Raw genomic sequence first — 115,343 nt, forward strand, 5'->3', positions numbered from 1 at the left:
AAAATGCGGTGGCCGCATAGAACATTAATTCGCATGCCTTGGTGAGATTATGAAATAAAATGCTAATTTTTCTCGATTCACAGGCACTTCCAGTTTCATCTATTAATTCTTTGGGTTTTATTACCCCATTTTTTACTTGTTTTAATCGCGCTATAAATAGTTCATAGCTGATTAAAATTTCTGTGATTCTTTTTTCAGAAACTGCTTTGGTATAAGACAGGTTATAGTAATCTTTTACTTGATCTATTTGCCATTGCAGTTTTCCGTCAACTTGCAGACCATCAAATATTTTTTGTAATTCTTTGTCACAGTTGCTTAAACGTGGTTCAAATTTACTATGATTAACAGGCATGATTCATCTCTTTATTATTATTGTCCGGACCATGGGTTATAACCATTTCAATTGAGAGGAATGGTCTAAATGTCTTATATCATAATTAAAGTGAGTTCGACATAACAAGTAATCTTATTTTTTTAGGTGCTATTTCCATTTCTATTTTCTTGGTCAAACTGCCCTGATTTTCTACGATTCAATGCCCACATACTATTTTTCGTCATACCTATACTGGAGATCCCTGTTGGCTTAGATGGCGAGGGGATTACTACTCGACTTGAAATCGGCATAAGTTTTGAAAGTCACAATGTTGGCAAATCGTTAAATGAGCCGGTTGAGGGGGGCAGTGGCCTTCTTGAAATTCTTGAGCTAAATCCGTTAGTTGCCTTTTCCAGAGCTCTCTATACTCTGTCCATGTCTCTTCTTTCTTTAAAGGAGTAATCCCACTGATATTTAGTTTCTCCTCACTAAACCCCATGGCATTTATTTTTCCAGTTTTTACTTGTAGGAGTAATAACGCATTAATCTGTTCATCTAGTAGTGCATAAAGTAATAACTGTGATTCTTTAGGTCGTTCTTCATTCCAAGGTTTGCTAGCAGGAAGACTACTCTTGTAATCAATAACCCATTTTTTATCTTCCACCTGATCCAGGCGATCGACACGTACTTGTACCTCAAGACCTGCTAAATTAATTGCATAAGATTGCTCTATGGCTGCAATTGCAAAAGGGGGACGTTGTTTTTCCCATTCAAGACAAGTTTGTACCAGTCGTTTGAGGCGTGTGTACTCCACTTCTTGAATTGAATCGGAGAGTAATTCACACAGTTGTTTTTTTAGAGGCTCTAAAGCCGTATGAATGGCCTCTTCAATATACTGTTCCAGAATATTGGGCGCTAAATGAAGAAGGTTATGCTGAGTTTCCAACTTTTGCCACAGCAGTTCCATAACCCTATGAATAATTTGTCCTCGCTTTTTATTGTCCAAACCATCGGTTGTTGGCAAGGAGGCTTTTGCGCGCAGTCTGTGTTCAGCGAATGCTTTAAAAGGGCATTTCGCTTGATTCGAAAGGATTGCTGTGCCTCCATGAATGTGCTCTTCGGTCAATAATGGAACATTAAAACATTCCTCCGCACTCATTAAATCAGGTTGTTTTTTTAATGCGTCATTTGTTGGTAGTAATTCAAAATTAGGAAAATCAGTGATTAAGGCGCACGGCAAATTGGGTGTGTCAGCCTGCAATTGAGCGTAGCTCAATACAACGGAATCGGCACTTCTTTGTAATCGTTGGAGAATCTGGCGTGCAAATTGTAGTTCACGAGCGGGTAAGCTATGAGGCATACATAATTCTCGTTGTAACTGTGGCGGGATAAAGGCAGATAAATGTACTTTTTGAGGCAAGCATTGATCAGTTAAGCCCATAACCCATAAACTGTCGAACTCACATCCTGACGCTTCCAGTAAACCACAAATCTGAATCGGTGCACTTGTTTTTTGTGCTTGAAAAATAGTGTTTCTTATCAGATGTTGTACCAGCTCAAGTACTTCCAATTTGGTGAAGCTCGAGTTAAATAACGCGAATTGTCTTAGCTCATCAAAAACCGTGATAAAACGATTAAGACACTGATAATTTTCTGAGTTGAGATTATAGTCTCCAGGAAATCCTAAAGTATTGAGACGTTTTTGAAATAAGCGTATCCATTCTTCTACCGTAGCTTCTTGAGGATAGGGAGTGAGATGATTCAATAGTGTAGCAAGTTTTGGGACGTGATCTTGCAGTTCCTTGATTAAATGTTTTAAGGGGATCGAATGATTTGTCAGTAACGTTCCTTCTTGCAAATACTCAGAACGTGCAATGAATTCTTCTTTAGAGCTGCCTATGTAAGGTGACTGCAGCAGCAAATTGGCTTGATGTGGATTGAGATGGGTGTCATCTAAGTTAAGCCAGCATAAAGCATGGGCTACTAAAGGGAAATTACTTAGAGATTGGCCTAAGGAGATATTAAAAGAAGTTGTTTCAAAGTGCTGTGCTAAAGTTCTTTGTAATGCATGAGATTCTTGCTCTAAATTGGGAACAACGACTCCAATATGTTGATCCCCTTCTTTAATCTTTAAATGCAACCATGCTATGAGCTGTTGATATTCTTCTTTGTTATCTTCGGCGGCTAATAGTTCAGTTTTCGACAACTTGTCCTTTAAATCGTATTGATATTGAAGGAAACCCTTTTGTGCCAGGCATTGCTGTAAAAGCACTTGTTGGGGAGTGAAGTCATCGAAACAAACCCAGACAACATTTTGAGAAAAGAAAGAACTATTGGCTTGGAGTAAATAGGGTATTAACGCATGTTCAGTAATAAAATTGTGGCGTTTTAATTGCTTATCAAACAATTGCCACCAGCGTTGAAATTGTCGCGTTTGTGCTGTGTGATTGAAGGCTGAATCATGCAGATTAATTTGCCACTGCTGACAGCGCTCCCAAGCACTAATTACTGCTTGAAGAAGTCCATCACTGTAGGTGATGTTGGATTCTTCTTGGATTATTTTACGCCATAAATACTGGCATTGAGCGTTGTTTAATAAGGTGGGGTGGGTATTATGTGGGTTAATAAAGTTGAGTTGTTCATAGGCTTTGCTTAGCGCAACACGAAACGGCATACATGCGGGCTTATCTACGGTCGGCTTCTTACATTGAGCAAAATAATACTGCAGGATTGTTTCACTGAGTCGGTTATTGGGAGTGAGTACAGTGGCTTTTTGCGCTAAAAGAAGAAAAAGCTGCTCTTTATCAGTAAACGTATGTATTGGCATAAAAATCCAGATCAAAGTAGTTCATTGTAGTCTTGCGCCACTCCGGTCATCCCTCGTTGAACTGGGGACATGCTCGTTAATTCGTAGACAAAAATGGCAGATGCAGGCTGGGCTGTTAAGCCCAGCTTAGGGTTATTTAGCTTTTTTTGTCTACGAATTACCTAACACATACAAGGATGAGGGGTTCCGTTGTTGAATAGTAAACGATTTTACTTAAGTTTTTTTGCGCTGCAAAGTACGCGTTTTGCTGACTGGTTTTTTGGATACGGATTTGGGTTTTGGTTTGATTCTATCAGCGGCACTTACATAGCGAGGTAAACTATGACTTTCTCGTCTGTCTGTTCGCAAGATATGATAAACAAAATGACCGCGTAAATAGACTGAAGCTAAACCTGAGGCAATGGCGAGTAAAACACCAAAAAGGATATAGCTGTAACCAAGGACAATGAGGTACACATGCACAAAATCATGTACATTGGTTATTGGTAATACTTGGTTATTTGATGTGTCCATAGAGAGTACCAGACCTAGATCAAAAAATGGCAAGGAAACCAATACCATAATAAAACCTAATAAAAAGGTCTTACGTTTGTAGGGTCTAGGGCAGTGAACAAGACGTTTCCCAAATATCGCTCCAGTTATTGAAGCGACAATCATTCCTAGAATAATCGCTTTAAAAAGAGGAACAAGTTCTTCGATGCCAATTGTTGTGAGAAAAGCATCGATAAGTATCGTTCCGACAACGGATAGCAATCCATAATAAACAGTCGCCAGTAAACGTGGATTGGAAAAGTTAAGTGCAGGATCTTGCTTATTCATTTGGCACTCCATAGCTCCACCTATATATGTATCATTTTAGTATAAATATTGTACAATTGAGGGTTTTATTCATTTTTTTATTTATTGTTTTACTTGTTTAGGTCAATTAGACTCGTCATGTGATAGAGGTGTATCAATAGGATAATTTGTATATACTAAAAAAAAATAATTATAGATTTTGCTTATGAAAAAATTCGGTCGTATGGTTTTAAAACTGTTTGGTTGGAAAGTTGTCGGAGAACTACCACAAGATAAAAAATATTTGGTTGTCGTGGCTCCTCATACAAGTAATTGGGATTTTGTTGTGGGTTTATTTGCTCGTTTTTCAGTAGGCGTTAAAATTAACTTTTTAGCAAAAAATCAATTGTTCTTTTTTCCTTTAGGTTTATTGTTAAGGGCATTAGGAGGGGCGCCAGTCGATCGTTCCAAAAAAAATAAGACTGTAGACCAGGTAGTAGAAATATTTCGTTCTCTTGATGAATTTAAATTGGCCATTACTCCAGAGGGGACGCGTGGCCCAGTCACACGCTGGAAAGAAGGGTTTTATCATATTGCCTGCCAAGCAGGTTTGCCTATAGTGATGGTTGCACCTGACTATGCAACTAAAGAACTGCGAATTCATGAGAAGTTCCAACCTACGGGAGATATTGATAGTGACTTTCCGAAAATTCTCGATTTCTTTAGAACTATAAGAGGTCGTTATCCAAAGGAAATTCCTGATTATCATTCTAAAAAATAGCTGGTTTGTGATGTAGCCTGAGTGTAGCTACGCTGCATCCAGGCTACAAAGCATTCACTAATTTTATAAATATTTTATCATTTTTAACATTTTAAATTGTTTCCCATCCGGGAGAGCAAAATATTCTGGTTGCTCAATTTGATACCCACAGGTTTGGTACAGTTTTACGCCAGGTAGCGTTGCCATCATTTCCATTTTTGTAAATCCATGGAATAAAGCTTGTTGTTCACAATATTCTAGAAGCATGGTTCCAAACCCTTGCCGAGCATGGTGTGGATGGACAAAAAAAGCTCTTATCTTGGCATAATCTGTTTGTGGATTTAAAAATCCCTCCTCACGTGTTTTGCATTGATCGCCACCAAACAGAGTTTTGCGTTTGCTCCATCCACCACAGGCAATAACAGTACCTTCTTTTTCGATGACGTAGTAAGTTTGATCCATGACCAGTTCTTTATCCACCCCAAAAATGGAGTGGATTGCGCCTTCGATTTCTTGTTTTGAATAGTCTTCTTGGCTTAATCCACGTGCCGAATGCTCAATGAGCTGGTTTAAGAGATTAATTTCATCAATCTGAGCTGTTCTGATCACGATAGGTTCCTTTTAGGTCTTTTAATGAGGTGATGAATGTATCATGAAATAAAAATTAATAAATTTTTAATTTAATGATGTTTTATTTCATTTTATAATGGTTAATTTTGAAATTTGGGTAATATATGAAAAAATATGGAGAAAAACGTTCACTGGAACAGACTACTGAACCAGTATATTTAGATAAAATTGATAGAAAAATTTTAAATTTGTTACAAAAAGACAATCAAATTACTAACTTGGCTCTTGCTGAAAAAGTAGGGATTTCTGCTCCTCCTTGTTTTCGCCGCGTAAAACGGTTACGTGATGAAGGCATTATTGTGAACGATGTTTCTTTAGTCGATCCTTTTAAAGCGGGACGAGGGCTCATTGTTTTTGCAAATATTACTTTGGAAAAGCAACGAGAAGATTTGCTCGCGCATTTTGAACGTAAAATGGCGGAGCAAGAGGAAGTGAAGCAATGCTATTTTGTTTCCGGCGAAACCGATTATTTACTTATAATTCATGTTGCGGATATGAATCATTACAATGAATTTGCACGTAGAGTATTTGCAAATGAAGCAAATATTAAAGTTTTTCGCAGTAGTTTTTGTCTTAATCGTACTAAGTACAATACAAATATTCATTTTGCAGAGGATTAAGAAATAGAGCGTAAAACATGTAGCCTAGGTAGCGTAGCGGAGCCCTGAATTTTATGGTAGAAAACCCGGGTTTCGCTGTGCGCTGCACCCAGGCTATTTATGATGTTACAATCTATCTTTTCAAAATGGTTTTGCCTGCATAAGGTAATGTGGCCATTTCATTGATGCGCAATAGCTGATTGTATTTGGCGACGCGATCGGTACGGCATAACGAGCCGGTTTTAATTTGACCGCAGCCTGTAGCAACAGCAAGATCGGCGATAAAGGTATCTTCTGTTTCACCGGAGCGATGTGACATGACACAACGATAGCCATTTTGATGGGCCAATTGAATTGTTTGTCGGGTTTCACTTAAAGTACCAATTTGATTGACCTTAATAAGTATGGCATTAGCTACTTTTTGCGTAATGCCTTCTTGCAGAATTTTTGGATTAGTAACGAACACATCATCGCCGACTAATTGAATTCTTCCACCCAATTGGGTGGTCAATTGTTTCCAGCCATCCCAATCTTTTTCATCCAGGCCATCTTCAATGCTTATAATAGGGTAATTATTGACAAGATTATCATAATATTCAATGAGCTGTGTTGCGGTGAACTTTTGATTTTCGGACGCCATATGATACATACCTTGCTCATATAATTCGGAAGCGGCAACATCCAGAGCAAGCACTATCTCATCACCTAACTTATATCCAACTTTTTCGATTGCCTCACATAACAGATCCAGAGCTTGACGGTTCGATTTAATATTGGGTGCAAAACCACCTTCATCTCCCACTGCTGTATTTAATCCCTGTTTTTTTAAAACGGATTTTAATCCATGAAAAATCTCAGTTCCCATTTGTAATGCGCTTGGAAAATCAACAGCACCTACAGGCATAATCATGAACTCTTGAATATCAACATTGTTATCCGCATGAGCACCGCCATTTAGGATATTCATCATAGGTACCGGCATGCTCATTTCTTCGCCTTGATTTAATGCAGCATACAGAGGCAACTGATGTTCATTTGCGCGCGCTCTAGCTGCAGCAAGTGATACAGCAAGAATGGCATTGGCTCCAAGATGTGATTTATTTTCTGTGCCATCTAATTGGCATAATTTATGATCTAAAGCGTCTTGATCTTCAACAGAAAAAAGGTGCAGTGCTTGGTTAATTTCATGATTAACATGAGCAACTGCTTGTTGCACGCCTTTGCCAGTATAGCGTTTTGCATCATTATCGCGTAATTCACACGCTTCACGGCTTCCAGTTGATGCCCCGGAAGGAACACTTGCTCTTCCTAGAGTCCCATTTTTTAAAATAACGTCTGCTTCAACAGTAGGATTACCGCGAGAGTCTAAAATTTCACGGGCTTGAATTTTTGTAATTTGCATGTTGAGTCCTGGTTACGAGTAAAACTGTTTCATCTAAACAAGCGATAGACTTCTACCACTCAAAGGTTCATTAGGCTCTAGTATTGTTTTGATATGCACCTGTTTTGTCAAGGCATACATTTTTTTCCTTCGGTGACTTGTTCAAGATATTCATATTCTTTCGCTGTCACTAGTGATTGTGAGCATCCAAAAAGATAACTTATCAAGCGTTTAAATTGCGCCAATAAGGATTCATTTTTATTTTCTACGTTCTTGGCATGCAACGTATTGTGCATTTTAGCTAAGATTTCACTTGGAGGAAGTTTACCACGTTGCGCTAGGTGATCTTTTAATTCATAAACACCTCGTGGTACAGACACTTTTTTATCACCCTGGATTACTTTATGACGTGAACCAAAATATCCTAATGCCCATGGATGAGAATTGCTTTTCAGCGCTTGTGCTATTTTTGTATCAAGATAACTATTAATTTTTACCAACAAATGATTGATTGCCGCATTTTCTTTTTCGGCAATAAATTGTTTATCTGCCTCAGCCTGGGTGTGTTGTTGTAAGGCAATAAAAATAGTGGGGGTTGCTGAGGTATATTCACGTGCCGCCAAAATGGAAGCGAGAGATTGAACCATCCCACTATCTTGATGGCTAATATGCTCGATTTGCTCATCGCTAATTTTTGCAATCAGTTCAGGTGTTTGGATAATGAGTAGTGCAGAAGGTTTATTTTTTACAGCTTCCTGAAATAATTCACTTGGATTTAAAGAGAATAAAAATTTTAAAGATTTTGTTTTGGCGAGCTGTGCCGTTAATCCTTCTTTGTATTTGTTTTGTCTTTCTATTTCTCTCGTAATTCGAGATTTAAGTTCTTCTCCATCCTCTCCATAAAACGCTACCTCGCTAATTCTCTTTTCATTCTGTGCAATTTGCTCCTGGACTGTTGCAATCATCCTTTCATGGGTAACAATAATGCCACTGTAGTTATTTTGTAATCCTTCAATTGCTCTTTGAAAGTTTGCTCTAGAAAAGCCACAATCTAGAACGAATCGCGAATGTTGTTGTTTTAATCCCTCTAGACTTAATCTTCGTGCATCGGTTGAATTAGAATATGGAGTTACACTTTTTAAGTACATTTTGATTTCTCAATTCATCATCATGATGAAGCATCATATCAAAACGTTCTTTATATATACAAATAATTCATTAGGCGATACTTGAGTGTATTTATGGAGGAATTGCTCCGGGCTACAATGGTGTGTAGGCTGGGTTGTTAAGCCCAGCATTTGCGGAGTTAATTCCTTTTCCAAAATTTCCATCATGCGACCCCTAACGCAAGCCCCACTAAACAAGTGCTAATCCATTGCTCTGAAATAAAGAAATACATGCTGGGCTTAGCTACAATAGAGGAAATAATTAGAAACTCACCGCACCAAGTTTCATTAAAGCTTGAGCTAGAGGAAGCAAAGGTAAGCCCAAAATGGTATCCTCATTTCCCTGAACCTCTTTAAATAACCATTTACCTTGGTTTTCATATTGGTAACTACCACAGCTATGATAAGGTTTTTCACTGTGCAAATAAGCGTCTATTGTTGTTTCATTTAAATGATGTAGCGTTAAGCGGGCTGTTTCATGATGCTGCCAAAGCATTTGATTATTTTTTGCAATGCAAAGGCAAGCAATTTGCACATGCTCTTTGCCACTTAATAGGCATAATTGTTCTATTGCTGCAGGATGGTTTAAAGGCTTATTCAGTATGATTTGACCAAACAAGCACAGTTGATCGGCGGCAACAATAAAATGGTCTGGATGGTGCTGGCTTACTTCTAAAGCTTTATTTGCGGCAAGTGCATAGCCTAACTCCAATGCGCTCCCCGTCTTGAAGGATGCCTTAATTGCTTCTTCATCACAATGAGAAGGAACCACGGAAAACTCAATACCCAGAGATTGCAGCAATTTGCATCTTATTGCGGAGCTCGAAGCAAGAATGATAGGTTTTTGCTGTAAAAACTTAGACATATGCCGCGACCAGAGCCATAAGTGAAAAACCTATAATTACAAAGCTAAAATCTTTAAGATTGCAACAACGCTCGACCATAACACAGCGTTCTAAACCGTGAAGCGTTCCCAGATAAAGAAATGTGCCTGCGGAGGCGGCAATTAAAATGGGATCAAATAAAGATTTGGTTTCTACGCCATGACCAAAATACCAACCCAAGTAGATCCCTAGGGGTGTCATTAAACTGAATAAAATAAAAAAGCACAGGCTGGTGTTCATACTCATAGAGCTTTTATTTAATTGCACCGCTATTGCGAAACTTTCTGCCCATTTATGAGTGATAATGGCAAGAAAAATCATAATAATCATGGAGTTGTAGTGAGCTAATCCTAAGGCGGCACCCAACATTATAGAATGAATGGAGAGCATTCCCCAGGCTAAAATGGCAAAAGCAGGATGTTTCCTGTTATGGTGATAAAGTTCTTTTCCTAAATGTTCAAACCAGAGAAAGACCAGAAATACGGCACCAGTAATAATAAAGGCAAAAGGGTAGTTATACCCCATTTTTTTAAATAAAGAATTCGCGTCCGGAAGCATGTGCAATAGGCCTGCTCCCAAAAAAACGCCAGTAGCTAGGGTTTCACCGATAGGAAGATCAATATGTTGGTCATCTTTAATGCGTTTTCTAAAGGGATACCACCCGGCGAGTAAGATGACAATAAAAATAGAAAGCGCAAAAAGTATTTTTAAACTGGTAGCAGATACCATTGTTTATCCTGTTATTTATTCTAGAATTCTATAGCTAAACTGTAGCCTCGGTGAAGTAGCAGAGCTCGGGGATTTTCTTGACTTGAATTAAAAACTTCTTAAACCCGAGTTTCGCTGCGCTTCTTCCGGGCTACAATTGTGCACTCAAACTACAACCCAGACTTAACCCAAACCACATAGTTTAGTTGTGATACATGGTCTCATGCAAGCTAAATAAGCGAACTTCTACAATATCAGACTGTAGTTTTAATGCCAGAATGACTCGAGCATGCAACTCCTGCCATTGAGTAAATGTTTCATCACAGACTATATCAATGCCTATAGTTCCATCCAGATAATGTAAATTCCAAAATAAAATGTGTGGGAAATCAATATGGACTTCATTTGACAGGAGTTCTTGTAAGACATTGCGACTGGGTAAATGTAAAGAGGGGCAAGAAGTCTCATCATCCTCTGGGTCGACATGTACAATCACATCCTTGACGCTTTCTATTTGATCGATGAGTGCATGGTGTACGTGTTGCGCAATATAATGCCCCTCAGATACCGATATCGTAGGTGAAACTAGAATATGTACATCAATTAATACATCTTCTCCCATAGAACGACTGCGTAATTGATGAATTCTTTCAACCCCATCCACATTTTGAATGACTTCTTCAATTCGTGTTAATAATTCTGGGCTGACGGCAGTGTCTACTAATTCTTTGACGCTATTCCAGGCATAGTCCAGCCCCATTTTAACTATCATTAAACCCACGATAATCGCTGCGGCCGCATCAAGATAACTATAACCGGCGATGCTGCCAATTAAACCTACTAATACAACAAGCGAAGAGGCTGCATCTGAACGATGATGCCAGGCGTTGGCAGTAATCAATTTAGAATTGATGCGTTTGCCAATATGTAGTGTGTAGTGAAATAACGCTTCATTACTCAAGATGGAAATACAAATTATTGGTAGGGTTAACCAATTTGGCATGACGTAATTAGAGTGGAGCAGGTCATATATTGAATCCCAGGCGATACCGATACCTGCAAAAATAAGTAAAAGAGATAACAATAAAGTTGCAGCGGTTTCGATACGTTGATGTCCATAAGGATGACTGGCATCCGCATCCAGGCTGCCGTATTTAGAAGCAAATAAAACCATCGCGTCTGTGAGGAGATCCGATAGGGAGTGAACTCCATCTGCAACAAGAGCATGAGAGTGAAAAAAGTACCCCCCGATAAGTTTTATGATACCCAATAGTGCATTTGACATAGCCCCCAAAAGGGTTACTTTTTTTGCTTGCCAGTATCTGTCGTGTTGGGTCATGTTTTTTTAATTAATGTAATCTAAGTAAGAAAAAAATAAGAACTTGGTTTTTACTTAGAGAATCCCAAGCTCAGTCTATCAATGGTCTATTTAAACATGGTTAAGAGTTATTTTATATTAAAACTTACATTAAATTGAATGTTCTGAAATATCTAGAGTGTGTTAAGGCTGGTGCGGAGTCCACAAGATATTACGCATCTTGTACACAGGATTATCCACAGATTTTGTGGATAAATGATTTTTAGGCAATAAAAGCTTAAGACAAAATAGGTCTTTTAAAATAAGAGTTCTTAAGGACTATAAATGGGTTCGAGTTTTAATTAATCAGTATAATGAAAAGAGTTATTCACAGGATGTAGATTAAAGGTATATGGAACTTTCCTGACTATGGTACCAAAGAAAAAAATTAAAAACAGTCTTGACTTGGTTTTTTTTAAAAAAATTTAACGTTTAATAAAAGTACTCAAGATTTTTATACTGCTCAAAAAAATTACTGATTTAAAGAAGGATTAAAAATTAAGTGCTCGTTTAAACCAAAGTTTCAGAAGCACTTTGGATGGTTCTGAAGCAGAGGCAAAATAGGCTGATTTTACAAGGTGTTTTACATCATGTTCACAGGCTTATCCACAGATTTTGTGGATAAATGATTTTGAGGCCATAAAAGAGCAAATCAGCGATACTCCTTTTGTAATAAGGCTTTTCAAGTACTATAGTGAGATTTGAGTATTTATTAATCGATATGATTAGAGAAGTTATCCACAGGATGTATTTTTAGATGAATAAGGAATTTACCCAGCTATCTTAACAAAGAAAAAAATAAAAAACAGTCTTGACTTGAGTATTTGTTAAAAAAAAATTTGCTGTTAATCATCTCATTTTTATTGAGGTTAAATTTTATCCAATCAACGGAAATATAAAATTTAAAAAAATCGCTCAAGCCAAATATTGGAGACACTGTGGAAGGTTCTGAAGCATGTTTAAATTAGGCTGATTTTATAAGGTGTTGTACATCATGTTCACAGAGTTATCCACAGATTTTGTGGATAAATAATTTTTTGACAATAGAATACTGAATTGTTGCTAAGCCTGTTACAGTAAGGTTTTTTTGAGATATTACATAAATATTTGACTGGAGGTGTCAATTGGTTTAAGAGGAGGTTATCCACAATGGATGTTTATAGAATTAGAAAATTACCCGACCATATTAACAAAGAAAAAAATAAAAAACAGTCTTGACTCGCGTATTTTTAAAAATATTTTTATCCTTGCAAAAATTGCTCAAAATTGCCTAACCAGCGTTGGGTCAAATCGTAGGCCATTTCAGGTGCATCCTCTATCAGTTGTTTTGCAACAGAAGGCAATAGAGGGAGAAGGTCACGATCACGTTGAATATCTGCAATTTTAAACTGTCGATAACCTGTTTGCCGGCTCCCCAATACTTCTCCGGCGCCTCTTAACTCCATGTCCTTTTCTGCAATAACAAATCCATCATTGGTTGCACGCATAATTTTTAATCGTTCTGCTCCTTGTTGTGAGAGTGGGGACTGATAAAGCAAAAGACAATGAGATTGCGCACTGCCTCTGCCGACACGACCGCGTAATTGATGGAGTTGAGACAAGCCCAAACGTTCAGCATTTTCAATAATCATTAGACTGGCGTTGGGGACATCTACACCAACTTCTATAACAGTCGTGGCAACCAGTAAATTAATTTCGCCACATTTAAATGCGGCCATCGTTGCTTCTTTTTCTACGGGTTTCATTCGTCCATGAATCAGACCAACGCGCGCATCAGGAAGTTGCTCTTGCAATACGCGTGCTGTTTCAGTGGCTGCCATGCATTGCAATTTCTCTGATTCTTCAATCAGTGTACACACCCAATAAATTTGTCGTCCACTCGTTATAGCAACTTCCAAGCGCTCAATGACTGCTTCTCGTTTATTTTGGTTTAATACCGCTGTAGCGATGGGTATGCGTCCAGGAGGTAACTCATCGATAATCGAGACATCCAAATGGGCTAAGTGAGTCATGGATAATGTTCTTGGGATAGGAGTAGCTGTCATTAATAATTGATGAGGAATAAGTTGTTCTTGCTGTCCTTTTTGTTGTAGCAGCAATCTTTGTTCTACACCGAATCGATGTTGTTCATCGATAATGACTAAACCTAGACGAGCAAAAGTAACGCTGTCCTGAAATAAGGCATGAGTACCAATAATCAACTGGCAACTATGGTCTGCAAGTGCAGCAAATGCCATACGCCGTTCACTAAGCTTCATTTTTCCACTCAATCTTAATATGTTAATGCCCAGTGGTTCTAGCCAATTGGTTAGATTGTTGGTGTGTTGTTCGCTCAGCAAATCTGTTGGTGCCATAAAGGCAACTTGTTGTCCATTTGCAATCGCTTGTAAGGCGGCAAGTGCTGCAATGATGGTTTTTCCAGCCCCCACATCTCCTTGCACTAAGCGCAACATCGGTTTTGTTTGCATTAAATCCTGGCTGATTTCTTGTGTTACCCTTTGTTGTGCGTTGGTGAGCTTAAATGGAAGCGAATCTAAAAAACGTTGCTCTAAATCGTGATCAGTAGGTAATGCGATCGCATGGAGTGCATTTCGTGATTTCCTTGCAAATTGCATGCTTAGGCGCTGTGCTAACAATTCATCAAAAACTAATCGTTTGAGAGCAGGATGTTGACCTTGTTCAAGAGATTGTATGGAAATATCCGGGGGTGGATTGTGCAATAATTGAATTGCCTTATCCAGAGCGATAAAATTGTATGTCCGCAATTGTTCTGCACTCATCCATTCTAATTGTTGAAGCTCTTGCTCACAACTTTGTAATGCAACGTTCACCAATTGTCTTAATCGTGTTTGCGTTAAACCTTGGGTACTTGGGTAAATGGGGGTAAGTGTTTCATTAACCTGGCATTCTTCTTCATGATCTAGTAATTGATACTCCGGGTGAGTCATAGTTAGAGTATTATTAAATGCACGCACTTCACCAAAAGCATGAATCATGGTGCTGTTCTTTAGGTTAGTGATTTGATTTTTATTAAAATGAAAAAACTGAAGTTTTATTATTCCTGTTTTATCTTCAACATAACAATGCAACATCGCCCGTTTACCGGGTTTAATTTCTGTTTTACACACGCGTCCTGCAATAACGCACCAATCATTGGCGCGCAAATCTTGAATCGGCGTTACTCGGGTTCTGTCTTGGTAACGATACGGTAAATGAAAAAGCAAATCACGCACACAATGGATGCCGCATTTAGCAAGTTTTTCTGCAAGTGTTGGTCCGATTCCGGTTAGCGATTCACATGGGTTAAATAACATGCGATGACTGATATTGAATGAATTGGTATTTAAGTGTAACTCAGAAGCAGGACTCAATAAATATCTATAATATTCTTCATCCTGTTTGACACTCATGAAGACAATAATCATTCTCGATATTTATTGAGTCCTGTTTACTTTATGTAGAAACAATTGCGGTTTTTAGTAGGGCAGCATTTTGAAGTTTCTGGGTATAAAACCTTTTCATATGGTGCAAAAAAGCGCATAATAACATCATTTTTTGATGGAAAACTGAGTAGCATGAAACATACTGTAGAGCAGCTTTTAAAACAGGCTTTAATATCATTACAAAAATCAGGTGAAATACCTGCCGATTTAGATATTGAGATTAAGGTTGATCGTACAAAAGATTCCGCTCATGGTGATTATGCCAGTAATTTGGCTTTAATTTTAGCGAAGCCATGTCGTCAGGCACCTCGTAAAATAGCAGAGCTTTTAGTTCAGGCTGTGCCTGCTGATTCTGCTGTGGAAAAGGTAGAAATTGCTGGGGCGGGGTTTATTAATTTCTTTATACGCAATAGCTCTCGGTCACAAATTATTGGTGAAATATTAGATAAAGGTGAGTGTTTTGGTCGCAGTGCTACTGGCCAAAATCAAAAAGTATTGATTGAGTTTGTTTCTGCTAACCCAACAGGCCCTTTGCATGTGGGACATGGAAGAGGGGCTGCTTTTGGTGCTACTTTAGGAAATGTCTTAAAGGCTGCCGGTTACGATGTTACCTTAGAATATTATGTGAATGATGCTGGACGGCAAATGAATATTCTTGCCGTTAGTGTATGGTTACGTTATCTGGAGCTTGTTGGTGAACCTGTTGTTATTCCTGCTAATGCGTATAAAGGAGATTATGTTTCCGAAATAGCGCAGGAGTTTTTTGCTGAGCATGGCAAAGAGTATGAGCGTCCATGGGCTACTGTCATTGACGGGTTGCCTCTTGATGAACCTCATGGCGGAGACAAAGAAATTTATATCGATGCGGTGGTTGAGCGTGCGAAACAACTATTGGGCGCGGATATTTTTGCTTTGTTTCATCAGCATGCATTAAATACGGTTCTTGATGACATTAAAGATGATCTTGCTGAATTTGGTGTGACTTATAATAGTTGGTTTTCCGAACAGTCTCTATTTGAAGATGGTTCCATTCAAAAAGGTATTCAAGCACTTAAGGACAGTGGCCATACTTTTGAAAAAGAAGGGGCACTTTGGTTTAGAGCAACTGATTTTGGTGATGAAAAAGACCGTGTGCTGGTGCGTGCTAATGGCCAAACTACTTATTTTGCATCAGATGTGGCTTATCATTGGAATAAATACGACAGAGGTTATGATCGAGTAATAGATATTTTTGGCGCGGATCATCATGGTTATATAACGCGTTTACGTGCCGTGGTTCAAGCTTTAGGGCATGATGAAAGTGCACTTAATGTATTGCTTGTGCAATTTGCTATTTTATATCGTGGTTCTGATCGAGTGCAAATGTCCACACGTAGTGGTTCTTTTGTTACCTTAAGAGAATTGCGTCATGAGGTTGGTAATGATGCGGCACGCTTCTTTTATGTAGCTCGCAAGTCAGAGCAACATATGGATTTCGATTTGGACTTAGCAAAGTCGGAGTCTAGTGATAATCCGGTATATTACATTCAGTATGCACATGCAAGAATATGCTCCGTATTAAGGCAATTGAAGGAACGAGGTTTGTTTTGGGATAAAGCAATTGGACTCAAACATATTGACTTGTTAGAACAATCTCATGAAACTCATTTGATTTCTTTAATTGGTCGTTATCCAGAGATTGTAGAATTAGCCGCTGCCCATTGTGAACCACATCAAGTGGCTTATTATTTACGTGAAGTAGCCAACGGCTTACATAGTTATTATAATGCTGTGCCACTATTGTGTGAGCAAGAGCAATTACGATGCGCTCGTCTTTGTTTACTCGAGGCGGTGCGTCAAGTAATAAAGAATGGTTTGGACTTATTGGGCGTATCCGCTCCTGAGAGTATGTGATGGCAAAAGAATATGGGAATAGGCGTTCTTCACGGTCGCGCGGTAGCGCACCGCACCAGTTTCTAGTGATTACCTTAACTTTTTTATTGGGTTATTTGGCCGCTTCTTTTTTTAATTTTGAAATGCTAAGCCGCTGGGTAAATACTCAGGTTTTGGCTCATCATGAAACCAAAAAAGAACCATCCAAATCAGAAGCACAACATGCTGCGGTTCCGCCTAAACCAAAATTTGAGTTTTACACACTACTCACTAATGAAAAAGTTCCTAGTTCACAACCTAACACAAATGCTGCAGTTTCAGCCCAACCTCAACCTGCAGCAAATGCTTCTCCTACTGCGACCGCGGCTGCTTCAGTGTCTACGGCAACTCTAAAAACTGCGTCGGCCAGTGTTACCAATACAGCACCTTCAACCGCACCGGTAAAACAAAATATTGCTCAGGCGCCACAAACACCACCCAAAGTGGATACATCTGCAACTGCGAGAGGAAGATTTTTAGTGCAAGTAGCTTCTTTTAAAGCACGTCAAGATGCAGAACACATGAAAGGTTCACTGATTCTTAAAGGGTTTGGTGCGTATATCATTCCGGTAAGTCATCCAGTTAAAGGTAATTGGTTTCGGGTAGTAGTGGGTCCCTATTCTAATCGAGGACTTGCACAACAGGCTCAGGTTACTTTGGCCAAAAATGAACGTCTAAATGGCATGATTACAAGCGGTGGATAAAAGGATGTAGCCACGGTTACTATGTAACCTGGGTGCAGCAAAGCGAAACCCGGGAAATCCACTATTGGAACCAAAGTAATTATTTTTTTCAGCGCCGCACAATTACTTGAATGTTTGCTGCATTTTTGATTGCATGAGGTTTGCTAATCCCTACCGTAATTTGGGCCACTTTAAATTGTTCTTTAATTAAATCTGCCACTTCATTGGCAACTGTTTCAATGAGTTGGAATGATTTTGATTCTACATAAAGAGTGACGCTCTTACAAAGTGCATCATAGTCTACAGTCTTAGTCAAATCGCCCTGACAGTCGCTGAGATCGGTATCAATACTGAGATCAATTAATAATTGTTGATTAATGCGTTGCTCCCATGCATAAACACCGATTTTGGTACTTACACTAAGCGCTTTGATATTTAAAGTATCCAATGTTATTCCTACTTACCCAAAAGTGACTTGCTGGTGATTTTATCTAAATAATTAGCATGATGTACAGAGTGGCGTAATTGGTTCTTTGGCTCGTCATCCCGAGCATAGCGAGGGATCTCCTATTCGTAACAGTGTGCTACAGCTTGGGGATCTCTCGTTACACTCGCGATGACGTAGGGTATGGGGAAAGATTGTGCTTCAGAGCCAATTCTTGCATTATTTAGAGTGCAAATATGTTAGCATTGGGACATTTTGATTAGATTGGGATAATACGATGTATGATTTGGATCAATCTTTGTTCCTGCGTGCTTTAAGACGACAACCCGTAGAGCGAACTCCAGTATGGATGATGCGTCAAGCTGGGCGTTATTTACCTGAATATCGAGAGACTAGGGCGTTGGCAGGTGATTTTTTAAGCCTATGCAAAAATCCTGAACTTGCGTGTGAGGTGACATTGCAGCCTTTGCGTCGGTATGCACTGGATGCAGCCATTTTATTTTCTGATATTTTGACAATTCCTGATGCAATGGGACTCGGTTTATATTTTGCCGAAGGTGAAGGACCGTGTTTTCAACGTCCAGTACAAGATAAACAGGCAATTGCTAATTTACAAATTCCTGAACCGGAATCTTTGGCCTATGTCATGAATGCGGCAAGATTAATCCGTCAAGAAATGCCAAAAGAGCTTCCTCTAATTGGTTTTGCAGGCAGCCCATGGACTTTAGCTTGTTATATGGTTGAAGGCAAAAGTACGAGGGAGTTTAAACGTATTTTACATTTGATCTATACCGAAAGTGAGGCTGCACATGTTTTACTAAATAAGTTGGCAGTATCAGTCGCAGATTATTTGATGGAGCAAATCAAAGTAGGTGTGAATGCTGTTATGCTTTTTGATACTTGGGGGGGCATTTTAACTCCTGAGAATTATCAAAATTTTTCTCTGCAATATATGCAGAAAATCGTACAGCAAATAAAAGCCAATTACCCTGAAATCCCCGTTATTTTATTTACTAAAGGGGGAGGCCAATGGTTAGAAAAAATGCTCATTACGGGTTGTGATGCATTGGGAATCGATTGGACTTGCGATCTAGGTGACGCACGACGAAGAGTTGGTAATCAGGTTGCATTACAAGGAAACCTTGATCCCTCAGTGTTGCTCACTTCAAGACAATGTATTCGGGAACAAGTGAAAAAAGTATTAGCATCCTATGGAGCCGGTTCAGGACATGTGTTCAATCTTGGTCATGGGGTTACTCCTGATGTCCCACCTGAGCATGTTGCTGCGATGATTGAGGCAGTGTATGAGTTCAGCCCATATTATCATCAAAATTGATATCAGGAGCGATAGGTGGCGCATGTCGGTTGGATAAAAATAATCAACCTACATGCTTCATTCTCTTATTCAGGAATAGGAACATCAAATCCATTCAGTGTTATCGATACCATACAATATAGCCCAATTAAATAAATAAGCTCAGCGGTGCTTTCTTCACCAAATTGATGAATCGCTTTTTTATAGACTAATTCGGGTAATAGCCCCCCATTAACTAATGCAAAAGTAAAGTCGTAGACTAAAGCCTCATCCTCCTCTAAATCAACAGGGCGTTGTCCAGAAACAATGGTTGCAATTTTCTCATCACTTAATCCCCGTAACTCTGCTATTAAAATATGGGCATAAAGCTCATAGCCGGAATGAAATTTAGTACCGGTTACTAATATTGCTACTTCTCGTACTGATTTAGGTAATGTAGATTTCATTGAAAGCGCCTTCGTCAGCTCCCATATAGGGCCTCCAATTTGTGGAAATTTAATCCAAGGAGCCCAGGGACCTATCAATGCACCATCTTCTCGTATGGCTTGAAAGCCTTGGAAATTTTTTTCAATACCCGCTTTCATATCTTGATATAAAGCTTTTTGTTCTGAATTAAGGTTTTCAGGTTTTATTGCTTCCAAGCGCATGATTTACTCCTTTAATATAAGAAAATGTAGCTGAGTAACTTCAAGCATAGTTCAAGTGAACTGCATTTTCCTCAGGTATCTAACCTAACATATTACTAATAGAGTTTTCGGAAAGAATTTAATATATTTGATCTGTATATTATCTTTCGGTATAATATTTGCGCAATATCATCGGTTCTATTAGGAGATAAACCCTCGTGCCAACATTGTTTCATGCACTCTCCGAAGATGCATTGCGGAATATTAATCAAAGACTTTCTCTTGATGAACTATTAACTATAGCCACAACAGGCAATCTAAAATCGCGACAGGCAGCTATGATGGAGTTGTTTACGCGGACGACGGATGATGCTAGACGCTATCAAGAAAAACTACTGGCACTATGGATGAGGCAAGAGCCTAATCCATTAACCATAAGATTGGCTCCTGTGCTTTTGCAAACGCTAAAGCATCTGGATGTACCTTATCAACTCATTGGCTTAAGTTTTATCAAGGGAACAACCAATATGGTACAGGGCGAGCTTCAGGGTTATATTAATCCGTTTCTCAATGAGCTCTCCAACAAAATCAGTACTGATGCAATGGACTTTACCGAATGGCATCGGTTGCAAGATATTGTTCCACTCTTAAGTGTGACGCAAATACAACAAACACTACAACTGTTGTTATTGCACTATCAGCAACAAGAAACAGAAGCCTGCAACGCTATTACCGTTTTGACGCGTCAGTTGAGTGTACTCCAAGTTAAGTCGCTTCCCGGATTGCAGGAGAGCTTGCTTCATGAAGACAGTTGGACGCGCCTGGTTGCTTTAAAGATTGTTGCTGTTTTGGCACATCAATGGAACGAAGTAGAACTTGCTCCACTTTTTGCTGAATTACAGAAAAATCTGTGGCACCCAGACTACTGGGTACACAAAGCTACTCTAGAGATTATCAGTGCTTTGACACCACAATGGAAGACAACCCAAGTCGAGGAGCTCTTAACTGGATTGCAGAAAAATCTGCAACATGAAGACGGCTGGGTACGCGACGCTGCTCTAGGAACTATTGTTGCTTTAGCTCACCTATGGAATGCAACACATGCTGAGCGGCTCTTGACTGGATTAGAGGACAATTTGCGACATCAAGACAGCTCCGTGCGTAAGAATACTCTAAAGGCCATTAGTGCTTTGGCACCCCTATGGAATACAAGCCAGCGTGCGCTGCTGTTTGTGAAAGCACAGGAAAACCTAAAGTATCAAGACAGTTGGGTGCATCAAGCGGCTCTGGAAGCCGTCGCGGCTTTGGCGCGTGAGATGAATCCCAAACAAGTTGACCAGCTCATTTTTAGATTGCGGAAAGACCTGGCTTATCGAGACAAACAGGTACGTACTAACGCTCTAGAGGTTATCAGCGCTTTGGCGAGTCAATGGGAGCCTGCACACCTTATGCAGCTCTTTCCTGGATTGCAGGAAAACCTACAGCATCCAGATAGCTGGATGTATGCAATTACTCTAAAGACTGTCAATGCTTTGGCGCATAAATGGAGTGCAGCACAACTTAAGCTGCTTTTTCCTGGATTGCAGAAAAACTTACAGCATCAAGACAGCTGGGTACGTAAAGCTGCTATAGAGACCGCCAATGCTCTGGCACACAAATGGGATGTAAAACAAGTTGAAGAGCTCTTTACTGGATTGCAGACAGGCATGCGGCATCAAGATGTCCGGGTGCGTCACGATGCTCTAAATGGCATCGTTGTTTTGGCACACAAGTGGAACGCAAAACAAGTTGAGCAGCTTTTAACCGGATTACAGGAAGACTTGAGGGGGCAAGACAATCAGGTGCGTCAAAATGTTTTAGAGGCTATTGCCGCTTTGGCAAGTCAGTTGAACGCAACGCAAGTGGCACAACTTCTTCCTGATCTAGAGGAGAACATGCGGCATCAAAATCCCTTCTTGACTTGCAAGACAGCTCTAAAGGCCATCGCTACATTAGCAAGCAAGTTGAACGTAAACCAAGTGATACAGATTCTTCCTGAATTGCGGAACAACTTACAGCATCACGATGAGTTGGTGCGAGAGGCAACTCAAAATACCATTGCTGCATTGGTAAGCCCGCTGGAAGCAATGGAAGATCCATCTTCTGTATTCGAATGCATCATCTCATCCTTACATGATGCAAATGCCACCCCGAAAATCTCTGGATGGGAGATGTTGTTAGCCTTTGACAATAAGCCGTTTTCGGTTACCCGCTACATGGAGGCAGACCAAATAAAAAGGGTGCTCGGCATGGCAATTGAGCTGATGAATAATAAAGAACATCAAGAGTTTTTTGAGCGCCAAGCCTCCGCGTTCGCTACTCTTCTTACAGGTTTTGTGCTTGGGTTAGAAGCATATCATAGTGACTATCAAGCTGAAACGGAGCAATTGCTGCATATGGTGAACAGTAAAGACGTTGACAGCATGCTGCGTCAAATCGCGCTTAAGGCTTTGAATAACCTCGTGATACAGAATATGCAGGAGAATAAGGAGTCAGTGTTCATTGACGCGTATCAAGGCAGCGAAAGTGATAGTACGACTGAATATTCTATGCTTTTATGCAGTGCCGACAGGAAAATCCCAGTGCCTACAATGGCACTTGTAAATGCGTAGGTTGGGCCTTGGCCCAGTCGAGTTTGGAGTACGGCAAGTTATTATTTTCTGCACCTCTTATTCACATCACAAGATGCTTTAATAAAACTAAAATACTGTTAAAGTTCAATGGTTATGATTTATTACAAATCGAGGAAAAAGATGAGTACAAAAGTAACTATTACCGCTACAGTCCATGCCGACGTACAAAAAGTTTGGGATTACTATACGATTCCTGAACACATAACAAAATGGAACTTTGCGGACTCTTCGTGGCAGTGTCCTTTTGCAGTAAATGATATGCGTGTAGGTGGGACGTATTTAGCAATAATGGAGGCGAAAGATGGAAGTTTTGGTTTTGATTTCGAAGCGATTTATGATGAGATTATTGACGGTGAACTGTTTACCTATACCATGCCTAATGGCAGGCAAGTAACCGTCGTTTTCAAAAAAAATAGCAACCAAACAGAGGTTACCGTAACGTTTGACCCAGAAGCGGAACACCCAATAGAAGTACAGAAAAATGGTTGGCAAGCGATACTTAACAACTTTAAACAATATGTGGAAACAAACTAGGGGCTGTTTACAATTCTACTATCTAGACCAACTCCTGCCATCCTTCATTACGTTTGGATGATGGGATTTTAATGTGAGTGATATGCATCATTTTATATCAATTGAAACAGCAAAATTAATACTTAGAAAGCCTGACCCATCTGATTTCCTACATCTTGTACACTTGTGGAAAAATGAGGCGGTACGCAAGTATCTTGGTGGCGTCGTTAATAATGGTATGGTTAATGCGCGAATTAAGTCCATCCAAAATCATTGGGAGAGTATGGGATTTGGTCTATGTACTGTTCTTAGCAAAAATACACAACAAATAATTGGCATTTGCGGGCTGCATCATTCAGAAGATGGGATAGAAATTTCATATATGTTTTTCCCAGAGTGGTGGGGAAAAGGATTGGCTTATGAAGCAATCACTGCAAGTCTGAACTATGGTTTTCTACATTTAAATATAGGAAAAATAATTGCTATCACCCAAGAGGCTAACTCCAGATCCTGTTCTTTGTTAGAGGAAGTAGGAATGAGCCTTACAGATACCTTTATACGTTATGATGAGAAACAATGTTTGTATGAACTATTAAACCAGAATCAATGCAAATAGGGCCATTACAGATCGGGCCTTGGCCCGACGATTTTGGATACAATAAAAAATTTATTTTACAAATGACATCTTGATTTTGTCGAGCCAAGGCCTGACCTACGATAATCCTTACGATAGCTTGATTAATATCAATCCTGAAATAATTAGGGTTGCAGCAGTAAATCTCAATGCATTTGCTGCTTCTCCCATAAAAAAAATACCGATTAAAAAAGCGCCGACGGCACCTATTCCTGTCCAGATAATATATGCTGTTCCTAAAGGAATACTTTTCATTGAGATTGATAAAAGCGTAAAACTAGCGACCATAGTGAGGATTGTAAGAATTGAGGGGATGATTTTTGTAAAACCCAAAGATTGCTTCATAAAGTAAGCCCATACAATCTCGAGTATTCCTGCAAAAAATAAGAATAACCAGTCCATAAAAGCTCCAATGTAATGGTCTGGCCGTCCAGAATGAAACCTTGATGGATGAGGTCGTCCTCATTATTATATTATATGAGAATTAAAATATAATATCCATTGTTGCTCCCTTTAGTGTGATATAAAGAATCTAGAGAATGATTAAGGTTTGCATCTATGAATCTATTGACAGTGAATGATCTTGAGCAGATTTTATCCCTTGCAGTTAAAGAAAATTGCGGCCAAAAACACATTAATCATATAAAAGCAAACATAATAATCATTAATGAAAAATTATATAAAAACAGAGCGCTAACTCAAGATGAGATAACTGCCTTATCGACGAATAAGACAGTAAAATTCATGATGATCTTATTCTTTCTTACAAAGAATGCTTCACTAGAGTTTATACGAAGAAATGAAGAGTTATATGCGAGTGAATCGGTACAGGTTAATAAATTATGGCAACATATTGAATTAACGATTAAAAAAAAGCTCCTGCTATCTCGGGAAATCAGCAGCCAGTTCAAGCATGATTTTGCGAGTTCTAGCTCGTTGAGCCATTTTGTAAATGTTGCTAAGTCATTAGAGTTTACGGATCTTGCCGCAGAAGAATTTATTAGTAATGTAAATAACTCAATATTTCGTCTCTACGTCACCAAAAAATATGAATTGATAAAGGGTATTTCTTCTAATAACTCAATACAAGCAAACAAAGAACAATATACCTTGCATGATCGTAAAACCTGCTTTCATGAAGGGTTATATGATCCATTTAAATTTGAAGAATCGCAAACCTGGGTGAGCAAGCGTTATCTAAACACATCACCAACAAGGAAATTGATCGATTCGGTTTTTACGCTACAGTTTGCGCTACCTGAATTAACTGTACTGCATACTGACAACACCTATACCAAGGTTTTTACAACAGAAATCCCTGATTTTCTCGAAAAAAATCTAATCTCTAATGAAATTACTTCCGAGTTATATCAAGCAATTAAAAATGACTATCCCAAATTATTTCTTTCTCCATTAGACCGTGAAACGGTAACTAGGATTTACAAATCTATTAGCCAATTAATTACTCAAGGCATTCAGCAGGCGGCACAAGTAAGTAAGCCATTACTCATATTGTTGTCCGAAGTACATGGCTCGAAAGAGTCTTTCTTCTTTCATACCATAATATTACATTGTGCAAAAAGTATAGGAGTGAGGCATTTACTTGTAGAAACAATAAATATCTATCATGAGCAATATGGATGGGATGCACAAGTTAATGAAATAAAAAGACTTATTTCTTTTGCACAAAACAAACTTGGTTTTCAAGTAAAAGATCTTGAACAGGAGCTACATTATAAGAATCGTCTCTGCCCATATCCATATCATGATATTCCAGAACCCCATTTCGGTATTGATGCGCGTGAAGCAAGCTGGATTATTGATGCGAAAAAAATTAATAAAAATCAGATAATGATTGTAGGTTCTGGGCACCTGAATAATCTTCTAAATAGTTCCTTACAAGATAACTATCATATATTGCCTATAGATTGCTCAGGAGATAAGGCATTCAGCGATATGCTTTCTATTACGCAACACCATTTTATTTCATTAGATAAAAGTGTAATTCAATTCACCCTTGATGAGATGATTAAAATGGTGCAAGAGGTTTCTCTGCAACATGGATATTAGTTTGGGTGAAACCAACAATGTAGCCCGGATTAGCGCAGCGTAATCCGTTGTCACACATTACAAGGTTTTTCTATGGGTTATATCTGATATGGGCTCTTCGCTAATATAAGAAACCACTCTTCTAAAGAAAGATAATTGATATTTTTTGCCAGCAAAGGCGTTATCACCATATGATTTGCCAAATTGCTGGTGGTTTTTTTGGATGTTTTGCAAATCACGTTTCTTTTCAGCGTGATATTCTTCTTTGTTAAAAGGCTTGCTGAGAGGCGACACCCTCGTTTCTAATTCTTTTTCACTTAACACACCGAGATCATCCCAATATTCTTTATTCTGTAGAATTTGTTCCATAAACGTATTTAGATTAGGTTTATGGGGATGGAGTAGCGCAAGGCCACCTAATTTTGTTTTGAGTCGTTCAATATCAAAATTATGCATTTGTTCTGCAGTCAGTAAAGTGTGCAGCCCTGGCGATGGCCCATCTTGGATGCCTCTTTTTTCTTGCATTGTTTTTAAGGCTTTTGCATAGTTGCTTTGTTTATTCTCAGGAGCATTTCCGCGTTTTAATGATACCCAACCGTGCCCAGGGGTAATTTCTTGAATTTCATCTTTTAATGCCACAGCACCAACAACACCCAATACAAAGCCCGCACAATTAAATCCTTTGGCTCGCCCTGTATAGTTTGTTGCATAGCGAATAAGGCTTCGTGCTAAATTCATTAACCATTGAGGTAGATTCAGCGATGGTGCCAAGAAGAATGAGCCGAATCCTGAAAGAAAGCTTGCCATGGTGTAGGGGAAAAAAGGTGTTTTGGTGGGGGGCGTATTACGGCGTGCTGCAAATTTTAAGTATTCAAAAGTATTCGCTGTTTGTGCTTCAGGGCTTGTATCATACGGTTTTTCGTTGGCTTCAAGTGCATCTACCAAACGTTTTTCATCATAAATAACCCCCTGAAGTAACCAACGTTCAGCTTGTTGGGCTATATCTTCACCATTTAGGGTTTTACTGCGAATCACCTGGGTATCAAGCGTATTATGATACAAATTAAAGAGATTACCTGCTTTATTAAGTCCTGCATGCAGGCGATACAAGCTTGCAAGTGTCCCTCTTAGTGCGCCGGTGCGTTTAAAACCAGTACCCATATGGATTACATCCCCAATATAATCAGGATTAGGTGCATAAATCGCCACATGATAGGGTTTTCCGTTATGCCTAACTAGAATGATGTCGCCACGTTTTAACTCTGAAACGTTAGCCATAACGTTATTCCCACACAAGTTTTTTGGAGCCGATTATAGTGAAAATTTGATCAATTTCAAATCGATAGAAAGTATAAAATTTATCCATGAAATAAATGAGCGAATTGGGCAAATTGTAATGCGCTAAAACCCAAATGCTGTGCTTAATTTTTTTGACCCGCTTCTAGGTTAATGCAATAATGATTTTCAATGAGTGATTTTTAATCCTTGGGATAGGCCCTAGGCCAGAAAGTAATTATAAATTATTCAACTATAAATGAAGAAATGGATTCTTCGATACATACAATCAAAGAAACGGATGCCTGCCACCATGACTCACTCTCAAAAAATAACTGATGACACTCTTATTGATATAGCACTACAAGGTGGTGGTGCTCATGGCGCTTTCACTTGGGGTGTGTTAGACCGCTTATTAGAAGAACAGAAGCTACAAATTGATGGTATTTCGGGCACCTCTGCGGGTGCTATGAATGCTGTGGTTCTTGCCGATGGATACATCAAAGATGGGGCGCAAGGCGCGCGCAATTCGCTCGAATTGTTCTGGAAGAGTGTCTCCAATGCCGCACGTTTTAGTCTTTTACAACGCAGCCCTCTTGATATGTTGCTGGGACAATGGTCGCTTGATCATTCTCCTTTTTTCATTACTATGGATGTCATGTCGCGGCTTTTTTCTCCATACGATATTGACCCATTTGGGGTTAATCCTCTCCACAATATTTTAGAGGAGCTCATCGATTTCACACGCTTGTCACAAAGTTCAATCAAATTATTCGTTACTGCGACAAACGTGAGTACTGGCAAAGGCAGAGTATTTCGCAATAATGAAATTACTCCTGAAGTGCTTCTTGCTTCGGCATGTCTTCCCACTATTTTCAAGGCTGTTGAGATTGATGGGGAACACTACTGGGACGGCGGGTATTCAGGGAATCCCACAATTACACCGCTGGTACGAGAATGTAAATCACAAGATACGATTTTAGTACAAATTAATCCGGTCACAAGACCAGGCTTCCCTCGGTCAGCACGAGATATCCTTAATCGCTTGAATGAAGTTTCATTTAACGCAGTGTTACTTAAGGAACTACGCATGATTGCTTTATTACGGCAGTTGGCACATCCAGGTGATTCTGAAGGTGCAAAATGGGCCGGTATGAGAATACACCGAGTGAGTAGTGACATCATGCTTGAACTGGGCTCTTCCTCTAAGCTCAATGCAGAATGGGACTTTTTACTCATGCTTCGAGATGAAGGGCGTCGAGCTGCTGAAGCGTTTCTTACAGGACATGCACATGATCTGGGTCAACGTTCGTCACTTGATCTCGATGTATTACTTGATGGAATTTAATTCATGGGAATCCTCGGGATTTTACTTGGCCTATTGCTGCTGATTGTTTTAGCATTGCGCAGTTGGAGTATACTCCTGCTCGCACCCGCTGCGGCATTGGTTGCTGCGTTTTTTGCAGGTGAGCCTTTGCTTGCGAACTGGACACAGACATTCATGAGTGGCGCTGCCCATTTTCTTGCTCAATACTTTCCGTTATTTTTGTTGGGTGCACTGTTTGGTAAATTAATGGATGACAGCGGTTCAGTTTCAGCAATTGCAGATTTTATGACGCAGAAACTGGGGACAAAACACGCCATATTGGCCGTTGTATTTGCTGGAGCATTAGTGACTTATGGTGGTGTCAGTTTATTTGTTGCATTTTTCGTGCTTGCCCCAATGGCCCAATCGTTATTCCATGCTGCGGCTATTCCACGCAGACTCATGCCCGCTGCAATTGTGCTCGGAACTTCTACATTCACCATGTCTGCTTTGCCAGGAACACCCTCAATACAAAATGCCATTCCCATGCCTTTTTTTGGCACGACACCATTTGCAGCACCTGGATTGGGAGTCATCGCCGCAGTCGTGATGATCGTATTTGGAATATGGTGGCTTAAAAGAGCAGAGGCTGCTGCCCAACGCACAAATGAACAATTGAGAGAAACCACGCTCGCCACAGCTGACAATATTGTGCATGATCAACTGATTCGCGAGCGAGCCACTACCGCTCATGAATTTGATATCGCAGAGATCACGCATGGATATCATAGCAAGAATTTGCCCACAATTAGTTCTGCAGTATTACCGATTATCATTGTTATTGGGGTTAATTTCTTAATGACTCTCATCGTGCTTCCACGTTTTGATGTGTCATTTTTGGCTCAGGAAGAGTGGGGCGCAACCTCTCTTTCGGCAGTTGGTGGGGTATGGTCTGTTGTTACTGCGCTAGCCACAGCAATTTTTGCTGTAATCATCATCAATCGCAAACGACTTCCCAAATTGCGAGAGACAATGGATGCTGGTGCGAACGCATCGGTTTTACCGGCTTTAAGTGTCGCAAGCTTGGTTGGTTTTGGTGCAGTGATTGCATCACTTCCTACATTTGCGGTAGTGCGTGATTGGGTTCTGGGAATTGGTGGGGGACCATTAATCTCACTTGCAGCTGCAACCAACGTACTTGCCGCAGTTACTGGTTCCGCATCTGGCGGGCTGTCCATTGCGCTTGATTCGCTCAGTAGCACTTATTTGATCCTGGCACAGAAATACGGAATTGACCCTGCTTTATTGCATCGAGTCGCTGTGATTTCATCAGGCACACTTGACAGCCTTCCTCATAATGGGGCAGTTGTAACACTTCTTGCAGTTTGCCAATCATCGCATCGCGAAAGTTACTTTGACATTGTGGTTGTTGGCATTATTGGTTCAATTATTGCCCTTGGTGTCGTTATCTGTCTGGGCTCAATATTTGGTTCATTTTGACGTGTTACTAATTGTAAGTGTTCATGATTTATGGACCGAAAGGCTGAATTTGGCACATCTTGGCGAAAATGCTACGTTTCTTCAGAATCATTTTCGCGCAAGCTGTGCTCAAATCCAGCTTATCACCAAGCATACCCTTAACGGGTACGACTACTTTGCGGCAGTGACGTTACCTACGAATAGTCACTTTAAGAGCGTTCAAACTGTTGAGTATTAGGCCTTCTCACTGTATTGCTTTGAGCAATCAGACTTGAACGAATAAGTTAACGCAATACCTGTTTCCAAGAAGCTTTTCAGACTGCTAAGCACGAGTGGCCAGCCATTACTGATCATTGGCAATATCTCAGAGTTATCCGGAAAGTCGCAGTGTGTGACGGTTAATTTCACTAGATTACCTTCTGGTTCAAGTTCAAAAATCACCATTGATGCGGGCTCGTCGGGCATACCTTTCATTATGGGCTTCCAACTGTACGAAAGTACCTTCGGCTTATCAGCGCGTAATACCTTGTCTGAATGTGCCAGACTGCCATCTGGTGCATAAAATTTCATAGGTGAACCAACGTGCCAATCACTTTCAACGCGAAAACCATTCCAGTATTGCTGGGTGAATTCACCTTTCGTTAAGGCTTCCCAAAGTTTTTCGGCTGTGGTTTGGATATAAGTTGTATAAACGAATTGTGGCTTGTTCATGTTCATTTCCTTTTTTTAGGTGACGATGATGACTTGTCTTGTTCTAAAATAGTTTTCAAGTTATCTAAAGCGAGTAGCCGATTCTGTTCATACTTTGCAATCCAGCGGCCAAACGTTTCTTGTAGTGGTACTGGATTGAGATAGTGTAACTTTTCTCGGCCTTCCCAATGCACAACGACTAAATTCGCATCCTCCAGAATATGCAGATGTTTCATGACTGCCTGCCGGCTCATGCTTAAATGTTCGCACAGCTCATTAAGGTTTTGACCATTACGAGCACATAGTGCATCAAGCAAGGTGCGCCGACTTTTATCTGCCAGTGCTTTAAAAATAAGATCGTTGTCCATAGTCAAATTATATGTAACCAAATGGTTACATGTCAAGAAAAGGTAAATTATGTGTAAGACAATTTTCTATGAGTAATCAGAATAATGCTAGTAGAACTAAGTGATGAGATTAAAAGATCCGAAAAGTTCCGCTTAAACTCACATTTTATTTTGGAAATCATCTGGCGGTGTATCGTCAGTTCTTTTGCTGCGGAGGCGGTCTGCTTTTTGCTTCATTCGTTCATGATTAAAAAAAGGCAATGGGGGCGGTTTGGAAGCCTCTTTTTCAACACGTGCTTGCTCAGGGTTTTCACCTAAAATTGCTTTAATTTTTTTGTCAATCACCCGTGCATTATGCGTTTTAAGCTTATCCATTAATTGTTCGGAAAAATGACATACTTTTTCTAAAGCTCCAGGGACAACATAATATTGGGGGCCAAAAGCTGGGGTGTTGTTTACGATAATTCCTTGGGTATTTTTTATTCTAATACTTGGATCGATTTGTGTTATTTTTCCCTGTTCGGCAACAGGCACCACTTTATTAGCACCCGCGGAGGTCGTATTAGAGGTAAGCAGATGATCTACCCTATCTGCTAAAAGCTCTTCACTTTCACCTTCTACGAGTTGTTTTGCAAGTGTAGGTAATCTAAGTCTCGGATGCTCAGTACAAACCTCAATCCCTTGCCAGTAGCGTTTGTCCCCAATTTCTACTTGAAATAACGCTAAGTTAGATATAAGAAGACCGTCTTTATAATCTGCAACTAAACTTGCCGCATCTATGTTTTCAGGAGTTGCTAATTGATCAAGATATCCTGATAAGGCGCACATTAATTTTCCTTTTTCGTTTTCATAAAGACGAGTTTGATTGTATAAATCATCGTCTCCTTTATTGAATGCATCCTCACTACTACAACCAGGATCACTGTTCAAAATTTCTTCAAATTTTCTAATTAAATTTTCCTTTAGCTCGTCACTTACATCATCAAGAAGGGGCAATACTAAATCTCGTTGTTTATCGATAAAATAGATAGTGTTTCCTTGCAATACAAATGCTCTTTGACTAGGTATATCATGTAGCGACTCATTTTCATTCATTTTATAGAGATTCACATCTTCAGTTTCGATGCCAAATGGTTCAAAAGGTTTCAGTGTTTTTTCATAAGTTATATCTGCTCCGGAGCTCCATCTTTTAGATACAGAGGTCATTTTAGGGTCCATTTTATCTCTGCATTCAACATAACACACGGTGTTTAATAAACGATTATCTTCTGTCTGAACTGCAATAGAACTTAAGAGTAAATGAATGTTACTGAAGTCTTTAAGTCGCTCCTTTAGATTGTCTAGTAGTTTATTGTATTCAGCGGTAGTAAGCGGCCTTTCCGAATATAATGCAAATTCGGGCATTAGAATTCGGGTAATAATCTCTTCACCACTTTTTTTATTCGCCAAATTTTTTTGTTGGAACTCATTTGCTATTACAGCCAATTGATATATGTGTTCTGTCAAACGTTCTACAATAGAACTTTCTGGCTCACCTATCCCTTTTTTATATCCTCGTGCCTCACCATAAGAAAGTGCCTGAGATGCTGGATAGACATATAAATTCTGAATTAAAATCTCGCCTTGATTCCATTGAGCGATTTTTTTCTCAAATTTCTCACATAGTTTTTCATACATTCTCGATCTCTGTTTAGGAGATACTTATCATAGTATAGCTCGTTTCTATCGAAGAATTTGCGTGTGGGAGGATGTTTTAATATTATGATCAATGTGGTATATTATTGAGCAAAATCACCAACTCATCAAACAACTCATGCAAAGTAAATATCCATTTTTTCAAAGTCAAAACACGTCATCTTTCTCGGGGGTGCGTTTTTCAAGGGTTGTAAAAACTCCTGCTACAATCGAAACATTATATCGAGGTGATAATAATCTTTCGTCGGTCATTTTTCTTTTGCCTACACTACTTACAGGTGTTTTTTGTCAAAGCTTTCCCAAAGTAGTAGATATTGAGCAAGTAAAATTGCACAAATTAACTAATCTCTCTAATGATTATCATATGGTGAGTATGTCAGCAGATTCTCAAGTTGCATTAACTTGGGGAAGAGGGGGCTTTATTGCCATTGACCCTACTTTATTTGCTAATTATATTGTCGATGTTCATGCAACTTTTGATGAACATTGTCTAAATTTTCCTGCTCGAATGGAGCGAGAAAAAGAGCATATAGCTTTAGCTGTGCCTTTCTGCAGTATAAAAAAAATAATGATTGGCAATAAAGAGGTAACTAACCCTTTTTACGTCAAAATAACTGCTGATAATCAGGATGCGATAACAGCGTTTGATATGCTTTACTGCCAGTTAATTTCACTTTTAAGAACAAAATACACTCAAGAAGTCGATGTGGAAGCAGAGAAAATTGCGTTACGCGATTACGCTACTGCTTATTTAGATTTTTATACTCAATTTGGTGGCAGTGACAATCCTTTTAATAAAAGTCTTTCTGAACTATTTGGGCTTTATCCTGAATTTATGGAGCATTTTTTTCAATCGAATCAAGTTACATCGAAAATGGTTATGATGAACGATCTTGTCCTAAGTTCTGAAAACTTATTTAAAGAGCATCTTTATACTAAAAAAGTAGATTCTTCTTATATCCATAGGGTCAAAGAGAGCACTACATGTTTAGAAGACGATTGGGCTAAACCAGTTTTTGATTAGCTAGGTTCATAACCTGGGTTCCTATGCTGCACCCAGGCTACTCAATGAAGCAATGGGTTACTCGTTCCTAAATTGTCTACTCAATTGAATGGCCATTTCTATTGACTGTTCATAGTTAAGTCGAGGATCAACGAGGCTATGGTATGCCTTTTTTAGATCATCAGCTGCTAATCCGCGAGCACCGCCAATACATTCTGTGACGTTATCACCTGTAAGCTCAAAATGAACACCACCTAGATAACTGCCCATATTACGATGAATTTCCAACGCTTGTTTCAGCTCTAAAAGGATGTTGTCAAAGTGACGGGTTTTAATACCATCTAATGTAGTCTCTGTATTGCCATGCATGGGATCACAAGACCAAGTAACGGGTACTCCTGTCTTTCTCACCGCGTCAATAAGAGGAGGCAGTAATCTATCTATGTGTTTTGCTCCTAGACGGGTGAATAACAAAAGACGTCCTTCCTCGCGTTTAGGATTGGCTCTGTGCAATACTTCTTCTAACCACTCTGGAGTAGCTCCGGGTCCAATTTTGATACCAATGGGATTCTCGACGCCACGCAAAAATTCTAAATGGGCGCTATCGATTTGGGCGGTGCGCATGCCGATCCAGGGTAGATGAGTGGAGAGGTTATACCATAAGCCATCTTCCATTTGACGGGTCAATGCTTGTTCGTAGTGCAAATGCAGGGCTTCGTGAGAAGTATAAAAGTCTACCTTAGATAAGTTACTGGATTGTATTCCATCGATGGTATCTAAAAAGTCTAAAGCATCAGCGATTGATTTAACCAGCGTTTGGTACTCTTCTTTTTGTTTTGAATGTTCAACAAAACTTAAATCCCACTGTTGGGGATGATTAAGGCTAGCAAAACCGCTGTCGAGTAAGCCACGAATAAAATTTAAGGTAATCGCAGAGCAATTGTAGGCTTGTAATAATAGTTTAGGGTTGGGTTCACGAGCTTCTGGAGTAAATTCGGGTGAGTTGACCAGATCACCACGATAGCTAGGCAAAGTAATGCCATCAATTGTTTCATAATCTGAAGAGCGTGGCTTTGCATATTGTCCAGCGATTCGTCCAACACGAATAATGGGTTTTCGCAAACCGTGTAATAAAATTAAACTCATTTGTAGGATGATTTTTAATTTATTACTGATGATTTCCGAGCGGCAGTCATTAAATGATTCAGCGCAGTCACCACCTTGAAGAATAAACGCTTCCCCACGTCCTGCGCGTGCAATTTCTTTTTTCAAACTCTTTACTTCGCTACTTGTAACGAGTGGAGGTAAAAGGCCCAGTTGTTCTACAATTTTATTTAACTGTCCGTTATCAGCGTAAGTTGCAGCTTGTAAGTAAGAATATTGGAGCCAAGAGGTAGGCGACCATTTTTGCATAAAAAAACCCATGTAACATTTTTGAGTCTAGTATGGAATAAATGAACACATACTGCAAGCTAATCGCTGATTCTCGTAGTGATTGTCATTTGAGTATGATTGGAGCCTGGCTGAAAGCGAAGCTGTAATCAGGGCTTTTTTTATGTATGAATTTCCCGGGTTCTGTTGCGTTGCACCCAGGCTACAATAAATAAAAAAAATTTAAGGGCTTGAAATCTTATGAGCTGCCCCCATCTCTGATTTTCACATTGCTAGGCTGTGGAAGAGGAGTAATTTTTCATGAGTAAAAACGATAAAAAAAATTGGCATGAGTTTAAAGAGCAACATCAAAATGAAGCACATCAACCTAAAGGGTCTAAACAAAATGAGGGACACGAGGAACCTTTGGACTTATCTGAAGAAACACACCCAGAGCCCTCCTTAGATCATCCAAATTATGTTGAGTTGAGTGAGAAACTGACTCTTGCTGAGCAACAGGCTCACGAAAATTGGGAAAAAGCGGTTCGTGCCCAAGCTGAGTTAGATAATGTACGTCGCCGAGCCGATCGCGAGGTCGCTAACGCCCATCGCTATGGTGTTGAAAAATTGATTTCTGATTTGTTACCTGTAATCGACAGTTTAGAGCAAGCCTTACAATTGGCTGTTAAAGCAGAAGATGCATCGATGCGAGAAGGTTTAGAGTTAACTTTGAAGCTCTTTACGGATGTATTGAAGAAATTTGAGGTGCAACAAATTGATCCTATCGGAGCGCCTTTTGATCCACAACTTCATGAGGCGATGTCGATGCAAGTTGTGCCTGATGCTGAACCTAATACGGTGATCGCGGTATTCCAAAAAGGATATCAATTGAGTGATCGAGTGATTAGACCGGCACGTGTTGTCGTATCAAAAAAATAAAAAATGTGAAATTTATGGGTTGAAATCGTTAGGTTATGCCCCATATAAGAATCATTGCAGTAAGAAACTACTAAATTTGGAGCAAGAATAGAATGGCTAAAATTATAGGAATCGACCTAGGTACCACCAACTCATGCGTTGCTGTAATGGAAGGGGATAAACCTAAGGTAATTGAAAACAGTGAAGGCCACCGCACTACACCTTCCATCGTTGCTTTTACTGATGATGGCGAGGTATTGGTTGGACAATCTGCAAAACGTCAAGCAGTAACCAACCCAGATAATACTTTATTCGCAATTAAGCGTTTGATTGGTCGTCGCTTTGATGATGCAGTGGTACAAAAAGATATCAAAATGGTACCTTACAAAATCGTTAAAGCGGACAATGGCGATGCTTGGGTGCGTGTGAAAACTCAAGATAAAGCGCCACCACAAGTTTCAGCTGAAGTATTACGTAAGATGAAAAAAACTGCAGAAGACTATCTCGGCGAAGAAGTAAAAGAAGCAGTAATTACAGTACCTGCTTATTTCAACGATTCTCAACGCCAGGCAACTAAAGATGCGGGCCGTATTGCAGGTCTTGAAGTAAAACGGATTATTAACGAACCTACTGCTGCAGCTCTTGCTTATGGCATGGACAAAAAACGTGGTGATTCCATCATTGCTGTATATGACCTTGGTGGTGGTACGTTTGATATCTCAATTATTGAAATTGCAGAAGTTGACGGAGAACACCAATTTGAAGTGCTCGCAACGAATGGTGATACTTTCTTGGGAGGAGAGGACTTCGACTTAGCTTTGATTGATTATCTGGCTTCTGAATTCAAAAAAGATTCTGGTATTGATTTACATAATGATCCATTGGCATTACAACGTTTGAAAGATGCCGCTGAAAAAGCGAAAATTGAACTGTCTTCAGCACAACAAACAGACGTTAACCTGCCGTATATTACGGCTGATGCTACAGGACCAAAACACTTAAATATTAAATTGACACGTGCCAAACTAGAGTCTTTAGTTGAGAAACTGGTTGAGCGTACTGTTGAACCTTGTAAAACTGCATTAAAAGATGCCGGATTGACTGTATCGCAAATTAATGAAGTCATTTTGGTGGGTGGTCAAACACGTATGCCTTTGGTACAAAAAACAGTAGAAGAGTTTTTTGGTAAGGAGCCACGCAAAGACGTTAACCCTGATGAAGCAGTTGCTGTGGGTGCTGCTATCCAAGCTGCGGTTTTATCTGGTGAAGTGAAAGATATTCTGTTACTTGACGTAACTCCTTTGTCTTTAGGTATCGAAACGATGGGTGGCGTGATGACCAAGCTCATCGAGAAAAACACCACAATTCCTACTAAAGCCAATCAAGTATTCTCTACGGCAGATGACAATCAAACAGCAGTTACTGTGCATGTACTGCAAGGTGAAAGAGAGCAAGCATCAGCGAATAAATCTTTGGGTCGATTCGATTTAGGTGATATTCCTCCTGCACCACGCGGCGTACCACAAATTGAAGTAACTTTTGATATTGATGCCAATGGTATTCTTAATGTTTCTGCTAAGGATAAAGCGACTGGTAAGGCGCAATCGATTGTTATTAAAGCATCTAGTGGTTTGAGTGATGAAGAAGTAGAAGCAATGGTTAAAGATGCTAAGTCTCATGCCGAAGAAGATAAGAAATTTAAGGAAATGGCAGAGTTGCGCAACCAAGCGGACAGTCTGATTCACAGCTGTGAAAAGTCTATGAAAGATTTAGCAGCCGAACTTTCTGACGATGAGAAACAAGGTATAGAAAAAGCTATTGCTGAATTAAAAGAAGCAATCCAAGGCAGCGATAAAGCTCAAATCGAAGAGAAATTAAAAGTTCTCAGCGATGTTTCTTCAAAAATGGCTGAACGTGTTTATGCTAAAAAGGCATCTGAAGGACAAGCAGGACAAGAGCAAACACACCAAGAGCAGCCACATGCTCAAGAATCAGCTAAAGCGGATGAAGGTGTTGTAGATGCTGAGTTCGAAGAAGTGAAAGACGATAAGAAATAATTGGTTATATCGTGATTTAGACACCTAGGTGCTTTGTAGCCTAGGTGCAGCGAAGCGAAACCCGGGCTTAAGAAGTTCATTCAGAAATCCCGTGTTTCGCTTCGCTGCATCCAGACTATATTGTCCTTTTTAATTTTAATATGTGAGTAGTTATGGAACAGCAGGATTTTTATGAACTTTTAGAAGTAAGTCGAACTGCAAGTGATGCCGAAATTAAAAAAGCATATCGTAAATTAGCAATGAAGTATCACCCAGATCGTAATCCTGGCGATTCTGCAGCTGAAGAAAAATTTAAAGAAATCCAAAACGCTTATAGTATTCTTTCTGATCCACAAAAACGTGCAGCATATGATCAGTTTGGTCATGCAGGTGTTGATCCTTCCATGAGAGGTGGTCATGGTGGTTTTAGCGGTTTTGGTGGGTTTGGTGATGTTTTCGAGGATATTTTTGAAAATATCTTTTCGGGCGGGCGTGGCGCTGGACGCCAATCTCGTGGCCAACGCGGCGCTGATCTGCAATTCAATGTCCAATTAACACTTGAAGAAGCTGCTCTGGGTAAAGAAGTACAAATTACTGTTCCCAGACATGGTGCTTGTGCTACGTGTAATGGTAGTGGTGCTAAAAAAGGAACACAGCCAAAAACTTGTGAAACCTGTAATGGTGTGGGGCAAGTCAGAATTCAACAAGGCTTTTTCTCTATTCAGCAAACTTGTCCCAGTTGTCATGGCGAAGGGACTATTATTTCTGATCCTTGCTCTGATTGTCACGGTCAAGGTCGAATACGTGAGAGCAAAAAACTTACAGTTAAAATTCCTGCTGGCGTGGATAATGGCGATCGAGTTCGCTTAAGCGGGGAGGGCGAAGCGGGTATGCATGGCGGTGGTCCAGGCGATCTTTATGTGCAGATTAGTGTAAAAAAACATGCCATATTTGAACGCCAGGAAAATGACTTGCATTGTGAAGTGCCAATAAGTTTTATCATTGCTGCTATGGGTGGTTCTATAGAGGTACCTACTCTTGAAGGCCGGGTTACTTTAAAGATCCCTGAAGAAACACAAACCGGTAAAGTATTTCGTTTAAGAGGGAAGGGGATGAAGTCCGTACGCGGTCATGGTCAGGGTGATTTATTATGCAAAGTAGTTGTAGAAACTCCTGTGAATTTATCACGTGAGCAAAAAGAATTACTCACTAAATTTCAAGAATCTCTCGAAAATGCTACAGGAAAACACTCTCCGCGCTCTAATTCTTGGTTTGCCGGCGTGAAAAAATTCTTTGAAGACATGAAATTTTGAGCCAATTACGTTACAATTGCTCAAATTTACCCAAATGTGCATTTTTTGTGCGTACTGGCCAAATGATTTGTAATCGTTATGCCCCTGGGTGAAGCGAAGCCCGGGGTGTCTGACAAACAGCCCGCCGGATTCCGCTTCGCTTCACCCAGGTTGCAGAGCCCAAGCCGCTAAAAAACACATTGAATAACGAAATAGAGTAGATCCATGATGAACCAACCAGCAATTTTAGTGTTAGCAGATGGCACCATTTACGAAGGCATTTCGATAGGAGCAACAGGAGATTGTGTCGGAGAGTTGGTTTTTAATACCTCGCTAACCGGTTATCAGGAAATGCTCACGGATCCTTCTTATACACGACAAATCATTACTTTGACTACGGCCCATGTAGGGAATACTGGATGCACCCATGAGGATATGGAGTCAAATAAAATTTGGGCTGCGGGTTTAGTGCTTCGTAATTCTTCAATAATTCCTAGTAATTATCGTTCTGAGCAATCTCTTCCAGATTGGCTCAAAAAAAATGGTGTAGTAGCTATTGCTGAAATTGATACTAGGGATTTGACCTTACGTTTGCGAGAACATGGTGCTGTAGGGGCTTGCATCAGTACTGATGTAGAGAACCCTGAGTTGGTTTTAGCCAAAGCAAGAGCTTTCTCTGGATTGCAGGGTGTGGATTTGGCTTTAGAAGTTTCTAGAAAAACCATAGAGCGATGGCATGATGGCCAAGGTGAATGGGGCAGAGATTCTCAGCCGCAACAATTCCATGTGGTTGCTTATGATTTTGGTGTAAAGCACAATATTTTACGTATTTTGCATGATAAAGGCTGCCATTTAACTTTAGTTCCAGCGAAAACGTCTGCTGCAGAAGTTTTAGCAATGAATCCTGATGGGATCTTTTTGTCTAATGGTCCAGGAGACCCAGAGGCTTGTGATTATGCCATACGCGCCACTCAAGAATTTTTAGCACAAGGCATTCCTTTATTCGGTATTTGTTTGGGGTTTCAGATTTTGGCTTTAGCCTGTGGTGGTGTGACCAAAAAAATGAAATTTGGCCATCATGGAGCAAATCATCCTGTAATTGAAACTGAAGGGAAAAAACGTGTTTTTATAACCAGCCAGAACCATGGATTTGCGGTAGATGAAGCGAGTTTACCCGATTGTCTAGCGATTACGCACCGTTCTTTATTTGATAACACCTTACAGGGTATTAGACATAAGGAAAAACCGGCATTTGGTTTTCAAGGACATCCTGAAGCCAGCCCTGGACCACATGATATAGAAATAATATTTAATGAATTTATACAATTGATGAAATAGGATATATAAAAATTCAAAGAGGATTAACTAATGAATGAAAGTCACGTTTTTACTTCTGAGTCGGTTTCTGAAGGACATCCTGACAAAATCGCGGATCAGATTTCTGATGCAATTCTAGATGCTATTTTAATGCAAGATCCTTCTGCACGTGTTGCTTGTGAAGTATTTGTTAAAACAGGTATGGTATTAGTTGGTGGCGAAATTACTACCAAAGCATGGGTGGACGTGGAAGCTGTAACAAGGCAAGTAGTAAAAGACATAGGTTATAACAGCTCACAAATGGGATTTGACTGGGAGTCTTGTGCTGTACTTTCTGCTATAGGTAAACAATCTCCTGATATTGCTCAAGGTGTAGATAATAAAGAAACAAAAATTCTTGGTGCTGGAGATCAAGGTTTAATGTTTGGTTATGCCAGTCGTGAAACCGATGTCTACATGCCTGCTCCTATTGCTTACGCACATCGATTGATGGAAAAACAAGCTCATTTACGTAAATCAGGTGCATTACCTTGGTTGCGACCTGATGCTAAAAGTCAATTGACCCTCAAATATGAAAAAGGAATACCCGTTGAAGTGGATACCGTCGTGTTTTCCACACAACATGCGGCTGATATTGGTTATAGTGATTTAGTTGAAGCAGTCCGTGAAGAAATTATTAAAACTACGTTACCAAGCGAGTGGTTAACTCCTAGAACACGTTATTTTATCAATCCAACAGGCCGTTTTGTTATTGGTGGTCCTTTAGGAGACTGTGGCCTTACTGGTCGTAAAATCATCGTAGATACTTATGGTGGAATGGCGCGACATGGTGGTGGATGTTTCTCTGGTAAAGATCCTTCTAAAGTGGATCGCTCTGCAGCTTATGCAGCACGGCATGTGGCAAAAAATATCGTTGCTGCGGGATTGGCGGATAAGTGTGAATTACAAATTTCTTATGCAATTGGTGTGGCTGAACCTACTTCAATTTTTGTTGAAACTTTTGGTACGGGCCGTTTAAAAGATAGTGAGATCATTGAATTAATTCTGACTCATTTCGATTTAACGCCACAGGGTATTATTGAACATCATGATTTGCTTCGTCCAATCTACAGACAAACGGCAACTTATGGTCATTATGGACGCGAGAATTTTCCATGGGAACGATTGGATAAAGTGGCGGAGTTATGTAAAGCTTTATAAGGAGATGCTAAATGGAAGTAGTCAATAAAGTAGGAGCAGGAAGCAATATGACAAAAGATTATAAAGTAGCTGATATGTCGCTGGCTTCTTGGGGACGTAAGGAAATAGCGATTGCTGAAACGGAAATGCCTGGGTTAATGGCTCTGCGTGAAGAATTTGCTGCAAGCAAGCCATTAAAAGGTGCCCGTATTGCAGGCTGTTTGCATATGACCATTCAAACCGCAGTGCTCATCGAAACGTTGATTGCCTTAGGCGCTGAGGTGCGTTGGTCTTCTTGTAATATATTTTCTACTCAAGACCATGCTGCTGCAGCTATGGCAGCCAATGGTGTTCCGGTCTTTGCCTGGAAAGGTGAAACTGAGGAAGAGTATTGGTGGTGTGTTGAACAAACTCTTACTGGACCGAATCATTGGACTCCTAATTTATTGCTAGATGATGGCGGGGATTTGACACAAATTGTACATCAAAAATTTCCAGAGTTACTCTCAGGCATTAAAGGGGTTTCTGAAGAAACAACTACTGGCGTTGCTCGATTGTATGAAATGGCCAAAAAGGGTGATTTAAAAGTCCCTGCGATTAATGTGAATGATTCTGTCACTAAATCCAAATTTGATAATCTATACGGTTGTCGCGAATCCTTACTGGATGGGATAAAACGCGCTACTGATGTAATGATTGCAGGAAAAGTTGCCCTAATTTTAGGTTATGGAGATGTAGGTAAGGGCTGCGCACAAGCACTGCGTGGTCAGGGTGCTATTGTTTTAATTGCAGAAATTGATCCTATTTGTGCCCTGCAAGCTGCAATGGAAGGATATCGCGTTGTGACTCTAGATGATGTTGCCGAGCAGGTGGACATTGTTGTTACTGCTACAGGTAATTATCATGTAGTGACCCATGAACATATGAAGCGTATGCGTAATCAGGCGATTTTATGCAACATCGGCCATTTTGATTCTGAAATTGATGTCCACAGTTTAAAGAAATATCAATGGGAAAATATTAAGCCACAGGTTGATCATGTAATTTTTCCTGATGGTAAGCGTATCATTCTGTTGGCTGAGGGACGTTTGGTTAATTTAGGATGTGCTACAGGACATCCAAGTTTCGTCATGTCAGCATCTTTCTCCAATCAGGTTTTAGCGCAAATTGAGTTATTTAAAAATGCAACTCAATATGATCGACAAGTTTATGTTCTTCCTAAACAATTAGATGAAAAAGTAGCTCGATTGCATTTGGGGAGAATCGGAGCAAAATTAACCCAACTCACCAAGGAGCAAGCGGAGTATTTAGGTGTGGCGGTTAATGGTCCTTATAAGTCAAATCAATATCGTTATTGATTGTGAGTTTATAGTTTGGGCGTTTCATAAACCATCTTCAGAAAAATTTTTGTTGTATGCTGAATTAAAATTCGATGGGCAGTATTCGATCTTACTGTCCTATATTATTACCTTTTTTTACAATTTTTTAACAGTTGTTTATATATAAAATATCGTTTAAATTCAAACTTATAGCTTAATCTTCATTGGATAAAAAAGACTTATTCATAACCACCTTATAAAATTGTTGCACATTTCCAAAAAAAGTCGCATAATCGCCTGCCTCTAACAATATGCTTATATTAAAATCATAAAATTTTATTAGAGCTCATGATGTTCAATAGTTGTATAAAAAATTAATAAATATTTTATTCAAAGGATAACCATGTTTTCTACACAGCAATCTATGTTTTCTACTCTCCAAATTGAACAAGAACCCAGCGCCATTTCATTGTCTGATCTATATACGCATAAGGCGTCTTTTAGATATTCGGAGTTAGATATTGAGAATAATAGTGAAAATAAGATTCCAGATTTTACAGGTAAGAAAGCATTATTATTTATTAGCGTGGGTCAAGCTTACCATGAAAAGGGTAAATTTTTAGCAACGATTGAATTAGTCAATAAATATGCTTTTAAGTCATGTGATATTGTTATGGCAGATACTCTGCAAAGACATAATCACAGAGGGAATATGGGATTAGAAAAAGCTACTGAATATTCTAAAAAAGCAGGTGATCTCTGGCTTGAGCGAAGTCAGCATGCATTAAATCTTTTTAAGTTACCGCATCAAATTATTCGCTGGGATGAATTACTTAACCATTCGGATTATGACGGATTAAAAGAGTTAATAGTCAAAGAGTATCATGAAAACAAAGAGTACGCTGAAGCAATCCAAGCCAACGTTCTTACTTACATTGATAGACTTTCTCTGATCAATCCATTGACCGATAAAGATACATTATTCAGACATGGCTTGGATTATTTAATAGAAGAATGTCCAATCGTCATGCCAATGTGGGCAAAAATGGGTTACGACTTTATTATTTATCCTAAACCACTCACTATTGGTATGGCTAAAACTCGCGAATTATTCCTTTCTGAAGAAGACCAAGATAAATGCCAATGGCTTTATCTTCGTTTTAAGAAAAAAAATACTCCAGGATGTTCTTCTGCAGCTAATGCCGATAATTAATATAAAGTGCTTTTTTTTAGGAAATTCAAATGAAAATATATGATCAAATACCTGTAATTGATGTTTCAGCGATACGTGCAGCAAAAACTAAACAGGAATTAATGGAGCTGGCAGAAGAATTTAAGTATGTCTACAGTAATATTGGCTTTGCTTATATTAAAAATCATGGAATTTCAAAAGAATTAATAGATTCTATTTTTGAACAGGCTAAGTTATTTCACCATCTTCCAGAGGAAGAAAAACTTAAAATTATTCAAAATGAATTTTTTAGAGGCTACATGCCGTTTGCGACCTCTATCCTCTCTGTATCAACACTTGGAGAAGCAGTAAAGCCTAATCAAAGTTCAGCTTTTATTCTTGGACATGAAGTTGCTGACAGTGACCCAGATTTTAAAAAGAGGATTAACCTTGCTGGTCCAAATCAATGGCCCGATGAAAAGTTACTTCCTAATTTCAAGAATACATTAATTCATTATCGAGATGAATTAACTGTATTAGTAAGAAATTTAATTCGTATGGTTTCTCTTTCAATGGGACAAGACTACTACGCTTTAGACAAATACTTTGTCAACCCAACTACTTTCTTACGGTTACAAAATTATCCAGCTCAGCCTAATATTATTCCTGAACATCAATATGGCATTGCACCACATACTGATTATGGAATACTCACCATTTTAGCTCAAGATTCACTGGGCGGCTTGCAGGTGAAACAACAGGATGATTCCTGGTTAGACGTTGAGCCTTTGGAAGGGGCGTTCGTTTTGAATACAGGTGACATGTTGCGCCGGTTAAGTAATGATACTTATATTTCTACGCCACATCGTGTTATCAATATTTCAGGAAAAGAGCGATATTCAATCCCGTTTTTCTTTGAACCTAACATGCATGCGCATATTTCTCCGCTTGTTATAAATAATGTTCCTCCAAAATATGAGCCTATTGAATATGCAGGGTATCTAATGAGACGGATCAAAGGTAATTATGATCTAGGTGCGAAAGAACTCGAAGATATCGTTGAAACTGTTTAAAAAATAATTTTTTTATCTATCCAATTTATAGATCCAGTGCCCTATGAAGTGGCATTCGAATATTTTAATTTTTAATATAACTTGAGGTAAAGCATGTCCAGCCTTTTACTTAACAAGAATGATCAAAAAGTATTATGTAGTCGCTTTAATCAATTATTAGAACATGTTAAAAGCCATTTTCAATTCTATAAGGATTATTATCAGCATATAGAAAACCCTATTGATTCTTTGGAAGATTTAAAGCATTTTCCATTAATTGATAAAAATGTACCTAATATTTCTGTCTTAGTTAATGAAGTGTTAGAGACTAATCCACCTTCTTATTTTGAAACAAGTGGGACTTCAGGAAATCCTTTTCCAGTTATCCCTGATCTGGGACCTGAACGAGGCGGGGAATTTGCAAACTTCATTTTTGATTGGCTTGATTTAGATAAAGATGAAGTGAAGCGCGCTATAATCGCACTTCCATTTGAAATGAATCCAATTGGAATAAAATATTTTGCAGGATTAACCAAAGCCGGGATCACTGCTATTCCAGCTGGGGTAAAAACTTTAGTATGCATGCCCCAAAAAGTAATTGAACTTATAGAGCGTTTAAAACCAGAGCTTCTGATTGGGAGACCCCTAGAAACTCTTCGCTATGCACAAGCAATGACAGAACAAGGTATTGATCCTTGCAAATCTTCTATAAAAAAAATCATCTTAACCGGTGAGATTATCTCAAAAACGAAATTCCAACGATTGAGTAAAGTATATGGCGGTGCTTCTGTACACGGCGTGTATGGCTTGACTGAGCTGGATAGTGGTGGCTTGGTTTCATGCAGCAAGCATAACTACCATTTACCTTCCAATCCTTATTTGATTGTTGAGTTACTTAAAGATGATTTTAAAACTCCAGTAACTCAAGAAAATGAAATAGGCAATATCGTTCTCACCAATACCAATGTAAATTACATGCCTTTATTGCGTTATAAAACGGGCGATTTTGGAATGCTCCAACATCATTGCGGCTGTGAATACGATACACCTGTGATTCATGTACTTGGCCGAGCTGCTGATAAGATATACTGTCCCAAAAACAAACTCTCAGTATTTCCGATTCAAATTGAAGAGATCCTCTTCCAATTTGAAGAAATTGGTTGTGATTATCAAATTATCTCTAAGAATGATCAAATAGAAATTAAAATCGAACTTAATTCAATCCTCACTGATGATAAGAAAAATGAATTAATTAAGGTGGTAAAAGAGAAGATTAAGCAACAATTAAATATTGATATTGAGAAAGTCACTATTTATAACCCTAATGCATTAGCAAGCAAATTAGGGGTTGCTAAAGCAAAGGCCGGAACACTTTATAAAATTGATAATTTAAGTGAAAGTGAAATTGCGGAACGTTTGCAGATTAACTTCTAATTGGTTCTATCGATTCATTCAAGTCCATATTCGCGCTTTAAAGGATCTTCTAGATACCGCGCATAAAGCGCGGTAGTAGAATAGAGAAGTTTGTGAGAATCGCTCAGGTTTTAAGTGCAAAGAGAAGAGGTAAATTATTATGATAAATTGGGATGTAATCAGAGATCTTTTTCCTGTTGCAAAACAACAAACCTATTTTATGACTGCTGGAGGAGGAGCACTTCCTCTGCCAGTTCTTAAAGCAATTCAAAATAGATATGAAACTGTTGCTCAATTGGGTGGAAGAGCTTTTGGTGAAAACATTCAAATAATGGAACATTGCAGGGAAAAAATAGCAAAATTAATTAATGCAGATAAAGAACACATAGCCTTTATACCGCACGTATCTTTTGGTATGAATGCTATCGCACAGTCACTCGAACCACAAAATTCTGTCTTAATAGCAAAAAACGATTTTGGTTCTACCGTTTTGCCATGGAATAATAATGGACACAATATCCATTGGGTAGATTCTATGCAAGAACTGCTAGAAACTATTTCAAACAAAAACATGAATCAAATTTCATCCATTGTTACTAGCTTTATTCATTATGGAAATGGCTATAAGCTTCCTTTAGAACTCATTAAAGAATATTGTCCAGATGCAAATTTTATTGTTAATGGAACTCAGGGAATTGGTGCCTTTCCTATTGACGTCAAAAAACAAAAAATCGCTGCATTAATATGCTCTTGTTACAAATGGCTAGGGTGTGGGGAGGGTATTGCATTTATGTATATTCACCCTGACTTCTTCAAAAAATTACAACCTAGTCTCGTAGGTTGGCGTAGTGTAGAAAGTGCTATGAGTTTCGATGGTAAGTGCTCTTTCTATAATACAGCGCGAATTTTCGAGCTTGGTTGGGATAATATGACCATTTTTTCTGGTTTAGATGCTGCCTTAGATTTAATCAATGAACTCAGTATTCCTAGAATCAGTGAACGAATACAATCGCTTACAAATTACTTAGTTGAGAAGATCATAACAATCAACATTCCTATTAAGTCTGATTACCCAGGTTCATATCGATCTGGAATCACTTTATTGGGGCCTTTTAACAATTTAGAACATGTCATGAAAAAATTGGAAGAAAACAATATTTGGGTAACCCAACGTGACGGAGGAATTAGGATTTCCTTACATTATTTCAATAATGAAGACGATATTGATCATTTAGTTAATGTTCTTTCACAAATAGAACTATCTTAATAAAAAAGGTACTGCACTCTATCATTGAAAAACGATAGAGTGCTTAGTTTTAAATAAATACATCAAATTGTAACTACTGAATGATTTCTCTACCATCTATCTGATCGAATATTCTTGCCGAAATACTCATCAAGCCTACGTTTCGTTCCAGGACTCACCATCTCAGGTAAATTATCATACTCATACCAGGCCATTTGCTCAATTTCGTGAGAATAGGCCTCCATAGTGGTAAAATTTTTAATGACAAAGATCACGGGATAGTCATTTACTTGCATATAAGTATGAAAATAAATCCCAAATAATTGGGGCTCTTCAGTTGGGATGATGCCGACCTCTTCTTTTAATTCACGTACTAATGCTGCTTGAGCGGACTCGCCTTTTTTTACACCACCACCAGGCAAATACCAATGCGGTTGATACGTATGCTTTACCAAAAGGATCCGATGGTCATGATTCACAATAATGGCTCGAGAACCAAGTGTTATTAAACCAAGCAAAGATTGTATTTTTCGGACGCAGCGCGTGGCTGATTTATAAAAAAAAGTGCGCAAGTTCATAATGAAATTTTTAATACAAACAAACAGATAGATTCAGTATATAGAGCATCTCAAGAATTTCAATTGCAAATTTTTAAGTCTAATACACTCTGTAGGGAGGATAATATTTTGTGACAAGGGTGATCTTGTTTTGCCCTGTGCCTTATAGCATACTGAATTGCGATGCACTATATAAGGAGATGTTGCATGTTTAAATCAGGGATTTTAGGTTTAGGTCTTTTATCAATCGCGCACAGTGTTTTTGCTGCGCCTGAGCAAAATACAGTTCGAGTAATCATCAAATATAAAGAGCAAATAAGCAACGCTTCTTCTTTAAAGTCACAAATAAAGCAAGTGACCCAATTACCCGTGAAAGAATTTAATCCTATGGCTAATGGTGCTTTTTTACTCGTTTTAGATTCAACAAATAGCCCTTTAGCTAAAGGAGATGATGAGGATGAAACGTCCTTGATTTTAGAGCGCCTACGTAAAAATCCTCAAGTTTTATATGCGGTTAGAGACCGAGTAAGTTACTTTAAACCGGTTCCTGATCCTGAGGTTCTAGACACCGGTGATTTATTATCTCATGAAAGCCAATGGGATGAGTTTACTCGCCCTGCGGGAATCATGTTGGAATCGAAACCTGGATTTAAAGATGGTGCCTGGGCCTATACCACAGGTATTTCTAAAAAACCTATCGTGGTTGCAGTTTTAGATACTGGAATTGCCTTAAATGATAGCTTGATCAATAACTTGGTTAAGGACAGTGTCGGGAATTTATGGGGTTGGAATTTTGCAGGAAATAATAACAACCTGATTGATGAAACCCGGTCTTACCATGGTACTCACGTTGCTGGAACAATTGCAGGTTATGGAAGCATCATGAGTGGTATGGGTGAAGATTTGAAAATTCTGCCTTTAAAAATTCCTGCCGCCAATGGCATGTTTTATGAAAGTTCAGTGATTAATGCTATTTATTGGGCCGTAGGAGGCGAGGTTCCCGGAGTTCCAACAAACATCCATCCAGCAAAAATATTGAATATGAGCTTTGGTGTGGATAGGGGGCCTAAAGATGAAATTGATTATTGCGACCAGGCTCTACAAGAAGCAGTCTTTTTTGCACGTAAAAAAGGTGCCGTATTGGCAGTTGCCGCGGGAAATGACAATGTTTGGGAACATTTTAATGCACCTGCAGTCTGCAATGGAACCATGAAAGTCGCATCCACTGGCCCTGAAGGATTGAGATCCTATTTTTCTAACTATGGTCCAAGCATTACCTTGGCTGCCCCAGGGGGAGACAAGCGTTATGGTATTTGGGGTGGGATCTTATCTACAGTGAATCCCGGTGGCGGTTATAATGGCTCGGGTTTTGATTTTTATCAAGGAACCAGTATGGCTACCCCACATGTTGCAGGTGTCGCGGGATTGATTTTTGCTGCGAGTGAAAAGGTACTTAGCGCAGAACAAGTGGAGCAATTATTGTTTGCAACAACCCATAATTTTGGGGTAAGTACTGATCCCAATAAATCGTGTGTGGGTAAAAAACCTTGTGGACATGGTATTTTAGATGCCGAACAAGCAGTTAAAGCAGCCACCGCAGGTTATGATCTTGTCTTTTCTGCCCCTAAAATGGAACAGTTGGCAGCTAGGGATTGTGGAAAGAATGCATTTACTCCAAGTAAAACACGCATTGTTTCTGAAGGAGGAGTGTGGGTACAAAATCATTCCAATTGTGAAACCGGAGAGCACTTGCAGACGCCGCATATTCAGCAAAATAAAAATGGAACTATCATTGCCTATTATGGTTCTGTAACTTATCGATTGGATCACAGTGCGTACAAATTATGTCATGTTATTGGTTATGATGGTGTAGGTTGTTATTTCTGAACAGCCATATTTGGCACATCTTAAGTGAAACTGATTCTCAAAAATGCCCACCCAGTCGTCTATGCTGCGCTTTTTGAGAATCAGTTTCACTCAACCTGCATTCAAATCTGACTTTTCACAAAATTACTTATGGATTTCATTCATTATTATGGATGGCATTTACTTAAAACATTTATAAAAAGCATGATCGGCGTAATTGAGTAATGCGATATCATTAGCACTGTCTCCATATGCATAAAGTTCATAGTCCTCTCTATGTTCATAGAGCTTCTTAAATTCTTCTAATTTTTGTTGTCCCAGACAATATTTATTTCGCATGCGTCCGGTACTTTTATGACTTACAGGGTCAAACTCCAGTTCAGTACAAATCAATTGTTTAAAGTGATATCGTCTTGCCAAAGGCTTCAGGTAAATATCCCATGCTCCACTAATTAAAACACAGGTATGACCTTGTTGTTGATGAAAATTGAGGCATTCTAAAGCTTCTTTACGCAATTTTTTGATAAGTACTTGTTCTAAAAACTGCATAGCCTGCTCATTAAGTTCCTTCTTATCTCGATCTTTTAAAATAAGATTATCGAGATAATCATGCCAACTTAACCTATCCAGCTTAAAGCGTCCTAGCTCTGAATAAACAAAGCTCGACAATAGGCTACTTACTACTTTAGGTAAACCAACCAGGTACTTTAAAAATAGGATTCGACTTGACGTACTTGTAGTCAACGTCCCATCAAAATCAAATGCTGCAATAACTTTTTTATCCATTTGCTTCTCGTTAAAAAGGCAATTCCAATAAGGGATTAATCATTGTAATTAATCTTCCAAATAACCCTTTAATGTCTTGCATGGCATCATAAGTCTTTGCTTCGAAACGAAGCGTTAAATAAGGTCCCGTATTGGAGGGACGAACTAGTCCCCATGCATTGGCAAGGTTTATTCTTAACCCATCAATATAGGTAAGCTCACCTCCTATATGCAGAGGAGCATGTAAAATTAACTGCCTCATAAACTCTTCTTTCAAATGTTCTGCAATATTAATTTTTAATTCATTAGTACTTAATGACTTAGGAAATTGCGCAAAAAAATGATGACTATCTCCTATCTGTGCACTTAACATTTCTATTGCACGTGCTGCAGCATAAATACCATCATCATATTGCAGCCATCGATCATTAAAATAGAAATGCCCACTATACTCTCCGCCGATTGCCGCTTTATGCTCTGACATGCCTGCCATAATATACGCCATGCCGGTTCGAGTCATAATCGCGCGTCCTTTGCGGGCTAAGATGTACTCATTTAAATGTTGGGTACATTTAATATCAAATACTACGCCCACATTAGGTTCTTTTTTAAGCAATGCATCAGCAAAAGCCAGCAACAAATAATCTGAAGGAATGATACAGCCTTGATTATCTACAACACCCAAACGATCTCCATCCCCATCAAAAGCTACACCTACATCAGCATTTTGCTCCAAAACAGCCTGGCGTAAATCACTTAAATTTCCTTCTATTGACGGATCTGGATGATGATGAGTAAACGTTGATTGCACATCACAATATAAGGGTATGACCTCACAACCCAGAGCAGTCAATAGTTGAGGAGCCACATGCCCTGCAACACCATTACCACAATCCACAATGACGCGAAATTTTCTCATTCCTCCCATACGTCCTTTGATGACACGAATGTATTTATTTATCACTTGCTCAGGAGGGTATTGAATCAACTTTCCGCTTTCTTCCTTATCAATGAAAAATTTTTCATCCATAATGCGTTGATATAAAGCTCGAAGCCTATTCCCGTAATAGTTCTTGCCGCCTAGAGTGATCTTCAAACCATTATAATCTGCGGGATTATGACTCGCAGTGACCATTAACCCAGACTGGCATTGCAAGTCATACATTGCAAAATGTAACACTGGGGTTGGTAAGCAACCAATATCGATTATCCGGGTGCCACTTTCCAATAAGCCTTTGATTAAGGACTCTGTAAATGAAGCACTACTGGCACGACTGTCACGACAGAGCAATAGCACGTGCAATCCATGGATTTCCTGCAGCTCAGTCCCAATTGCTAGCCCTAGGGTGTAGTAAGTATTTTCATTTAAATCTTCGCCAATTTGACTGCGCACATCGTATTCTTTGAATATGGACAAAGGGGGTTTTATTAAGTAGGACTTACTCATAATCTGGCTCCACACAAATCAGTTAAGATGCTACAAGTCCTTTCAGGTCTCTCGACAACCTCCTTAATTATCGTCAGAAACTGCCTAGTAAGAAGAGCAATCGTTTTACAGTCATACAAATCAACTCGATATTTAAGGTATCCAGTTAATAAGGTTCTATTGTAAGTAAACTTTAAAGAAAGCTTACGGGGATTAGATCCCCAAAGAGGGATATTTGCATCATCAAAAGCGAATGGTTTCAGCGTAAAACCAGGATCAACAGGTTTGATCTCCAAATGTTGAAAGTCGAAAGATACATCCGGTACCGGCAAACCAATCTCTGTAATTTGTTCTGGTTGTAAATACTGATATTCAGAAAACTGAACCAGGCTGTTTTGTAACTGTCTTGCTATATCAATGAAACTCATTACCGGAGAATAATGGATAATCAAGGGTAGCTCATTAGCCACGTTACCCATAATTGTCTGGCATTTTTCTGTTTCTCGCCCAGCACAAAGCATAGTTATAAAAGCTTGATCGGTTTGAGCAAACTGTGCGAGTAACAACCCATAAGCCGTAAATAATAAATTAGGAAGAGTCACCTGACTTTTTTTTGTCAGATCTTGTAACTTATTAAGTAGTTCTACAGAGAAATGAATAGGTTCTTTCGCTCCTATGGCTAATGCCTGTTGCGGGATGGCTTTATCCGTAGGCAAAACGGGAGGATTATAGTTCAGCAAGGTATCATGCCAAAACGCAACGTATTTTTCGTAAGTACCATTCACTACATTCGCTAATTGCCAATCAATAAAATCTTCATAGGGTGTTGCCGCAGGTAAGGTTTGGCTGCTTCGATTTTGATTTAATGCATAAAAATGCAGAATATCTTGAAACAGAATAAGACTACTGCCCCCATCTGTTAGCAAATGACTTACACTAAAGGCCCAAACATATTGTTTCTCAGCATATTGAATCAAATAACTTTCCAATAATGGAGCTTTATGCAAATCAAATTGATGATGACTTATTTTTTTCAACAATTGATTGATTTGTTTGTTTTGGTTCTTGGCTTCTAAAGTGCGAAAATCAAAATAATGTAATTTAAAATCAACTTGGTCATGACAAAATTGAAATGGCGTTCCCATAGAAATATGAAAACTGCAACGTAACATGGAATGTCTCTCAATGACCTGTTGGATACTTTTTTCCAAAATCAACACGTCCACAGAACCGTCAAGTTGAAACAAATTAGTCACTACATAAGCAGGATTGGCGGGCTGATCCTGGATATGTCTCCAAATTCGGATTTGTTGCACTGAAAGCTGTAATAAATGACGCGCCGCTTTAGTTAACAAGGTAGTTTCTTCCGAGTTCTCGGCGTCGACTATTTTTTCATTCAAAAAATAAATCAAATCTTCAAGAGAGCGGTTCTCAAATAATAAAGATTGAATACTTAGATTTTCAAGCAATAATTTGCGTTGTAGCTGGTGTAATAATTCCGAAGCAAGTAATGAGTCCATCCCAAGTGATAACAAATTGGCATTCATCGGCAACGCATCGCTTTCTTTTAAACGAAGAATGATGCGAACTTCATTGATGAATAAGTTTGTTAAATCAGTCAGTCGCTGTTGTTGGTGCGCTTTCTTTAATCGCGTAATAAAATCTTGGTCTTGTTGGTTGGTTACTTGAGAAATAGGTGTTGGGTTCTCTTGGGTCGCGGGAAGAATCTCTACCAATAATTTCTTATAGGAGCGCGGTAAATGTTCCATCACGGAAACAATATTATTCGGCATCAAACACAATTGTGTGAAAGAACTTGATAGCATACGCTTTAGGGAAGCCAACCCTACTTTCTCACTAATGTTTTGAATACCATAAGCCAACCAAGATTGCACTAAATTGCGGGTCATACCTACTTCTTGCCAAGGACCAAAATTAATACTTAATGCAGGTAATCCTGCTTGCGCGCGATAATGAGCTAAATTATCGAGAAATGTATTAGCCGCAGCATAGTTCGCTTGTCCTGGCGAACCAAATAAAGAGCTAATGGATGAAAACATAATGAAATGTTCTAACTCAGGCATAAGTTCTTTACTTAAACAGTGTAAATTAAATGAACCTTGCACTTTCGCACGGAAAACTTCCTCAAACTGCTGCCACGTTAAATGCGACCACAAACCATCACTTAAGGTACCTGCTGTATGAAAGATCCCTTTAATTGGGGGCATTGTATTTTGTGCCATGGTTAAAACCTGACGCAATTTCTGGTAATCGCTAACATCAGCTTGCAGATACTGGATTGCTATGTCATTCACACGAAACTCGTTGAGTCTTTCGGTGATTTTATCGGTTAAAGGCTGCCTTCCCAGTAAAATAATAGAATTGACTTCTTGATGCATTAGCCACTTACATAAAATCGATCCTATCCCCCCCAGTCCGCCAGTAATCAGATAAGAACCATTTTTTCGCAATGTTTTTTTATTTTCAATCGAACGAGACAATGGTGCAGTGACAATACGTGGCACATATAATGCAGCTTGTTGATAAGCTAAAACTGGTTCATCCTGGAAAGGTTGACTGATAAGTTGATGGAGTTTTTGCGCTGTTTTTTCGGCTTTTGCTCCCACATCAACATCAAAATGATGGTAATCCAGTTCGGGATATTCAAGCACTAGTGTTTTACCCATGCCCAGCAATGGTGAAAAAAATGGCAGAGATTGATGCTGTATGGTCGTTGTAGCTCTGGTTAGAGTCCATAGCTTACTCTTCTGCTTTTGGTGCATGAGTGCTTGCACTAAATGAAGCAAACCCGCACAAGAGCATCTAATTAATTGATTAAAATCATCATAAGCTGCGGCTTTTAATTGCTCCTCTTGAAAAAACTCACTGCCAACTAAACCCCACAAATAGAAAACACCCCGGATTTCTGAGTGCTTGCTTAAGAAATTCAAAAAATGCTCTGGTTGATAAGGATTAAGCATTACTGTATCTCGGGATATTTGATATTTTACCCCGGGATTAACCACGATAGCATCCCGTAAATAGGTTGATAAATGACGCACCATATTCTTACTTTCTGAATCTTTATTTGCAAAAATCAACCATGTACCAGTAATTGACGTTGGCTCCACAGGGTTATGAGCCTCAGCCAATGGTTTCCACTCCACCTGATAAAGAGATTGGCTTAGAAAACTATCTAGGACTCTATTCTCTTGAGCGATAGGATCCACGGTCAGCCAATAAGATTGATGCTGGAAAGGATACGTAGGTAAAGGTTTTGCAGAAATCTGTAGCTTAAATGGAGCATCATAAGCATGCCAATCAATTGTATTCCCGTTCTTATAAAGTTGAGCGATTGACTCAGATAACGTTTGCCAGTTGGATTGATTTTTCCTGAGGGAAGCAAGCCACAATATCTGTTGTGGTTGAATAGAATGTTCCTTGGCAAAATTTAATAGAACTGGCTGAGGCCCTATTTCAATAAAAGTGCGATAATTTTCTAAAAGTAATTCCTGTATCCCGGCGCTAAATTGAACTGTAGCGAGCATATGTTCGGCCCAATAATCTGCATTGATAGCCGAGATCGCTTTGCCGCTGACATTCGAGATAAGTACCATTTTAGGTGCATGATACTGAATGCTTGCAGAAATCCGCTTAAATTCAGCAATCATAGGGCGCAAGAGTTCTGAATGAAATGCATGAGACACTTGCAACTCAGTTGTTCTCAGGCCTTGTAACTGACACTTCTGATCTAATAGACGAATTACCCCTTCCTCACCTGCAAATACAACCTGGCTAACGCTATTTACCGCAGCAATATTTAAGATGGCATGGGGTGAACAAGCCTTGAACTCATCAAGTAATGCTAAAGCCTGGGATTCTTCCACATTCACCGCAAGCATACTGCCTTTTTGCTGTGCTTGCATGAGTTTTGCGCGAGCGGTAATAAGTTTTAAACCATCAGCCAAATTCATAACGCCAGCTACAGTTGCAGCAACATACTCGCCCACACTATGGCCAATAACTGCTGTAGGATGAATCCCCCAGCTCATCCATAATTGAGCTAAAGCGTATTGAAGAACAAACAAAGCAGGTTGGGTATACTGAGTTTGGTTCAGTAAATAAGCTTTCTCTGAAGCAAACATCACGGTCGTGAGTGGTTCAGGCAAATAATCCGCCAATAATTGACTGCAATGATCCACTTCTTTCCTAAATAATGGATGGCTATTATAAAGTTCCCACCCCATCCCAGAATATTGTGATCCTTGCCCGGTAAATAAAAAGGTAGTTTTACCAACATTTAGCCCCACAGACTCATTAGATATAATTGCAGCGCGCAGTTTCTCAATTAATTCACCATGTGTTTGTACTGAAATAGCAAATCGATAATCTAATGTACTGCGACCAATAGCAAGACTATGGCATAAACTGGCCAAATCAACACAGTCTTCACCTTGGATAAACTCTAATAATCTTGTTTGTTGTGCGGCTAAAGCTTCTGGCGTATGTCCCGATAAAGTAAAAACATGCAAAGGCCGCTGAGGAGCATCAGTGGGTGTAATGGTTGCATCAGTAGTTGGAGATTCGGCAAGTATTAAATGTGCATTAGTTCCAGTAAAACCAAATGAGCTTACACCCGCATAACGTATGTGTTTTCGATCACCAGTTTCCCATTCATGCAGTGCCGTAGGAACTCGCGCAGGAATTGATGCCAAGTTAATTAAAGGATTCACCATTTCAAAATGCAAATTAGGTGGAATTTGTCGATGTTGTAACATCAATACTGTTTTGATAAGGCCAGCCATACCCGCTGCAGCTTCCAAATGTCCTATGTTGCTTTTCACAGAACCAATATATAAATCCTTTTGGCGTGTACTTGTCGCAAAAACCTTTTTCAGCGCATTAAACTCTATCGGATCGCCTAAACGAGTGCCTGTTCCATGAGCCTCAACATAATCAATTGCATCTGGAGAAATGCCCGCCATATGAAGTGCTTTACCAATTAAGTCCTGTTGTGCTTTAGGACTAGGTGCGGTAATGCCATTACTGTGCCCATCACTATTAACTACGGCGCTTTGAATCACAGCGATGATATTATCTTTATTGCGTTGCGCATCAGACAAACGTTTTAAGATTAAAATGCCACACCCTTCACTACGGACATACCCATCCGCTTTAGCATCAAAGACTTGGCATTTACCATTAGGGGATAACATACCTGCTTGCGAAAAGCTCACACTTAAAGAAGGGTCAAGAATGCTGTTTACGCCACCAACAATAGCTAAGCTACAGGTTTTTTCATGCAAATCCTGACATGCATTAAACACTGCAACCAGCGAAGAAGAGCATGCCGTGTCCACAGCTATTGATTCACCATGGGTCCCTAAAAAATAAGCAATACGCCCAGCTGCCGCACTGTGCGCATTACCTATTCCATAATAGGCATCTGCATGATTAGATATGGTATTGTGAGCTAATTGACTATAATCATTCGAAGAAATTCCAATAAAGATACCCGTATCACTATTATCTAAAGATAAAGGTGCAATACCTGCTCGTTCCAATGCTTCCCATGTTAACTCCAGCAAGAGGCGATGCTGGGGATCCATTGCTTCTGCTTCACGGCGACTAATATTGAATAAAGCTGCATCAAAACGATCAATATTATCAATAAATCCACCTTTAGAGGTCACCATTTTTCCCGGAGTACCAGGTTGTGCCGCATAATATAATTCACTATCCCAACGCTCAGGAGGGACTTGCGTAATCCCATCCTCACCTGCTTTTAAGAATTTCCAAAATGCTTCTGGGCTATTCGCTCTTCCTGGAAAACGACAACTCATGCCAATAATAGCAATCGGTTCTATTGGATGTTCTTTATCCATTTCCTGAGTAACCTGTGCCTGCCTTCCGTCTTGGTCAGTTTCCAAATAATAAACTAATTGCTCTATGGTTGAATGTTCCCAGAGCAAACTTGGATTAACTTCACGCTGAACTTTAAATTCGAGAGCCCCACAAAACTGAACCGCCAAGCTGGAATCAACGCCATAATAAGCAAAGTTAGCTCTAGAATTAATCGCTTCTGGATTTAGATGGAGCTGCTTCGCAAACCATTGCTTCATCCATTGTTGTAATTCATTTGGATTTAAATCAATTTGTTGTGTTTTAACATCCAAGCTTGCTTTTTGCCATTGAGCAATAATTTTTAACTCACCTCGCTCCACTGCCTGACGAGTGGCATTGCGTTGAACTTTTCCACTTGAGGTTTTAGGTAACGTTGCCTGTTGAATTAAAATAATGCGAGCCGGTAATAAGGGTAAATCCTCACCACAACGTTGGAGAATTGCGTTAAAAACTTCATCGTGATCTTTAGCACGACGATGCACCTCTTGTACAATCACTAATTCGGGTTCTCCATCGATTTCTAAGGTAAATGCAGCACAACCATGTTGAATTAACGCCGGATGACTGTCGTGAACAATTGACTCAATATCTTGCGGATAAATATTATGACCTCGGATGATAATTAAGTCTTTTAAACGGCCAGTAATAAATAATTCACCATACTCATCCAAAAAACCAAGATCACCAGTACGTAAATATTTCTTATCGGAATTTAGCAGCTTAAGTTCAAAAATTTGCTGGCTAATCTCTGGTTTATTCCAATATCCTTGGGTAACACTAGGCCCAGAAACAACAATTTCACCTATTTGGAATGCCTTTAATTCAGTAACAGTTTGAGGGTCGATAATCTTAATTTCATGCTCAGAAGAAGCATAACCACAGCCAACCAAATCCAAATGATCAATTCCTGTTTCATTCAATTGGATCTGGTGTTCATTCTGTAAAGAGTGCTTATCTACCTGTAGAATTCGCGTACTACTGGCCGTTTTTTTACCACTAACCATTAACGTTGTTTCTGCCATCCCATATACTGGATAACAACACTCTGCTCGAAAACCATATGCCTTAAATGCCTCGCTAAATCGAGCCAAGGTTTTCGCACTTACAGGCTCCGCACCATTAAGAGCAAATAGCCAATTACTTAAATCCAATTGTTTTTTTTGCTCATCGGTTATCGACGTCACACACATTTCATAAGAAAAATTAGGTGCCGGAGAAATATTTGCTCGATAATCACTAATTGTTTTTAACCAGATGAAAGGATTTTTTAAGAATGTGGTCGGTGCCATTAAAACACTGTGTTTGTTATATGCTAAAGGATATAAAATGGCGCCAATTAATCCCATATCGTGAAAAGGAGGTAACCAGGAACAAACCGTTTCAATTTTTCCCTCAAAGAGAGTATCAATAACTGTTGTGTTAGCAATAATATTCCCATGACTGACCATAACCCCCTTAGGATTTCCGGTAGAGCCAGAGGTGTATTGTAAAAATGCTAAGTCATCCAGAGAAACCTGAGGCATTCCGCCACTATAAGACGTATGAGACTCATCTTCGATGGCAATGACTTGTACTTTTTCAAAAACATATTGCTGTGCAATTGCAGTAGTTGTCAGGATAATCTCTGCTTTAGCATCATCAATAATTGCTAAAATACGTTGAGTATGTCGATTACTACGAGGAGGATAGGCGGGCACAGCAACAATGCCAGCCATTAGGCAAGCAAGAAAAGAGGCGATATACTCTAATCCTGGCGGCAATAATAAAATACATCGTGAACCGGGTTGAGTCACTACCAGTAATCTCGACGCAATATCAATTACGTTATGTAGCAGTTCCTTATTGGTTAAAGTATTTTTTTTATTTGCGCCTAAAAAGGTATAGGCTATCCTCTCTGGAAAAAGTGTTGCATTTTGACTTAGAGTATTAATTAAAGTTTCCATGTTTATTAGACTTCTTACTAATACAAGTTCGCTTGCTAATCAAGTTTCCTTATGAATTAATCCATGTTCATATAGCAAGAGAACAACAACTGAGCTGCAGAATATCTATACAATATAGACTATATTTAAACATAAGCCTAACTTATTGAGCCTATCCCTTTGTATCAATATTGAAAATTATGTGCGCCGCAGCAATTTAGTACCGTTCATTCCCGTGAAATCAAGAATCAAACAAAAATAAACTGAGCATATTCTGAAGATGGAACAATAAAGACTATCAATGCAGATGCAAACACAATTCTAATTTTCTAAACTATAATTTAGGAGACTTAGATTTATTTTCTTACGATTATGAACGATAAGAAATTTGCGAACTTTAATGAGTTCTATCCTTTTTATCTCAATGAACATAAGACAATCATGTGCCGGCGTTTGCATGTTGTCGGAACCTCTTTAGCCTGTTTATGTTTACTCTTGTTCCTTTTTACCTGGAATTGGCTATGGCTTGTTCTCATGCTTGTTACAGGCTACGGATTTGCTTGGATCGGGCATTATGTGTTTGAAAAAAATAAACCAGCTACATTTCATTACCCGCTATACAGCTTAATGGGTGATTTTGTCATGCTTTGGCAGATTTTAAGTGGAAAATTAAAGTTCTAATTTTGGTTTTTCCTGTATTTTTGCGCAAATTTAGTCTAAATTGCAATTAAACTGCTCGTGCAAGGAGTGTGTCATGATACTTGAGAGTCCTGCATTCATCCATAATGCTTTTATTCCTCAAGAATATACTTGTAATGGGGTCAACCATTCACCCCCATTAATGTGGAAAGACGCACCCACAAATACCCAGTCTTTTGTTTTAATTATGGATGATCCTGATGCGCCAGCAGGATTATGGGTGCACTGGATTTTATTTAATATCCCCTCTGACTGCCATGAACTTAAAACAGGAATTGGTATTCCATCAAAAGCAATTAGTGCGCGAAATAGTTGGGGAAAAACAGGTTATGGGGGGCCTTGCCCGCCAAGTGGTACTCATCGTTATTTTTTCAAGCTCTATGCGTTGGATACCTTTTTAAATTTAGGTGAAGATGCGACGAAAAAAGAGATAGAGACCGCAATGCAAAATCATATTATTGGCCAGACTGAATTTATTGGCAGATACAGTCAATGAGTTATTCTGTAGCCTGGGTGTAATGAAGTGAAGCCCGGGTTACGGTCTTTCAGACCTTTGCTCAGGCTACTCCGAAACTGACGTCATTGAGCGTTGTTGTATTAAGAATTAAAATCGGGCAATGGTTAAACCACAACATTCTTTAGTTACTTCATTGAGATGCTCTACAACACTGCTTAGGCAACGCGTTAGCAAATATATTGGATTAAAAACAACCGCAGCGACAGCGGCGCAGGCTCCAATAACTCCCATAGTTGCATCGACAACCACATGGGCGGCGCATGATTTAAATGAGGAACATGTATTGGAACTGGCTGCAGACCTGGGGGCAAAAACGGCTAATAGCACAGCAGGCACAAGGAGTAATAAAGTAGCTGCCAAATAAAGAAAAGCTTTCAAAAAGAGTAATAATGCATTCACTCCTAACCAAATGGGATTATGGAGCGGGCGAACAAGTAAGTCAGTGAACTCACTTAGCTCATGAATGGGGTGAAAATAAGATGGTTGTGGAATGGGGATCAGCTGAGAGTATTTGCTTCTTAGGCTTGAGTGAGTATTCCAATGTGACTCTACTTTTGAAAAAAAACTAGCCATAACACATCCCTTTTTATTATTTTTTTGAGGGGCGTATCATGCCAATTAATAAAAAAAAAGAAAATAGTTTGATTTAAATTTTCTGTCATTCCTGCCTACGCGGGAGTGACAGAAAATTTAATATATCCATAAAAAAGAATGTTCGCGCCTTCGTCACCTCATCATGGAGAGCATCGGGATGGCGGAGCACTGTAAACACTTGCTAAACAACATGGTTGTTCAAAAAACTCTCGATATCTTATGCCGGAATTTTTCCACAAGCAATGCGATCACCACCGCCACCTAAAGGAGGGGTATCGCTATAATTATCTCCACCAGCATGAACCATTACGGCATGACCCTTAATATCTTGAGTCTTTAAACGAGGCGCCAATGTGGGGGTGTTTGCTGTTCCGTTACTATCAACAACGAGCACAGGTAGATCTCCCAAATGACCTTCGCCATATGGGCCAAGATGTTTATTAGTGTTCGCTGGGTCTAAATGGCTGCCAGCATTTTTAGCATGATCACCGCAATCAGGATGTTGATGGATGTGGAACCCACGAATGCCAGCAGGAAGTCCAGTCAATTGAGGTTTAATCAGTAAACCGTATTTACTGTCTTCAAAAGTAACTTTACCTATTGGGGTCCCATCTGTGGTAGATACATCACTCGTGACCGTATCTGCAGTGGCTATTGAGGCTGTAAATAAGACCAACGCCCCCATGATCATTTGTTTTTTTTGTTTGTTTTTCTTCATGGGGAAATCCTTTTTAGTGACAATTTTTTCATTCTAACATAGCATATTAGCAAGACATTATCTAAATATTGAATTTAAAAACGTAAATAATGATGGAAATTAAGTACGTCATTAAGGTTTGTTACTATGATTAAAAATTACTCAACACTTAATATAAGAACTGCTACATCAGAAGATGCCGAAGCTATAGCACAAATCCATATCTGCTCTTGGCAAAAAATGTATCGAGATTTTATTCCAGAAATTATATTACAAAATTTATCCATAAAAGAGCGAACTCAGCAATGGTATGATTTGATAAAACAGGGAGGGAATGTATTAGTTATCGAAGTAGACAATCAACTCGTTGGCTTTGCGAGCATTTGTTGTTTTCGTGATTTTAGCGCAGACAATACAATGGGTGAAATCAGTGCGATTTATTTACACCCGGACTATTGGCGAGTTGGATTAGGTACCAAATTATGCAAGGCTGCAATTTCTGAACTTGCAAACCAGGGATATAAAAAGATACTTTTATGGGTATTTGAGGACAATATTCAGGCACGCAAATTCTACGATGCCATAGGTTTTGAGGCTACAGACTCGACTAAGTTAGAAGAGTTTTATGAGGGTGGGGCGTTATTAAAGGAAGTGCTTTATCAGAAAGCTCTTTAAGCCCTCATCGAGCTCAAAATTTGAGTATATGTAGGTTCGTAGCCTGGGTGCAGCGCAGCGAAACCCGGAGTTCTGGATATAAACCTTTAAATCTGGGGCCTCTGCGTTGCACCCGGGCTACATATTAAATTAATTTAAGTACCACAAAATGTTTGATGGACTCGTTCGTGAGGTAAAGGCAAACCCTGTAAGTTTTCAGTATTTTTTTGCTGTTGAAAAGGGTTTTTCAATACACTTAAAAGAGCGTCCATTAACGTAGGGTCATTGTCTTCAATAAACGTGTTAATTGCATTTTCAACTAAGTGATTTCTTGGGATATATGCGGGATTTACTTGATTCATCCTGGTTTTTATTGCCATGAGATCCGCATTTTGGTGTTTTATGTGCTGCAACCAGTCAGAAACCCACCGTTCACTATTAGGCTGATTGCCCAATGTGTTTATTAACTCGTTCTGGCGGCTTCTACAGTCAATCGCTTGATTGAGAAGACGAAATGTATTGGTATAATCAGGTTTATGTTCTTGTAATAAGCCAAAGAAGTTTTTAATAAGTTCTAAGGTGTTCGCATTATCATCAGACAGACCTAACTTTTCGCTTATTTTTTTATTCCAGTATTGAGAAAAAACTGTGTTAAATGAGTCGAGAGTTTCTTGCAACTGTTGGGGGGCTTCGTTACTTTCAAATAAAGGCAAGAGAGTTTTGCCAAACTGCGCTAAATTCCATTTTGCGATAGAAGCTTGATTTCCAAATGCATAACGACCGGCTACATCAATGGAGCTATATACGGTACCAAAATCAAATTCGTCCATAAACGCACAGGGTCCATAGTCAATTGTTTCGCCGGAAATTGTCATATTATCCGTATTCATGACTCCATGAATAAAGCCTACACCCATCCATTCAGCGATAAGATGTGCTTGCCGATCCACGACCTGTTTAAATAATTCAAGATAAGGACTTTCGCAGGATAAAAGCTCAGGATAATGTCGTTCCAGAGCGTAATTCGCTAGAGATTTTAGTAAGTGACTCTCTTTTTGAGCAGCCGCATATTCAAAAGAACCAACGCGTAAACTACTGGAGGCAACACGAGTTAATACACCTAAAGGGACGGGGCCGTTTTGGCGATAGATTTGCTCTTTGCTTGCAATTGCAGCCAAACAACGGGTAGTGGGAATATTTAATCCATGCATTGCTTCACTGATGAGATATTCTCTTAATACAGCAGAAAGCGGGGCTCTGCCATCACCTGTTCGTGAAAACCTGGTTCTTCCTGATCCTTTGAGCTGAATATCCCATCGTGCTCCATCTTGACTGCGTATCTCGCCAAGTAATACAGCACGACCATCTCCTAAAAGAGGAACATAGTATCCGAATTGATGTCCTGCATAGGCTAAGGCAATACTTTTTAGGTGTGTGGGAACCGAGTTTCCGGCATAAAGAGATAGGCGCTCTTTTTCGGGGGTAGAAGGGGAGTTTGGCGCACAAAGAAAAGCAGCTAATTCATGGTTGAATTTGACTAAATAAGGATTTGCGATCGGATTCGGGGCGATCACTTCATAAAAATTAGAAGGTAATTTTAAGTAAGAACTGCGATGAATATAGGGAATCAAATTCAAGCCAACCCATAAAAATTGTATATTAAATGTTTAACAAAAATCCTTCAATGTGCACAGCAACTAGAATTTAAGAAAACCCAATAACTCTCCACCAAATTTTAGCGAGAGTCATTGCTGAATTAAAGGGAGCCTTTTATCTATTATAGCGCAGATGGAGTAACAGCTTATATAAACAATTTATGCACCATTCGTTATATCATGAGTCTGTCGAAAAATTCATTTTATTTTGGTTTATTGATTAACCGATAAATCAATAAAGCCGAACGTTGAGTTTGAGTTGTAAGCGAAGGAACGTCTAAGGTTTCATTCACAGAATGTGCTCCTGTGCCTACAGGGCCTAAACCGGCCAATGCACCATTTATCATAGAAGCAATGTGCGAAATATCACCTGCACCTCTCGTTCCTGGATCAAGAGGAAGTACCATTCCTTGCTCTAAGTCCTCACTGACTAAACTATATTGTCTTAATAAGGATTCGTTGGCAGCAGTAGGTGGCATACTTGGAATTCCATCTTGGAACTTAATGGAGGCTGTTGTTCCTGGCAGATGATCGGCAACAATATTGGTTATTTTTTCCTCGGCATCGTTTTTTTGCTCTTCGCTAATGAAGCGTAAGTCTCCATTTGCTACAGCAATTTTTGCAACGACATTGCTTTTGCCAAAGGCCTCGCCTTGAATATGATTATTCTTAACCGTAGTCCCACCTAAAATAAGGCCAGGACTAAATGATAAAAAACTCTCTCTACCAAGCTGCGTACGCATGGTATTTAAAATTCGTACTAATTCAAATGTCGCACCATAACCTGCTTTTTTTTGAAAAATTTCTGATGAGTGCGCTTCATTACCATGTGCTTCTAATGTCCAATGGCTTATGCCTCGGCGAGCAACAGTTGCAGTATCTGACGTAATTGCCCACTCAAAATCTAAAGCAACATCACACTTTTTTGCTGCATCGATTAAAGGTTTTCTTGAAATCGAAGTAGGTTTCCCAGAGTCTTCTTCATCACCAGTTAAAACAACAGTGATATTCGCATCATCTAGCGCTTTTGCCCCTTGCAACGCTTTTAATGCATAAAGAATGACAATTACTCCGCCTTTGTCATCAATAACTCCTGGCCCTGTTGCAACAGCTTTTTTCCGCTCAAAATGTTGAAAGGGGCTATTTTCAGGAAATACTGTATCAAGATGCCCAATTAAAAGCAGTTTTTTGCCTTTAGTTCCACTGCGCTCAGCAATTAAGGTTCCTGCTCGATGTAGTGCAGGCGGTTCATTAACCCAATACGTTTTAAATCCAAGCTGGTCTAATTGTTTGCGTACAATGTTCCCTACATGCCGAATTCCTGTAATGTTGGTAGTACCACTGTTTATATTGACTAATTGTTCCAATAATGACAGCTGTTCTTGAGACTGGGTGGTAATATATTGAGCTATATTTTTTTCTACTGGAGTGAGGTGAGCTGCGTTTGCTATTTGATTGAGTAATAGAAAAAAAACACAGGTGAGTTTTCTCATTATTTTGTTTCCAATAGTTGTGTTATGACCTGTAAGCAATCATACACTGCTTTAAAAAAGAGAAAACAGAAGTTATAAAATTTGATTCACTTTTTTGATGTTAAAAAATTGAGAGTAAGCGTACAGGGAAAATAACCTTGTTTTGCCGTCTCTGCAAGAGTTCGCTCACAGCAACTGGCAAGTGCTAAAAAATCCTGAGAGGTATCTCCTTGATGAAACAGGAAAGAAGCTGCAGCATGAAATAAGGTCAGACTTGAGACCAGTTTTTTGCTGTCAATCTGCCCACTCATCAGCGTCAAAACAGGAATCGTTTTTAGCTGTTGCTCTACTAGCTGAGCCACTGCATAATAATTTTGAAAAAGTTCTTCATTGTGTAAATAGTCGCACGCCTCTTTGAAATCAATAATCCCAAAATATTGGGCTGTTGTACTGAACCCGAGTTGTTTGAGTTGAGGAAAAATATACCATATCCAATGACTTTGTTTGCTACCGGCTCTGAGCTCATTATATGCCTGCTGGAAGGGCGTATACATTTCTTGGCCTTGTTGGGCTTTAATAAAGCGTTGAATGGTGCTCATCAAAACATCCTTTAATGAAAAACGCGTAAGATTTTTATACCACATCATTTTAATAAAAAAAAAGCCTGTGTTTTCCACAAGCTTTATTTCAAAGATGGTTTAAATTGCTATTTCAGAGCGCGCCTGTATTCAGCTTCTTGTAAGCGCTTAGCAAAATCCTCATCTGATTCACCTGACTTAGCTTTTTCTTTTTTAAGGCTCTCATCATCAAGTTTTGTAATTGTATTTTTCACTGTGGAAAATAAGCCCTGCGTTGATGCGGCTTCCATAAGCGATTTTATGTGTTGTCGATAACGCTCAACTTTTTCTGCTTTAGGTTGACTGCTTACCGTTGCGTTAAGAACGTGTTCTTGTTTTGCAGAGAGAGTTACCTCTCTTTTGGCTGCCTGTGGTTTAGCAGAGGGGCGTTCATCTGGTGTTTGTTCTTGACTAGAGACAGAGAGCTGCTCTACTTGAGTTGTCCAATGTGTATCACCTTCGTTATTTAACGTAACAGTAGGACGACCCTGGAGAGGTGCTCCATTCACTATAGGTTTAACAGCGTCTACTTGGATTACATTGAGATTTACCCTAAGCTGATCGGCTACTTCTTTTAAATCACTGTGGGTTGCCCATCGACCCTTCTCTTTAATCTTGTCTGCACCTTTTAAAATGACGGAGCGAGGGTTTGCTTCACGGCCGGACATTACGTCGTTGAGTAAGGCCGCTTTGACATGGGCATTTTCTATTGTGTGCGTTTCTGCTTCATTCAACGAGCTTTTAAGCTTTGGCTTCAGTGATTTGGCTGTTTGTTTTGCTAAGCTCAGAACTTCAGGTGATAAAGCTAATTCATTAAATTTGATTACCTTATCTAGGGCACCTTTTTTTGCATCCTCTTTTTTAAGGTAAAAATGTACTAACTCCATAAATTTATGGAATACAGATGTGCTTTCTACGTAGGTACCGCCACCCCTAATGGCTTCAACTTGTATTTGATCCAAAAGATGGGTTTTGTGTGCGTTTGCAGAAATACCTCTTAAAGACATTTGCAATTTATCTAAAATGTCTTTTTTATAAGCATAAGGCGAGTTGTATAACTTATTGATATCAATACTTAGAATGTCTTCCAAGCTTGTATTATTAAGGCCATTACGTTGCCACCGAGCAAAAGTTTCACTTTTTTTATGAAGCGCATATTCTTCTTGAATTATTTTGATTAAACCCACTGCGAACGCATAAAACCCGCAATCGCCACCGCCAGGATTATCGATTCTATAGGTCATTTTTATACTCGCATCAATGGTCCACTCTGAGTACATTATATAATAAAAACCTTAATTAAGTATTATGTCAATGATTTATTAATAGACAGGATGATTTTAATAAAATAAAATATGATCTCTTTTTATGCAAATTATAGTGCTTATCGAGTAAAAGGAGGTAAGGAAGATGAGTTTAGTTGAGAACAGGATTGTGAAAGCTTCTTTTAGAGAAAACCCCGTAGAGGAAAGAAAATTGTTTCCTCAATCCTCATGCCTTATGCCCATTAGTGTTGGACAAGCAATCCATGAAGGCGAAAAATTTGCAGCAGTAATTAAACTAATTAATACCTCATTTAAACAGTGTACCATCCTCGTGGATGATAGCGTGCAACGCCATACAATTGGCATTATGAACCATGCATCTTCCGATGAATTATACCAGCTTGCTGTAAAAGAAGGGGATGATTGGTTAAAGCGTAATGAAATGGCGTACAATCAATTAACCATACCTTTTGAGATCATGCGTTGGGATGATTGGTACAACAGTCAGAATTACATTAACGGCCACGTACGTGTCCAAAAAGAATATGATTCCAATGAATTATTCCGGCAAGCAATGCATGCCAACATTGATGATTTTTTAACGCGATATCTGAGCCGATTTTCTACGCAAGATGTTGATTCTGAACGAGCATTCCAACTTTGTCTTGATTATTTGATTGAAGAATGTTCCGTGATGTGTCTGTGGACAGAAAAGGCATACGATTTCGAAGTTTATCCTAGCGGCAGAAACAAAGCGATGGCTGCGACTTATGAATATTTAATTAAACCTCATTATCCAGACTATTTAAGACCTGTTGCCCTTCGCTTTAAAAAATATCCTGCAAAAGCAACAGAAGAGAACCTGAAAATAATGCAAAAAGCGGGTCATGAAAGTGAGTCAATTGGCGGTTTTTGAGTGTGTCTTTGAACTTCATCATCTCGAGTCTAACGAGAGAGCTCCAAGATATAGCACAGGACGGGCGTTGGGTTTTGTACATTTTGTAGGTGTTGGATTAATGAGAGGCGTTTGCGTTTACCCATTGTTTCATTTCAAAAGTCGTTTCATTGATTACCTTAAGCACCTGCTGATACAATTGCTCCAATAAATCGCGCTGCCCTGATTTCCAGTAGCGCTCAAGATATTGGCATGCTATTTTTATTCGAGTTGCGCCAACATATACTACGCCTCCCTTAATTTTATGAATAATTTTTTGAGTTTGTTCCCAGTCCCCTTGGGCATGTGCTTTTTTGAGCAACGCAATATCTTCGACAAGTGATTGATTGAGCATGAGATTGAGTATGTCGCAAAGTGTATCTTCTGTACCGGTAGTTTTAATTCCCTCTTCAACATCAAATATTGGGAATTGAGACAGCTCAAAAAGTTCTTCTACTGTTGCCGGTAAATCAAAAAGTCTATGTTCAGGGATTTCCTTTGCTTTTTGTATGGAAGGAATGAATGAGCTTAAAATATCACAACATTTTTTTTGTGTTAGTGGTTTACTAATTACAGCATTCATGCCCGACTCAATGCATCGTTGTTTGTTTTCCTCACCTACATGGGCTGTAAGTGCAATGATGGGAGTGTAATATTTTTTTGCAACTTCATGCACACGAATGTGATGGGTTACTTGATAACCGTCCATATCAGGTAATCCAACATCCATAAAAATCAAATCGTATTTATTTTTTTTCCATAGTTGTAATGCAGATTGTCCATCAATCGCTGTATCTACTTGACAGTGACATTCACTCAACATGACTTTTGCTACAGTTTGCGCCACAGAATTGTCTTCAACGAGTAAGATACGATGTTTTAATGATTTTGTTGATGGAGCTAGAGAAGAGGGGGTATTTACAGTATTTTGTTCAAGATGGTCAATCTTAGGCTCAAAATCTTTATCAATACCGGTTTCATCTTCTAAGAGTGCTGTTTTTAAGGGGATGATGCATGTGAACGTTGTTCCTTTAGCAACAGTACTCTCGACATATATTTCCCCATCTAATTCATCAATGAACTGTTTGATTACAGAAAGACCTAAACCTGCTCCTTTATAAATTCCTTTATAGGAAGGCGTTAAGCGTTTGAATTGCAAGAAAATTTCTTGTTGCTTGTCTTTGGGAATCCCCATGCCACTATCTTCCACGACAAATTTGATGACTACTTCACGGTTTTCTCGTTTCGCTAGTATGGCTATTAATTTCACAAACCCAGCATCTGTAAAATTTAATGAATTGGAAATCAGTTCGAGTAAAATTCTATGAATGCGAATGGGATCTCCGATAAAGAATCGTGGGATATTGGGGTCAAATTCTAAAGATAAAGTCAAACGCTTAGAGGACGCTTTGGCTTTATTCAAATCAATTACATGCTGAACTATTTTCTCTAAGATAAATTTTTTCCTCACTTTGGGAAGTTCACCAGAGCTTACATGAATCGCTTCGAGTACATCATCCATAAAATCAAGTAGGGCATGGCTTGAGGCAATCAGATTCTCTGCATATTCTTTAATTCTAGGACTTTCTGCTTCAGCTTTGATGATGTCGGTAAAGCCAACAATCCCAGAGAGCGGGGTGCGGATGTCGTGGCGCATATTCTCAAGAAACTCAGTTTTTGCCAGGCTCGCGGCTTCTGCTTTTTCTTTTGCAATCTTGAGTTCCGCTTCAATTTTTTTCCTGTCGGTGATATCAATGGAAATCCCCAATACACCTGTAATTTCCCCTCTTTTATTACGCATTGGCGATTTATGACTTAAGAAAATAGCATCTTTACCTTCTGTGAGTGCCTTTTCTTCAATAATCTCGGTTTCACCAGTTTGCATGATGTGCAGATCATTTTGACGAAATAATTCGGCTTGATTCTTACCCCATGGTAAATCAAAATCGGTTTTGCCTACGATTTCATAGCCAAATAGAAATCCTACGCTTTGAGCTTGTCGGTTATTACACCCTAAATAAACCCCGTTTTTATCTTTCCAGTAAACGTGTCCTGGCATATGGGCCAGAATGTTTTCCAAGGTGGATTGTGTTTGTTCTTGGCTCGACCAGAGATCAGCTTCTTGTTTCTTGCGATTGGTTATATTTAATGAGATACCAATAATACCAGTGACATTACCTTGTGCATCGTGCAGAGGTGTTTTCCTAGTTAATACGACTACGCGTTCTCCATTCGCGATGGTACCAATTTCCTCCAACTCCAATGGAGAATTAAGTGTCATTACTTTTAAATCATTATTACGAATCGTTTCTGCAGACGCAGCCCAAGGCATTTCAAAATCTGTTTTTCCAATTACAGATTTCATCCCAGTCATTTCCAACATCGCATCATTACAACCTAAATAAACTCCATTTTTGTCTTTCCAATAGATACTTCCTGGTAATGCTTTGATAATGCTTAAAATGACAGAGGAATTTTCTGCAGATGGAACTGGAGTAGGGGGTTCCTTGAAATGATTAGTTTTGATTTTATTACGTTTCTTTTCTGACATAAGTTGCTCTCTTTATTTTTAAAGTTATAGACCTAATATTCAACACGTACAAGACAAACAAGTCATATTTTTAAAAAATTTTTCAAAGAATTATCTTTCCTTGCTTAATGAGCTATCAGGGTCTTTAATAAATAAATGTTTGTTTACTTGGAGCCAAAATGTCTGTGAGTAAAGAATGCATTAAGCTGTTGCAAAACTTAGTGGATCAATATGGACAAGATGGAAAGAATGATAAAGACTACCCCTTGATCTATTCCTTATTAAAAGATTTGTTGTTTCTCGTGTTGCAACATAAAAAAGATCATAAAGACGAACGAATTATTGGTTTTCTCAGTACCTCTGCATTGATTTTGGATGAAAATTCCTGTTTTGCGCAGCAATGCAAATTATTTTTAATTGCCTATCAACAACTGACTCATGCTTTAGACTCAATGTTGGATGTTGAATTAAAGATTCAACCCGAACTAGATGAGTCATGGGGTAAGCAACTTGAATCAGAGCCCAATATCTCTCTTGGGGCTTCTCCTTTTTTTCTTGAGTTGCAAGAAGCTATTGCTCATAGGGCACGACGCATGGCAGAAAAAGAAACAAAAAATTGGGAAGCACCTAAGCTATAGCTTATGAACTACGCATCATTATTGGGTTACGGTAAGTTTCAAGTATAAGCCATGAGTGAATAACTTTTGGTTTTGTCTTTGAAACTTCACTTGGTCTATATACCCTATATCAAATGTGGCAGCTTTTGAGAGCTGCCTTTCTATACCCAAAAAGGCTCGGTTTTCAGCAAAAAATTTATCACTAACCCATATTGGATGATTGAAGTTCAAAAACACTTCATCGAAGGTTGAAAGTGAATATTTGGTATTCTGAAAAGGAATTTTAAGGGTAATTTGTTCCCGCAAACGTGTTGTCCAGTCGGAGTATAGAGTATTTTTTCGTTGCTCAAGGCGGGAACGATTGGATACATTAAATAATTTAGAGTGATAGAGTTTCCACAGAAATTGTTGCCACAATACATTTTCATGTGAAATAACGCCTTGAGTATTCTCTGATAAAAAATAGGCATACCCAATATAGGGTATAAAATTAGGGGTAATTTGATATCCAGCGCCGGAATAGATATGTGCTTCATCCATTCCATACCGATCATCAATTAGGATTAACTCGGTTCCACATAATATTTCCATTGTTTGTATTCATTAGAAAAGGGTCCAATAAAGATTCCGGTCAACCAAAAGGAACCGAAATTTTGTACATTTGCAAAAGCAGTTGAACAAACAACAATAGTGCATAATAAAGAAAAAAATCCTTTTAATATTTAAACACATAGGAGTCTCTTGCAAGCACGCTGAGTTACCCTAAAAGTGTGCGAATTATTTTTAATTTCAGTTGGGTATATGGCATGTATTTAATGGGCAACTCAAACCAGAACGTTTTTTTCAAAATACTTTTGAAATGGCTGAATGTTTTAAAACCGGCTTCACCGTGATAACTTCCCATACCGCTTTCACCTACCCCACCAAATGGAAGGTGTGAATCGCAAATATGCATAATCACATCATTAATACACCCACCACCAAAAGAAACCTCATTGACAATTCGTGTTTGCAATTTTGAATCTTTTCCAAAAACATAAAGAGACAAAGGACGTGGACGTGATTTGATTTCTTGTAAGACCGGCTCGAGATCAGTAAAAGGAATAACGGGTAAAATTGGGCCGAAAATCTCTTCTTTCATGATTTCATCGGCAAAACTCACATCCTTCAGAATGGTTGGCTCAATGTAGTTTTCTGTGTCGATGACCTGTCCACCAGTGAATAGTTTTTGAGGATCAATGAGTTTTTTTAAGCGTTGTACGTGTTTTTGATCGATAATACGCACGTAACTATCGCTCTCAAGAGGATTGGGACCAATAATTTTGCTGATTTGATTTTTAAGCTCTGTTAATAAGGGTTGATAAATTTTTTCCTCAACTAAAAGATAATCAGGTGCAATACAGGTCTGTCCTGCATTTAAAAACTTGCCCCAGATAATTCGCTGTGCTGAAATTTTCAGATCTGCATCAGCAAAAACAAGACAAGGGCTTTTTCCACCCAATTCCAGGGTAATGGGTGTCAGGTGTTCTGCCGCAGCCTTAGCAACAATTTTACCTACAGTAGTACTGCCGGTAAAAAACAGTTTGTCAAAGCGTATACTAAGAAGCTCTTGAGTGACATCAACGCCGCCTTCTACGACATAAAGATAAGCCGGCTCAAAATTTTGATTGATTATTTTTGCTAGCGCTGCAGAAGTATGCTGTGGCAGCTCACTGGGTTTGATAATACTAGTATTGCCAGCTGCCATAGCGGCAATCAAAGGAACTAACGTTAACTGATAAGGGTAATTCCATGCTCCGATAATCAGCGTTGTACCATAAGGTTCTGGCAAGATAAAACTTTTTCCTGGTTGGTTTACCAATTCGGTGCGTGTTGCTTTGGGTTTCGCCCATTTGTGTACGTATTTAATTGCTTTATCAAGTTCATGATAAATTATGGCAAGTTCAGTCAAATACGTTTCAAATTGCGATTTTTTGATATCCGCATAGAGTGCCTCAGAGAGGAGTTGCTCATTTTGCTTAAGAATGGTTTTTAATTTCTGAAGTTGTTGCTTACGAAAATCAATTGCTTTCGCTTTTCCGCCAGCTGCAAACTTTCTCTGCTCTTCAACAACAGTGTGGATATTCATGAATGGATGCCTGTGTAAAAAGTATTTATTTATCAGTAGTTAAACTGTTTCATTCTAGTTAAATCCTTAAGGCATGGCCAGAGATTATTTATGTTTTTCAGTTGTGGTTCCCTGAATGCGGGGCATTGCTCGGTAGCCTGGTTGTCTGCAACTAGGCTACACGCAAAACTGACTTCTCAAGATTCTTAGCCTAAGGCGAATGATGTTTACTTTTCGAATTTAAAATTTCATCCTGTAATTCCATAACTTTCTCCATATACATTTCTTCTTTACTCAGTTTGTCCTTACATAATGCTTTTTCTGTGGGTGTCATTCTAAGCAACAATTGGATGTATGCATCTGTTGCTGTTCGTGTTTGTGTTGAAAAAGTTGTTGATAGGGTGCCTTTGGTAACCAGCTCAAGCAGATTCGGGTTAATCGAATGCCGGGATGAATCAGATTCAGCATCCTCTTTAAGTTTGTTTAAAGTGGTGCTCATTATTTGTAGAAACTGAGTTAATCCGGCAATGGGATTGGTTATTCCAAGTGACACTGCACGCAAAATGCTTAGGCATTTTTCTCTGCATAAATTTTCTAATAGATCATCCAAATCATTAACAAACGGAGGTAACTCAACAGTTGAATTCAGACTGTCCATAAGATGCGTATCCGATAATAAGCTCTTATGTTTTTCTCCCGTCTTGTAATTTTGATAAATGCTTTTATCAAGTAATGAGGGGGTGAAACTACTATGACAGGCCTCAGAAAGGCTTATATTTTTTCTGGTGGTACGCCCTTTTCCATGTTGCAAAGTGGTATGACCGTATGTCGGCAAAACCCCTGTTTTATAATAAGCAATTAAGGTATAAAAAAATAAATCAACACGTCGACTTGCATGCTCTATGATATTTCCTTTAGAGAGCTTAAGAAGTGCATTTTGATTCTGATGGTTTATTGTTAAGAAAAAATTTGAGTGTGGTAATTTAAGTGCAGCACTGTAATTGTCTTTGTAATCAAAACGGTGTCTTCTATCTGAAAATTGCTTGTGTTCTTCTGCTTTTAATTTTTTAAAAAAATGGGATTGGGGTTCTTTCGCAACAGGATTGCTTTCTTTTTTTGGGGGGGCGCTCATTGGGGTTATTTTTTTTGCCGAAGGCACCGATTGTGCTTGGGTCGTTTTAAATGTGGCGTTAGTTTGTTGTGTGGGTTTGGCAATCTTAAATAGTCGCTTCATCATAGGTCCCTCCGAGATTAGCGTGAACACGTTACAATTATTTATCAATGTGTTTCAAGAATTATCTTTGCATAAAATGACTTAATTTGGCAAGAGCATCAGTTTACTGACAGGTCTATTTTCTGATTTACGAGCTCTTTTTCTTGCTCGTTTTTTCTGTGGATTTTTTCTTTTTCATACTTTCTTTCAAAAGTGTAATAAAATCAACTACATCTGCTGAGCTTTCTTCAGCAATTTCTGCAGCATCCTCTTCTTTGATGACCGGTTGTTTGGCTATTTGTTGATCGAGCCATTTTTTCAATGTGTCACGATATTCATTATGATATTTCTCAGGTTGCCATTTAGTCGTCATTTCGTTGATTAAAGTAACCGCCATTTTTATTTCTGATGCTGAGATTTTGTAATTTTTAAAATCTTCTTTAGGAAGATCCATCTCTGTTTCTTCACGAATCTCATCCTTAAAGTGAATCAAATATAAAAGGAGGGCATCCTGATGAGGCAGGATTAAACAAATAGATTCTTTGGTACGGATAATGACTTTGGCAACACCTGCCTTATTGGTTTTTTTTAACGATTCTCTTAATAAAACATAGGCTTTTTTATTTTTGCTTTCTGGGATGAGGTAATAGGGCTTTATCAAGTAAAGACTGTCAATTTCTTGAAAATCAACAAATTCTTCAATGTTAATTGCTTTAAATAAATCAGGGCTGGCTTTTTCAAACTTTTTTTCATCAACCACGATATAACGGTCTTTTTCAAATTCAAATCCTTTGACAATGTGTTCCCAAGGAACTTCCTTCCCTGTTTTTTCGCTAACTCGTTGATAATGAACTCTTGATTTCGTTTTTTTATCAAGCAAATGAAATTTGAGATCATTTTGCTCTTCAATGGAGTACAAAGAAACTGGTATTGAAACTAGGCCAAAAGATATCTCGCCTTTCCAAAATGATCTAGGCATTGCTTAATCCTTTAATTACATTGCTTATTAAAGCGTAGACTATTTTTACAGGTCATATGGGCATATCACTCTGTTCTGCATGAGAAATACAGAGAAGTGGAAATTCTAAATATTTTTCTTAAAATTAAAATAATCAGGGTGAATGGAGTGGCACATGGGAATTGAGCCTTATCGTAAAAAAAGAAACTTTAATAAAACTCCTGAACCCAGTGGTGTTGTTTCTTCTGAAAATGATCATTTATTTGTGATTCAAAAACACGCCGCCAGCCACCTGCATTATGATTTTCGTCTTGAACTAAATGGGGTTTTGCTCAGTTGGGCTGTTCCCAAGGGCCCATGTTTTGATCCTTCTGTAAAACGGCTTGCAATGCATGTAGAAGACCATCCTCTTGAATATGGATATTTTGAAGGAGTTATACCTAAGGGCCAGTACGGTGCGGGCAATGTGATGTTATGGGATCAAGGCATTTGGAAACCACTTGATACGGATCCTGAAAAAGCGTATCGATCAGGACACTTGCGTTTTGAATTAGAGGCCAAAAAATTAAAAGGACGTTGGGACTTAGTGCGTTTTAAAGATGAAGCACACTGGTTTTTAATTAAATTTAAAGACAAATTTGCGCGAAAACTGCAAGAATATGATGTGACTGAAGAAGAACCAGATAGCGTGATGACTAATCTTTCTATAGATGAAATAGGGGAACAATACGGTAAAAGCAGCGAGTCGAATAAAAAAAAACTGAAAAATAAGCATCCACTAGAACTTTCTAATCACTTAAGTGTCAGTCCTTTCCCTGGGTTTGTTGCACCACAATTAGCTACGTTGGTAGATAAGGCTCCCGAGGGTTCAGATTGGGCCCATGAAATAAAATTTGACGGGTACCGAATTATTGCCTTGATTCATAATGATCATATCCACTTAAAATCGCGTAATAATATAGATTGGACCAATGATTTAGTATCTGTAGTTGATGCACTTAAAGAATTGACCTTGTCTCAAGCCATATTCGATGGAGAAGTCGTTTTACTTGATGCACATGGAAAATCTGATTTTCAATTATTACAAAATACAATTAAAGCAAACACTAAGGCGCCATTTATTTATTATCTGTTTGATATTTTGTATTACGATCAATTTGATTTACGAGCATTGCCTTTATTAAAGCGTAAAGCCATTTTAAAAAATATATTAGAAGGACAGGAGAAAACGCTTCGTTTTAGTGATCATATTATTGGAGAAGGTGATTTCCTTTTTCATCGTGCATGTGAACTCGGGCTTGAAGGAATCATTTCCAAACAAATTGATAGTCCTTATCTATCAGGACGCAGTAAAAGATGGCTTAAAATCAAGTCTTTGTTGCGACAAGAGTTTGTCATTTGTGGCTACTCTGTGCCAACGGGCTCTCGTAAATATTTCCGCGCATTGTATTTGGGAGTATATAATGAACAAGGAAAACTCGACTATACCGGAAATGTGGGAACGGGCTTCTCAGCGTCATCACTTAAGGACATTTTTTCTCGGTTGCAAAAAATTCTGACCCAGCAAAATCCTTTCAATAAAAAGATACCAGGTTCTCAAGGCGTCGTGTGGGTGCAACCCAAATTAGTGGCTGAAATTGAGTTCACGCATTGGACAGAGGGGGGGCATTTACGTCATCCCAGCTTCAAAGGATTGCGCCTGGATAAGAAACCTGAAGAAGTGTTGCGTGAGCAAAAGATTGTCGTGGTGGCGCAAGACAAAAAAATGAAAAAAGAGGCAACTCAAAATGCCAAAGCCCATTCCTTCAAAATAACGCATCCTGATAAAGTGTTTTATCCAGAGGATGGTATTACCAAAAAGGATTTATTGAATTATTACGAGTGTGTTTGTAATTACATAATGCCGTTTATCAACAATAGACCTTTATCATTACTGCGCTGTCCCGAAAACTGGCACGAGGTTTTTTTTCAACGTCATTATACTGATTCAACCCCTAAAACGTTAAAAGCTATTTCCATAGAAGCTAAAGAAGGTAAAGAGGAGAAAGAACCTTATGTTTATTTAGATACAAAAGAAGGGCTTTTCAGTTTGGTGCAAATGAATGTTTTGGAAATTCATCCATGGGGAAGTCTGGTTCATCATATAGAAAAACCAGACTTTATTGTCTTTGACTTGGACCCAGGGCCATCTGTTACCTGGGTAGGAATAGTAAAGGCAGCTTTTGAAATCAGGAAATATCTTGATGAGTTCAAACTCACTTCGTTTGTTAAAACAACCGGTGGTAAAGGCTTACATGTAGTGGTGCCCATTGAACCTGAATATAATTGGGATGAAGTAAAAAATTTCACGCAAGTCTTTGCAGAGTTTATGGCGCAAGTGAATCCAGACAAATACACAAGCACGATGGCTAAAGCAAAGCGAAACAGCAGGATATTTATTGATTTCTTGCGAAATCAACGAGGTGCTACAGCAATTGGCCCTTATTCTAGTCGAGCACGTATTCATGCACCTGTTGCAGTTCCCATTCATTGGGATGAATTAAGTAAAGAGAAACGAGATACGGAGTTCACAATTAAAACGTTGCCTAAACGATTAGCTTCATTAAAGACTGATCCATGGGAGGATTATTGGAAAATAAAACAATCTTTGCGTTTGAATTCAATTCTTTGAGTTTTTAGGCGGATGGGTACACTGCGTCGTCATCCCTGTATGTGCTAGGTTATTCGGTGACAAAAAAAGCTCAATAACCGTAGGCTGGGCTGCTAAGCCCAGCATGTAACAATGCGCTGAAGTATTTCTTTTCAATTGGGCTTCATAATGGAGTTTTGGGAGTAGGAGTTAACTTAGCAGATGCTGGGCTTAACAGCCCAGCCTACACCGACTGATACGCGGTAACAATAATTTAAATTGTGTACTCCGGCGCCCCACCTTTCTTATATACCAAAACAGTTCGTTCAAAAGACATAAATAATTCTTTATTCTGGTTAATTCCGCGTGTTTCTACGGTAATTATTCCTTGAGTTGGTCTTGATTTTGACTCGCGTTTTGCTTTTATTTCGCTTTCAGCGTAAATGGTATCCCCCTCAAATACTGGTTTTAGTAGTTTGACTTTATCCCACTCCAGATTCGCTACTACTTTTTTGGAGATTGTATTAACAGTCATTCCCGTAATAATAGCGAGTGTGAATGTGCTATCAACTATAGGTTTCTTCCATTCCGTGTGCTCCGCATAATGTGCATCAAAATGCACTTGGGCTGTGTTCATGGTCAGTAAGGTAAACCATATATTGTCATTTTGAGTAATGGTTCGTCCTGGTCTATGTTCAATAATTTGTCCTACTTCAAAATCTTCAAAATAAAAACCGAAGTCTTCACGCAAGCGATTGTTGCCAAGAGATCTATAGCTTTGATGTGACATATTCATTACCTTCTTAAGTTTGCTGATAATTTAAGCACTTCTTGGGCATGTTTATAGATAGGGATATCTATCATTTGTCCATGATATTGACATGCTTGGCCCCCAGATTGCTCGAAAAGCACTACAATTTCTTTTGCTCGCTCAATCTCTTCAGGGCTCGGTGCAAAATGTTGCTTTATGGGCGCAATTTGTTTTGGATGAATGGCTAGTTTTCCTTTAAACCCTAGTGCTTTAACCCGAATCACTTCCGAAATTAATTGTTCCTCGTTGGTAAAATCGAAAAAAGGAGAGTCAATGGCGGGAATGTGCGCCAGCGCAGCAGCTTGGACTATCTGATTGCGCGCCGACAAAAGAACATCCCAGCTCATTTGACACCCTATATCGACAGCAAAATCTGCTGCACCAAAGAGCAGACCAGAGACAGGGGTGTTCGTTACTATAGAGTTTAAGTTCAGCAAGCCTTTTGCTGTTTCAATCAATGCTAACAGCTTAATGTTTCGTGCTTCTAAATTGAGCACTTTATAAATGATATTTAACTCTTCGGCACTTTCTGTTTTGGGATATAAAATGGCATCAAAATAAATATCCTCTTGCTTGAACGCGAGTAAATCAGGAAGGCCTGCATCAGTGGTGATATGATTGATGCGTACAATAGTGAGTAACTCTGGATGTTTTGTTTTTAAAAACTGAATTATATGTGCACGAGCGTTGTCTTTCTCGTCAGCAGGGACGGCATCTTCCAGTTCTAAAATAAGGCCATTTGCTCCTGAGGCCAGTGCTTTTTCAAAAAGGTTTGGCTTATTTCCCGGAGTAAAGAGCAGTGCAGGTGAGAGTGATAAATCCATCTTAAATAAATCCTTGCTGTTTTGCTTGTTGTTCTAATTGCTCACGAAATGCTGGATGGGCAATTTTAATTAATTGGCGAGTTCGTTCTGTGGTGGAACGGCCTTTCAATTGTGCTACCCCATATTCCGTGACCACATAATCAATATCAAGTCGTGTATCTGTGGCGATTGAGGAGAGTCGTGGTACAATTCTGGATAGGGTTCCTTTTTTTGCGGTAGAGCTGCTGGCAATTATTGTTTTTCCACCTTCGGAATAATGAACGCCACGAATAAAATCCAATTGTCCGCCTACACCCGAAAATTGATGGCCAATAAATTCTGCATTGACTTGTCCGCTAAAATCAATCTCAATGAAGGCATTAACGGAGGTCATCATGTTATTCTTCCCAATCACGTTTGGTTCATTAACATAGGAGACTGGAAGGCAGAACATGGAAGGGTTATTGTTAATAAAATCATATAAATGTTTATCACCAATCGCAAAAGTAAATACATTGACGAAAGGATTTAATGTTTTATTGGCATTCGTAACTACCCCTTTCTGGATAAGCTCAATCATTCCGGAAGTAATGACTTCTGTGTGTATGCCAAGATCCTTATGATCACCTAATTGTTCGCACACTGCGTTAGGTACACCGCCTATTCCCATTTGAATGGTTGCTCCATTAGGGATTAAGGAGGTAATGTGTTGGCCAATTTGCCGATCTAATTCACTAGCAGGCTTTGAGGGCTCCTCTAACAATGCAGTGGTATTTTCGACTATGGCATCTATCTCACTCACATGGATTAACGTCGAGCCTGCTGTTCTAGGCATGTTTTCATTCACTTCAACGATTAATTTATTCGCGTAACGCGCCAGTTCAATAGCATAATCGCCGTTAGTACCTAAATTGAAATAACCAAATTGGTCCATAGGAGAGACTGTGACTATGAATGCATCCAGCTTGGTGATGGATTTAATGGTACCAGGATAACGACTAAAACTGATCGGAACGAAGTTGATATGCTTTTTACCTAAAGCATATCCGCGTTCAGCCAGTTCAACTTCTCCTTTGGACATCATCGAAGAGTAGGGTCTAATAATATGGAGCAATTCCTCTTGAAAAATTGTCTTTAGAGCCACATCACCACAGCGAAGATAGTAGACCTTTACCTCCTTGAGATCGCCTGCTTTTGCACGTTCAGCAAGAGCATGGCATAAGGCGGGAGGAGTCGAAACACGCATGCCCATGGAAATTACAGCCGTTGACGGAATCAGATTTACTGCTTCCTTTGCCGAACGTAATTTTTGTTGGTATTGTTTGTCACTGTTCATTTATCATCCCTAATAAAACACAAACGCAGTAAATTATTGATCAAGATTATTAAATGTCAATCGTACTAATTGCTCCAGTACTTGTGCGTCATGAGGGGCAACTACTTTTTCATCATTATCGAGGTAGCAAAAAATTTGTTTCACGTGTTGCTGCCATGTGGCAAATTTATGGGCATAGCTGAGTAGGGTTTTTTCTTCATAATTACCGGAGTAAGGCTCGAGATGTGGTCCATGTAATCGTAAGTAGATAAAATCGCTGGTGATAATCTCTGGACACTGATATCCCTTAAAATCATAAAAACACAGCGCAATATTTTTTTTAGCAAGTAAATCATAGACCTCCTGACGTAACCAACTTTTATTTCTAAACTCAAACGTATAATGAAATGATGTAGGTAAGGTCTCAATAAACTGTTCCAGACGCTCTAGATTAAAAGGCCAATAAGGCGGAAGTTGAAATAAAACAGGCCCTAGTTTTTCTTCTAATCCTTCAATTACCTGCAGAAAGTAAAGAGTTGTATCCCGAACGTCCTTGAGCATTTTTATATGTGTTAAATAGCGGCTTGCTTTACACGAAAAAATAAAGTGATCTGGAGTGGTTTCTTTCCATTTTTCAATGGATGTTGGAGAGGGTATGCGATAAAAACTGCTATTGAGCTCTACTGAGCCAAAGACACTGGAGTAATATGCCAACGTATCTTTTTCTGCAAGAGATGGAGGATAGAAAATTTCTTTCCAGCCATTAAAACTCCATCCCGAGGTCCCTATGTTAACGAAGGGCATTGCCATCTCCTTGCAGAACTATTCGTTTGGCGCAATACCTAGCATATTTAAACCACGGCTAATATCATCTGCGACTGTAGGTCTGGATAATAAATATTCACCGGTATGATCAGTCATTTCTTCCTGAGCAAAATTAAATGCATCTTCCCATTCGTCCTGAGTGTAATCTCCACGGCCTAAATACATTAAGGCAACTAAAGTTGCTTGTTGGTCGAGACGTAAATTATCAATGTATTCAACAGTTTCTTGATAAACAGGATCATTTTGATAATCTGCCAATACGTAGAATGCATCCATTTCCTCTGTGACTTCAGGAAAACTAACCTCTTCTTTTGCTTGAAACTGTCGTGCTTTATCAAGAAGATCACGAATCGTTTCTGTATCAATATTCAACATACTTATCTCCTTATTTCATATGTCTTCCAATAATTATCGCTTAAATAAAATATAGTTTATTACGTACAATCTACAAGCTGATTATTTTTACTTGCTGTAGTATTTGAGCGCGTACTCAATCTCATTTCGATAGTACGCTCATAACAAGTATTCTGGGCAGGATATATTTTAATTGTGTTGGTAGCCTGTTTTCTCTTCGAGCTCAGGTGCAAAACTAAAGTTTGCATATGTTTTAGGTTCTATTTGACTCATGGTTATTACTACATTTTCAAATAATTGCATGAGTTGGAGTTTATCTGCGTCTTGAGTCATATTGCTGATTTGGGCGCGAGCATCATGAAAGCTTGGCCAATCAAAGAGAGGTTTTTCTATATCAAAATAATGGTTGAAGAGATCAGTTGCTTGTTTGTGTAGCGAGTCTAATTGTGTAATTAATGGTCCGTAATGAGCAATATCATTTGTAAAATTAAAAAAGTAATTAAGTTTAGGATGAAAAGTAGAGACAGGTGTGAACACATTTTTGTGAAAACGTTCCATCAATTCAATTTTTTTGCTGTCCAACGGCATTGATTTAATGGAGTGATAAACATCCATAAAAAAAACAAAATCAAAGGAAAGCTGTTGCCCCAAATATTGGGTTTTGTTTAGGTAATAAGTTTTTGCAGCTTCCTCTAAACGCAGTAAATTATGTAGAATCATTAAATACATTAGTGTTTACTCATTATTAATCATGGTTGCTTATTGTATTGTTTTTTTTATTTTAATCAACTTGCCCAATTTAAACTCTCATTTTCAGGACATTATTCTTGATTAAGCGACTATAGAGTAACTAATTGATAAAAAAACGTTTTTTTAGGGTATTTTAAAAAATGCTGCATAATAAAAAGGGAAATAGTTATTGATTTATCTCATTCAATAACTATATTTAATATATTAAGTTACACGACATTTTATGATAGGGCGTATTGTTAACTAAGGAGGGCATTAACATGAAAAGCTCCAATGAGAAACACGAATATACTCCTAGAGATCATCTTGAAGCAGCTGCTAGCCAATTATTGACCGAAGGGAAAAAACGGGTAAATCAACTGTATGAGGATGGGGTATCTAAGGCTAATGAAGTGGAAGACAATGTCAAAGAGTACTCTGATCGTTTGGCAAAGAAAATACAGGATAATCCATTGACCTCTGTGTTAATCGCTGGCGGAATCGGCTACTTATTATCGCGGCTAATGAAAAAGTAATGGAAGCTTTAAAACAGTTAGAAGCTCTAGTTGCTGCAAAAGTATCTGTTATTAAAACAGCCTGGTCTTTAATGCGTCTTGAGGCAAAACTAGCTGGGCTCAGCGTTTTTCCCTTATTACTGAACATATGCATGCTGTTTGTGGTGTTAATTACACTATGGTTAACTGCAATGTTCTTAGTAGGGTATTTAGCGTTTTGGGCTTCTAATCGTTTTCTGTTATCCATTTCCCTAGTTTTATTACTCAACATAGGGTTTTTACTTGGATTGCTTAAGTATTTATCTTTTAACTTAAAATGTATGAGTTTTCCTAAGACACGAGAATATTTTTCCGAAAAGAGTGTAGAACATGAACAACTCGAGAAAGCAGATACTAGCACAAATTGCGCAGATGGACAGGATGTTACTGTCTCAGAAAAATGAAGTGGCTGGGCATCAAGCGTATTTTGCAAAAAGCAAGGTAACACGTTGCCACATAGCTACTTTGCTCTTGCTTGTTTCTGCTTTTTTTATAGGGTGGAAAGCGGCACGAAAGCAATGGAGTGGCAAGATAATGCAACAAGTAGTTGAAGTCGGAACATTGGCTTTGCTTAACTCATTTAAAAAAACATTGGTTGCCTTGTTTAGGCAATGAGTTGTTATTAATTAATTTTTTCTATAAGTAGGAACCAGTAAATAATCCATTAAAAAATTAGGAATGCGTTGTTCTAACCAACCTTGTCTTTTCTCGGCGATAAATCCTACATGACCTCCATATTGACTCAATTCTAAGAGAATATCAGGAGATAATTCCTTGGACGTTGGAAGGATGTCAGATGTCATAAAAGGATCATCTTGAGCATGAATAATTAACGTAGGGGTTTGGATTTGAGGGAGATACTGTCGTGAACTGGATTTTTGATAGTACTCATCTACGCTGGCAAACCCATGCAATGGGGCGGTGACTTGTTCATCAAATTCATATAGGGATTTGATTGAATAAAGCCTCTGTTTTGAAAGTGGTAATTGGTCATTTACAACATCCAACTTTTGTAAAAAAACCGTGCGCAATTTTTCTAACAAATGGTTTTGATACACGCGAGAAAATCCTTTATTTATTTTCTGAACCACGTTTTTTAGTTGGAACGGCACCGAAACTGCAACGGCAGCATCAATTAGAGATTGAGAGCCTGTTTCGCCTAACCATTTAAGGAGTACATTGCCACCCAAAGAGATACCTACCACTGCTTTTTTGGTTGTAGGCTCCCTAAGTTTCATTGTATTGAGCAAAAAAGCTAAATCAGCGGTATCACCTCCGTGATAAAAACGTGGCAGGCGATTCGGTTCTCTACTTGCCCCACGAAAGTTCATCAAAACAACGCGATAACCTGATTCATTGAATGCATCGAATAAGGTTGCAACATAAGCAGAGTTCTCGCTGCCACCTAATCCATGTAAAAGAATAATTAAAGGCGCATCATTTTTTAATCCATTAGTTCGCCAGGCTAAATCAATAAAATCACCATCAGGCAACTCAAGTCGTTCATAGGCGTCGACAATGGCATTTGTACGATGAGTTAGCGTTCGATACAGAGTTTGGCCATGCATATTGGTGAGCCACCATGCGGGCTTAAATTCACTATGAATGATCATACTCTAGTTCCTATAGTTGAGACTTATTTAATCTCTTTAGTATTACTTTGGCCTCTAAGTATAAAATAATACTAAATGGAAATAAATGCGAACTGATAAGTTGTACTTTAGATCGGGTTTTCATTGCTAAAGAGGGGCATCTGCATTTAAATTATCTCTTTTCAGTCTGTTTTACAGACCCTAGATTCAATGAAATTACGTGATTACGGTTAATTGAGATGATGTTTCCATCGTTACGGGAGGGGTGATGCAAGTCAAGGCGGCAGTAGCTTATGAGGCTGGAAAGCCATTAGCAATTGAAATGGTTGAATTAGAAGGGCCTAAAAAGGGTGAGGTACTTGTTGAAATTAAAGCTACAGGTGTTTGCCATACGGATGCGTTTACTTTATCTGGTGATGATCCTGAAGGTCTTTTCCCAGCGATTTTAGGACATGAAGGTGCGGGTGTTATTGTCGATGTAGGGGCGGGGGTTACTTCCGTTAAGCCAGGTGATCATGTGATCCCTTTGTATACTCCTGAATGCCGTCAATGTGAATATTGCCTTTCCCAGAAAACCAACCTTTGCCAATCAATTCGCACAACACAAGGTCAAGGGCTAATGCCTGATGGAACGAGTCGTTTCAGTCTTAATGGCAAAAAAATATTCCATTATATGGGGACATCAACGTTTGCCAATTATATTGTCTTACCTGAAATTGCTGTGGCTAAAATACGCGAAGATGCTCCCTTTGAGAAAGTCTGTTACATCGGCTGTGGTGTGACTACAGGTATTGGGGCTGTTATTTACACTGCAAAAGTGACTCCTGGATCTCGGGTTGTTGTTTTCGGTTTGGGAGGTATTGGGCTTAATGTGATCCAAGGTGCACGCATGGTTGGTGCAGAGCAGATTGTAGGGGTCGACCTTAATCCTCAGCGCCGGGCTTTGGCAGAAAAAATGGGCATGACGGATTTTGTTAATCCTTTAGAGCTCGGCAATGATTTAGTACCCCATCTTGTTGAGTTGACTAAGGGAGGGGCTGATTACAGTTTTGAGTGTGTAGGGAATGTAACGCTGATGCGCCAGGCACTGGAGTGCTGCCATAAAGGTTGGGGCGTTTGCACTGTGATTGGGGTTGCTGGAGCTGGACAGGAGATTTCTACGAGACCATTCCAACTGGTTACAGGCAGGGTATGGAAGGGCTCGGCATTTGGTGGGGCACGTGGGCGCACTGATGTACCTAAAATTGTTGATTGGTATATGCAAGGGAAAATTAATGTAGATGATTTAATTACCCATGTTCTTCCTGTTGAAGAGATTAATCAGGCTTTTGATTTAATGAGCCAAGGGCAATCAATCCGTACAGTGCTCACGTTTTAAAGTGTGTTTGGGGGAGTAAATTAAATGACTATCGAACTTATTGAAGAACATTATTGCTTTGGTGGTATTCAACGGGTCTATACCCATCACTCCGATTCGACCCATTGTACGATGCGTTTTGGTCTTTTTTTACCACCTCAAGCACAGAAACAAAGTGTGCCTGTATTGTATTGGCTTTCTGGGCTAACCTGTACAGAGCAAAATTTTATTACTAAAGCTGGTGCACAACGAGTTGCTGCTCAATTAGGTATTGCGCTGGTTGTTCCCGATACTAGCCCACGAGGAGTTCATGTGCCAGGTGATCAGGAGCATTATGATTTTGGTATTGGCGCCGGATTTTATGTAGATGCCACACAAGCTCCATGGTCAAAACACTATCAGATGGCAACTTATGTACATGAGGAGTTACCTGGCCTGTTGCAACAACAGTTCCCGCTGAATCATCAAGCCTGCGGAATCTTCGGCCATTCAATGGGAGGGCATGGCGCGCTTACTCTCGCATTGAAATATCCCAAGCAATATCGTTCGGTCTCTGCATTCGCACCTATTTGTGCTCCATCTCAATGCCCATGGGGACAAAAGGCGCTCACAGGTTATTTGGGTAACAATAAAAATCAATGGAAAGAGTATGATGCGTGCGAACTGATCATAGATAGAGGATGGCCGCACCAACACATTTTAATTGATCAGGGGAAGCAGGATCCTTTTGTAAAGGAGCAACTCAAACCCGAATTATTTCAGGAAGCTTGCTTGAAGGCAGGGGTTGAGCTGAAACTGCGTATGCATGAGCATTATGATCATAGCTATTATTTTATCACGAGCTTTATCGAAGAGCATTTAATGTTTCATGCGTCACGATTACATGCAAACAATAATTAAAAATGAGCACATAATTCGTCTATAATTAGGGGTAGAAATCATGGACGGAGAAAAAAATGAATAAAAGAGCACCTTTAACTGTTGCCGGAATTATTCTTGCTTTAGCTGCCGTACTCCATGTTTTACGTATTATTTATCATTGGAAAGTATCTGTAGCAGGCCACAATTTTTCAATGACAGCCAGTATTATTGCGTTGATTATTACAGCGATTCTCGCACTATGGATGTTTGTTGCGGCGATCAAGAAATAAAGTATGTATAATGGTTTTATTTTTAGATTCTTTGTTAAAGAGTCATGAGCTGATTTAGGATAAACTAAAAATAAAACCTATGAAAATGAATCATCTATTAAAAGTAATTCTGGCCAGTGCTTCCCCAAGACGCTTGCAAATTTTGCAAGAGCATGGGCTGTCTGCAGTTGTTATGCCAGCCAATATTGAAGAAATTCAACAAAAAAACGAAGAAGCCAAAGGATATGTCACGCGACTTGCCAGGGAAAAAGCACAAGCTATTTTATCACAAGTTGAAACAGGTTCAGCGGATTTAATTCTGGCAGCAGATACTACCGTGGCTTATCAGAATCATATTTTAGAAAAACCTCGCGACCATGAAGATGCATATAGAATGCTGTGCATGTTAAGTGGTGGCTCGCATGAGGTCTACACTGGCTATGCTCTAGTTTTTTTACCCGAGCAAAAATGGTGGATTGATTGTGTGACAACCCATATTACGTTTCATACGCTTACAGAGCAGCAAATACAAAATTATATTGATTCAGGTGATCCCTTTGATAAAGCGGGGGGATATGGCATTCAGAATGTGTATGATACGTTTGTTAAAGAAATAAAAGGCTCGTATTACAATGTGATGGGGTTGCCCATAGAAGACATTTTGCAAAAAATGTCTTCTTAGATGAGCGGTCGTTCATACTTCTGAAAAGTAGGCTGGGCTGTTAAGCCCAGCATTCCAAATATTTCTTCGGAAGTAAGAATTTATTTTAAAATGGCTGGGCTTAACAGCCCAGCCTACTTTTGGGGTACGCATACGTTCACGTCGAAGTGCGTTGTTTAAATCAGTTTATTTTTTTCCAGAATCTATGCACTGTGCTCGCGATTCTTGCAAAAACAATCGATAACATGATCATTAACCAAACCTACTGCTTGCATGTGGGCATACATAATTGTTGAGCCGACAAAACTCATCCCTCTTTTTTTCAAGTCTTTGGATAAGGCGTCAGATTCAGCTGTACGTGCGGGGACTTCTTGAAGTGTTTTGGGATGATTTATTTTGGGACTTCCATTTACAAATTGCCAAATGTAGTTATCAAAAGAACCAAATTCTTGGGCGATCTGCAGAAATACTATGGCATTCTTGCGTGCTGAAAAAACTTTAAGACGATTACGAATAATCCCGGAATCATGAAGCAAGTTGTTTAATTCTTCATCGCTCATTTTTGCCACAGCATGAGGATCAAAGTGTTTGAATGCCTTGCGGTATGCTTCACGCCGTTTGAGTATGGTTTCCCAACTCAAACCTGCTTGTGCCCCTTCAAGTATGAGCATTTCAAAGTGTTTTTGATCATCGTGTACGGGAATGCCCCATTCCTTGTCATGATATTCTTCATAATAAGGTTTGCCAGTCCCAACCCAAGCGCAGCGTTTCATAATGAGCAACTATCTCCTATAAATTTTTATCCATGAATTTGCTTAATCATAGCGTTTTTAAGGGGTAAAGACTATTTAAATCCCGTTTTATTCAGGTAAATCGCCTCTTTTCGAGTAGTGTTTGCCTAAGAAACACTGGCTTCGTCTTGTATTTGTTCAGGAATGGCTTAAAATTCACTACATACAATCATATTATATTTAGAGAACTTCATGTCCGATTTTTATCAGGATTTTAATACACGACGCACCTTTGCAATTATCTCTCATCCTGACGCAGGTAAAACAACTGTAACCGAAAAATTACTTTTGTTCGGAGGTGCAATTCAATTGGCTGGAACTGTAAAAGGACGTAAAGCCGATCGGCATGCGACCTCAGACTGGATGGAAATGGAAAAAGAACGTGGTATTTCTATTACTACTTCGGTAATGCAGTTTGTACATAATCAACATGTCATGAATTTGTTAGATACCCCAGGACACGAGGACTTTTCTGAGGATACGTATCGTACTTTGACGGCAGTAGATTCTGCCTTGATGGTTATTGACGTTGCTAAAGGGGTTGAGGATAGAACAGTTAAATTGATGGAAGTCTGTCGTTTGCGCGATACACCGATTATGACTTTTATTAATAAGCTGGATCGTGAAGGCCGTGAGCCTATTGATTTGCTGGATGAGGTTGAATCTGTGTTAGGGATTCAATGTGCTCCGGTTACTTGGCCTGTAGGTATGGGCAAACGTTTTAAAGGCATTTATCATCGCTATGAAGATATCGTTTATCTATATCAACCTGGAAAAAATGCACAAAAACAAGAAGCAATGCAAATTAAAGGCTTGGATAATCCTCAGCTGGATGAAATATTGGGCGAAAGTGCCCAAGAGTTGCGTGAAGAAATTGAATTAGTAAAGGGGGCTTCTCATGAGTTCAATTTGGAAGCTTATTTAGCAGGTAAAATGACACCAGTCTATTTTGGTTCTGCGATTAATAATTTTGGTATTAAAGAATTATTGGATGATTACGTACGCTATGCTCCAGGTCCACAACCGCGGACAGCCCAAGAGCGTATCGTATCTTCTGATGAAAATGCGTTCAGCGGATTTGTGTTTAAAATCCAGGCTAATATGGATCCCAAGCATAGGGATAGAATTGCTTTTTTACGAATTTGCTCCGGAGCTTATAGAAAAGGAATGAAGCTCAATCACCTACGTATTGGTAAAGAAGTGCAAATTGCGAATGCATTAACTTTTATGGCGGGTGATCGCTCACATACAGAGGTTGCTTTACCTGGTGATATTATTGGTTTACATAATCATGGAACCATTCGCATAGGTGATACCTTTACTCAAGGAGAGCAATTAAAATTCACTGGTATTCCTAATTTTGCCCCTGAGCTGTTTCGGTTGGTGCGTCTAAAAGATCCTTTAAAGAGTAAGGCGTTATTAAAAGGTTTGATTGAATTATCTGAAGAGGGTGCAACACAAGTATTTCGACCATTAAATAGCAACCAGTTAATCCTGGGAGCAGTAGGTGTGTTGCAATTTGACGTGGTAGCTCATCGCTTAAAACATGAATATAAAGTGGATTGTATTTATGAAACAGTGAATGTCGCTTGTGCACGTTGGGTTTACTCTGATGATGATAAGGCAATGAGTGAGTTTCGAACCAAAGCACATGATTATTTGGCTTTAGATGGAAGCGATGCTTTGATGTATCTTGCTCCAACGCGTGTTAATTTAACAATGGCTGAAGAGCGTTATCCTAAAATTAAGTTTCATGCGACAAGAGAACATTAGAGTTTATTGTAGCCCGGGTTCCGCTTTGCTGCACCCAGGCTACAATATAATTAAATGATTATGCGGTACAAATTGCTTTAACTGTATGTTGACCAAAATTTGTGATTTCAACTTTTGCACCAGATTCGGCACTTATCTTCAGATTTTCACCTGGATGGACGGTGATTCGTAAAGATTCTCCAGCTGACAAACTGACGTCATTAACCTTTCCTTTTTTAGCTAATGCTGTAACTACAAATTCATCGCTTTCGTCTTCTGTAGCGATCTTGCAATTGGCTTCTACTGGCCAAAATAGGTAGTTAAGAAATATTTGCGGATCATTACTCGGCAATTCATATTCAATAGTGACTCCTCGTTGGAGTAAATGACTTTCTGTAGAATACGCGTTTGTACTTAAAGATGCAGCGACGCACAACAAGCCAAGTCCAAGTTTTCGTAGCATTATATAACTCCGTAACAGTAAAACGAGCTAAGATACCCTTATTTCATAGGTATGGCAAACGAATATTCGTCGATTGAATAGTAGAATTATAGGGCTGGATATCGAGTGGAGTCTTGGTTTATGTACGTAAACGTATGCGTGTCCGTGAACGTCCCCGAAAAAGTGGTCTCAGCTAATATAAACATTAGCTAGAGGCATACAGGAGTTTTTCGGGCACGCATATGTTGCCATGTTCAAATAGCAGATATATCTACTACAATGCCTCCAAAGCCTTTGCAATCGATTCGGTCATTGCTTTAGCATCACCAAAAAGCATGTACGTATTATCATGATAAAACAAATCGTTTTCGACTCCTGCATAGCCTGGAGCCATACTTCGTTTAACAAATAATACATTTCTTGCTTTCTCTACTTCCAAGACTGGCATGCCATAAATTGGCGAACTCGGATCCGTTTTTGCTGCGGGATTGGTTATATCATTCGCTCCAATAACATACGCTACATCACAGCTTGCAAAGTCTCGGTTAATTTCACTTTGTTCAAAAACTCTATCATAAGGAATATTGGCTTCAGCAAGTAACACATTCATATGCCCAGGCATACGACCAGCAACAGGGTGGATTGCAAAACGAACTTTGATATTGCGGTGTTCTAGGGCATCAACCAATTCTTTAACAGCATGTTGCGCATGCGCTACGGCCATGCCATATCCAGGCACAATGATTACGTCTTTTGCATTATTTAAGAGGAATGCAGCATCTTCACCATTACCTTGTCGTACTGTGCGCGATTCATTGGTTGCATTAGCCTGTGAATGGCTCCCTGATGATTGGATGCCGCCAAAAATCACATTAAAAATAGAACGATTCATTCCAACGCACATAATGTAACTCAGAATGGCTCCACTCGCACCTACTAAAGCTCCTGTAATCACCAGTAAATGGTTGCTGAGTGTAAATCCAATACCTGCTGCGGCCCATCCTGAGTAGGAGTTCAGCATGGATATAACCACAGGCATGTCTGCGCCACCAATAGGAATAATGAGTAATACACCCAGTAAAAAGGCTATCCCAGCCATTACACTAAACAGTGTGAGTGTTTGATTCATTAAAAACAAGACAAATAAAATGAGGATGACTAATGCTGCAATTAGGTTAATCTTATTATGACCCATGAGTTTAATGGGGACTCCTGACATAATGCCTTGCAATTTGAGAAAAGCAATGACTGAGCCTGAAAAAGTGATGGCTCCGATAATTAAACCAAGACTCATTTCGACGAGGCTTGCTTTGGCAATTGCTCCTGGATCGCCAATATGAAAAGAAGTAGGGGATAGGAACGCACAAAAAGCAACTAAAACTGCGGCCATCCCCACTAATGAGTGGAATGCTGCGACAAGTTGCGGTATGGCTGTCATATTAATTTTGTAGGCAATGTAGGTTCCTATGATACCCCCTGCGATGATTAAACCAATAAGTAGGGGCTGATGATATGTTGTCGGCATCATCAAGGTCGAACCTACTGCAAGGATCATCCCGGCAATTCCTAAAAGATTTCCCCTGCGTGCTGATGCAGGACTAGCTAGACCTTTTAGCGCTAATATAAAACACACAGCTGATAATAAATAAAATAAAGGAACCAGAGTTGTCATAAAAAATCATCCTTATTTTTTATACATACGTAACATACGTTGGGTTACAACAAATCCACCAAAAATATTAATTGAGGTAATAAATATTGCTAGACCCCCAATCCAGGTGATTTTCCCTGTGAGCTGGCTACCCGCCGCAATAAGTGCCCCTAAAACGATAATACTTGATATGGCGTTGGTCACCGACATTAACGGGGTATGTAGTGCTGGAGTGACTTTCCAAACCACATAATATCCAACAAAGCAGGCCAAAACAAAAATGGTCAGTATGGCAATGTATGGATTTCCGAGAGAGTTCATCTCATGCATTTTGCGTCTCCTTTTTTACCTGGAACGGTAGGTATTGATTCTGATGACAAAGTACGGCCTGCTGAATAATTTCATCGTTAGGGTTTAATGTAATTTCGGGTGGGTTCTGGGCCAATAGATTAATTAAATGTACTAGATTATTGGCATAAAGCTCACTTGCAGTAGCTGGCACTAGTCCTGCCATGTTACTTACACCAATGATGGTTACTTCCCCATGTTTTACTGTTTTATCAACAACACTGACTTCACAATTTCCACCGCGGGAGGTTGCAAGATCAACGACAATCGAACCGGGTTTCATTTGCGCTACAGTTTTTTGGTACAATAATATAGGTGCTTTTCTACCAGGGATTAAGGCTGTGGAAATAATGATGTCGGCTAGTTTAGCGTATTGATCAATAAGTTCTGCTTGAAGTTTTTTATATTCTTCACTCATTTCAGAGGCATACCCGCCTTTAGTTTCATTGTCTTGATCCTGACTTACTTCAATAAATTCTGCGCCTAAACTTTCAACTTGTTCTTTTGCTGCACGGCGTACGTCGAATGCATAAACTACGGCACCTAAACGTTTGGCTGTAGCTATGGCCTGTAACCCTGCGACTCCAGCACCGAGAACAAGCACTTTAGCCGGTTGAATCATTCCTGCAGCTGTCATCATCATAGGAATTGCTCGATGAAATTGGGAACATGCTTCTAAGACCGCTCTGTAACCTGCTAAGTTTGCTTGTGAGGATAGACTATCCATGCTTTGGGCACGACTGATGCGCGGTATAAGGTTCATTGAAACCAGTGTAATTTGATTTTCCTTACACCAGGTAATTAATTTGCTTTCTGGCTCATTATCGATATGACCTATGACCAAAGCGCCTTGAGATAAACCCTCTAGATCTTTGGGATCAGGTTCATTAATGCAAAGCAGGATATTGGCTTTTTCCAATATGTTATTTTTATTCTGAATCGATACACCAACGTGTTCATAATCTTGATCTCTAAAACTTGCAGCGAGTCCTGCATTTTTTTCTATAGCGACTTCAAAACCTGACTTGATAAAGTGTTTTGCCGAGTTAGGCGTGATAGCTACTCGAGTTTCATTACCTGGTGCTAGTAGGGTTGCAATCATCATGGGGTAAATCCTTTTTACCTAAATATTTCATTATCCTATTGTAATTTAGACTGATTTTCTATAGTAGAAGTTAGATTTTGACAAATCTAGTATGGATGTTTTTTGTAACTAAGTAGGCGGGTTGCTTGGTTTACTTTGTTCTTCCTGCAAACTGTCTACCTCGATAGCCAACGCAATTTGATTGGCGCATGACTCTAGAAGCTGTATTTTTTCAGGTGTCATGTAATCACCATTCTTAGTAGGTTGGACTCTCAAAACGCCCATTGTACCGCGGGCGCCAAGTAACGGTATAAACAATGCATTAGAAAATGAGAGCGTATCAGTTCCTGAGCCTGCTTTTTGTCCTAGTTCAAATACCCACTGGGCAATGCTGTATTCTTTTTCATCTAATTCTTGATGTGATTGTGCTCTGGCGCGCACGACAAGGCGCTCATTCTTGGGTAAGAGCGCGATAATTTCACAGTGAAAAATTTCTGAAATAAAATTGACTCCCGTTCTTAGTAGTCTGACTATTCCCCGCGTTCTTGATAACCTGCGACTTAAGGTATATAAGACGGATGTTTGGTATTCTGCAAGACGCGCAATTTCTGATTGGCGGCGGGTGACTAAAGTTAATTGGCAGATAATTAGTGCCATAATGAACATCATAAGTAAAGTGAAGAAATAATCGGATTGTGCGATTAAAAAACTGTAGTAAGGCGGAATAAACCAATAATCATAAATAAAAATGCTGAGAAAAATTCCTAAAATTGCAGGTCCTGTAAGGCCTAATAAGGCAATACAAATCATTCCTATTAAATAAACTAGGGTTATACTGGTTTCGTTGACCAGAGGATAAATGAAATAGTTAACCAATGTCGTGACGGCGACAATGCTGGTTGATAAAAGATAGTAGAACCAAGACGTCTGTGGTTTGAGAGGCGATTTTTCTCTTGATCTTTTTGATGCCATAGTTATGGTATACACATCAATTTCACCGCTATAGCGTAAAATTTCATCGGCCAAACTACGAAAGAAAAAATTTTTCCAGCGTGTACGAATTTGCTTGCAGATCATAATTAGGGTGACATTTTGCTCACGAGCAAAATTGATAATTTCTTTAACAAGGTCATAAGCCATTAAAATATGGGTTTCGGCACCTAGCTGTTCTGCAAAAAATAAATTCCTTATGGCTTGGTTTCGTTGCGTTATGGATAATTGAGTTCGAGTAGAATCAACATATACTGCAATCCAATCGGCTTGTAGGCTGGTTGCCATCCTTTTGGCAGCGCGAATCAATTTATGTGATTCGGGCCCTGGGCCAACGCAAACAAGTATTTTTTCCATGATGGGCCAGATGTGTTTAATACCTTGGCCTTGCCTGTATAAAAGCACCTGTGTATTAACTCGTTTTGCTAAAGTACGTAATGCCAATTCACGTAGCGCCATCAAGTTACCTTTGCGAAAATAAAACTCTGCTGCGAGGCGTGCTTGTTTGGGAACGTAGACCTTCCCTTCGGACAGGCGCTTTAATAAATCTTCTGGGGCTAGGTCGACTAACTCAATTGTATTGGCTCGTTCTATCATAGCGTCAGGAACAGTTTCCTGAACAGGGGCGTGAATGATTTGGGAGACATCATCATTGAGGCTTTCTATATGTTGCACATTAAGGGTTGTACACACATCAATTCCACGGTCCAATAATTCTTTAATGTCTTGCCAGCGCTTTTTATGGCGGACACCACTCACATTGGTATGGGCCATTTCATCCATGAGAATTAATCCCGGATTTCTTTTCAGGGCAGCATTCAGATCAAACTCTTGTATTTGTTTTCCGTGATAATCAATCGTTACTTTAGGCAAGACGACAAAGTTTTTAAGTATTTCTTCAATTTCAATTCGTCCATGTGATTCGACGATACCTACTACAATGTCTAATCCTTTAGCCTGTTCTTGCATTGCTTCAAGTAGCATGGAGTGCGTTTTTCCTACTCCTGGTGCGGCACCAAGATAAATTTTGAATTTGCCACGTTGTTTTTGCTGTTCCTCTTCTATTACCTGTTGTAATAATGCATTGGGATCCGGGCGATTATCAGTCATTTAGTAGTCCTTATATGATCTAGAGCTAAATTAAGCTCCAACACATTGATTCGAGGTTCTCCTAAAAGATGCAAGGTACGTTTTTTTATGAATTGATTGACTAATACTTGAATTTCTTGTTCTGAAATATTGCGTGCTTTGGCAATACGAGGTATTTGATAAAAGGCTGCGAGCGGGCTTATTTCAGGGTCCAACCCACTACCAGACGCAGTGACTAAATCCACTGGGGTTAAGTGCTTGGTCGTTTCATTTTGATTTGCTGCAGTGTATTGCTGAAGTTTAGTGAGTCGTTTTTTTACGGTATCCAAAAACTCTGGATTGGAAGGACCCATATTTGAACCTGAAGAACTCATTGCATTATAGGGAAATGGGGTAGTGGCCGAAGGCCTTCCCCAAAAATAATTAGGTGCATCAAAGTATTGTCCAATAAGTGCAGAGCCAATCGGTTTGCCATTGTGCTGTAACAAACTGCCATTTGCTTGATAAGGGAAAAATATTTGTGCTAACACAGTAACAAGTGCAGGATAGATTATGCCTGTCAGAAGTGAAAAGAGTAGTAGGAAGATTAAGGCTGTTTTGATTTGTTTTAGGGCATCTATAATCATTTTTTTATCCTATCAGACCCAACATTGTTAAGAGCATATCAATCAGTTTAATGCCAATAAATGGAACGATTAATCCACCTATCCCATAGATAATTACGTTTTTTCTAAGGAGTTGGGCTGCAGGAAGCCGTCGGTATTTTACTCCATGTAAGGCTAACGGGATGAGAAAAACAATAATTACTGCATTAAAGATTACGGCGGAAAGTACCGCAGTTTGTGGCGTATTAAGATGCATGATATTGAGGACATTCAGTGCGGGATAAGTACCTGCAAATGCAGCAGGTAATATAGCAAAATATTTAGCAATATCATTGGCAATACTAAATGTCGTTAGAGAGCCGCGTGTCATGAGTAATTGTTTACCAATTTCAACTACTTCAATTAATTTAGTAGGATTGGAATCCAGATCGACCAAATTGCCAGCTTCTTTTGCGGCTTGTGTTCCTGAATTCATGGCTACTGCAACATCAGCTTGTGCAAGTGCTGGCGCGTCATTGGTCCCATCACCAGTCATTGCTACTAAATGACCTTGGGCTTGTAAGTCACGAATCAATTTAAGTTTATCTTCGGGCTTTGCATTGGCAAGAAAATCATCTACACCGGCTTCACCGGCAATTGAGGCGGCGGTTAGAGGGTTATCACCGGTTACCATGATGGTTTTAATCCCCATTTGTCTTAATTGCGCAAATCGCTCACGAATTCCGCCTTTGACGATGTCTTTAAGGCGAACAATGCCTAGTACTTTTTTGCCCTCTGCAACAACTAGTGCTGTTCCTCCTTGGCGCGAAATAATTTCAACATTAGTTTTTACATTTTTAGGAACGTGACCTCCTAACTCAGTGATGTATTCTTCGATGGCCTCGGATGAACCTTTGCGAATTTGCCGAGTTCCAAGATTTGCACCACTCATACGTGTTTGTGCCGTGAAGGGAATAAATGTTGCATTCAACCGTGCAAGTGCTCTGCCGCGTAACTTATATTTTCTTTTAGCAAGAATAACAATACTTCGACCTTCGGGAGTTTCATCAGCAAGAGAGGCTAATTGAGCTGCGTCGGCTAAAGCTGTGACATCAACTCCTTCTGCTGGAATAAATTCGGTGGCTTGTCGGTTACCTAAGGTAATTGTTCCTGTTTTATCAAGTAATAAAACGTCAACATCACCTGCGGCCTCAACTGCGCGCCCAGATAGGGCTATGACATTGGCTTGAATCATGCGATCCATGCCGGAAATACCAATTGCGGAAAGTAGTCCGCCAATCGTTGTTGGTGCTAAACACACAAAAAGTGCAACAAGTATCGTGATTGAAATTGCTGATCCCGATTTCGTGATAGCTACACTGAAAATTGAAAAAGAAAGTAGGGTGCTACAGACTACCAAGAACACGATAGTTAATGCGGCAAGTAAAATTGTTAATGCCAGCTCATTTGGCGTTTTTTGTCTTTTTGCGCCCTCTACTAGGGCAATCATTCGATCTAAGAACGTTTCACCTGGATTAGAAGTAATGCGGATGATAAGCCAATCGGAGATAATTTGAGTGCCTCCAGTTACCGCACTTCGATCCCCGCCACTTTCACGAATTACCGGGGCGCTTTCGCCGGTGATGGCACTTTCATTAACCGAAGCAATCCCTTCAATAATCTCACCATCACTAGGAATGAAATCGCCAGCTTCAACCAAAACCAAATCCCCTGCACGTAATTGCACTGATGGAATGATAGTGAATTTTGCACTTTTAGATGCCTTTGCTAACTTTTTAGCTTGAATTTCTCGTCGTGCTCGACGTAGCTCTTGTGCTTGAGCTTTGCCACGACCCTCTGCCATGGCTTCTGCAAAATTAGCAAATATAAGTGTAAACCACAGCCATAAACTAATCGCTAGAATAAACAAAGGTGACGCTTCTCCATCTCCTAGCAGCGCTTGTATAAAAAGTGCCGTAGTGATAATTGAACTCACATAAACGGTGAACATGACTGGGTTTTTTATTTGGAGGCGAGGGGTTAATTTTAAAAATGCATCGAGCAGGGCATTTCTAATAATGCTAAAATCCCAAAGAGAATGTGATTTAGTACCCATAGTTCCTCCAAAGCATCAAATGCTCCACAATTGGGCCAAGAGCCAGAGATGGTACAAAGGATAATGCACTGATAACAATAACAATACAGACTAATAAGGTGATAAACAGTGGTCTATGAGTGACCAATGTACCCAAACTGTTAGGAATCCGTTTTTTTCTAACGAGCGAACCTGCAATTGCAAGTGCGGGAATAGCAAGCCAATATCGACCAATCAGCATCAGTACGCCTCCGACAATATTGTAAAAAGGAGTATCGGCATTTAATCCGGCAAAAGCACTGCCGTTATTATTTGTCATAGAGGTAAATGCATAAAGTATTTCTGTAAAACCGTGTGCACCTGGATTAGCAATAGAATTGGTCCCAGAGGTTGTTACCGACGCGTAAGCCGTTACGATGAGCACAACTAAAGGCATAATTAACACGGCAATGGAGGCCATTTTCATTTCATAAGGTTCAATTTTTTTACCTAAATATTCAGGTGTTCTACCCACCATAAGTCCTGCAACAAACACCGTGAGAATAACCATCATTAACATTCCATATAGCCCAGAGCCAACGCCTCCAAAGCTGACTTCGCCCAGATGCATCATCCATAAGGGAAACAAGCCACCTAAAGGCGTAAATGAATCAAGCATGGAGTTGACTGAGCCGTTGGAAGCTGCTGTTGTAGCTGTTGCCCAAATTGCTGAATTGACAATACCAAAACGCGTCTCTTTACCTTCCATATTGCCCGCGGGATAAAGCTGGGATTGGGCTATGGTATCAATTCCCATTTGTTGAAATGCGGGATTGCCTGCTTGTTCCACTATAACCTCAAGTATTAAGCATGGAGCAAAAAGAATGGACATAGCGATTAATATTGCCCAGCCTTGTCTTTTATCATGAACCATGGTGCCAAACGTAAAACAAAAAGCAGCTGGAATGAGCAAGATTGCTGCCATTTCCAGAAAATTGGTCAATGGAGTCGGATTTTCAAATGGATGGGCGGAGTTTGTATTGAAAAAACCACCTCCATTAGTACCTAGTTGCTTAATGGCAATTTGCGAGGCTACCGGTCCCATAGGAATGACTTGTTCCGTTACTTTTATGGGGGTTGTTTCAGGCTTGCCTTGACTATCTAATACTGTTTTACCTGTTGTATCAGTGACAGGTTGTTGATAGCTAAAGGCCTGTACCAGGTTTATTTTCTGATACGGTTTAAAATTTTGAATGACCCCTTGAGCGCATAGGATAAGTGAAAAAATGAAGGACAAAGGCAATAAAATATAAAGTATTCCACGCACCATATCCACCCAGAAATTTCCCAGGCCCTCGCTTTCATGTTTTATGAGGCCACGTATTAATGCAACGAGTAATGACATGCCCGTTGCTGCAGAAATAAAGTTTTGTACGGTGAGTGCAAACATTTGCGTAAAATAACTCATTGTTGTTTCGCCACCATAGGTTTGCCAATTGGTATTGGTGGCAAAGCTTACTGCAGTATTAAAGGCTGAATCAGGAGATGGGGAGGTGAATTCTTGTGGATTTAGTGGAAGATAGAATTGGACACGTTGTACGAGATAAACGAGCAGCAAACCTGCTAGGTTAACAAAGAGCATGGCCGCTAAATAGGTTTTCCATCCCATTTCTTCTTGAGTATGAATCCCACAAAGCTTGTAGATGAGACGTTCAAAAGGTTTTAAAACAGCATCTAAAATACAAGGACGACCTTGATACACTTGCGACATGTACCAACCCAATGGTTTGACAAGGAGTAATAAAAAGAACAAGTAAAAGACAATTTGTAGAAAAGCAGGTTTTGTCATAAGGGATCCATTCCCATGTTAAAATTAAATCCATGCGTTTAGAATAACTCTGGTTTGAATAATACTATTAACAAATAGATTAACAAACAAAAAGCAATTATTCCGCAGGTTAAGTACAAGCTCATGACTCACTCCTTGATAAAGAATCAAAGAATCGGATTAGCCGCAAAGACAAGCTAAAAAAGACTAGAACAAGAAAGATTAATAAAATATCCATGTGCACGAAAGTCCATTATAGAAAGCGTGTATTTAATTATAATTCAGGTTTAACTGTTTGATTATAGTGGTTATACATAAAAAAGGACAATGGAACAAGTAATGAGCGGAGATGTTTCAGGGGCTTGCGTCATCTGGTGTTGCATCCAGGCTACAATACAAATAAAAAAGGCGTATTATTTTTATACGCCTTTTTATGGAATCGGGGATAGACAGTAAGATTGAGTACAGTCCTTTTTACCAAGGTGGACTCCTCTGGAGTGTTTTAGGCTTCTTAGTACATGCTAAGCTTGCTCACCGCACCCTCACTCTGGCTCCCAAAGTAATAATGTTGGCTGAACAATGTGTACTGTCTATGATTCTATGATAGGCCACTCTGAGCGCTAATGCCACTTGATTTCTCGGGTTTTTTGCAAAGATTTCGTTAAAGTTGGGTTGAGGGTAATTAATGTATTGAATTAATTAGAAAAAATAGAGGCATAAGAAATTTGTGTGATGTAGCCTGGACAAAACGAAGTGAAAACTGGGTTTCTCTATATTACACCTAGGCTACAAAGCTTTAAACCATTTGCTTAACTATGTCGTTGAATACCAAAAAAAGGAACAGCCATGTAGGCTCTTCTTGTCGCATATTTTTGAGGCGCTTTGCCTGTTTGTAGAAAAATTTGGGTATAGTAAAGTTTACCTTGTTTGTCACGAGCAACGCCTATTCCTGTTAGATTATAGTTACCTACAATATTTCTTCTATGCCCTGGACTACGAACCCATTGGCTGACTACGATTTGCGCCGTTTTATAGTTGTATGCAACATTTTCAGCACCACCACCCGTATTTTTAATTTGTGAGCGCAGTTTAGCAATGCGTTTTCCAAAGTCTTGATGGCCAAAAGACATGCGGTGGCTGGCCATATCCTGAGAGTGCTGTTTGGCTTGAATTACAATATTATTATCCATGGTGAGTTTAGATAAGCCGTGTTGTTGTCTGTATTCATTAATATAAAATAAAACGGCATTTTGAATGGCGGTATCATTTTCAACATGCTTTGCTGCGGTGGCTGCATAAGCACAAGGTAATAAATTAAAAAAGATAGAACTTAAAATAATTATTCTGGTTTTTAAAGACATAAGCATTCTCTTCATGGAAAAACAAAAAGAAGGGAATGGTGACTAAAAAAAAACCATTTGTCTAGAGTCAATAATGAATTAAATGAAATCAAAATAAAAAAATAATATTCATTTTGATTTAAAAAAATAAACCGTTCAACGAGTAAGTTAATGACTTAAATTGGCTATAGCGTCTTTTAAATCTTCAACTTCACCGGAATAATGAAAGTAAATTCGTTTTTTTGAGCAGTCTATGATGCACAGTGGTTCTTGTGGCTGATCACCAAATTGTTTGAATATCCAGAATATTCCATCACTATGCTGGTTTTCTATTTCTTTTAACAAGTCCACCATTTTATCATTTTCCAAGGCAGAATGTGGACAATTCAAACCTGATGTGCCATGGGTTATTTTATAGGCGTAATGTTGTTCTTTCATGATAATACTCCCTGCAAATCAATAGAGAAGTAGATCCATTTTGATTACATTATAGCTTACGAAAGGTCACATTTGGCATTCAAATCTGACTTTTTCCAAGATTGTTACTTGTTGCTAAAAGACAGGGGTTTTGTAGTTCTGCACCCAGGCAACAAAAACTAAGAGATATGGGGCCGGATTAGAGTAGCGTAATCCAGGGGGTTAGAGGTTCACAGACAATCCTAAGAGCACTGCATGTAATGTGGGTATGCTTGACAGCTGTTCTTTTTTAGAGCAGTTGTCCAGATGAAAGTTTGGCCCATTTCCACTAAATATTCCTTGGTACAATAAGTTCAAACTTGCCAATGCGGTAATTGGATAACCAAAGCCGGCTTGTACTTCACCTGCTAATTGAGAAATGTCATTTAGAGGCTCATTCTCATCTCGCCAATGTCTGTAGGCAAGCCCACCTTTAAGTTGGGCAAAAAAAAGACTATTTCCCAAGGGGTCACTTTTGGTGGTAATTAATAAATCCAGGGTAGGAGCAAGAGTGGTTTGCATTGGTATCCATTTTTTAAGCGCGTGGAACGTTTCTCGGGGCATATTTATTTTTAATCGGGTCCCAGTTTGCAGGCCTAATTCCAAGCCTAATGCAATATTTCCTGCAAGCATCATCTCATTAGCGAGGGCTAATCGTCCTATTGGAGCACTTTTGTCTCTGGAAGAGATTTGATAATTACCGGTACCCCCACTTGCGGTAATAGACCATGGCTGATCTTGTGATGTCAGTTTAGGGAAATAATCACCAGCGAGTGCATTAAATGATAATAAAATTCCTATTATAATTAATTTCATATGCCATATCCCTAAATGAATTGTTCATAATCATACTCTTGCATGCCAATAATAAGAATTTTTTAGTTCCATCACTGCAAAAGTACCTATGGGAATAGTAAACATAAAAAACGGCAGGCACTTTCAGCATAAGATAACCGCTTTTTATTGAGTTTTGGCGGAGAGAGAGGGATTCGAACCCTCGATACGTTTCCGTATACACACTTTCCAGGCGTGCGCCTTCGACCGCTCGGCCATCTCTCCGATTCGGGCAAGCTTATACAGGTCGGATAATAAAATCAACCCTTGTGTAGGCCTAAATTCATAACTTATCTACATAATTTATATTGATATTGTATATACTATGAGTAAATGGCTCTAAAGAGACTGTTAACAGTTCATTTACTGTTGCTCTTGTGGCCGAATAAATTGTTAGCGCGCTCTACTTAAAAGGATTGAATTATGTTAGCAAAAACTTTTATTTTAATTTTGAGCCTTATTTTATCAAGTTCTCTTTGGGCTAATATTACATGTTACTACACGCTAGTTAAAGACAGTTGCTGGACAAAATATGATGTATCTGTAGATGTAATGGACGCAGTATCTGCTAAAGTCCTAACCACTGTCACCGTACCCGCTGGAAAATCTTGGATGCGACAGACTTTTCCTTGTGATGCTGGTCAAAAATTAATGTATCGAGCTCAATTTTCTCCAGTTTTTTGGGAAAGTGATAAAGGTAAAACGTATATAGCTAAAAACTATTGGTCTTTGCCAAATACAATTAATCCTGGTGATTCGGCTTGGAATGTCACAGTGTGTTATCCAAATGACTTTGCTCAGGTTCCTCTACCCCCGGATGTATCAGGTAATTGCAGTTGCAATCTTGATGATCTTCCGGCGATACCACCAAAAAAGATATAAATGGCATTATTTTTTATCTTTGTGTATGATTCTCGCTACAACATTAACTAATTTTTTAGGAAGGATTTTCCTATATTTGTTGACGGAGCGATTGATGATTACTCTTAGAAATAAAATTGGTCAAATGTTAGTTATGGGTTTTGATGGTTGTGATATTCACGACAAAAGCCCTGTTGCTGAATGGCTGTCTGCCGACGGATTAGGTGGCGTTCTGTTATTTGATCAAGATATTTCTACAGGTGTATACGGTAAGAATTTAAGAAATCAGGCGCAAATTAAACGTCTAACTCATCAACTCAATCATTATTCTTCAGAAATAAATTACAAAAACAATGAATTACCCTTATTAATTGCCATAGATTACGAAGGGGGCGCTATCGATCGTCTGTCACGAATTGAAGGATGTATGCCCACTATGAGCGCTCTCAATATGGCACAATTATCACCTGAGGCGCTTCAAGCTGAATTGACGCAAATGGCATTTACTCTAAAGTCGTTAGGATTTAATCTGAATTTCGCTCCAGTTGTTGATTTGCATTTACAAGAAGAGCAAGGAATTATTGGCAGTTTACACCGTAGTTTTTCAACAAGTCCTGATGATGTAATTCATTTGGCTAAAAAATTTGTGCATATTTTTCATCATTATGGTATTGCATGTTGTTATAAACATTTTCCTGGCCATGGCAGTGCGTTGGGAGATACTCATAAAGGATTTGTGGATGTTACTAATACATTTCATAAAGAAGAGTTGGTTCCTTATTACCAATTAGTAAAAGATATTGATAAGCCAACCTTGATTATGACGGCGCATGTCGTGAATAAACAGCTGGATAAGCAAGGACTACCTGCTACTTTATCCTATGATATTTTAAACGGTTTGTTACGTGAGACTATTCGCTATGACGGAGTCATCATTGCTGATGATTTACAAATGCAAGCCATTACAGATCATTATTCACTCGAGGACGCTCTATGCATGACCATCAATGCAGGGGCTGATATGCTTATTTTTGCGAATCAATTAGCAAAGATTACGGCTCCAGAAGTGATTGAGGTGATTGAGCGGCTTGTTTTTGAGCAAAGAATAGAGCAGCAGCGTATTGAAGATGCTTACCGTCGAATTATTCGTTTAAAACAACAAATCAAGTGCATTGAATTGGTTGATTGATTGCTGAACTTCAAAAAGTTAGAGTATCGTACATATTTACGAGAATGGATGTGAGCTCGAAAAATTAGGCTGGGCTGTTAAGCCCAGTATTTCACAATATACCGAATTTCCCCGAGAATTGCTGGGTTTAACAGCCCAGCCTACGCTTGTAAGGTTAGTTTTTCGGGCACGCAAATATAGGTAAGAGAGCTCCTGGTTTTTGCCCTGATCGTGTTAAAGACTTTAAAATCTCTTGACGAACAAACTGGATGTGTTAAAATATTTCTCACTGTACATATTTTAATCAGTTAAGTGTAAGGCTTTTATGTTAACTCATTCGCATCAAGCAAAGCATCGTTCAACGCTCACCCATTTTAAACTGGTTTCTTGTTGTTGCTGCTAATCTATTCTTTCTTATCGCTTATTTTCTTAATTTTTTAAGGATCACCAACATGTGCGCAGCGCATCAACAACAAAAAAAACTCATTTTCAGTACTCCTGTGATTTATGCTTTAATGATTGGTTTGGGTATCGTTAGTGGTATGTCAAACATTGCCGTTTTGAAAGAAACTGGCCTATTAATTTCTGATTTATTTATTAAACTTTTTAAGTGTATCAGTCTACCCATTATTTCTTTATCCATCATTGTTACCTTAGCAAACTATAAAACTGATGGGTATATGAAAAAAATCTGGCAGCGTACCATTAAGTATACGTTTTCTACTACCATAGTGGCCGCTGTGATTAGTTGCTTGCTTTACATCATTATTCAACCGAGCTCAGTGCAAGTTAATTTGGATGCGCAAGCAGTCAAATCAGCGAGTAGTTTAGGTTATTTGGGATATCTGGCAAATATTGTACCTACTAATCTATTATCTCCTTTTCTTGAACAACAAGTCATGGGGGTATTGTTCTTAAGTATTATTATCGGTATTGCGACGCGCCAAATTCCTGATGAACAAGCGCGTGACACCATTACTCGTTTTTTCCGTGGTGCACACGGCATGTTTTTAGTGATGACGCGTTGGATTATTGCTGTGATTCCTCTGGGATTGTTCGGGTTTATCACCTCAACCGTGGTGCAACTGCGCTCAGGCATGGACATCAAAGGGATAGGTGAGTATTTACTGATCGTTGTTTTAGCAAATTTAGTCCAAGGTTTTGTGATCTTACCTTTATGGCTAAAAAAGAATAAGATTCAGCCTTTTGCTGCAATGCGCGCCATGCTGCCTGCATTATCCGTTGCCTTTTTTTCTAAGTCTTCTGTAGGGACTTTACCTGTTACGATGAATACTATAGAAAATAATTTACAGGTAAAGCCTGCTGTAAGTCGTTTTGTTCTACCTTTATGTACCAGCATTAATATGAATGGTTGTGCTGCCTTTATTTTCGCTACGGTGATTTATTTAATGCAGAATCATGGTATGCCAATTTCCTACGGCACAATGGTTTTATGGGTATTTGTTGCTACTGTTGCTGCGATTGGTAACGCTGGGGTTCCCATGGGATGTTTCTTCTTGAGTATTAGTTTATTATCCAGTATGAACGTTCCTATTGTCCTCATGGGCGTCATTTTACCGTTCTATGGTTTAATTGATATGTTGGAAACTGCTTTAAATGTTTGGTCTGATGCATGTGTGACTAAAGTTGTGAATGATAAAGCAATTGCCGAGGAGCAAGGCGAGTTAAAGCCCCGCAAAGTATCGCCATATGAGCCTGAACTAGGTTAATTCATTAAGACAAATGTAGCCTGGGTGATGCGAAGCCGAACCCGGGTTCCGCTTCGCATCACCCAGACTACAATTTCTACATTATTCAATAATTCACAATGCCACTTGCTCATTATCCATTTTGCCAGGATTTAAACATCTATGGTTTTCATAAGGCTCACAATAATGTGCAAAGTATTGTTTAAAGTTGGATACAAATAGCTCCTCATTATTCTCCATGATAAAAATTTTTTCGGGTTGTAATTCAGTATAATTTGAATCCCTTAATACCGCTTTATAAACGGAGCTTGCATGAGAGGAAACCCATTTGTCCAGGAAAGGAAGTATTTTATTTGGATCATTAGTAAAGAAATTTTGATAGATATCGCTAAATAATTTAGCTCTCATTTCATAATTACTTTTGAAATAGAAATTGCTGCGGTCTTTGTGATACTCGATGAAAGGAGGTCTATTGGGTTTTTTTTTCATTCCTGCTGCAAATTCTAAGGAAATGACGAGGCCTTTTGCCGACTCAATTTTATATTTTGTTCCCAATAAATCTGTGCCATTGTATTCGCGGAGATAGGATTCCAAATATGCAACTGCTTCATCACTTAAAGGATCAAAATAACTGCTAATAATAAATTGAGTTGCTAATTTAGTTTCGGGGTTATAATGACAACTAATATAAATTGCATAAGTAAATTGCTCGTTCACTATGTGTTGGACTAAGATTTTATCAATTTGGTTATGCACCTCATCACAAGGGAGTTGTTGATTCTCTATGTCTTGTTCCATACGAATGACTTGCGTTGGGTAATCAACGCTGCGGACAAACGATTTATTTTTTTTTAAGTATTCTAGTTCATTTGAATAAGTGAGGGTTTTGTTGTTTTGATTCTCCGGGTTTTGTGAAATCGTCAAGATGGTCGCATTATCATGAGTCTGACTGAAAACATATTGTGGCATTAAAATAAAAAGAGCAAACAAATAATTAACTTTCATAAAAAACTCCTTTTTTGTCAGCCCAGTATTGCATCCTGCAAGTTCTAAACTTTTTGGCTGGGTTATTTTGAGTATAGTTGAGTGGATGGAAATTACTCTCAATGTTCATTTGTTTTCAGAAGAGATTTTTCTAAAGAGTTTGGTCTTAAAAATTACACAGAACTTAGGGTCTATTTTTTACCTGGTGGTATTGGAAATGACTTACAGTAATTATAAAAAGTGATGGCAGACAGTTCTATACAAATAGAACAAATGTGATAATATTTAACCGAATATACTTCAATGGAGATTGAGGTTAGTTTCCAGACTTTCTATATATTTTAAATTTTTAGGGAATAAAATGACAAAAATATACGCAATAGTTAAACCTGCCTACAGTAAGATGGGTGATAGTTTTACCGATTGGGCTTCATACTTAGTTTCTCCTCTGCACACCTTAGCGTATGAGCAAGTTTGTGGATACTCATTAGGTCATGACGTTTTGTTTTCTGATACGATAGAAGAGGCTAAAAAGATCTTAGAAGATGGAATTAAAGGTACAAAACTAGAGGCCAATACTACAACTCAAAAAGCCATTGTAGAGTTAGATGCTGATGATGAGGGGAATATCACAGGGTTTAATAAGATTTATACACCCAATTTTGATAAGCGCTTTGAACAAGCTGAAGATCGCCTTTTTAAGGCTGTGCGAGTTCCTAAATGGAGTGAACGAGCAATTGACGCTAAAAATGATGTGACACCCGACGCACTTACGGAAATGATTATTCAGTATGAGCAGAGCAAAAAAGCAGTTGCTGAAGTAAAACAATAGGTGTTTCACTGTTCATGAATGTAGCCTGGGTGAAGCGTAGTGTAGACCACGTCATCCATGTAGGTATTAGGTAACTCGTTAACAAAAATAGCACAAGGCTGGGCTGCTAAGCCCAGTATTTGCTGAGTTAATTCTTACTTTCCAAGATGTCCATCATGAAACTCCTACGAAAAGTCCAATTAACAAGTGCTTAGCCATTGATCTTAAGAAAGAAATATATGGGCATTGTTACATGCTGGGCTTATCAGCCCAGCCTGCATTTATTTACCTGTGGATGTTAAATTTACATCTTCTCAGGTAAAAATCCTCCAGCTTGCATCTTCCACATGCGGCTGTAATGACTTTGTATCTTGATCAGCTCCTCATGTGAACCATCTTCAATAATACGACCCTTTTCAAAAACCAGGATGCGATCCATTTCGGATAATGTAGAGAGTCGATGTGCAACCACAATGGTTGTTCTGCTTTGCATTAACACATGCAATCCGTCCTGAATTAATTTTTCAGTTAATGAGTCTAAGGCTGAGGTAGCTTCATCTAGAATCAGAATTGGCGCATTTTTCAACAGGGCTCTAGCAATAGCAATCCGTTGTCGTTGTCCTCCTGATAATTTAATGCCACGTTCACCAACTAATGCATTATATTTTTCAGGAAGTCTGGAAATAAACTCATGACAGTGTGCTTTTTTTGATGCGGCAATAACTTCTGCATCTGTTGCATCAATATGACCATAACGGATGTTCTCTATTAAAGTGCGATGAAATAAAGTCACATCCTGCGGAATCATTGCGATATTTTCACGTAATGATTCTTGAGTGACATCACGAATATTTTTTCCATCAATCAAAATTTGTCCTGACTCCACATCAAACAAGCGAAGAATCAAATTGACAAAAGTACTTTTTCCAGACCCAGATAAACCGACCAAACCAATTTTTTGTCCAGGCTCAATCACAACGGATTTATTTTTAAAAAGATGGGCTCCTTCATCATAGTGAAAGCTCACGTTTTTAAATTCAATACGACCTTGAGTGACAACTAGCGGTTGTGCATTGGGTTTATCCATGATCTCATGAGGTTCTGAAATCAGGGTTAGGGCTTGTCTGCATTTACCTAGTTCTTCTGCAAAATGCACGAATTGGCTTGCCAAATACCATAAATTATAAAAAATGCTGATTGATAAAGAGATAACGAAACTGAAATCACCAATGGATACTTGGCCTTTACTGTACATAACGACCAGCATATATAAGTTGGCTGCAATCAGCACAATAATACTTATATCCCAATAGGCACGCATTTTCAGGATACTCCATTGCATGGTCTGATCCTTATCTGTGGTATCCTGAGTTGCATTGCGAATGACTTGGTTTTCAAAGGCAGCTCTGGAAAACAAGCGTAGATTGGTGATATTGCTAATGCTATCAACAATTTTTCCGACTAAAGTGGTTTTACTGGTCGCAAAAAAATTAGAAAGATCTTGAACCGGTTTGAAATAAACGATTGCGACACCCAAAAAAGCAATGGCCCAAATAAGTAAAATCAATGCAAATATCGGTTGCACAAGCAGCAAGCTGATAATCGCAATAATAAGACCGACAATTTGTGCTGCTGCATCATCGATGGTTGTAAAAATCGCGATGGTGCCCGCAGTCATATCCGAGATTTTATTGGATAGACTGCCCGCAAAGTTATTTTGGAAAAAACGATGTGAATGCTGATTCAAATAAGCAAACATGTGATTAACCAGATCATATCGTATGTAGGGAAATAGCTTTAATCGTAGCCAATCCGAAAGACGCATGTCTACGGCAATTAACACCCACAACGCGATATATAAAATGACATTAGGTTTGATGGCATTCAATATAGCTGATTTATCACCAGAAAATGCGGCAACCTTATCAATAATTAGTTTTAATACATAAGGAGCGAGTGCGTTATTGATTCCCCAATAAGCAGCTGTGAGCAATAAACCAATAACATACCATCTGTATGGTTTTATAAGGCTCAGGAAAAACTTGTTTAGTGACATATTGTTTTTATTCATAATTTTTACTCGGTTTTGGGTACAACTATAAAGAACTTAATAGTCCATCTTTAATTTCATACCGATCAGTGACCTGGATAGCATTCAAAAAATCAGCATCATGGGAAATAACAATCATGGCTCCAGGATAAACCTTGAGCACCTGCATGACATGAGCGCGTGTTTCTCTATCCAGGTTGTTTGTCATTTCATCCAAAATAAGTATTTTGGGCATCATTGCCGCAATCTGTGCCAGGGAGAGCCTAGCCTTTTCTCCACCTGATAAGGTGGAAACCAGAGCATTAACTTCTTCATTTTTGCGAAATAAGAAATCATTTAGATGCTCCCGGATTTCAGTATAGGATTTATTCATAAAGAAACTGCTGATTGTTTCCCATACGGTTTTATCTGCTGACAGCGTTGTGTAATGTTGATCAAGGTAGCCAATCTCATAAGTATGAGGGACAGTCCAATTTCCTGTTTTTATTACGGACGGATTATCCAAAATGGCTCTGAGCAAAGTGGATTTTCCTGAACCATTATTACCACCAATTGCAATTCGATCTCGTGCTTTGATTGAGAAGCTCAATTCGCGCAAAATAGGATTTTTTTTGTCATAACCGATAGTGCCATCGCTGATGGTTACCAACGTTTGCTTTGTTTCTACTCCATGCATTGCAAATTTAGGATGAATCGTTTCAGGTATGTAAAGCTCTGATAAACGTTGGCTCAATTCTTGTTTCTTATGGCTGATGGCGCTTTTTTTGCGTCCAGAAGTCTCTTGTGCATTCCGCGCTTTGCTGTTTGAAACAATGGTTGGCCATTTCCTCTGCTGAATGTGCTTTTCACCTTGAGCTCTACTGCTTTTGGCTCGGGTTTGTTCTTTCATCATATCTGCATGCAGTTGTTTTTTTTGACGTATCAGCTCTGCAAATTCTCCTTCAATTGCGTTGCGCTGAATGGTGATTTCCCGCAAGTAATCTTCATAACATCCTGTAAAGACGTGCACTTTACCATGCTCAATATGCCAAATAGTATCTACTGTGGATTGCAGTAACTCGATATCGTGAGTCACCATAATCAAGGTTCCTTTATAATCAGAAAGCATTCTCATCAAAGAATGTCGATTTTTACGATCCAAGTGATTACTGGGCTCATCAAGCATTAAGAGATTTGGATCAGAAGCCAATGCGCGTGTTAATAATTTTTGAAAACGTTGTCCTCCACTTAATGAGTTATATTCTTCTATGACTTGTGGGACATAACCAATATTCAATGTGTGTGGAAAATGTATGTCACCATCAGTTGGTTCAAGTAATCCTGCAAGTAATTTGAGCAGGGTTGATTTTCCAGTGCCATTACGTCCAATAATCGCAATGCGACTGCCGTTGGAAACTTGGCCACTAAAGTCCACAAAGCATGTTTTGTGGGGGAACGAAAGACCAAGATTTTGAAATCGAATAGGCTTGTGCATCATGTAATTCTCTTAAGTATTCTAAATGGGGCAGTGTTTTTGACTGCTTCCGTTATTGCCCTAGGCGTAGGGTGTACTTAAGAAATTATGTCCATGATGTGTTTAAGCCTCTTAGAGATGTGCTTGTTTGATATTGAGTACAATTGTAACCGATTGCATGATTATATGTCAATATTGTATTTATTGATTGGTTTTGTACATGAAAACAAAGAAATTTGTCATGCCCGTGCGTGCGGTCCAATTAGCCATAAGTTCCGGAACCGTTCGGGCTGAGGAGGCGCGTCAGCGCCATCTCGAAGCCTTAGAACTTAATTAAACGTTTGGAATATTCTGATAAAGCTGTCCAATCACCATTAATAAAAGCCTCTTTTTTTCTTCGACTCCATCCCTTAAGTTGTCTTTCAGCAGCTAATGCTTCTTCACGAGTTGGAAAGTCTTGTGTATAAACTAACTGAATAGGCAGTTTTGTACTTGTATAACATCCAGGGATCAATTTATTTTGATGCTGAAATAGACGATTGTCCAAATTGTCTGTATGTCCAATATAATAACTGTTGTCTTTACACTTCAAAATATAAACCCAAAACATAGTTATTCCTGGTTGGCTTGTTGAAATAGGCTTCGAGACGGCGTAAACGCCTCCTCAGCCCGAACGGTTCTGATTGCTCATAATAACATCACAATTTTCAATAAAAACTTAAAGCTAATTGGAAGTAGCGCTTGCGTGGACATGACAAATTTTTTTGTCGTGTTTTACATGCACAGAGAACTTTCGTGGGAGGATGTTCTATACTGTTTCTTCCAGATGTGGAATCAGCTCTTTACAATGCCGCATGACCCTTTGTTCCTCAGGAGGTAATTGCCAATAATCACCGTATTGTTGGATGAGAAAAGCTTCTGCGTTTCGAGGGATATTAAATTCTTTAGTTTCAAATGCAACGCGTTGCAAAGGATAAATTTCGTCTTTTTTAATTAAATTTTTGCCGACACAATTATAACCTCGTCCTACATATGGGCTGTGGCTGGTATTGGCTTGATGGATAATTTTTTGCAAACAATACTCAAGCAGCGGTTTAGGCAAAAATGAGGCGATAAACTTATAGAGGATAGGATAGTGACCTATTTTTACTTTACTGTATTTGGTGCTTAATAAGCGTGAGAGTTTTTTAGCATAGAATTTATATCGCTTTCGTTGTTTAGGGTCTACAGGCATGCTGTCGTAGACAAAAACATCAATAAAAATACCTTGGACGTAAGGCTCATTACCTTTTTCGTGTTTTTCAATGAAGCGACTGGAGCGATCCCTGATTTTTAAAGGGGTTGCCATATTAAAGTAACCTGGGTCACTATGGACGGTTTGTAACCACATCCAGTGTGGAATTTCTGCAGGGGCAACACGTAGAAACAGTTCATAACTGGCACGTGGCATAGCAATATCCACATCATCATCCCAGGGTATGAATCCTTGATGGCGAACGGCGCCTAACAGAGT

The 115,343-nt window shown here is 39.1% G+C and carries 99 protein-coding genes, 1 tRNA gene and 1 other RNA gene (2 of these 101 cut by a window edge); 41 read left to right on the top strand and 60 right to left on the bottom strand.

Annotated features, from left to right (window positions below):
* From Lste_RS01895 to Lste_RS01905, 3 genes are all read right to left on the bottom strand, one after another.
* Positions 1-352 carry the 5' portion of a DUF5638 domain-containing protein gene (locus Lste_RS01895; RefSeq protein ID WP_058509395.1) on the bottom strand. Its footprint begins 284 nt before the window's first position, so 352 of the gene's 636 nt are visible here — the first part of the coding sequence; it begins with the start codon at positions 350-352; its stop codon lies off the left edge, out of view.
* A gap of 250 nt (positions 353-602) precedes the next feature.
* Positions 603-3,140, bottom strand: coding sequence for a PD-(D/E)XK nuclease family protein (locus Lste_RS01900; protein ID WP_058509396.1), 2,538 nt, complete (start codon positions 3,138-3,140; stop codon positions 603-605).
* Positions 3,141-3,353: 213 nt separating this feature from the next.
* Positions 3,354-3,959 carry a hypothetical protein gene (locus Lste_RS01905; protein WP_058509397.1) on the bottom strand — a complete coding sequence of 202 codons (606 nt, stop codon included), beginning with the start codon at positions 3,957-3,959 and terminating at the stop codon, positions 3,354-3,356.
* 184 nt (positions 3,960-4,143) lie between these two features.
* On the opposite strand from Lste_RS01905, the gene Lste_RS01910 reads away from it, so the two are divergent.
* Positions 4,144-4,698 (top strand): 1-acyl-sn-glycerol-3-phosphate acyltransferase, encoded by a 555-nt coding sequence (locus tag Lste_RS01910; RefSeq protein WP_058509398.1) that lies wholly within the window; start codon positions 4,144-4,146, stop codon positions 4,696-4,698.
* A gap of 63 nt (positions 4,699-4,761) precedes the next feature.
* Here Lste_RS01910 and Lste_RS01915 read toward each other — a convergent pair whose 3' ends face one another.
* Positions 4,762-5,286, bottom strand: coding sequence for a GNAT family N-acetyltransferase (locus Lste_RS01915; protein ID WP_058509399.1), 525 nt, complete (start codon positions 5,284-5,286; stop codon positions 4,762-4,764).
* 125 nt (positions 5,287-5,411) lie between these two features.
* Here Lste_RS01915 and Lste_RS01920 point away from each other — a divergent pair, with 125 nt between their 5' ends.
* Positions 5,412-5,927, top strand: a complete 516-nt coding sequence (locus Lste_RS01920) for an Lrp/AsnC family transcriptional regulator (RefSeq protein ID WP_058509400.1) — start codon at positions 5,412-5,414, stop codon at positions 5,925-5,927.
* A 112-nt stretch (positions 5,928-6,039) separates the two neighbouring features.
* Here the strand turns inward: Lste_RS01920 and eno are convergent, their stop codons facing one another.
* The 6 genes from eno to recG form a co-directional block, all read right to left on the bottom strand.
* Positions 6,040-7,308, bottom strand: a complete 1,269-nt coding sequence (eno, locus tag Lste_RS01925) for a phosphopyruvate hydratase (RefSeq protein ID WP_058509401.1) — start codon at positions 7,306-7,308, stop codon at positions 6,040-6,042.
* 107 nt (positions 7,309-7,415) lie between these two features.
* Positions 7,416-8,435 (bottom strand): hypothetical protein, encoded by a 1,020-nt coding sequence (locus tag Lste_RS01930; protein ID WP_058509402.1) that lies wholly within the window; start codon positions 8,433-8,435, stop codon positions 7,416-7,418.
* 280 nt (positions 8,436-8,715) lie between these two features.
* Complete coding sequence (locus tag Lste_RS01935; RefSeq protein ID WP_058509403.1) at positions 8,716-9,318, bottom strand: Maf family protein; 603 nt, start codon at positions 9,316-9,318, stop codon at positions 8,716-8,718.
* Positions 9,311-10,066 carry a ZIP family metal transporter gene (locus tag Lste_RS01940; protein ID WP_058509404.1) on the bottom strand — a complete coding sequence of 252 codons (756 nt, stop codon included), beginning with the start codon at positions 10,064-10,066 and terminating at the stop codon, positions 9,311-9,313. The genes Lste_RS01935 and Lste_RS01940 overlap by 8 nt, the downstream gene beginning before the upstream one ends.
* A gap of 181 nt (positions 10,067-10,247) precedes the next feature.
* Positions 10,248-11,384: a cation diffusion facilitator family transporter gene (locus tag Lste_RS01945; RefSeq protein WP_058509405.1), complete on the bottom strand. Its 1,137-nt coding sequence runs from the start codon at positions 11,382-11,384 to the stop codon at positions 10,248-10,250.
* Between the two features lie 1,259 nt (positions 11,385-12,643).
* The gene (recG, locus tag Lste_RS01950; protein ID WP_058509512.1) at positions 12,644-14,716 is read right to left on the bottom strand and encodes an ATP-dependent DNA helicase RecG; all 2,073 of its coding nucleotides are present in this window, start codon (positions 14,714-14,716) and stop codon (positions 12,644-12,646) included.
* Between the two features lie 261 nt (positions 14,717-14,977).
* Between recG and argS the strand changes: the two genes are divergently transcribed.
* Positions 14,978-16,738, top strand: a complete 1,761-nt coding sequence (gene argS, locus Lste_RS01955) for an arginine--tRNA ligase (RefSeq protein WP_058509406.1) — start codon at positions 14,978-14,980, stop codon at positions 16,736-16,738.
* Entirely contained in the window at positions 16,738-17,460 is a 723-nt protein-coding gene (locus Lste_RS01960) for an SPOR domain-containing protein (RefSeq protein WP_058509407.1), read from the top strand. Before argS ends, Lste_RS01960 begins: the two co-directional genes overlap by 1 nt.
* A gap of 88 nt (positions 17,461-17,548) precedes the next feature.
* Here the strand turns inward: Lste_RS01960 and folB are convergent, their stop codons facing one another.
* On the bottom strand, positions 17,549-17,887 hold the full coding sequence (gene folB / locus Lste_RS01965; protein ID WP_058509408.1) for a dihydroneopterin aldolase: 339 nt from the start codon (positions 17,885-17,887) through the stop codon (positions 17,549-17,551).
* 274 nt (positions 17,888-18,161) lie between these two features.
* Here folB and hemE point away from each other — a divergent pair, with 274 nt between their 5' ends.
* A complete protein-coding gene (gene hemE / locus Lste_RS01970; RefSeq protein ID WP_058509409.1) occupies positions 18,162-19,220 on the top strand; it encodes a uroporphyrinogen decarboxylase in 1,059 nt (352 codons plus the stop codon).
* A 65-nt stretch (positions 19,221-19,285) separates the two neighbouring features.
* On the opposite strand, the gene Lste_RS01975 is transcribed toward hemE, so the two are convergent.
* Positions 19,286-19,846 carry a carboxymuconolactone decarboxylase family protein gene (locus Lste_RS01975; protein ID WP_058509410.1) on the bottom strand — a complete coding sequence of 187 codons (561 nt, stop codon included), beginning with the start codon at positions 19,844-19,846 and terminating at the stop codon, positions 19,286-19,288.
* A 197-nt stretch (positions 19,847-20,043) separates the two neighbouring features.
* Here Lste_RS01975 and Lste_RS01980 point away from each other — a divergent pair, with 197 nt between their 5' ends.
* From Lste_RS01980 to Lste_RS01990, 3 genes are all read left to right on the top strand, one after another.
* Positions 20,044-22,476: a HEAT repeat domain-containing protein gene (locus Lste_RS01980; RefSeq protein ID WP_058509411.1), complete on the top strand. Its 2,433-nt coding sequence runs from the start codon at positions 20,044-20,046 to the stop codon at positions 22,474-22,476.
* Between the two features lie 141 nt (positions 22,477-22,617).
* Positions 22,618-23,031 (top strand): SRPBCC family protein, encoded by a 414-nt coding sequence (locus Lste_RS01985; RefSeq protein WP_058509412.1) that lies wholly within the window; start codon positions 22,618-22,620, stop codon positions 23,029-23,031.
* Between the two features lie 82 nt (positions 23,032-23,113).
* Positions 23,114-23,626: a GNAT family N-acetyltransferase gene (locus Lste_RS01990; RefSeq protein ID WP_058509413.1), complete on the top strand. Its 513-nt coding sequence runs from the start codon at positions 23,114-23,116 to the stop codon at positions 23,624-23,626.
* A 108-nt stretch (positions 23,627-23,734) separates the two neighbouring features.
* Here the strand turns inward: Lste_RS01990 and Lste_RS01995 are convergent, their stop codons facing one another.
* Positions 23,735-24,046: a DMT family transporter gene (locus Lste_RS01995; RefSeq protein WP_058509414.1), complete on the bottom strand. Its 312-nt coding sequence runs from the start codon at positions 24,044-24,046 to the stop codon at positions 23,735-23,737.
* 156 nt (positions 24,047-24,202) lie between these two features.
* Here Lste_RS01995 and Lste_RS02000 point away from each other — a divergent pair, with 156 nt between their 5' ends.
* Positions 24,203-25,714: a hypothetical protein gene (locus Lste_RS02000; protein WP_058509415.1), complete on the top strand. Its 1,512-nt coding sequence runs from the start codon at positions 24,203-24,205 to the stop codon at positions 25,712-25,714.
* Positions 25,715-25,771: 57 nt separating this feature from the next.
* Here Lste_RS02000 and Lste_RS02005 read toward each other — a convergent pair whose 3' ends face one another.
* Positions 25,772-26,971 carry a C40 family peptidase gene (locus tag Lste_RS02005; RefSeq protein WP_058509416.1) on the bottom strand — a complete coding sequence of 400 codons (1,200 nt, stop codon included), beginning with the start codon at positions 26,969-26,971 and terminating at the stop codon, positions 25,772-25,774.
* A gap of 310 nt (positions 26,972-27,281) precedes the next feature.
* On the opposite strand from Lste_RS02005, the gene Lste_RS02010 reads away from it, so the two are divergent.
* Positions 27,282-28,316, top strand: a complete 1,035-nt coding sequence (locus Lste_RS02010; protein ID WP_083503894.1) for a patatin-like phospholipase family protein — start codon at positions 27,282-27,284, stop codon at positions 28,314-28,316.
* A 3-nt stretch (positions 28,317-28,319) separates the two neighbouring features.
* Positions 28,320-29,774, top strand: coding sequence for a GntP family permease (locus Lste_RS02015; RefSeq protein WP_058509418.1), 1,455 nt, complete (start codon positions 28,320-28,322; stop codon positions 29,772-29,774).
* A gap of 213 nt (positions 29,775-29,987) precedes the next feature.
* Here Lste_RS02015 and Lste_RS02025 read toward each other — a convergent pair whose 3' ends face one another.
* The 3 genes from Lste_RS02025 to Lste_RS02035 form a co-directional block, all read right to left on the bottom strand.
* On the bottom strand, positions 29,988-30,464 hold the full coding sequence (locus tag Lste_RS02025) for an SRPBCC family protein (protein ID WP_058509420.1): 477 nt from the start codon (positions 30,462-30,464) through the stop codon (positions 29,988-29,990).
* Positions 30,465-30,466: 2 nt separating this feature from the next.
* Entirely contained in the window at positions 30,467-30,811 is a 345-nt protein-coding gene (locus Lste_RS02030) for an ArsR/SmtB family transcription factor (protein ID WP_058509421.1), read from the bottom strand.
* Between the two features lie 138 nt (positions 30,812-30,949).
* Positions 30,950-32,467 (bottom strand): hypothetical protein, encoded by a 1,518-nt coding sequence (locus tag Lste_RS02035; RefSeq protein ID WP_058509422.1) that lies wholly within the window; start codon positions 32,465-32,467, stop codon positions 30,950-30,952.
* 136 nt (positions 32,468-32,603) lie between these two features.
* On the opposite strand from Lste_RS02035, the gene lart1 reads away from it, so the two are divergent.
* Positions 32,604-33,509, top strand: coding sequence for an NAD(+)--arginine ADP-ribosyltransferase Lart1 (gene lart1 / locus Lste_RS02040; RefSeq protein ID WP_058509513.1), 906 nt, complete (start codon positions 32,604-32,606; stop codon positions 33,507-33,509).
* 57 nt (positions 33,510-33,566) lie between these two features.
* On the opposite strand, the gene Lste_RS02045 is transcribed toward lart1, so the two are convergent.
* A complete protein-coding gene (locus Lste_RS02045) occupies positions 33,567-34,901 on the bottom strand; it encodes a 3-deoxy-7-phosphoheptulonate synthase class II (protein WP_058509423.1) in 1,335 nt (444 codons plus the stop codon).
* A 279-nt stretch (positions 34,902-35,180) separates the two neighbouring features.
* On the opposite strand from Lste_RS02045, the gene grpE reads away from it, so the two are divergent.
* The 10 genes from grpE (at position 35,181) to Lste_RS02100 (ending at position 47,823) form a co-directional block, all read left to right on the top strand.
* Positions 35,181-35,798, top strand: a complete 618-nt coding sequence (gene grpE, locus Lste_RS02050; RefSeq protein ID WP_058509424.1) for a nucleotide exchange factor GrpE — start codon at positions 35,181-35,183, stop codon at positions 35,796-35,798.
* A 92-nt stretch (positions 35,799-35,890) separates the two neighbouring features.
* Positions 35,891-37,834: a molecular chaperone DnaK gene (dnaK, locus tag Lste_RS02055; protein ID WP_058509425.1), complete on the top strand. Its 1,944-nt coding sequence runs from the start codon at positions 35,891-35,893 to the stop codon at positions 37,832-37,834.
* Between the two features lie 152 nt (positions 37,835-37,986).
* Positions 37,987-39,126 carry a molecular chaperone DnaJ gene (gene dnaJ, locus Lste_RS02060; RefSeq protein WP_058509426.1) on the top strand — a complete coding sequence of 380 codons (1,140 nt, stop codon included), beginning with the start codon at positions 37,987-37,989 and terminating at the stop codon, positions 39,124-39,126.
* A gap of 204 nt (positions 39,127-39,330) precedes the next feature.
* Positions 39,331-40,443: a glutamine-hydrolyzing carbamoyl-phosphate synthase small subunit gene (carA, locus tag Lste_RS02065; RefSeq protein ID WP_058509427.1), complete on the top strand. Its 1,113-nt coding sequence runs from the start codon at positions 39,331-39,333 to the stop codon at positions 40,441-40,443.
* 30 nt (positions 40,444-40,473) lie between these two features.
* On the top strand, positions 40,474-41,622 hold the full coding sequence (gene metK / locus Lste_RS02070; protein ID WP_058509428.1) for a methionine adenosyltransferase: 1,149 nt from the start codon (positions 40,474-40,476) through the stop codon (positions 41,620-41,622).
* An 11-nt stretch (positions 41,623-41,633) separates the two neighbouring features.
* Complete coding sequence (gene ahcY, locus Lste_RS02075) at positions 41,634-42,959, top strand: adenosylhomocysteinase (protein ID WP_058509429.1); 1,326 nt, start codon at positions 41,634-41,636, stop codon at positions 42,957-42,959.
* A gap of 364 nt (positions 42,960-43,323) precedes the next feature.
* On the top strand, positions 43,324-44,133 hold the full coding sequence (locus tag Lste_RS02085) for a hypothetical protein (protein ID WP_058509431.1): 810 nt from the start codon (positions 43,324-43,326) through the stop codon (positions 44,131-44,133).
* A gap of 29 nt (positions 44,134-44,162) precedes the next feature.
* Positions 44,163-45,164, top strand: coding sequence for an isopenicillin N synthase family dioxygenase (locus tag Lste_RS02090; protein WP_058509432.1), 1,002 nt, complete (start codon positions 44,163-44,165; stop codon positions 45,162-45,164).
* Positions 45,165-45,257: 93 nt separating this feature from the next.
* The gene (locus Lste_RS02095; RefSeq protein WP_058509433.1) at positions 45,258-46,577 is read left to right on the top strand and encodes a phenylacetate--CoA ligase family protein; all 1,320 of its coding nucleotides are present in this window, start codon (positions 45,258-45,260) and stop codon (positions 46,575-46,577) included.
* 139 nt (positions 46,578-46,716) lie between these two features.
* The gene (locus tag Lste_RS02100; RefSeq protein ID WP_058509434.1) at positions 46,717-47,823 is read left to right on the top strand and encodes an aminotransferase class V-fold PLP-dependent enzyme; all 1,107 of its coding nucleotides are present in this window, start codon (positions 46,717-46,719) and stop codon (positions 47,821-47,823) included.
* Between the two features lie 89 nt (positions 47,824-47,912).
* On the opposite strand, the gene Lste_RS02105 is transcribed toward Lste_RS02100, so the two are convergent.
* Positions 47,913-48,380: an NUDIX domain-containing protein gene (locus Lste_RS02105; RefSeq protein WP_058509435.1), complete on the bottom strand. Its 468-nt coding sequence runs from the start codon at positions 48,378-48,380 to the stop codon at positions 47,913-47,915.
* 186 nt (positions 48,381-48,566) lie between these two features.
* Here Lste_RS02105 and Lste_RS02110 point away from each other — a divergent pair, with 186 nt between their 5' ends.
* A complete protein-coding gene (locus tag Lste_RS02110) occupies positions 48,567-50,246 on the top strand; it encodes a S8 family serine peptidase (protein ID WP_058509436.1) in 1,680 nt (559 codons plus the stop codon).
* Positions 50,247-50,405: 159 nt separating this feature from the next.
* Here Lste_RS02110 and Lste_RS02115 read toward each other — a convergent pair whose 3' ends face one another.
* From Lste_RS02115 to Lste_RS02125, 3 genes are read right to left on the bottom strand one after another with little or no spacing between them, the layout of a single operon-like run.
* Positions 50,406-51,011, bottom strand: coding sequence for an HAD family hydrolase (locus Lste_RS02115; protein ID WP_058509437.1), 606 nt, complete (start codon positions 51,009-51,011; stop codon positions 50,406-50,408).
* Positions 51,012-51,021: 10 nt separating this feature from the next.
* A complete protein-coding gene (locus Lste_RS02120; protein ID WP_058509438.1) occupies positions 51,022-52,437 on the bottom strand; it encodes a phosphomannomutase/phosphoglucomutase in 1,416 nt (471 codons plus the stop codon).
* On the bottom strand, positions 52,434-60,263 hold the full coding sequence (locus Lste_RS02125) for a type I polyketide synthase (RefSeq protein WP_058509439.1): 7,830 nt from the start codon (positions 60,261-60,263) through the stop codon (positions 52,434-52,436). The genes Lste_RS02120 and Lste_RS02125 overlap by 4 nt, the downstream gene beginning before the upstream one ends.
* Before the next feature lie 351 nt (positions 60,264-60,614).
* On the opposite strand from Lste_RS02125, the gene Lste_RS02130 reads away from it, so the two are divergent.
* On the top strand, positions 60,615-60,923 hold the full coding sequence (locus tag Lste_RS02130) for an Mpo1-like protein (RefSeq protein ID WP_058509440.1): 309 nt from the start codon (positions 60,615-60,617) through the stop codon (positions 60,921-60,923).
* Positions 60,924-60,996: 73 nt separating this feature from the next.
* Positions 60,997-61,437 (top strand): YbhB/YbcL family Raf kinase inhibitor-like protein, encoded by a 441-nt coding sequence (locus Lste_RS02135; RefSeq protein ID WP_058509441.1) that lies wholly within the window; start codon positions 60,997-60,999, stop codon positions 61,435-61,437.
* A 108-nt stretch (positions 61,438-61,545) separates the two neighbouring features.
* Here the strand turns inward: Lste_RS02135 and Lste_RS02140 are convergent, their stop codons facing one another.
* Positions 61,546-62,031 (bottom strand): hypothetical protein, encoded by a 486-nt coding sequence (locus Lste_RS02140; RefSeq protein ID WP_058509442.1) that lies wholly within the window; start codon positions 62,029-62,031, stop codon positions 61,546-61,548.
* Between the two features lie 238 nt (positions 62,032-62,269).
* A complete protein-coding gene (locus Lste_RS02145; RefSeq protein ID WP_058509443.1) occupies positions 62,270-62,770 on the bottom strand; it encodes a superoxide dismutase family protein in 501 nt (166 codons plus the stop codon).
* Positions 62,771-62,896: 126 nt separating this feature from the next.
* Between Lste_RS02145 and Lste_RS02150 the strand changes: the two genes are divergently transcribed.
* Positions 62,897-63,424 (top strand): GNAT family N-acetyltransferase, encoded by a 528-nt coding sequence (locus Lste_RS02150; RefSeq protein WP_058509444.1) that lies wholly within the window; start codon positions 62,897-62,899, stop codon positions 63,422-63,424.
* 134 nt (positions 63,425-63,558) lie between these two features.
* On the opposite strand, the gene Lste_RS02155 is transcribed toward Lste_RS02150, so the two are convergent.
* The 4 genes from Lste_RS02155 to Lste_RS02170 form a co-directional block, all read right to left on the bottom strand.
* Complete coding sequence (locus Lste_RS02155) at positions 63,559-65,040, bottom strand: protein adenylyltransferase SelO (protein WP_058509445.1); 1,482 nt, start codon at positions 65,038-65,040, stop codon at positions 63,559-63,561.
* A gap of 221 nt (positions 65,041-65,261) precedes the next feature.
* Positions 65,262-66,551 carry a M20/M25/M40 family metallo-hydrolase gene (locus tag Lste_RS02160; protein ID WP_058509446.1) on the bottom strand — a complete coding sequence of 430 codons (1,290 nt, stop codon included), beginning with the start codon at positions 66,549-66,551 and terminating at the stop codon, positions 65,262-65,264.
* A gap of 86 nt (positions 66,552-66,637) precedes the next feature.
* Entirely contained in the window at positions 66,638-67,129 is a 492-nt protein-coding gene (locus tag Lste_RS02165) for a DUF1810 family protein (RefSeq protein ID WP_058509447.1), read from the bottom strand.
* A gap of 107 nt (positions 67,130-67,236) precedes the next feature.
* Positions 67,237-68,427: a hypothetical protein gene (locus Lste_RS02170; RefSeq protein ID WP_237760402.1), complete on the bottom strand. Its 1,191-nt coding sequence runs from the start codon at positions 68,425-68,427 to the stop codon at positions 67,237-67,239.
* A gap of 130 nt (positions 68,428-68,557) precedes the next feature.
* Here Lste_RS02170 and Lste_RS02175 point away from each other — a divergent pair, with 130 nt between their 5' ends.
* Positions 68,558-69,328, top strand: coding sequence for a hypothetical protein (locus tag Lste_RS02175; protein ID WP_058509448.1), 771 nt, complete (start codon positions 68,558-68,560; stop codon positions 69,326-69,328).
* A gap of 97 nt (positions 69,329-69,425) precedes the next feature.
* On the opposite strand, the gene Lste_RS02180 is transcribed toward Lste_RS02175, so the two are convergent.
* Positions 69,426-71,897, bottom strand: a complete 2,472-nt coding sequence (locus tag Lste_RS02180) for a PAS domain-containing sensor histidine kinase (protein ID WP_058509449.1) — start codon at positions 71,895-71,897, stop codon at positions 69,426-69,428.
* Between the two features lie 158 nt (positions 71,898-72,055).
* On the opposite strand from Lste_RS02180, the gene Lste_RS02185 reads away from it, so the two are divergent.
* On the top strand, positions 72,056-72,514 hold the full coding sequence (locus Lste_RS02185; protein ID WP_058509450.1) for a hypothetical protein: 459 nt from the start codon (positions 72,056-72,058) through the stop codon (positions 72,512-72,514).
* An 18-nt stretch (positions 72,515-72,532) separates the two neighbouring features.
* Here Lste_RS02185 and Lste_RS02190 read toward each other — a convergent pair whose 3' ends face one another.
* From Lste_RS02190 to ku, 4 genes are all read right to left on the bottom strand, one after another.
* Positions 72,533-73,084: a DUF2490 domain-containing protein gene (locus Lste_RS02190; RefSeq protein ID WP_058509451.1), complete on the bottom strand. Its 552-nt coding sequence runs from the start codon at positions 73,082-73,084 to the stop codon at positions 72,533-72,535.
* Positions 73,085-73,250: 166 nt separating this feature from the next.
* Positions 73,251-74,621, bottom strand: a complete 1,371-nt coding sequence (locus Lste_RS02195; RefSeq protein WP_058509452.1) for an aldehyde dehydrogenase — start codon at positions 74,619-74,621, stop codon at positions 73,251-73,253.
* A gap of 190 nt (positions 74,622-74,811) precedes the next feature.
* Complete coding sequence (locus Lste_RS02200; RefSeq protein WP_272947110.1) at positions 74,812-75,837, bottom strand: hypothetical protein; 1,026 nt, start codon at positions 75,835-75,837, stop codon at positions 74,812-74,814.
* A gap of 124 nt (positions 75,838-75,961) precedes the next feature.
* The gene (ku, locus tag Lste_RS02205; RefSeq protein WP_058509453.1) at positions 75,962-76,792 is read right to left on the bottom strand and encodes a non-homologous end joining protein Ku; all 831 of its coding nucleotides are present in this window, start codon (positions 76,790-76,792) and stop codon (positions 75,962-75,964) included.
* A 154-nt stretch (positions 76,793-76,946) separates the two neighbouring features.
* Between ku and ligD the strand changes: the two genes are divergently transcribed.
* Positions 76,947-79,442, top strand: coding sequence for a DNA ligase D (gene ligD / locus Lste_RS02210; RefSeq protein WP_058509454.1), 2,496 nt, complete (start codon positions 76,947-76,949; stop codon positions 79,440-79,442).
* A gap of 232 nt (positions 79,443-79,674) precedes the next feature.
* On the opposite strand, the gene Lste_RS02215 is transcribed toward ligD, so the two are convergent.
* The 6 genes from Lste_RS02215 to Lste_RS02240 form a co-directional block, all read right to left on the bottom strand.
* The gene (locus Lste_RS02215) at positions 79,675-80,190 is read right to left on the bottom strand and encodes a MaoC/PaaZ C-terminal domain-containing protein (protein ID WP_058509455.1); all 516 of its coding nucleotides are present in this window, start codon (positions 80,188-80,190) and stop codon (positions 79,675-79,677) included.
* 5 nt (positions 80,191-80,195) lie between these two features.
* A complete protein-coding gene (locus tag Lste_RS02220) occupies positions 80,196-81,035 on the bottom strand; it encodes an HpcH/HpaI aldolase/citrate lyase family protein (RefSeq protein ID WP_058509456.1) in 840 nt (279 codons plus the stop codon).
* A 1-nt stretch (position 81,036) separates the two neighbouring features.
* Positions 81,037-82,350 carry an acetyl-CoA hydrolase/transferase family protein gene (locus tag Lste_RS02225; RefSeq protein ID WP_058509457.1) on the bottom strand — a complete coding sequence of 438 codons (1,314 nt, stop codon included), beginning with the start codon at positions 82,348-82,350 and terminating at the stop codon, positions 81,037-81,039.
* Positions 82,351-82,383: 33 nt separating this feature from the next.
* The gene (locus Lste_RS02230) at positions 82,384-83,133 is read right to left on the bottom strand and encodes a DUF72 domain-containing protein (protein ID WP_058509458.1); all 750 of its coding nucleotides are present in this window, start codon (positions 83,131-83,133) and stop codon (positions 82,384-82,386) included.
* A gap of 18 nt (positions 83,134-83,151) precedes the next feature.
* Complete coding sequence (locus tag Lste_RS02235; RefSeq protein ID WP_058509459.1) at positions 83,152-83,529, bottom strand: DUF3775 domain-containing protein; 378 nt, start codon at positions 83,527-83,529, stop codon at positions 83,152-83,154.
* A gap of 168 nt (positions 83,530-83,697) precedes the next feature.
* Positions 83,698-84,237: a hypothetical protein gene (locus Lste_RS02240; protein WP_058509460.1), complete on the bottom strand. Its 540-nt coding sequence runs from the start codon at positions 84,235-84,237 to the stop codon at positions 83,698-83,700.
* Between the two features lie 281 nt (positions 84,238-84,518).
* Between Lste_RS02240 and Lste_RS02245 the strand changes: the two genes are divergently transcribed.
* The 3 genes from Lste_RS02245 to Lste_RS02255 are packed head-to-tail and all read left to right on the top strand — an operon-like array spanning position 84,519 to position 85,406.
* Positions 84,519-84,773, top strand: coding sequence for a hypothetical protein (locus Lste_RS02245; protein WP_058509461.1), 255 nt, complete (start codon positions 84,519-84,521; stop codon positions 84,771-84,773).
* A complete protein-coding gene (locus Lste_RS02250; protein ID WP_058509462.1) occupies positions 84,773-85,195 on the top strand; it encodes a hypothetical protein in 423 nt (140 codons plus the stop codon). Before Lste_RS02245 ends, Lste_RS02250 begins: the two co-directional genes overlap by 1 nt.
* Positions 85,173-85,406 (top strand): hypothetical protein, encoded by a 234-nt coding sequence (locus Lste_RS02255; RefSeq protein ID WP_237760403.1) that lies wholly within the window; start codon positions 85,173-85,175, stop codon positions 85,404-85,406. Before Lste_RS02250 ends, Lste_RS02255 begins: the two co-directional genes overlap by 23 nt.
* Positions 85,407-85,417: 11 nt before the next feature.
* Here the strand turns inward: Lste_RS02255 and Lste_RS02260 are convergent, their stop codons facing one another.
* Positions 85,418-86,404 carry a hydrolase gene (locus Lste_RS02260; RefSeq protein ID WP_058509464.1) on the bottom strand — a complete coding sequence of 329 codons (987 nt, stop codon included), beginning with the start codon at positions 86,402-86,404 and terminating at the stop codon, positions 85,418-85,420.
* Between the two features lie 247 nt (positions 86,405-86,651).
* Here Lste_RS02260 and Lste_RS02265 point away from each other — a divergent pair, with 247 nt between their 5' ends.
* The 4 genes from Lste_RS02265 (at position 86,652) to Lste_RS02280 (ending at position 89,552) form a co-directional block, all read left to right on the top strand.
* Entirely contained in the window at positions 86,652-87,761 is a 1,110-nt protein-coding gene (locus Lste_RS02265; RefSeq protein ID WP_058509465.1) for an S-(hydroxymethyl)glutathione dehydrogenase/class III alcohol dehydrogenase, read from the top strand.
* Positions 87,762-87,785: 24 nt separating this feature from the next.
* Complete coding sequence (gene fghA / locus Lste_RS02270) at positions 87,786-88,640, top strand: S-formylglutathione hydrolase (protein WP_058509466.1); 855 nt, start codon at positions 87,786-87,788, stop codon at positions 88,638-88,640.
* Between the two features lie 56 nt (positions 88,641-88,696).
* Positions 88,697-88,891: a hypothetical protein gene (locus Lste_RS02275; protein WP_058509467.1), complete on the top strand. Its 195-nt coding sequence runs from the start codon at positions 88,697-88,699 to the stop codon at positions 88,889-88,891.
* Between the two features lie 79 nt (positions 88,892-88,970).
* Positions 88,971-89,552, top strand: coding sequence for a Maf family protein (locus Lste_RS02280; protein WP_058509468.1), 582 nt, complete (start codon positions 88,971-88,973; stop codon positions 89,550-89,552).
* A 182-nt stretch (positions 89,553-89,734) separates the two neighbouring features.
* Here Lste_RS02280 and Lste_RS02285 read toward each other — a convergent pair whose 3' ends face one another.
* On the bottom strand, positions 89,735-90,304 hold the full coding sequence (locus Lste_RS02285; protein ID WP_058509469.1) for a DNA-3-methyladenine glycosylase I: 570 nt from the start codon (positions 90,302-90,304) through the stop codon (positions 89,735-89,737).
* 210 nt (positions 90,305-90,514) lie between these two features.
* Between Lste_RS02285 and Lste_RS02290 the strand changes: the two genes are divergently transcribed.
* A complete protein-coding gene (locus Lste_RS02290) occupies positions 90,515-92,095 on the top strand; it encodes a peptide chain release factor 3 (RefSeq protein ID WP_058509470.1) in 1,581 nt (526 codons plus the stop codon).
* Positions 92,096-92,153: 58 nt separating this feature from the next.
* Here Lste_RS02290 and Lste_RS02295 read toward each other — a convergent pair whose 3' ends face one another.
* The 14 genes from Lste_RS02295 to Lste_RS02350 all read right to left on the bottom strand — a co-directional run bounded on the left by Lste_RS02295 (position 92,154) and on the right by Lste_RS02350 (position 105,019).
* Positions 92,154-92,537, bottom strand: a complete 384-nt coding sequence (locus Lste_RS02295; protein ID WP_058509471.1) for a hypothetical protein — start codon at positions 92,535-92,537, stop codon at positions 92,154-92,156.
* Positions 92,538-92,790: 253 nt separating this feature from the next.
* Complete coding sequence (locus tag Lste_RS02300; RefSeq protein WP_058509472.1) at positions 92,791-94,188, bottom strand: NAD(P)(+) transhydrogenase (Re/Si-specific) subunit beta; 1,398 nt, start codon at positions 94,186-94,188, stop codon at positions 92,791-92,793.
* A gap of 12 nt (positions 94,189-94,200) precedes the next feature.
* Complete coding sequence (locus Lste_RS02305; RefSeq protein WP_058509473.1) at positions 94,201-94,497, bottom strand: proton-translocating transhydrogenase family protein; 297 nt, start codon at positions 94,495-94,497, stop codon at positions 94,201-94,203.
* A complete protein-coding gene (locus Lste_RS02310) occupies positions 94,490-95,620 on the bottom strand; it encodes a Re/Si-specific NAD(P)(+) transhydrogenase subunit alpha (protein ID WP_058509474.1) in 1,131 nt (376 codons plus the stop codon). Before Lste_RS02310 ends, Lste_RS02305 begins: the two co-directional genes overlap by 8 nt.
* A gap of 108 nt (positions 95,621-95,728) precedes the next feature.
* On the bottom strand, positions 95,729-97,699 hold the full coding sequence (locus tag Lste_RS02315) for a DUF4118 domain-containing protein (protein WP_058509475.1): 1,971 nt from the start codon (positions 97,697-97,699) through the stop codon (positions 95,729-95,731).
* Entirely contained in the window at positions 97,696-98,304 is a 609-nt protein-coding gene (gene kdpC, locus Lste_RS02320) for a potassium-transporting ATPase subunit KdpC (RefSeq protein WP_193393378.1), read from the bottom strand. Before kdpC ends, Lste_RS02315 begins: the two co-directional genes overlap by 4 nt.
* Before the next feature lie 4 nt (positions 98,305-98,308).
* On the bottom strand, positions 98,309-100,378 hold the full coding sequence (gene kdpB, locus Lste_RS02325; protein ID WP_058509476.1) for a potassium-transporting ATPase subunit KdpB: 2,070 nt from the start codon (positions 100,376-100,378) through the stop codon (positions 98,309-98,311).
* Positions 100,368-102,185 carry a potassium-transporting ATPase subunit KdpA gene (kdpA, locus tag Lste_RS02330; protein WP_058509477.1) on the bottom strand — a complete coding sequence of 606 codons (1,818 nt, stop codon included), beginning with the start codon at positions 102,183-102,185 and terminating at the stop codon, positions 100,368-100,370. Before kdpA ends, kdpB begins: the two co-directional genes overlap by 11 nt.
* 38 nt (positions 102,186-102,223) lie before the next feature.
* Positions 102,224-102,310 carry a potassium-transporting ATPase subunit F gene (locus Lste_RS19775; RefSeq protein WP_083503892.1) on the bottom strand — a complete coding sequence of 29 codons (87 nt, stop codon included), beginning with the start codon at positions 102,308-102,310 and terminating at the stop codon, positions 102,224-102,226.
* A gap of 297 nt (positions 102,311-102,607) precedes the next feature.
* Positions 102,608-102,759, bottom strand: a non-coding RNA gene (gene ssrS, locus Lste_RS18525) — 6S RNA.
* Positions 102,760-102,973: 214 nt separating this feature from the next.
* Positions 102,974-103,525 carry a CAP domain-containing protein gene (locus tag Lste_RS02335; RefSeq protein WP_058509478.1) on the bottom strand — a complete coding sequence of 184 codons (552 nt, stop codon included), beginning with the start codon at positions 103,523-103,525 and terminating at the stop codon, positions 102,974-102,976.
* Positions 103,526-103,672: 147 nt separating this feature from the next.
* Positions 103,673-103,942 (bottom strand): hypothetical protein, encoded by a 270-nt coding sequence (locus tag Lste_RS02340; protein ID WP_058509479.1) that lies wholly within the window; start codon positions 103,940-103,942, stop codon positions 103,673-103,675.
* Positions 103,943-104,143: 201 nt separating this feature from the next.
* Complete coding sequence (locus Lste_RS02345) at positions 104,144-104,776, bottom strand: hypothetical protein (protein ID WP_058509480.1); 633 nt, start codon at positions 104,774-104,776, stop codon at positions 104,144-104,146.
* A 155-nt stretch (positions 104,777-104,931) separates the two neighbouring features.
* Positions 104,932-105,019: transfer RNA gene (locus Lste_RS02350), tRNA-Ser, on the bottom strand.
* Between the two features lie 198 nt (positions 105,020-105,217).
* Here Lste_RS02350 and Lste_RS02355 point away from each other — a divergent pair.
* The 3 genes from Lste_RS02355 to Lste_RS02365 all read left to right on the top strand — a co-directional run bounded on the left by Lste_RS02355 (position 105,218) and on the right by Lste_RS02365 (position 108,553).
* The gene (locus Lste_RS02355; protein WP_058509481.1) at positions 105,218-105,676 is read left to right on the top strand and encodes a hypothetical protein; all 459 of its coding nucleotides are present in this window, start codon (positions 105,218-105,220) and stop codon (positions 105,674-105,676) included.
* Positions 105,677-105,770: 94 nt separating this feature from the next.
* Positions 105,771-106,844 carry a glycoside hydrolase family 3 N-terminal domain-containing protein gene (locus tag Lste_RS02360; protein ID WP_058509482.1) on the top strand — a complete coding sequence of 358 codons (1,074 nt, stop codon included), beginning with the start codon at positions 105,771-105,773 and terminating at the stop codon, positions 106,842-106,844.
* A 431-nt stretch (positions 106,845-107,275) separates the two neighbouring features.
* Complete coding sequence (locus Lste_RS02365) at positions 107,276-108,553, top strand: dicarboxylate/amino acid:cation symporter (protein ID WP_058509483.1); 1,278 nt, start codon at positions 107,276-107,278, stop codon at positions 108,551-108,553.
* Between the two features lie 93 nt (positions 108,554-108,646).
* Here Lste_RS02365 and Lste_RS02370 read toward each other — a convergent pair whose 3' ends face one another.
* Complete coding sequence (locus Lste_RS02370; RefSeq protein ID WP_058509484.1) at positions 108,647-109,537, bottom strand: Lpg0189 family type II secretion system effector; 891 nt, start codon at positions 109,535-109,537, stop codon at positions 108,647-108,649.
* 340 nt (positions 109,538-109,877) lie between these two features.
* Between Lste_RS02370 and Lste_RS02375 the strand changes: the two genes are divergently transcribed.
* Positions 109,878-110,348: a hypothetical protein gene (locus Lste_RS02375; RefSeq protein ID WP_058509485.1), complete on the top strand. Its 471-nt coding sequence runs from the start codon at positions 109,878-109,880 to the stop codon at positions 110,346-110,348.
* Between the two features lie 283 nt (positions 110,349-110,631).
* Here Lste_RS02375 and Lste_RS02380 read toward each other — a convergent pair whose 3' ends face one another.
* From Lste_RS02380 to Lste_RS02395, 4 genes are all read right to left on the bottom strand, one after another.
* Positions 110,632-112,398, bottom strand: coding sequence for an ABC transporter ATP-binding protein (locus tag Lste_RS02380; RefSeq protein WP_058509486.1), 1,767 nt, complete (start codon positions 112,396-112,398; stop codon positions 110,632-110,634).
* A gap of 25 nt (positions 112,399-112,423) precedes the next feature.
* Positions 112,424-113,854, bottom strand: a complete 1,431-nt coding sequence (locus tag Lste_RS02385) for an ABC-F family ATP-binding cassette domain-containing protein (protein ID WP_058509487.1) — start codon at positions 113,852-113,854, stop codon at positions 112,424-112,426.
* Positions 113,855-114,152: 298 nt separating this feature from the next.
* Positions 114,153-114,440: a GIY-YIG nuclease family protein gene (locus tag Lste_RS02390; protein WP_058509488.1), complete on the bottom strand. Its 288-nt coding sequence runs from the start codon at positions 114,438-114,440 to the stop codon at positions 114,153-114,155.
* A 198-nt stretch (positions 114,441-114,638) separates the two neighbouring features.
* Positions 114,639-115,343, bottom strand: partial view of a LicD family protein gene (locus Lste_RS02395; protein WP_058509489.1) — the 3' portion only. The gene runs 153 nt beyond the window's last position; only the last 705 of its 858 coding nucleotides appear in the window; the start codon falls outside the window, past its right edge; the stop codon is at positions 114,639-114,641.

The organism is Legionella steelei, assembly GCF_001468005.1.
In the GTDB taxonomy this organism is placed as follows: Bacteria; Pseudomonadota; Gammaproteobacteria; order Legionellales; family Legionellaceae; genus Legionella; species Legionella steelei.

Excerpts from the sequence above, each read along its gene's own strand:
- Lste_RS01900 (WP_058509396.1), bottom strand. The coding sequence starts at position 3,140 with ATGCCAATACATACGTTTACTGATAAAGAGCAGCTTTTTCTTCTTTTA.
- Lste_RS01905 (WP_058509397.1), bottom strand. The coding sequence starts at position 3,959 with ATGAATAAGCAAGATCCTGCACTTAACTTTTCCAATCCACGTTTACTG.
- Lste_RS01910 (WP_058509398.1), top strand. The coding sequence starts at position 4,144 with ATGAAAAAATTCGGTCGTATGGTTTTAAAACTGTTTGGTTGGAAAGTT.
- Lste_RS01920 (WP_058509400.1), top strand. The coding sequence starts at position 5,412 with ATGAAAAAATATGGAGAAAAACGTTCACTGGAACAGACTACTGAACCA.
- eno (WP_058509401.1), bottom strand. The coding sequence starts at position 7,308 with ATGCAAATTACAAAAATTCAAGCCCGTGAAATTTTAGACTCTCGCGGT.
- Lste_RS01930 (WP_058509402.1), bottom strand. The coding sequence starts at position 8,435 with ATGTACTTAAAAAGTGTAACTCCATATTCTAATTCAACCGATGCACGA.
- Lste_RS01935 (WP_058509403.1), bottom strand. The coding sequence starts at position 9,318 with ATGTCTAAGTTTTTACAGCAAAAACCTATCATTCTTGCTTCGAGCTCC.
- Lste_RS01940 (WP_058509404.1), bottom strand. The coding sequence starts at position 10,066 with ATGGTATCTGCTACCAGTTTAAAAATACTTTTTGCGCTTTCTATTTTT.
- Lste_RS01945 (WP_058509405.1), bottom strand. The coding sequence starts at position 11,384 with ATGACCCAACACGACAGATACTGGCAAGCAAAAAAAGTAACCCTTTTG.
- recG (WP_058509512.1), bottom strand. The coding sequence starts at position 14,716 with ATGTTATTTAACCCATGTGAATCGCTAACCGGAATCGGACCAACACTT.
- argS (WP_058509406.1), top strand. The coding sequence starts at position 14,978 with ATGAAACATACTGTAGAGCAGCTTTTAAAACAGGCTTTAATATCATTA.
- Lste_RS01960 (WP_058509407.1), top strand. The coding sequence starts at position 16,738 with ATGGCAAAAGAATATGGGAATAGGCGTTCTTCACGGTCGCGCGGTAGC.
- hemE (WP_058509409.1), top strand. The coding sequence starts at position 18,162 with ATGTATGATTTGGATCAATCTTTGTTCCTGCGTGCTTTAAGACGACAA.
- Lste_RS01975 (WP_058509410.1), bottom strand. The coding sequence starts at position 19,846 with ATGCGCTTGGAAGCAATAAAACCTGAAAACCTTAATTCAGAACAAAAA.
- Lste_RS01985 (WP_058509412.1), top strand. The coding sequence starts at position 22,618 with ATGAGTACAAAAGTAACTATTACCGCTACAGTCCATGCCGACGTACAA.
- Lste_RS01990 (WP_058509413.1), top strand. The coding sequence starts at position 23,114 with ATGCATCATTTTATATCAATTGAAACAGCAAAATTAATACTTAGAAAG.
- Lste_RS01995 (WP_058509414.1), bottom strand. The coding sequence starts at position 24,046 with ATGGACTGGTTATTCTTATTTTTTGCAGGAATACTCGAGATTGTATGG.
- Lste_RS02000 (WP_058509415.1), top strand. The coding sequence starts at position 24,203 with ATGAATCTATTGACAGTGAATGATCTTGAGCAGATTTTATCCCTTGCA.
- Lste_RS02005 (WP_058509416.1), bottom strand. The coding sequence starts at position 26,971 with ATGGCTAACGTTTCAGAGTTAAAACGTGGCGACATCATTCTAGTTAGG.
- Lste_RS02010 (WP_083503894.1), top strand. The coding sequence starts at position 27,282 with ATGACTCACTCTCAAAAAATAACTGATGACACTCTTATTGATATAGCA.
- Lste_RS02015 (WP_058509418.1), top strand. The coding sequence starts at position 28,320 with ATGGGAATCCTCGGGATTTTACTTGGCCTATTGCTGCTGATTGTTTTA.
- Lste_RS02025 (WP_058509420.1), bottom strand. The coding sequence starts at position 30,464 with ATGAACAAGCCACAATTCGTTTATACAACTTATATCCAAACCACAGCC.
- Lste_RS02030 (WP_058509421.1), bottom strand. The coding sequence starts at position 30,811 with ATGGACAACGATCTTATTTTTAAAGCACTGGCAGATAAAAGTCGGCGC.
- Lste_RS02035 (WP_058509422.1), bottom strand. The coding sequence starts at position 32,467 with ATGTATGAAAAACTATGTGAGAAATTTGAGAAAAAAATCGCTCAATGG.
- lart1 (WP_058509513.1), top strand. The coding sequence starts at position 32,604 with ATGCAAAGTAAATATCCATTTTTTCAAAGTCAAAACACGTCATCTTTC.
- Lste_RS02045 (WP_058509423.1), bottom strand. The coding sequence starts at position 34,901 with ATGCAAAAATGGTCGCCTACCTCTTGGCTCCAATATTCTTACTTACAA.
- grpE (WP_058509424.1), top strand. The coding sequence starts at position 35,181 with ATGAGTAAAAACGATAAAAAAAATTGGCATGAGTTTAAAGAGCAACAT.
- dnaK (WP_058509425.1), top strand. The coding sequence starts at position 35,891 with ATGGCTAAAATTATAGGAATCGACCTAGGTACCACCAACTCATGCGTT.
- dnaJ (WP_058509426.1), top strand. The coding sequence starts at position 37,987 with ATGGAACAGCAGGATTTTTATGAACTTTTAGAAGTAAGTCGAACTGCA.
- carA (WP_058509427.1), top strand. The coding sequence starts at position 39,331 with ATGATGAACCAACCAGCAATTTTAGTGTTAGCAGATGGCACCATTTAC.
- metK (WP_058509428.1), top strand. The coding sequence starts at position 40,474 with ATGAATGAAAGTCACGTTTTTACTTCTGAGTCGGTTTCTGAAGGACAT.
- ahcY (WP_058509429.1), top strand. The coding sequence starts at position 41,634 with ATGGAAGTAGTCAATAAAGTAGGAGCAGGAAGCAATATGACAAAAGAT.
- Lste_RS02085 (WP_058509431.1), top strand. The coding sequence starts at position 43,324 with ATGTTTTCTACACAGCAATCTATGTTTTCTACTCTCCAAATTGAACAA.
- Lste_RS02090 (WP_058509432.1), top strand. The coding sequence starts at position 44,163 with ATGAAAATATATGATCAAATACCTGTAATTGATGTTTCAGCGATACGT.
- Lste_RS02095 (WP_058509433.1), top strand. The coding sequence starts at position 45,258 with ATGTCCAGCCTTTTACTTAACAAGAATGATCAAAAAGTATTATGTAGT.
- Lste_RS02100 (WP_058509434.1), top strand. The coding sequence starts at position 46,717 with ATGATAAATTGGGATGTAATCAGAGATCTTTTTCCTGTTGCAAAACAA.
- Lste_RS02105 (WP_058509435.1), bottom strand. The coding sequence starts at position 48,380 with ATGAACTTGCGCACTTTTTTTTATAAATCAGCCACGCGCTGCGTCCGA.
- Lste_RS02110 (WP_058509436.1), top strand. The coding sequence starts at position 48,567 with ATGTTTAAATCAGGGATTTTAGGTTTAGGTCTTTTATCAATCGCGCAC.
- Lste_RS02115 (WP_058509437.1), bottom strand. The coding sequence starts at position 51,011 with ATGGATAAAAAAGTTATTGCAGCATTTGATTTTGATGGGACGTTGACT.
- Lste_RS02120 (WP_058509438.1), bottom strand. The coding sequence starts at position 52,437 with ATGAGTAAGTCCTACTTAATAAAACCCCCTTTGTCCATATTCAAAGAA.
- Lste_RS02125 (WP_058509439.1), bottom strand. The coding sequence starts at position 60,263 with ATGGAAACTTTAATTAATACTCTAAGTCAAAATGCAACACTTTTTCCA.
- Lste_RS02130 (WP_058509440.1), top strand. The coding sequence starts at position 60,615 with ATGAACGATAAGAAATTTGCGAACTTTAATGAGTTCTATCCTTTTTAT.
- Lste_RS02135 (WP_058509441.1), top strand. The coding sequence starts at position 60,997 with ATGATACTTGAGAGTCCTGCATTCATCCATAATGCTTTTATTCCTCAA.
- Lste_RS02140 (WP_058509442.1), bottom strand. The coding sequence starts at position 62,031 with ATGGCTAGTTTTTTTTCAAAAGTAGAGTCACATTGGAATACTCACTCA.
- Lste_RS02145 (WP_058509443.1), bottom strand. The coding sequence starts at position 62,770 with ATGAAGAAAAACAAACAAAAAAAACAAATGATCATGGGGGCGTTGGTC.
- Lste_RS02150 (WP_058509444.1), top strand. The coding sequence starts at position 62,897 with ATGATTAAAAATTACTCAACACTTAATATAAGAACTGCTACATCAGAA.
- Lste_RS02160 (WP_058509446.1), bottom strand. The coding sequence starts at position 66,551 with ATGAGAAAACTCACCTGTGTTTTTTTTCTATTACTCAATCAAATAGCA.
- Lste_RS02165 (WP_058509447.1), bottom strand. The coding sequence starts at position 67,129 with ATGAGCACCATTCAACGCTTTATTAAAGCCCAACAAGGCCAAGAAATG.
- Lste_RS02170 (WP_237760402.1), bottom strand. The coding sequence starts at position 68,427 with ATGTACTCAGAGTGGACCATTGATGCGAGTATAAAAATGACCTATAGA.
- Lste_RS02175 (WP_058509448.1), top strand. The coding sequence starts at position 68,558 with ATGAGTTTAGTTGAGAACAGGATTGTGAAAGCTTCTTTTAGAGAAAAC.
- Lste_RS02180 (WP_058509449.1), bottom strand. The coding sequence starts at position 71,897 with ATGTCAGAAAAGAAACGTAATAAAATCAAAACTAATCATTTCAAGGAA.
- Lste_RS02185 (WP_058509450.1), top strand. The coding sequence starts at position 72,056 with ATGTCTGTGAGTAAAGAATGCATTAAGCTGTTGCAAAACTTAGTGGAT.
- Lste_RS02190 (WP_058509451.1), bottom strand. The coding sequence starts at position 73,084 with ATGGAAATATTATGTGGAACCGAGTTAATCCTAATTGATGATCGGTAT.
- Lste_RS02195 (WP_058509452.1), bottom strand. The coding sequence starts at position 74,621 with ATGAATATCCACACTGTTGTTGAAGAGCAGAGAAAGTTTGCAGCTGGC.
- Lste_RS02200 (WP_272947110.1), bottom strand. The coding sequence starts at position 75,837 with ATGATGAAGCGACTATTTAAGATTGCCAAACCCACACAACAAACTAAC.
- ku (WP_058509453.1), bottom strand. The coding sequence starts at position 76,792 with ATGCCTAGATCATTTTGGAAAGGCGAGATATCTTTTGGCCTAGTTTCA.
- ligD (WP_058509454.1), top strand. The coding sequence starts at position 76,947 with ATGGGAATTGAGCCTTATCGTAAAAAAAGAAACTTTAATAAAACTCCT.
- Lste_RS02215 (WP_058509455.1), bottom strand. The coding sequence starts at position 80,190 with ATGTCACATCAAAGCTATAGATCTCTTGGCAACAATCGCTTGCGTGAA.
- Lste_RS02220 (WP_058509456.1), bottom strand. The coding sequence starts at position 81,035 with ATGGATTTATCACTCTCACCTGCACTGCTCTTTACTCCGGGAAATAAG.
- Lste_RS02225 (WP_058509457.1), bottom strand. The coding sequence starts at position 82,350 with ATGAACAGTGACAAACAATACCAACAAAAATTACGTTCGGCAAAGGAA.
- Lste_RS02230 (WP_058509458.1), bottom strand. The coding sequence starts at position 83,133 with ATGCCCTTCGTTAACATAGGGACCTCGGGATGGAGTTTTAATGGCTGG.
- Lste_RS02235 (WP_058509459.1), bottom strand. The coding sequence starts at position 83,529 with ATGTTGAATATTGATACAGAAACGATTCGTGATCTTCTTGATAAAGCA.
- Lste_RS02240 (WP_058509460.1), bottom strand. The coding sequence starts at position 84,237 with ATGTATTTAATGATTCTACATAATTTACTGCGTTTAGAGGAAGCTGCA.
- Lste_RS02245 (WP_058509461.1), top strand. The coding sequence starts at position 84,519 with ATGAAAAGCTCCAATGAGAAACACGAATATACTCCTAGAGATCATCTT.
- Lste_RS02250 (WP_058509462.1), top strand. The coding sequence starts at position 84,773 with ATGGAAGCTTTAAAACAGTTAGAAGCTCTAGTTGCTGCAAAAGTATCT.
- Lste_RS02255 (WP_237760403.1), top strand. The coding sequence starts at position 85,173 with ATGTTACTGTCTCAGAAAAATGAAGTGGCTGGGCATCAAGCGTATTTT.
- Lste_RS02260 (WP_058509464.1), bottom strand. The coding sequence starts at position 86,404 with ATGATCATTCATAGTGAATTTAAGCCCGCATGGTGGCTCACCAATATG.
- Lste_RS02265 (WP_058509465.1), top strand. The coding sequence starts at position 86,652 with ATGCAAGTCAAGGCGGCAGTAGCTTATGAGGCTGGAAAGCCATTAGCA.
- fghA (WP_058509466.1), top strand. The coding sequence starts at position 87,786 with ATGACTATCGAACTTATTGAAGAACATTATTGCTTTGGTGGTATTCAA.
- Lste_RS02275 (WP_058509467.1), top strand. The coding sequence starts at position 88,697 with ATGAATAAAAGAGCACCTTTAACTGTTGCCGGAATTATTCTTGCTTTA.
- Lste_RS02280 (WP_058509468.1), top strand. The coding sequence starts at position 88,971 with ATGAAAATGAATCATCTATTAAAAGTAATTCTGGCCAGTGCTTCCCCA.
- Lste_RS02285 (WP_058509469.1), bottom strand. The coding sequence starts at position 90,304 with ATGAAACGCTGCGCTTGGGTTGGGACTGGCAAACCTTATTATGAAGAA.
- Lste_RS02290 (WP_058509470.1), top strand. The coding sequence starts at position 90,515 with ATGTCCGATTTTTATCAGGATTTTAATACACGACGCACCTTTGCAATT.
- Lste_RS02295 (WP_058509471.1), bottom strand. The coding sequence starts at position 92,537 with ATGCTACGAAAACTTGGACTTGGCTTGTTGTGCGTCGCTGCATCTTTA.
- Lste_RS02300 (WP_058509472.1), bottom strand. The coding sequence starts at position 94,188 with ATGACAACTCTGGTTCCTTTATTTTATTTATTATCAGCTGTGTGTTTT.
- Lste_RS02305 (WP_058509473.1), bottom strand. The coding sequence starts at position 94,497 with ATGCATGAGATGAACTCTCTCGGAAATCCATACATTGCCATACTGACC.
- Lste_RS02310 (WP_058509474.1), bottom strand. The coding sequence starts at position 95,620 with ATGATGATTGCAACCCTACTAGCACCAGGTAATGAAACTCGAGTAGCT.
- Lste_RS02315 (WP_058509475.1), bottom strand. The coding sequence starts at position 97,699 with ATGACTGATAATCGCCCGGATCCCAATGCATTATTACAACAGGTAATA.
- kdpC (WP_193393378.1), bottom strand. The coding sequence starts at position 98,304 with ATGATTATAGATGCCCTAAAACAAATCAAAACAGCCTTAATCTTCCTA.
- kdpB (WP_058509476.1), bottom strand. The coding sequence starts at position 100,378 with ATGGGTACTAAATCACATTCTCTTTGGGATTTTAGCATTATTAGAAAT.
- kdpA (WP_058509477.1), bottom strand. The coding sequence starts at position 102,185 with ATGACAAAACCTGCTTTTCTACAAATTGTCTTTTACTTGTTCTTTTTA.
- Lste_RS19775 (WP_083503892.1), bottom strand. The coding sequence starts at position 102,310 with ATGAGCTTGTACTTAACCTGCGGAATAATTGCTTTTTGTTTGTTAATC.
- Lste_RS02335 (WP_058509478.1), bottom strand. The coding sequence starts at position 103,525 with ATGTCTTTAAAAACCAGAATAATTATTTTAAGTTCTATCTTTTTTAAT.
- Lste_RS02340 (WP_058509479.1), bottom strand. The coding sequence starts at position 103,942 with ATGAAAGAACAACATTACGCCTATAAAATAACCCATGGCACATCAGGT.
- Lste_RS02345 (WP_058509480.1), bottom strand. The coding sequence starts at position 104,776 with ATGAAATTAATTATAATAGGAATTTTATTATCATTTAATGCACTCGCT.
- Lste_RS02355 (WP_058509481.1), top strand. The coding sequence starts at position 105,218 with ATGTTAGCAAAAACTTTTATTTTAATTTTGAGCCTTATTTTATCAAGT.
- Lste_RS02360 (WP_058509482.1), top strand. The coding sequence starts at position 105,771 with ATGATTACTCTTAGAAATAAAATTGGTCAAATGTTAGTTATGGGTTTT.
- Lste_RS02365 (WP_058509483.1), top strand. The coding sequence starts at position 107,276 with ATGTGCGCAGCGCATCAACAACAAAAAAAACTCATTTTCAGTACTCCT.
- Lste_RS02370 (WP_058509484.1), bottom strand. The coding sequence starts at position 109,537 with ATGAAAGTTAATTATTTGTTTGCTCTTTTTATTTTAATGCCACAATAT.
- Lste_RS02375 (WP_058509485.1), top strand. The coding sequence starts at position 109,878 with ATGACAAAAATATACGCAATAGTTAAACCTGCCTACAGTAAGATGGGT.
- Lste_RS02380 (WP_058509486.1), bottom strand. The coding sequence starts at position 112,398 with ATGAATAAAAACAATATGTCACTAAACAAGTTTTTCCTGAGCCTTATA.
- Lste_RS02385 (WP_058509487.1), bottom strand. The coding sequence starts at position 113,854 with ATGATGCACAAGCCTATTCGATTTCAAAATCTTGGTCTTTCGTTCCCC.
- Lste_RS02390 (WP_058509488.1), bottom strand. The coding sequence starts at position 114,440 with ATGTTTTGGGTTTATATTTTGAAGTGTAAAGACAACAGTTATTATATT.